105 protein-coding genes, 1 tRNA gene and 3 pseudogenes (1 of these 109 cut by a window edge) are annotated in these 114,805 nt (G+C 51.4%); 45 read left to right on the forward strand and 64 right to left on the reverse strand.

What is annotated here, in order from left to right; genetic code table 11:
* A pseudogene (locus NDA02_RS18520) lies at positions 1-106 on the forward strand (IS630 family transposase); the annotation flags it as partial.
* Between the two features lie 143 nt (positions 107-249).
* Here the strand turns inward: NDA02_RS18520 and NDA02_RS18525 are convergent.
* Positions 250-1,377, reverse strand: a complete 1,128-nt coding sequence (locus NDA02_RS18525; protein ID WP_190789694.1) for a DUF4394 domain-containing protein — start codon at positions 1,375-1,377, stop codon at positions 250-252.
* Positions 1,378-1,771: 394 nt separating this feature from the next.
* Here NDA02_RS18525 and NDA02_RS18530 point away from each other — a divergent pair, with 394 nt between their 5' ends.
* The 3 genes from NDA02_RS18530 to NDA02_RS18540 all read left to right on the forward strand — a co-directional run bounded on the left by NDA02_RS18530 (position 1,772) and on the right by NDA02_RS18540 (position 4,521).
* Positions 1,772-1,981, forward strand: a complete 210-nt coding sequence (locus NDA02_RS18530; RefSeq protein WP_348255632.1) for a hypothetical protein — start codon at positions 1,772-1,774, stop codon at positions 1,979-1,981.
* A 131-nt stretch (positions 1,982-2,112) separates the two neighbouring features.
* Entirely contained in the window at positions 2,113-2,814 is a 702-nt protein-coding gene (locus NDA02_RS18535) for a DUF2459 domain-containing protein (protein WP_190789692.1), read from the forward strand.
* A gap of 207 nt (positions 2,815-3,021) precedes the next feature.
* Complete coding sequence (locus tag NDA02_RS18540; RefSeq protein WP_277878997.1) at positions 3,022-4,521, forward strand: adenylate/guanylate cyclase domain-containing protein; 1,500 nt, start codon at positions 3,022-3,024, stop codon at positions 4,519-4,521.
* On the opposite strand, the gene NDA02_RS18545 is transcribed toward NDA02_RS18540, so the two are convergent.
* The gene (locus NDA02_RS18545) at positions 4,505-5,455 is read right to left on the reverse strand and encodes an NAD(P)-dependent alcohol dehydrogenase (RefSeq protein ID WP_190789691.1); all 951 of its coding nucleotides are present in this window, start codon (positions 5,453-5,455) and stop codon (positions 4,505-4,507) included. The genes NDA02_RS18540 and NDA02_RS18545 overlap by 17 nt on opposite strands.
* A gap of 398 nt (positions 5,456-5,853) precedes the next feature.
* On the opposite strand from NDA02_RS18545, the gene hflX reads away from it, so the two are divergent.
* Complete coding sequence (gene hflX, locus NDA02_RS18550; RefSeq protein ID WP_190789690.1) at positions 5,854-7,545, forward strand: GTPase HflX; 1,692 nt, start codon at positions 5,854-5,856, stop codon at positions 7,543-7,545.
* Positions 7,546-7,633: 88 nt separating this feature from the next.
* Positions 7,634-8,863 carry an esterase-like activity of phytase family protein gene (locus tag NDA02_RS18555; RefSeq protein ID WP_190789689.1) on the forward strand — a complete coding sequence of 410 codons (1,230 nt, stop codon included), beginning with the start codon at positions 7,634-7,636 and terminating at the stop codon, positions 8,861-8,863.
* A 99-nt stretch (positions 8,864-8,962) separates the two neighbouring features.
* On the opposite strand, the gene NDA02_RS18560 is transcribed toward NDA02_RS18555, so the two are convergent.
* The 4 genes from NDA02_RS18560 to NDA02_RS18575 form a co-directional block, all read right to left on the reverse strand.
* On the reverse strand, positions 8,963-9,814 hold the full coding sequence (locus NDA02_RS18560) for an ABC transporter permease (protein WP_348246849.1): 852 nt from the start codon (positions 9,812-9,814) through the stop codon (positions 8,963-8,965).
* A gap of 8 nt (positions 9,815-9,822) precedes the next feature.
* Positions 9,823-10,764 carry an ABC transporter permease gene (locus tag NDA02_RS18565; protein ID WP_190791737.1) on the reverse strand — a complete coding sequence of 314 codons (942 nt, stop codon included), beginning with the start codon at positions 10,762-10,764 and terminating at the stop codon, positions 9,823-9,825.
* 56 nt (positions 10,765-10,820) lie between these two features.
* Positions 10,821-11,984 carry a spermidine/putrescine ABC transporter substrate-binding protein gene (locus tag NDA02_RS18570; protein ID WP_190791736.1) on the reverse strand — a complete coding sequence of 388 codons (1,164 nt, stop codon included), beginning with the start codon at positions 11,982-11,984 and terminating at the stop codon, positions 10,821-10,823.
* Between the two features lie 125 nt (positions 11,985-12,109).
* A complete protein-coding gene (locus NDA02_RS18575) occupies positions 12,110-13,249 on the reverse strand; it encodes an ABC transporter ATP-binding protein (RefSeq protein ID WP_190791735.1) in 1,140 nt (379 codons plus the stop codon).
* Between the two features lie 363 nt (positions 13,250-13,612).
* On the opposite strand from NDA02_RS18575, the gene mrdA reads away from it, so the two are divergent.
* Both mrdA and NDA02_RS18585 read left to right on the forward strand, forming a co-directional pair.
* Positions 13,613-15,430 (forward strand): penicillin-binding protein 2, encoded by a 1,818-nt coding sequence (gene mrdA, locus NDA02_RS18580; RefSeq protein ID WP_190791734.1) that lies wholly within the window; start codon positions 13,613-13,615, stop codon positions 15,428-15,430.
* 60 nt (positions 15,431-15,490) lie between these two features.
* On the forward strand, positions 15,491-15,646 hold the full coding sequence (locus tag NDA02_RS18585; RefSeq protein ID WP_190791733.1) for a hypothetical protein: 156 nt from the start codon (positions 15,491-15,493) through the stop codon (positions 15,644-15,646).
* Between the two features lie 207 nt (positions 15,647-15,853).
* Here NDA02_RS18585 and NDA02_RS18590 read toward each other — a convergent pair whose 3' ends face one another.
* Together NDA02_RS18590 and ebsA are read right to left on the reverse strand one after the other, a co-directional pair.
* Positions 15,854-16,945, reverse strand: coding sequence for a DRTGG domain-containing protein (locus NDA02_RS18590; protein ID WP_190791732.1), 1,092 nt, complete (start codon positions 16,943-16,945; stop codon positions 15,854-15,856).
* Positions 16,946-17,125: 180 nt separating this feature from the next.
* Complete coding sequence (ebsA, locus tag NDA02_RS18595; protein WP_190791731.1) at positions 17,126-17,500, reverse strand: type IV pilus biogenesis protein EbsA; 375 nt, start codon at positions 17,498-17,500, stop codon at positions 17,126-17,128.
* A gap of 161 nt (positions 17,501-17,661) precedes the next feature.
* Between ebsA and NDA02_RS18600 the strand changes: the two genes are divergently transcribed.
* Entirely contained in the window at positions 17,662-19,002 is a 1,341-nt protein-coding gene (locus NDA02_RS18600; RefSeq protein WP_348246736.1) for an NAD(P)/FAD-dependent oxidoreductase, read from the forward strand.
* On the opposite strand, the gene NDA02_RS18605 is transcribed toward NDA02_RS18600, so the two are convergent.
* Positions 18,999-19,787 carry a GUN4 domain-containing protein gene (locus NDA02_RS18605; protein WP_242067502.1) on the reverse strand — a complete coding sequence of 263 codons (789 nt, stop codon included), beginning with the start codon at positions 19,785-19,787 and terminating at the stop codon, positions 18,999-19,001. The two genes, NDA02_RS18600 and NDA02_RS18605, sit on opposite strands and share 4 nt — an antisense overlap.
* A 229-nt stretch (positions 19,788-20,016) precedes the next feature.
* Complete coding sequence (locus tag NDA02_RS18610) at positions 20,017-20,697, reverse strand: response regulator transcription factor (RefSeq protein WP_190793553.1); 681 nt, start codon at positions 20,695-20,697, stop codon at positions 20,017-20,019.
* A gap of 431 nt (positions 20,698-21,128) precedes the next feature.
* Here NDA02_RS18610 and NDA02_RS18615 point away from each other — a divergent pair, with 431 nt between their 5' ends.
* Positions 21,129-22,556 (forward strand): NADP-dependent isocitrate dehydrogenase, encoded by a 1,428-nt coding sequence (locus tag NDA02_RS18615; RefSeq protein WP_190793556.1) that lies wholly within the window; start codon positions 21,129-21,131, stop codon positions 22,554-22,556.
* Positions 22,557-22,653: 97 nt separating this feature from the next.
* On the opposite strand, the gene NDA02_RS18620 is transcribed toward NDA02_RS18615, so the two are convergent.
* From NDA02_RS18620 to NDA02_RS18645, 6 genes are all read right to left on the reverse strand, one after another.
* Positions 22,654-23,715 carry a hypothetical protein gene (locus NDA02_RS18620; protein ID WP_190793552.1) on the reverse strand — a complete coding sequence of 354 codons (1,062 nt, stop codon included), beginning with the start codon at positions 23,713-23,715 and terminating at the stop codon, positions 22,654-22,656.
* 83 nt (positions 23,716-23,798) lie between these two features.
* On the reverse strand, positions 23,799-24,974 hold the full coding sequence (locus NDA02_RS18625) for an LptF/LptG family permease (RefSeq protein WP_242067501.1): 1,176 nt from the start codon (positions 24,972-24,974) through the stop codon (positions 23,799-23,801).
* Positions 24,975-25,004: 30 nt separating this feature from the next.
* The gene (lptB, locus tag NDA02_RS18630) at positions 25,005-25,733 is read right to left on the reverse strand and encodes an LPS export ABC transporter ATP-binding protein (RefSeq protein ID WP_190793551.1); all 729 of its coding nucleotides are present in this window, start codon (positions 25,731-25,733) and stop codon (positions 25,005-25,007) included.
* 126 nt (positions 25,734-25,859) lie between these two features.
* Entirely contained in the window at positions 25,860-26,390 is a 531-nt protein-coding gene (locus NDA02_RS18635) for an LptA/OstA family protein (protein ID WP_190793550.1), read from the reverse strand.
* A gap of 333 nt (positions 26,391-26,723) precedes the next feature.
* Positions 26,724-27,137: a DUF309 domain-containing protein gene (locus NDA02_RS18640; RefSeq protein WP_190793549.1), complete on the reverse strand. Its 414-nt coding sequence runs from the start codon at positions 27,135-27,137 to the stop codon at positions 26,724-26,726.
* Positions 27,134-28,273: a DUF58 domain-containing protein gene (locus tag NDA02_RS18645; RefSeq protein ID WP_348255635.1), complete on the reverse strand. Its 1,140-nt coding sequence runs from the start codon at positions 28,271-28,273 to the stop codon at positions 27,134-27,136. Before NDA02_RS18645 ends, NDA02_RS18640 begins: the two co-directional genes overlap by 4 nt.
* 275 nt (positions 28,274-28,548) lie before the next feature.
* Between NDA02_RS18645 and NDA02_RS18650 the strand changes: the two genes are divergently transcribed.
* The 5 genes from NDA02_RS18650 to NDA02_RS18670 all read left to right on the forward strand — a co-directional run bounded on the left by NDA02_RS18650 (position 28,549) and on the right by NDA02_RS18670 (position 33,230).
* The gene (locus NDA02_RS18650; protein WP_190791747.1) at positions 28,549-28,890 is read left to right on the forward strand and encodes a DUF6825 family protein; all 342 of its coding nucleotides are present in this window, start codon (positions 28,549-28,551) and stop codon (positions 28,888-28,890) included.
* A 233-nt stretch (positions 28,891-29,123) separates the two neighbouring features.
* Positions 29,124-30,824: an AarF/ABC1/UbiB kinase family protein gene (locus tag NDA02_RS18655; protein WP_348246850.1), complete on the forward strand. Its 1,701-nt coding sequence runs from the start codon at positions 29,124-29,126 to the stop codon at positions 30,822-30,824.
* A 45-nt stretch (positions 30,825-30,869) separates the two neighbouring features.
* Complete coding sequence (locus NDA02_RS18660) at positions 30,870-31,634, forward strand: protein phosphatase 2C domain-containing protein (protein WP_190794571.1); 765 nt, start codon at positions 30,870-30,872, stop codon at positions 31,632-31,634.
* Between the two features lie 112 nt (positions 31,635-31,746).
* On the forward strand, positions 31,747-32,361 hold the full coding sequence (locus tag NDA02_RS18665; protein WP_190794569.1) for a YdcF family protein: 615 nt from the start codon (positions 31,747-31,749) through the stop codon (positions 32,359-32,361).
* A 128-nt stretch (positions 32,362-32,489) separates the two neighbouring features.
* Positions 32,490-33,230 carry a hypothetical protein gene (locus NDA02_RS18670; RefSeq protein WP_190794568.1) on the forward strand — a complete coding sequence of 247 codons (741 nt, stop codon included), beginning with the start codon at positions 32,490-32,492 and terminating at the stop codon, positions 33,228-33,230.
* Between the two features lie 28 nt (positions 33,231-33,258).
* Here the strand turns inward: NDA02_RS18670 and NDA02_RS18675 are convergent, their stop codons facing one another.
* Positions 33,259-33,516, reverse strand: coding sequence for a hypothetical protein (locus tag NDA02_RS18675; protein ID WP_190794567.1), 258 nt, complete (start codon positions 33,514-33,516; stop codon positions 33,259-33,261).
* A gap of 365 nt (positions 33,517-33,881) precedes the next feature.
* Here NDA02_RS18675 and NDA02_RS18680 point away from each other — a divergent pair, with 365 nt between their 5' ends.
* Positions 33,882-34,007 carry a hypothetical protein gene (locus NDA02_RS18680; RefSeq protein WP_277879274.1) on the forward strand — a complete coding sequence of 42 codons (126 nt, stop codon included), beginning with the start codon at positions 33,882-33,884 and terminating at the stop codon, positions 34,005-34,007.
* A 59-nt stretch (positions 34,008-34,066) separates the two neighbouring features.
* On the opposite strand, the gene recJ is transcribed toward NDA02_RS18680, so the two are convergent.
* The gene (gene recJ / locus NDA02_RS18685) at positions 34,067-36,481 is read right to left on the reverse strand and encodes a single-stranded-DNA-specific exonuclease RecJ (protein ID WP_348255636.1); all 2,415 of its coding nucleotides are present in this window, start codon (positions 36,479-36,481) and stop codon (positions 34,067-34,069) included.
* Positions 36,482-36,869: 388 nt separating this feature from the next.
* Here recJ and NDA02_RS18690 point away from each other — a divergent pair, with 388 nt between their 5' ends.
* Positions 36,870-37,541 (forward strand): tetratricopeptide repeat protein, encoded by a 672-nt coding sequence (locus NDA02_RS18690; protein ID WP_206755117.1) that lies wholly within the window; start codon positions 36,870-36,872, stop codon positions 37,539-37,541.
* 59 nt (positions 37,542-37,600) lie between these two features.
* Here NDA02_RS18690 and NDA02_RS18695 read toward each other — a convergent pair whose 3' ends face one another.
* Together NDA02_RS18695 and NDA02_RS18700 are read right to left on the reverse strand one after the other, a co-directional pair.
* A complete protein-coding gene (locus tag NDA02_RS18695; protein WP_190794570.1) occupies positions 37,601-38,218 on the reverse strand; it encodes a serine acetyltransferase in 618 nt (205 codons plus the stop codon).
* A 183-nt stretch (positions 38,219-38,401) separates the two neighbouring features.
* Positions 38,402-39,289, reverse strand: a pseudogene (locus NDA02_RS18700) (glycosyltransferase family 2 protein); the annotation flags it as partial.
* Between the two features lie 412 nt (positions 39,290-39,701).
* Between NDA02_RS18700 and NDA02_RS18705 the strand changes: the two are divergent.
* From NDA02_RS18705 to NDA02_RS18720, 4 genes are all read left to right on the forward strand, one after another.
* Positions 39,702-41,150, forward strand: coding sequence for a polysaccharide biosynthesis/export family protein (locus NDA02_RS18705; RefSeq protein ID WP_190794564.1), 1,449 nt, complete (start codon positions 39,702-39,704; stop codon positions 41,148-41,150).
* A 233-nt stretch (positions 41,151-41,383) separates the two neighbouring features.
* On the forward strand, positions 41,384-43,654 hold the full coding sequence (locus tag NDA02_RS18710; protein ID WP_190794563.1) for a tyrosine-protein kinase domain-containing protein: 2,271 nt from the start codon (positions 41,384-41,386) through the stop codon (positions 43,652-43,654).
* Positions 43,655-43,962: 308 nt separating this feature from the next.
* On the forward strand, positions 43,963-44,460 hold the full coding sequence (locus NDA02_RS18715; protein WP_199296854.1) for a helix-turn-helix domain-containing protein: 498 nt from the start codon (positions 43,963-43,965) through the stop codon (positions 44,458-44,460).
* Positions 44,393-44,815, forward strand: coding sequence for a transposase (locus NDA02_RS18720; protein WP_199296853.1), 423 nt, complete (start codon positions 44,393-44,395; stop codon positions 44,813-44,815). The genes NDA02_RS18715 and NDA02_RS18720 overlap by 68 nt, the downstream gene beginning before the upstream one ends.
* A gap of 143 nt (positions 44,816-44,958) precedes the next feature.
* Here NDA02_RS18720 and NDA02_RS18725 read toward each other — a convergent pair whose 3' ends face one another.
* The 4 genes from NDA02_RS18725 to NDA02_RS18740 all read right to left on the reverse strand — a co-directional run bounded on the left by NDA02_RS18725 (position 44,959) and on the right by NDA02_RS18740 (position 48,264).
* The gene (locus NDA02_RS18725) at positions 44,959-45,300 is read right to left on the reverse strand and encodes a ribulose bisphosphate carboxylase small subunit (RefSeq protein WP_190794562.1); all 342 of its coding nucleotides are present in this window, start codon (positions 45,298-45,300) and stop codon (positions 44,959-44,961) included.
* Positions 45,301-45,376: 76 nt separating this feature from the next.
* Positions 45,377-45,799, reverse strand: a complete 423-nt coding sequence (locus NDA02_RS18730; RefSeq protein WP_190794561.1) for a chaperonin family protein RbcX — start codon at positions 45,797-45,799, stop codon at positions 45,377-45,379.
* Between the two features lie 112 nt (positions 45,800-45,911).
* Positions 45,912-47,342 (reverse strand): form I ribulose bisphosphate carboxylase large subunit, encoded by a 1,431-nt coding sequence (locus NDA02_RS18735; protein WP_190794560.1) that lies wholly within the window; start codon positions 47,340-47,342, stop codon positions 45,912-45,914.
* Between the two features lie 496 nt (positions 47,343-47,838).
* A complete protein-coding gene (locus NDA02_RS18740; protein WP_190794559.1) occupies positions 47,839-48,264 on the reverse strand; it encodes a thioesterase family protein in 426 nt (141 codons plus the stop codon).
* Between the two features lie 520 nt (positions 48,265-48,784).
* Here NDA02_RS18740 and ligA point away from each other — a divergent pair.
* The 3 genes from ligA (at position 48,785) to NDA02_RS18755 (ending at position 53,941) form a co-directional block, all read left to right on the forward strand.
* Positions 48,785-50,980: an NAD-dependent DNA ligase LigA gene (gene ligA, locus NDA02_RS18745; RefSeq protein ID WP_348255638.1), complete on the forward strand. Its 2,196-nt coding sequence runs from the start codon at positions 48,785-48,787 to the stop codon at positions 50,978-50,980.
* 49 nt (positions 50,981-51,029) lie between these two features.
* Entirely contained in the window at positions 51,030-52,772 is a 1,743-nt protein-coding gene (locus NDA02_RS18750) for an alpha/beta hydrolase (RefSeq protein WP_190792499.1), read from the forward strand.
* A 134-nt stretch (positions 52,773-52,906) separates the two neighbouring features.
* Positions 52,907-53,941, forward strand: a complete 1,035-nt coding sequence (locus NDA02_RS18755) for a class I fructose-bisphosphate aldolase (RefSeq protein ID WP_190792498.1) — start codon at positions 52,907-52,909, stop codon at positions 53,939-53,941.
* Positions 53,942-54,037: 96 nt separating this feature from the next.
* Here the strand turns inward: NDA02_RS18755 and NDA02_RS18760 are convergent, their stop codons facing one another.
* Positions 54,038-54,361: a hypothetical protein gene (locus NDA02_RS18760; protein ID WP_190792497.1), complete on the reverse strand. Its 324-nt coding sequence runs from the start codon at positions 54,359-54,361 to the stop codon at positions 54,038-54,040.
* A gap of 392 nt (positions 54,362-54,753) precedes the next feature.
* Here NDA02_RS18760 and NDA02_RS18765 point away from each other — a divergent pair, with 392 nt between their 5' ends.
* Positions 54,754-56,091, forward strand: a complete 1,338-nt coding sequence (locus tag NDA02_RS18765; protein WP_190792496.1) for a ribulose bisphosphate carboxylase small subunit — start codon at positions 54,754-54,756, stop codon at positions 56,089-56,091.
* Positions 56,092-56,093: 2 nt separating this feature from the next.
* On the opposite strand, the gene mazG is transcribed toward NDA02_RS18765, so the two are convergent.
* On the reverse strand, positions 56,094-56,927 hold the full coding sequence (gene mazG / locus NDA02_RS18770) for a nucleoside triphosphate pyrophosphohydrolase (protein ID WP_190792495.1): 834 nt from the start codon (positions 56,925-56,927) through the stop codon (positions 56,094-56,096).
* A 138-nt stretch (positions 56,928-57,065) separates the two neighbouring features.
* Complete coding sequence (locus NDA02_RS18775; protein WP_190792494.1) at positions 57,066-57,623, reverse strand: metal-binding protein; 558 nt, start codon at positions 57,621-57,623, stop codon at positions 57,066-57,068.
* 135 nt (positions 57,624-57,758) lie between these two features.
* Between NDA02_RS18775 and NDA02_RS18780 the strand changes: the two genes are divergently transcribed.
* On the forward strand, positions 57,759-58,172 hold the full coding sequence (locus NDA02_RS18780) for a hypothetical protein (RefSeq protein WP_190792493.1): 414 nt from the start codon (positions 57,759-57,761) through the stop codon (positions 58,170-58,172).
* 123 nt (positions 58,173-58,295) lie between these two features.
* Positions 58,296-58,368: transfer RNA gene (locus NDA02_RS18785), tRNA-Val, on the forward strand.
* A gap of 288 nt (positions 58,369-58,656) precedes the next feature.
* On the opposite strand, the gene cutA is transcribed toward NDA02_RS18785, so the two are convergent.
* Positions 58,657-58,995 (reverse strand): divalent-cation tolerance protein CutA, encoded by a 339-nt coding sequence (gene cutA / locus NDA02_RS18790; RefSeq protein WP_190792492.1) that lies wholly within the window; start codon positions 58,993-58,995, stop codon positions 58,657-58,659.
* A 132-nt stretch (positions 58,996-59,127) separates the two neighbouring features.
* Here cutA and NDA02_RS18795 point away from each other — a divergent pair, with 132 nt between their 5' ends.
* The 3 genes from NDA02_RS18795 to bchI all read left to right on the forward strand — a co-directional run bounded on the left by NDA02_RS18795 (position 59,128) and on the right by bchI (position 61,223).
* Positions 59,128-59,325 (forward strand): hypothetical protein, encoded by a 198-nt coding sequence (locus tag NDA02_RS18795; protein WP_190792491.1) that lies wholly within the window; start codon positions 59,128-59,130, stop codon positions 59,323-59,325.
* Positions 59,326-59,369: 44 nt separating this feature from the next.
* Positions 59,370-60,038: a DUF2834 domain-containing protein gene (locus NDA02_RS18800; RefSeq protein WP_190792500.1), complete on the forward strand. Its 669-nt coding sequence runs from the start codon at positions 59,370-59,372 to the stop codon at positions 60,036-60,038.
* A 99-nt stretch (positions 60,039-60,137) separates the two neighbouring features.
* Complete coding sequence (gene bchI / locus NDA02_RS18805; RefSeq protein ID WP_190792490.1) at positions 60,138-61,223, forward strand: magnesium chelatase ATPase subunit I; 1,086 nt, start codon at positions 60,138-60,140, stop codon at positions 61,221-61,223.
* An 81-nt stretch (positions 61,224-61,304) separates the two neighbouring features.
* On the opposite strand, the gene NDA02_RS18810 is transcribed toward bchI, so the two are convergent.
* The 4 genes from NDA02_RS18810 to NDA02_RS18825 form a co-directional block, all read right to left on the reverse strand.
* Positions 61,305-62,513 carry a hypothetical protein gene (locus NDA02_RS18810; protein ID WP_348255639.1) on the reverse strand — a complete coding sequence of 403 codons (1,209 nt, stop codon included), beginning with the start codon at positions 62,511-62,513 and terminating at the stop codon, positions 61,305-61,307.
* A 643-nt stretch (positions 62,514-63,156) separates the two neighbouring features.
* Positions 63,157-63,657: a hypothetical protein gene (locus NDA02_RS18815; protein WP_190790337.1), complete on the reverse strand. Its 501-nt coding sequence runs from the start codon at positions 63,655-63,657 to the stop codon at positions 63,157-63,159.
* A gap of 202 nt (positions 63,658-63,859) precedes the next feature.
* Positions 63,860-64,249, reverse strand: coding sequence for a photosystem I reaction center subunit IV (locus NDA02_RS18820; RefSeq protein WP_190790338.1), 390 nt, complete (start codon positions 64,247-64,249; stop codon positions 63,860-63,862).
* 236 nt (positions 64,250-64,485) lie between these two features.
* Positions 64,486-64,791 (reverse strand): hypothetical protein, encoded by a 306-nt coding sequence (locus NDA02_RS18825; RefSeq protein WP_348246752.1) that lies wholly within the window; start codon positions 64,789-64,791, stop codon positions 64,486-64,488.
* A 222-nt stretch (positions 64,792-65,013) separates the two neighbouring features.
* On the opposite strand from NDA02_RS18825, the gene NDA02_RS18830 reads away from it, so the two are divergent.
* Positions 65,014-65,541: an orange carotenoid protein N-terminal domain-containing protein gene (locus tag NDA02_RS18830; RefSeq protein WP_190792552.1), complete on the forward strand. Its 528-nt coding sequence runs from the start codon at positions 65,014-65,016 to the stop codon at positions 65,539-65,541.
* A 291-nt stretch (positions 65,542-65,832) separates the two neighbouring features.
* Here NDA02_RS18830 and NDA02_RS18835 read toward each other — a convergent pair whose 3' ends face one another.
* From NDA02_RS18835 to NDA02_RS18865, 7 genes are all read right to left on the reverse strand, one after another.
* Positions 65,833-68,037, reverse strand: coding sequence for a tyrosine-protein kinase domain-containing protein (locus NDA02_RS18835; RefSeq protein WP_190792551.1), 2,205 nt, complete (start codon positions 68,035-68,037; stop codon positions 65,833-65,835).
* 90 nt (positions 68,038-68,127) lie between these two features.
* Complete coding sequence (locus NDA02_RS18840; protein ID WP_190792550.1) at positions 68,128-69,282, reverse strand: polysaccharide biosynthesis/export family protein; 1,155 nt, start codon at positions 69,280-69,282, stop codon at positions 68,128-68,130.
* Between the two features lie 59 nt (positions 69,283-69,341).
* On the reverse strand, positions 69,342-70,061 hold the full coding sequence (locus NDA02_RS18845) for a cyanoexosortase B system-associated protein (protein WP_206755080.1): 720 nt from the start codon (positions 70,059-70,061) through the stop codon (positions 69,342-69,344).
* 35 nt (positions 70,062-70,096) lie between these two features.
* Positions 70,097-70,981, reverse strand: coding sequence for a cyanoexosortase B (gene crtB, locus NDA02_RS18850; protein WP_190792548.1), 885 nt, complete (start codon positions 70,979-70,981; stop codon positions 70,097-70,099).
* Positions 70,982-71,173: 192 nt separating this feature from the next.
* A complete protein-coding gene (locus tag NDA02_RS18855) occupies positions 71,174-72,115 on the reverse strand; it encodes a DUF6492 family protein (RefSeq protein WP_190792547.1) in 942 nt (313 codons plus the stop codon).
* Positions 72,116-72,578: 463 nt separating this feature from the next.
* Complete coding sequence (locus tag NDA02_RS18860; protein ID WP_190792546.1) at positions 72,579-73,775, reverse strand: DegT/DnrJ/EryC1/StrS family aminotransferase; 1,197 nt, start codon at positions 73,773-73,775, stop codon at positions 72,579-72,581.
* Between the two features lie 466 nt (positions 73,776-74,241).
* Positions 74,242-74,862: a hypothetical protein gene (locus NDA02_RS18865; protein WP_199296620.1), complete on the reverse strand. Its 621-nt coding sequence runs from the start codon at positions 74,860-74,862 to the stop codon at positions 74,242-74,244.
* A gap of 560 nt (positions 74,863-75,422) precedes the next feature.
* Here NDA02_RS18865 and NDA02_RS18870 point away from each other — a divergent pair.
* The gene (locus NDA02_RS18870) at positions 75,423-77,888 is read left to right on the forward strand and encodes a serine/threonine-protein kinase (protein WP_190792545.1); all 2,466 of its coding nucleotides are present in this window, start codon (positions 75,423-75,425) and stop codon (positions 77,886-77,888) included.
* A gap of 130 nt (positions 77,889-78,018) precedes the next feature.
* Here the strand turns inward: NDA02_RS18870 and metK are convergent, their stop codons facing one another.
* The 6 genes and pseudogenes from metK to psbB form a co-directional block, all read right to left on the reverse strand.
* On the reverse strand, positions 78,019-79,281 hold the full coding sequence (gene metK / locus NDA02_RS18875) for a methionine adenosyltransferase (RefSeq protein ID WP_190792544.1): 1,263 nt from the start codon (positions 79,279-79,281) through the stop codon (positions 78,019-78,021).
* A 179-nt stretch (positions 79,282-79,460) separates the two neighbouring features.
* Complete coding sequence (locus tag NDA02_RS18880; RefSeq protein ID WP_348246760.1) at positions 79,461-80,225, reverse strand: HAD family hydrolase; 765 nt, start codon at positions 80,223-80,225, stop codon at positions 79,461-79,463.
* 103 nt (positions 80,226-80,328) lie between these two features.
* A complete protein-coding gene (locus tag NDA02_RS18885; RefSeq protein WP_190792258.1) occupies positions 80,329-81,300 on the reverse strand; it encodes a 30S ribosomal protein S1 in 972 nt (323 codons plus the stop codon).
* A 422-nt stretch (positions 81,301-81,722) separates the two neighbouring features.
* Positions 81,723-82,166, reverse strand: a pseudogene (gene nrdR, locus NDA02_RS18890) (transcriptional regulator NrdR); the annotation flags it as partial.
* 227 nt (positions 82,167-82,393) lie between these two features.
* Positions 82,394-82,492, reverse strand: coding sequence for a photosystem II reaction center protein T (locus NDA02_RS18895; RefSeq protein WP_190792260.1), 99 nt, complete (start codon positions 82,490-82,492; stop codon positions 82,394-82,396).
* Positions 82,493-82,619: 127 nt separating this feature from the next.
* Positions 82,620-84,152, reverse strand: coding sequence for a photosystem II chlorophyll-binding protein CP47 (gene psbB / locus NDA02_RS18900; RefSeq protein WP_348246761.1), 1,533 nt, complete (start codon positions 84,150-84,152; stop codon positions 82,620-82,622).
* A 352-nt stretch (positions 84,153-84,504) separates the two neighbouring features.
* Between psbB and NDA02_RS18905 the strand changes: the two genes are divergently transcribed.
* Both NDA02_RS18905 and psbM read left to right on the forward strand, forming a co-directional pair.
* Positions 84,505-84,804 carry a 2Fe-2S iron-sulfur cluster-binding protein gene (locus NDA02_RS18905; RefSeq protein ID WP_347277914.1) on the forward strand — a complete coding sequence of 100 codons (300 nt, stop codon included), beginning with the start codon at positions 84,505-84,507 and terminating at the stop codon, positions 84,802-84,804.
* Positions 84,805-84,880: 76 nt separating this feature from the next.
* Complete coding sequence (gene psbM, locus NDA02_RS18910; protein WP_190793851.1) at positions 84,881-84,991, forward strand: photosystem II reaction center protein PsbM; 111 nt, start codon at positions 84,881-84,883, stop codon at positions 84,989-84,991.
* Between the two features lie 209 nt (positions 84,992-85,200).
* On the opposite strand, the gene NDA02_RS18915 is transcribed toward psbM, so the two are convergent.
* The gene (locus NDA02_RS18915; RefSeq protein ID WP_190793850.1) at positions 85,201-86,049 is read right to left on the reverse strand and encodes a universal stress protein; all 849 of its coding nucleotides are present in this window, start codon (positions 86,047-86,049) and stop codon (positions 85,201-85,203) included.
* Positions 86,050-86,473: 424 nt separating this feature from the next.
* Between NDA02_RS18915 and NDA02_RS18920 the strand changes: the two genes are divergently transcribed.
* Positions 86,474-86,950, forward strand: a complete 477-nt coding sequence (locus NDA02_RS18920; RefSeq protein ID WP_190793849.1) for a thioesterase family protein — start codon at positions 86,474-86,476, stop codon at positions 86,948-86,950.
* A gap of 129 nt (positions 86,951-87,079) precedes the next feature.
* On the opposite strand, the gene NDA02_RS18925 is transcribed toward NDA02_RS18920, so the two are convergent.
* A complete protein-coding gene (locus tag NDA02_RS18925; RefSeq protein ID WP_190793848.1) occupies positions 87,080-88,132 on the reverse strand; it encodes a folate-binding protein YgfZ in 1,053 nt (350 codons plus the stop codon).
* A 125-nt stretch (positions 88,133-88,257) separates the two neighbouring features.
* Here NDA02_RS18925 and NDA02_RS18930 point away from each other — a divergent pair, with 125 nt between their 5' ends.
* Positions 88,258-89,190, forward strand: coding sequence for an SH3 domain-containing protein (locus NDA02_RS18930; RefSeq protein WP_190793847.1), 933 nt, complete (start codon positions 88,258-88,260; stop codon positions 89,188-89,190).
* Between the two features lie 9 nt (positions 89,191-89,199).
* Here NDA02_RS18930 and NDA02_RS18935 read toward each other — a convergent pair whose 3' ends face one another.
* The 7 genes from NDA02_RS18935 to rpmI all read right to left on the reverse strand — a co-directional run bounded on the left by NDA02_RS18935 (position 89,200) and on the right by rpmI (position 94,415).
* Entirely contained in the window at positions 89,200-89,727 is a 528-nt protein-coding gene (locus tag NDA02_RS18935; RefSeq protein ID WP_190793846.1) for a hypothetical protein, read from the reverse strand.
* 53 nt (positions 89,728-89,780) lie between these two features.
* Entirely contained in the window at positions 89,781-90,596 is an 816-nt protein-coding gene (thiD, locus tag NDA02_RS18940) for a bifunctional hydroxymethylpyrimidine kinase/phosphomethylpyrimidine kinase (RefSeq protein WP_190793845.1), read from the reverse strand.
* Between the two features lie 51 nt (positions 90,597-90,647).
* Complete coding sequence (locus NDA02_RS18945) at positions 90,648-91,700, reverse strand: anthranilate phosphoribosyltransferase family protein (protein WP_348255640.1); 1,053 nt, start codon at positions 91,698-91,700, stop codon at positions 90,648-90,650.
* Between the two features lie 56 nt (positions 91,701-91,756).
* Positions 91,757-92,707 (reverse strand): LysR family transcriptional regulator, encoded by a 951-nt coding sequence (locus NDA02_RS18950; protein WP_190793843.1) that lies wholly within the window; start codon positions 92,705-92,707, stop codon positions 91,757-91,759.
* A 124-nt stretch (positions 92,708-92,831) separates the two neighbouring features.
* The gene (locus NDA02_RS18955; RefSeq protein WP_199296765.1) at positions 92,832-93,683 is read right to left on the reverse strand and encodes a transporter substrate-binding domain-containing protein; all 852 of its coding nucleotides are present in this window, start codon (positions 93,681-93,683) and stop codon (positions 92,832-92,834) included.
* 156 nt (positions 93,684-93,839) lie between these two features.
* Complete coding sequence (gene rplT, locus NDA02_RS18960) at positions 93,840-94,190, reverse strand: 50S ribosomal protein L20 (RefSeq protein ID WP_190793842.1); 351 nt, start codon at positions 94,188-94,190, stop codon at positions 93,840-93,842.
* 27 nt (positions 94,191-94,217) lie between these two features.
* Complete coding sequence (gene rpmI / locus NDA02_RS18965) at positions 94,218-94,415, reverse strand: 50S ribosomal protein L35 (RefSeq protein ID WP_190793841.1); 198 nt, start codon at positions 94,413-94,415, stop codon at positions 94,218-94,220.
* Between the two features lie 227 nt (positions 94,416-94,642).
* Here rpmI and NDA02_RS18970 point away from each other — a divergent pair, with 227 nt between their 5' ends.
* On the forward strand, positions 94,643-95,356 hold the full coding sequence (locus NDA02_RS18970; RefSeq protein ID WP_190793840.1) for an NnrU family protein: 714 nt from the start codon (positions 94,643-94,645) through the stop codon (positions 95,354-95,356).
* A 46-nt stretch (positions 95,357-95,402) separates the two neighbouring features.
* The gene (locus NDA02_RS18975; RefSeq protein WP_190793853.1) at positions 95,403-95,768 is read left to right on the forward strand and encodes a thioredoxin family protein; all 366 of its coding nucleotides are present in this window, start codon (positions 95,403-95,405) and stop codon (positions 95,766-95,768) included.
* Positions 95,769-95,804: 36 nt separating this feature from the next.
* Here NDA02_RS18975 and NDA02_RS18980 read toward each other — a convergent pair whose 3' ends face one another.
* The 8 genes from NDA02_RS18980 to NDA02_RS19015 all read right to left on the reverse strand — a co-directional run bounded on the left by NDA02_RS18980 (position 95,805) and on the right by NDA02_RS19015 (position 102,527).
* The gene (locus NDA02_RS18980) at positions 95,805-97,709 is read right to left on the reverse strand and encodes a protein kinase (RefSeq protein WP_190793839.1); all 1,905 of its coding nucleotides are present in this window, start codon (positions 97,707-97,709) and stop codon (positions 95,805-95,807) included.
* Positions 97,710-97,747: 38 nt separating this feature from the next.
* Complete coding sequence (locus NDA02_RS18985) at positions 97,748-98,401, reverse strand: V4R domain-containing protein (RefSeq protein ID WP_190793838.1); 654 nt, start codon at positions 98,399-98,401, stop codon at positions 97,748-97,750.
* Between the two features lie 59 nt (positions 98,402-98,460).
* Positions 98,461-98,949: a hypothetical protein gene (locus NDA02_RS18990; RefSeq protein WP_190793837.1), complete on the reverse strand. Its 489-nt coding sequence runs from the start codon at positions 98,947-98,949 to the stop codon at positions 98,461-98,463.
* Positions 98,950-99,036: 87 nt separating this feature from the next.
* The gene (locus NDA02_RS18995; RefSeq protein WP_190793836.1) at positions 99,037-99,363 is read right to left on the reverse strand and encodes a hypothetical protein; all 327 of its coding nucleotides are present in this window, start codon (positions 99,361-99,363) and stop codon (positions 99,037-99,039) included.
* Positions 99,360-100,061, reverse strand: a complete 702-nt coding sequence (locus NDA02_RS19000; protein ID WP_190793835.1) for a V4R domain-containing protein — start codon at positions 100,059-100,061, stop codon at positions 99,360-99,362. The genes NDA02_RS18995 and NDA02_RS19000 overlap by 4 nt, the downstream gene beginning before the upstream one ends.
* Before the next feature lie 365 nt (positions 100,062-100,426).
* Positions 100,427-100,900 carry a phycobilisome protein gene (locus NDA02_RS19005; RefSeq protein ID WP_348246766.1) on the reverse strand — a complete coding sequence of 158 codons (474 nt, stop codon included), beginning with the start codon at positions 100,898-100,900 and terminating at the stop codon, positions 100,427-100,429.
* A 223-nt stretch (positions 100,901-101,123) separates the two neighbouring features.
* Complete coding sequence (locus NDA02_RS19010) at positions 101,124-101,609, reverse strand: 2Fe-2S iron-sulfur cluster-binding protein (protein ID WP_190789807.1); 486 nt, start codon at positions 101,607-101,609, stop codon at positions 101,124-101,126.
* Positions 101,610-101,663: 54 nt separating this feature from the next.
* A complete protein-coding gene (locus NDA02_RS19015; RefSeq protein WP_190789806.1) occupies positions 101,664-102,527 on the reverse strand; it encodes a hypothetical protein in 864 nt (287 codons plus the stop codon).
* A gap of 517 nt (positions 102,528-103,044) precedes the next feature.
* Here NDA02_RS19015 and NDA02_RS19020 point away from each other — a divergent pair.
* The 3 genes from NDA02_RS19020 to NDA02_RS19030 all read left to right on the forward strand — a co-directional run bounded on the left by NDA02_RS19020 (position 103,045) and on the right by NDA02_RS19030 (position 107,193).
* Positions 103,045-104,082 (forward strand): LysR family transcriptional regulator, encoded by a 1,038-nt coding sequence (locus NDA02_RS19020; protein WP_190789805.1) that lies wholly within the window; start codon positions 103,045-103,047, stop codon positions 104,080-104,082.
* A gap of 86 nt (positions 104,083-104,168) precedes the next feature.
* Positions 104,169-105,719 (forward strand): serine/threonine-protein kinase, encoded by a 1,551-nt coding sequence (locus NDA02_RS19025; RefSeq protein ID WP_190789804.1) that lies wholly within the window; start codon positions 104,169-104,171, stop codon positions 105,717-105,719.
* A 58-nt stretch (positions 105,720-105,777) separates the two neighbouring features.
* A complete protein-coding gene (locus NDA02_RS19030) occupies positions 105,778-107,193 on the forward strand; it encodes an ABC transporter substrate-binding protein (RefSeq protein WP_190789803.1) in 1,416 nt (471 codons plus the stop codon).
* An 81-nt stretch (positions 107,194-107,274) separates the two neighbouring features.
* Here the strand turns inward: NDA02_RS19030 and gyrA are convergent, their stop codons facing one another.
* Positions 107,275-109,833, reverse strand: coding sequence for a DNA topoisomerase (ATP-hydrolyzing) subunit A (gyrA, locus tag NDA02_RS19035; protein ID WP_190789802.1), 2,559 nt, complete (start codon positions 109,831-109,833; stop codon positions 107,275-107,277).
* Between the two features lie 916 nt (positions 109,834-110,749).
* On the opposite strand from gyrA, the gene NDA02_RS19040 reads away from it, so the two are divergent.
* The 3 genes from NDA02_RS19040 to tpiA all read left to right on the forward strand — a co-directional run bounded on the left by NDA02_RS19040 (position 110,750) and on the right by tpiA (position 113,388).
* Positions 110,750-111,334: a TIGR00730 family Rossman fold protein gene (locus NDA02_RS19040; protein WP_190789801.1), complete on the forward strand. Its 585-nt coding sequence runs from the start codon at positions 110,750-110,752 to the stop codon at positions 111,332-111,334.
* Positions 111,335-111,369: 35 nt separating this feature from the next.
* Positions 111,370-112,320 (forward strand): histone deacetylase, encoded by a 951-nt coding sequence (locus NDA02_RS19045; protein ID WP_190789800.1) that lies wholly within the window; start codon positions 111,370-111,372, stop codon positions 112,318-112,320.
* A gap of 339 nt (positions 112,321-112,659) precedes the next feature.
* On the forward strand, positions 112,660-113,388 hold the full coding sequence (gene tpiA / locus NDA02_RS19050) for a triose-phosphate isomerase (protein WP_190789799.1): 729 nt from the start codon (positions 112,660-112,662) through the stop codon (positions 113,386-113,388).
* Positions 113,389-113,415: 27 nt separating this feature from the next.
* Here the strand turns inward: tpiA and NDA02_RS19055 are convergent, their stop codons facing one another.
* Entirely contained in the window at positions 113,416-113,868 is a 453-nt protein-coding gene (locus NDA02_RS19055) for a hemerythrin domain-containing protein (protein ID WP_190789798.1), read from the reverse strand.
* A 459-nt stretch (positions 113,869-114,327) separates the two neighbouring features.
* Between NDA02_RS19055 and msrA the strand changes: the two genes are divergently transcribed.
* On the forward strand, positions 114,328-114,805 hold the 5' portion of the coding sequence (msrA, locus tag NDA02_RS19060; RefSeq protein ID WP_190789797.1) for a peptide-methionine (S)-S-oxide reductase MsrA. 182 nt of this gene lie beyond the right edge of the window; 478 of the gene's 660 nt are visible here — the first part of the coding sequence; its start codon is at positions 114,328-114,330; the stop codon falls past the right edge of the window.

Genomic DNA, 114,805 nt, shown 5'->3' on the forward strand with positions numbered 1-114,805 from the left:
GTGGTTCGTGCTCAAGAATTGGATGCGTCAACGCTGGGATGAATTTGATAGCTTTCGCGATTGTGTCGATGCTGCCTTCAACCATTGTTCGAACGTGTATCCGTAAAGCTATAGCTTGAAGAATACTCATTCGGGTTGTCGCATTTCAACCGTTCCAATTTTTACAGTCTTTGTCTTCCTGAGGAAGTCAGGGATTGGCTTTAGGTTGCTCCCTGACTTCGTAGCAGTCTTGAGCCTGCTCAACGTCTTTTAGGGTCGAGCTGCAAGCCCTTTAAAGCTGAGCGCGGTTTGATTATCGCGGACATCACCAAATAAATTTGCTGTGCCCGTCGTCAGGTTAACGCCGTACAGCGATGCGTTAGAAAGTGCATAGGCAGTGTTGGTTGCGGGGGCAGTTGCGCTGGCAGGCTGGCTGACAATATCAAAACCCGCGTTCCCGCTGAAGTCAACGCCTAGTGCTCCGACGCGAGTTTGCGTTCCGGCATTAGGCGGATTTTGAATGAACAGTTCATCGGTGGTGGTGTTGATGGTGAATTGTGTGGTGGCGGCGGGTGGCGTGATCGGGGCTACGCCTGTGAAACTGTTGATGTAGGCGGTTGCTGCGATCGAGTTCGTCGCGCCGTTCAAGTTGCCATCGGGCTGAATGCCGTCCAGGGGGTTTAGATTGCTATCCACAACGGCTCCGGTATCTGGCACTAAGCGCAGATTTTGTCCGGCATCGCTCACTACCCGAATGCGATCGACCGACGGATTAAAGTCGAAACCAAAATTCGTGCCGCTCAGCGGAATTGCAAAAGGCTGGGCGTTCACGGCAGTGGCGGCTCCAGTGGCAGGATCAATGCGGTAGAGGCGGCTGGTACTACCCAAGCCAAACAGTTGACCATTCAGCGGACGAAAATCGATGCCCAGCAGGTTTTCCCCTGTTTGCAATCCGGTAACGCTGACTCTTCTAACGTTTGACAGGTTGTCGTTATTAAAAAATGCCAGATTATTGTCAGTGGTTAAGCCCACGAACTTCGCGGTTGCCGGATCAGGCGCAGCAAGCGGACTGGTAGACAATCTGAGACGGTAGCGCGTTTCACCGTCGCGAAGCGTGGTTTTAAGGAAGTAGCGACCTCGCTCCAGAATCGTGTTGATGGGTTGAGACTGCTGAGCTGTGTTTTGCGAAAAGCCGATGCGCTGACGATCGCGATTGAACAGTGCCAGGTTTACATCGCTTTTGAGTCCACGCAAAACGCCCTGCAAGCTGCTGCGAGTGGTCACCCGAAAGCTAAAAAAATCAACTCTGTCACCCTGATTAGCTGAATCACGAATTACCTGCTGTCCCTGCAACACGCCGAGATTTTGCGCCCGGTTGAAGCTGTTATTTGAAGCCATGATTCAATACTCCGATCAATTTAATTAGACTGGACAAATTAGATTGGACAAACTCAGTACGCGCAGAACAATCAAGTGGATGCACCTGGGTTAGAAAAGAACCGCGCTTTGCTCTGGGAAAAGGTTTGAAAAGTCATCATCATGACCCAAACTGCCTCCTTGCCCCCAATGATGAGGAAACCAAACTATTGCTCAGGTTCAAAGTCCCTTAGTTTTGAGGAACTTAGGGGGTAACACAGCACTTTCAATGCTTCTCAAACAACTTCTTTGCAGGCGTAAATCACTTCAGATCACTCTTTAGATAGGTGAACGATCGCCGTTTTTCTGCTAGCTAAATCGCAAAAAGTGAGTAGTTGTTTGGGTACAATACGGCTACTGTGCTGTGAAAGAACCCATGTCTGAAGCCGATCGTTTTTTGCCGGAGTGTCGCGTTTGTCAGTTCTATACCTGCAATGTTCATTTGCGCTGTGCGGTTCATCCGTCGGGTGTAGAGTCCGAGCAGTGCCTTGATTTCACCCTTTATCAGCCTTCTGTCCATTCGCCTCGTTCGATTGAGGTTTATCCCGCGCAGAAGGATGCTAAGCAAAGAAAGAAGTCAGCGTGATCTGTGAAGTGATGGGGTGATAAGCCGTGTGGTCTCCCCTCCTGTGCCTGGGAAAATAGCGAGGGAAATTTAGAGCAGTCCTCAAGCACTGAACCGATTACCCTAGATAGGGAAGTGCTTTGCATTGCCTCATGACCCTGAGAAAATTTTTGGCTCTCGTCGCAGGTGGTTTTCTATTTGTTTATTTGCTATTTCTGGCTGGCTCAACGATTCCCAGGCAGTGGACCCAACAGTGGAATTATCATTCTCAGGAAAATTCTCCGGTGAATTCTCAGATCAATTCCCAGTCAAGCTGTCAATATAAAGTTTGCGCTGCGCGGTTTGGCATTCACACCAATATCATTATCCCTGTCTCCAACGGTGCTTATAACTGGCAGAATGATTTGACGCTGCCGTTAACGCAAGAGCAGTATTTAGGGTTTGGCTGGGGTGAGCGCGACTGGTACTTGAATCCACCTCCTGATAATTCGCTCGACTATTACTTCAAGGGTTCTCGATCGCTTTTATTGCCAAACGCCGCCGCCCTTCGAGTTCAAAGACACGATCGGTTTCCGAGCCATTTCGAAATTCGCTGTGGTGGCGTTGATCGATCGCATTATCTTGCATTAATTGAGTATATTCAGCGATCGTTTCAGCGTTCCGCCGGAAGGCGAATTCAAATCCGCGCAGATCCGCAGGCGGGTACTGCTTTTTATGAGGCAACAGGACGGTATTCTTTTCTGCATAACAGCAATCACTGGACGGCAGAAGGACTCCGCACTGCGAAGATTAATACACCCCTGTGGGCAGGCTTCTCGCAGGCAGTTATGCGCCAGATTAAGCCGACCTGTTAACTAGGTTTGGCGCGGCAGAATCGCGAGATGCCAGCATCGTTCAGTCGTTGAAGTTTCCAATGTAAACCCTCTGGTACTTCTCAAATCCTTTGTAAGAACCTATTCTTAGTGCAGAAAACATCACGGGCAGTGCAACGACGCTAACCCATGCTGTGAGCTGCCTCGCCTTCGATTGTTATCCGTCTGAGGCAGTTGAGTTTCTCTGTAATGCCGATGAATGACCCGATCGCTGTACTGCTGATTGATGACCAGGCAATTATCGCGGAAGCGGTGCAGAAAATGTTGGCGGCTGAAACCGATATTACCTTTCACTACTGTGCTGATCCGCTTCAGGCGATCAAGGTGGCACAGTCCTTTCAGCCGACCGTGATTCTGCAAGATCTGGTGATGCCGCAAATGGATGGTTTGCTGCTGGTGCGATTGCTGCGATCGTCCGATACACCAACGTATCAAATTCCACTGATTGTGTTATCAAGCAAGGAAGATCCGGTGATCAAGGCGCAGGCGTTTGAGTATGGCGCAAATGATTATCTGGTGAAATTGCCCGATCGTGTTGAGCTGCTTGCCCGAATTCGCTACCACTCCAGGGCATACAATAACCTGCTAAAGCGACAGGAAGCCGAGGCGCAGCTTCGGGAAGAAAACGAGCAGCAGGCACTCTACATTCAGCAGGTCAACAAAATCACCGATGCTGCCTTTGCCGTTGAGCAAGACATCTTTGAGGAAGGACATTTGGCAGAAGTCGCCGATCGCCAGGATGAGCTGGGGCAATTGGCGCGGGTGTTTACTCAGATGGTGAAAACCGTCAAAGTGCGGGAAGCAGAGCTAGAGCGGCTAAAAGATTCTCTGGCGCGATTTTTCCCGGGGGAGTATCTGCGATTTCTGCGTAAAGACAGCGTGATCGATGTGCAGCTTGGCGATTTTGTCAGCAAGATTATGGCGGTGATGTTTAGCGATATTCGCGCGTTCACCACCATTTCTGAAAGTATGAGTCCACGCGAAAACTTTGACTTTATCAACGCTTATTTAAAGCGAGTCAGTCCCGAAATTCGCAATCACTACGGCATTATTGTGAAATTTTTGGGAGATGGCATGATGGCAGTTTTTCCTGACGGCGCAGATGATGCGATCGCTGCTGGAATTGCCAAACATCGGCGTGTGCAGGAATACAATGAGCAGCGGCAGGCAAGGGGCAAGCTGCCGATTCAGGTTGGCATTGGCGTTCATGTGGGACCGATGATGCTGGGCATGGTGGGGGAAAGCAATCGAATTCAGGGCGACGCTTTTTCGGACAACGTGAATCTGACCGCCCGACTGGAAGGACTAACCAAGGTTTACGGCAGTGCCCTACTAATCAGCGGGCAAACGATCGAGCACCTCAGCACGCCTGAAGCCTACCAGTTTCGCTTTCTGGCAAATACGCTGGTTAAAGGACGCACCGAACCGATCGCCGTCTACGAAGTGCTCGATGCCGAAACGGAAGCAATTCGCGAGCTAAAACTGCAAACGCTGCCTCAGTTCGAGCAGGGGATTCAACACTACCGCGATCGTGCCTTTATCGATGCCAGAGCTTGCTTTGAACAGGTACTCGCCGTTCATCCTGACGATCAAACTGCCAAACTGTACTGCGATCGAATCGAACGGTTACTCTCCGAAGGCGTTCCCGAAGACTGGAACGATGCCTGGTCGATCATTCCCCAATCGTAATCACCACTTTTCCCACCGTGCGTTCCGTTTCGCCTTGCTGATGCGCCGCTACCGTTTCAGCCAGAGGATAGGTGCGATCGATAACCGAGCGAATGTGTCCCGCTTCAATCTGCTGCTTCAGAAATTCCAGATCAACGGCATTCGATTTCAGCAAAATTACTTTGTACTTGGGTCCAGGCAAAAATGCCGTGAAAAAGCTTTGCACATAGTTTGCCGGATAGGGCTGCGTCGTCACGTAATAGCCATTGGGCTGCAAAACTCGCTTACAGTCATCAAACGATCGATTCCCCACCGCATCAAACACGACATCGTATTTCGTCGCGTCCTGAGTAAAATCCTGCTGCTGATAGTTAATGACTCGATCGCATCCCAAACTCTTCACTAAATCAGCATTTCGGGCACTGCAAACCCCCACAATCGAAGAGGCTCCTAACACTTTGGCAATCTGCACCGCATAGGTTCCCACACCGCCCGATGCACCGTTGATCAACACTCGCTGTCCTGCCGCAAAATGCCCTTCATCTCGTAACGCTTGCAGTGCAGTCAGTCCCGCTAAAGGTACAGCCGCCGCTTCTTCGTCGCTCATATTCGCGGGTTTGTGCGCCGCCACTCTCTCTGCTACTGCTGCGTATTCCGCATAAGCTCCACCTGCCAACTGATCGAGCCGCGCATAAATCCTGTCTCCAACGCGAAATCGAGTCACTTGACTGCCCACTTCCACGACTTCCCCCGCCACATCAAAGCCCAAAATTAACGGAAACTGATAGCCCGTCAGGAACTGCAGCAATCCTTTTCTGATTTTCCAGTCGATCGGATTCACGCTGCTGGCATAAACCCTAACCAGTATTTGATCAGCTTTAATCACAGGTTTATCAACATCGGCATAGCGCAATACGTCAGGAGAACCGTAGCGATCGATCACAGCTGCTTTCATCACTCATACTCCAGATACATAACAACGCTTGAGCAGGACAAGTTCTACCCAAAACGATCGGATGCGATCGCCAATAGACTCGCTCTATCTGCACCTACAGTCAATTGCAGTCTTTCTGAAGGGTAATCGCAATCTCTAGAGATAGATTTTGGATGACAGAATTCGTTTTGGAGTGAACGGCAATTGAATAAGTTTATGGATAGATGAAGAGAATACTCAGGAAGCTTTCTAGTTCGGGTTCAGCCTTTAATCTACGATTGCCACCAACATCGACGATTAGAATCATTCTTTCATTCTTCTTAACTCGCTCTTAAGAACGATTGCAGAACAAGCCATAATTTACACCATAAAATCAATTGGCTTCTATCGTTTATTGGCGTTTACTTGGGTCTGCTGCTATGCCAACAGTCTATGGAAATCTTCAGGGCATTCGATCGGCTCAGCTCAAGCAAATTGAGGCATTGTACGATCAGCGTCAGTTGGGCGATCGGGTTTGCACGATTGAGTTTGCTCGGCAGTTGGCGCAGCTCAGCAGCACGATTCATCATCCGATTTGTGTCTATTTGAATCGGCGGGGGCAGGTGATTCGGATTGGGATTGGCACACCGCTTCAAACTCAACTTCCCCAAAGTGAACTGCCCCGGCAAGGCGGCGATCGGCTGAGCGGCATTCGCTGTGTTTCGGTGATGTCTCATGCGCCCGACCGTGGCAGTCTGGTAGCGATGCTGAAGCAGCGATGGGATGCGCTGGCAGTGTTGGTGATTCCCGAAGGAAAACGGCAGAAAGCGGCTGAAATTCAAGAGACTTATCTGGTGCATTTGATTCCCGATTTTGACCAGCCCTGGACAGTTTCAGAGCCAATGCCGCTCGATGAATTGACCAATCTGGAACTGGATGATCTGATTTACGACTGGGAAAAAGATCTGGGCGAATCCGGTTTCGAGCTGGATCAGTTTCAGGCTCCCTCGGATCACGATCGCGTGCTTCTGGTGGGTTTGATGACTGACGGCATGACGGCACAGCAGTTTGAAGAGGGCATGACCGAGCTGCGGCGATTGGTGGATACAGCAGGTGGTGAAGTGATTGGCGTGATTGAACAGCGACGCGGCACTCCCCATCCGCAAACGGTCGTTGGTCAGGGCAAGGTCGAGGAAATTGCGCTTCAGGTGCAAACGCAGGGCGCAAATCTGGTGGTGTTCGATCGCGATATTTCTCCTTCCCAGGCGCGAAATCTGGAGGAGCAAATCGGGGTGCGGGTGGTCGATCGCACCGAAATTATTCTGGATATCTTTGCCCAGCGTGCCCAATCCCAGGCAGGGAAACTTCAGGTGGAACTGGCTCAGCTCGAATATCGGCTGCCGCGGCTGCGGGGACAGGGACGGGGTTTATCGCGACTGGGCGCAGGTATCGGCACACGAGGACCGGGAGAAACCAAGCTCGAAAGCGAACGACGCACAATCCAGCGACGGATTCAGCTTTTGCAGCAGGAAGTCAATCAGCTTCAGGCACACCGATCGCGCCTCCGGCAGCAGCGACAGCAGCAGCAAATCCCGGTTGTGGGACTGGTGGGCTATACCAACGCAGGCAAATCTACCCTGCTGAATGTGCTGACCCAGGCAGAGGTCTACGCCGCCGATCAGCTTTTTGCCACGCTTGACCCCACCACGCGCCGCCTGACGATCGCTGATGACATGAATGCAGCGAGAAAAGAAATTCTGCTTACCGATACGGTCGGCTTTATTCATCACCTACCGCCTGCCCTGATGGATGCCTTTCGCGCCACGTTGGAAGAAGTCACCGAAGCCGACGCGCTAGTGCATCTGGTGGATCTGTCTCATCCTGCCTGGGCAAGCCATATCAAATCGGTGGAAACGGTGCTGGATGACTTGCCTGCAACGCCGCCTACCGCACTGCTGGCATTCAACAAAATCGATCACGTTCCCCCCGAAGTGCTGACGCAGGTCAGGCAGGACTATCCCGACGCCGTGTTTATTTCTGCCACCGAGCGGCTGGGACTCGATCGCCTGAAGCAGGAGATCCTGAAGCTGCTGGGGATTTCGGTGCAGCCTGGAGAAGTGGAAGTGGGTTAAGGGCAACGGTGCCCGATCAAACGTCCTGCTTGCCCATTCCCGCATTTTGTGGCAAGTTGCGATCGGTGCTGTTTTGCGGTCATCGCTTATGTTTCGCCTTCCCCGCTTTCCTGCTTTCCTGCTGTCGTTCTGCCTGCCCTTTTTGTTGCTCAGTGCGATCGTCTTGCTCACAGGCTGTAGTTTGCCGCAAATCAAAGCAGAAGATCGGCTATTCTTACCGCTGAGCCTGGACTTTCTGGGAGAATACCGCCTGCCAAAAGCAGATTTTGAGAATGCGCCGATCGGCGGTTTGTCGGGCATCGCCTACGATCGTCAGCGCGATCGGTTTTATGCTGTGTCGGACGATCGCAGTGAGCGTGCCCCTGCCCGGTTTTACACGCTAAAGCTTGACATTGGCATATCTGGAGTGGCAGAAGATGCAGAAACCAGCGGGGCAATTGGCATTCGATCGGTAGAAATTGAGCAGGTCACAACCCTCAAAGGCGAAGACAATCAGCCCTATGCAGAAGGCACGATCGACTCGGAAGGCATTGCCCTCTCGCCTCGCCGTACGCTTTTTATCACCAGTGAAGGCGTTACCCCGGCAAAGATCCCGCCCTTTATTAATGAATTTGAGCTCGAAAGCGGTAACTGGCGCAGTCGGCTTGCTGTCCCCAAGCGGTTTCTGCCCCCAGAGGAAGAGGGACAGCTTCTGGGTGTGCAGAATAATCGCGGCTTCGAGGCCCTCACAATTAATGCGGGCGGTGCAGCTCCCAACTCAACTGAACCCTATCGCCTCTTTACCGCAACCGAAGCCCCGATCACCCAGGATCTTCCTCTTGCAGATGCAGATAACAGCAGCACAAATCCTCCCGCCCAACAGCCGCTTCGCTTTCTGCACTATCTGGTCGGCGATGAGCTGCCCCTCTTGCTCGCAGAACACCTTTACCTGATTGATCCACCCCCCTCTGGAGCCACTGAAAATGGACTGGTCGAACTGATTAGCCTTGATCAGGGCGGGCACTTTCTCAGTCTGGAGCGATCGTTTGGCGCATCAGTGGGAGTGGGGGCAAAGCTCTATGAGCTGGCGATCGGCGGCGCAACTGATACTTCCAGCATTCCTTACCTTCAGGGCAATATCACCGGAATCGTGCCGATTGCAAAACGGCTGCTGCTCGACTTGAGTGAGCTTAATATTCCCCTGGACAATGTGGAAGGAATGACGATTGGACCCCAGCTCCCAGATGGCTCCCAAAGCTTGATCCTTATCAGCGACGATAACTTTAACTCGCTCCAGGTGACTCAGCTTTTACTGTTTCGGTTAAAGAATAGTCGATGAATCCCTCGATCGCATCAAGCACGCTCCCGATAGGCTGATCTTTATGGACTTGATCTTGATGTGCTGCTCTTTGCCTGGCTGCGATTCCAGACACGGGTGCTAACCTTGCAGTTTGCGCTGCGTACTCTTAAACCGGATGTATTCCGAAGCGAATGCCAGCAGACCAGACGCCAGAATCAGAATCACGCTCAGGGCATTGATATCGGGTTTAACCCCAGTCCTGACGCGGCTAAAGATTTCCATTGGCAGGGTGTTTGCGCCGCCTCCTGCGGTAAAGCTTGAAATTAACAGGTCGTCCATGCTTAGCACAAATGCCAGCAGACAGCCCGACAGCACGGCGGGCATCAGTTCGGGCAGCAGCACTTTGAGAAATGCCTGAGTCGGCGTTGCGCCCAGATCGAGAGCGGCTTCTTCCAAAAACGGATTGAGACCGGATAGACGAGTGGAGACGACGACTGCAATATACGCCAGACAGAAGACAACGTGAGCCGCTGTGATAGTCCAAATGCTGAGGGGAATGCCGACATAAACGAGGAAGACCAGCGTGGCAACGGCAATCGCAATATCAGGAATAATCAGCGGCAGGTAAGACGCGCCTCGATAGAGTCCTTTGCCGGGAAAGCGAAACTTGGCTAAGCCGACTGCCATCAGCGTCCCCAGTACCGCCGAAATTGCCACCGCAGCCAGGGCAACGGTGAGACTATCGCCCAGCGCGGAGAGAATCCGTCTATCGTTGATCAGGCTGCTGTACCACCGCAGGCTAAAGCCGCCCCAGTTTGAGCTAAACCGTGACGCATTAAAGCTGTAAAACGCTAGCACCAGAATCGGAAAATACATAAATCCGTACATCAGCACGGAAAATACCATTTGCCAGGAAAAACGGAGCTTGGCTTTGGGCGATTGCGGCACAGAATCATCCTCCACGGGCGGCACAGCTTGGGCGGTTTCCATTGGCATGGTCAGACGGCATCTCGATCGCCATATTTAATCAAAAGTGCGATCGACACGCTCACGGCAAAAATTAAAATCATGCTGAGGCTAGAACCGAGTCCCCAGTTGCGAGTTGCGCCAAGAAACTGGTTGAAAATAAACCGGGAGATCGTCATATTCGACGCACCGCCCAGCAGTTCCGGCACGACAAAATCTCCCAGGCTGGCAATAAACACCAGCAGCCCACCTGCCGCGATACCGGGAAGCGTTTGGGGCACTGTGATCCTGAGAAATGCCTGGCTTGGCGTTGCGCCCAGGTCGGAAGCTGCTTCCAGCAATCGTTTGTCTAACTTTTCCAGCGAGGCATACAGAATCAGCACCATGTAGGGCAAAAAGCTATACGCCATGCCGATAAACACCGCCGGACTCTGGTTTAGCCAGTCCTGTCCCGGAATGCCGATCGCCCCCAAAATAGAGTTGAGCAGTCCAGTCGGTCGCAAAATGGTAATCCAGGCGTAAGCCCGCAGCAGTGAAGAAGTCCATAGCGGCAGCACAAACCCGACCAGCAGCAGATTTCGCCATCGCGCCGGAGCCATGACCGCAATCCAATACGCCACCGGAAAGCCGAGCACCAGCGTCAGCAGTGTAGAACCCGTCGCAAAGTAAAGCGATCGTCCGATGACCCGCAGATAAGGATTGCCGATCGCCTCGGTTGCAGAGCTGCGTGGCAGCAGGATTTCCAGATAGTTGCCAATGCCATAGCCCCCCGCAGGTTGCCCCAGGCGAAATCCCGGAATCAGGCTCAGCTCCAGAATCAGCAGCGTTGGTAATACCAGCAGCACCAGTAGCCACAGTCCCGGAGGAGCCAGTAATACCAGGGGCTGCACTAATTTACTGAATCTGCGTCGCCAGGACGCCTGAGAAGGCTTTTCAGGCAGGGCAGAAGGAACCGGAGGAGTAGTGGTCGACATCGCGGCAAACCTGAAAGAACCTGAAAGAACCTCAAAAGAACAGCCTGCAACAAATACTACGCGCTGGTGAGCTGAGTCCAGTATTTGTCGTACAGGTCGGTTGCCTGGGTAGGAACGGGCGTGATGCCTTCGCACTTGGTAAGCACGCTCTCCGAGGGATACAGATTGCTGTTGTTTTTGGAGTTGGTCGGCAGCTTCTCAAAGGCGGCTTTGTTGGGCGTGGCAAAGTTGAGTCGTTCGACCAGGTTCGCGGCATTTGCTGGATCGAGCATAAAGTTCATCCATTCATAGGCAGCGTCCGGGTTGGGAGCCGATTTGGGAATCACCATCGTATCCGTCCAGATCGAAGTGCCCGATCGCGGAATTACATACTTCAGGCTAGGCTGTTCTTCAATCAGTGAAATTGCGTCCGACGAATATGCCATCGATACCGAAAGATCGCCGCTTGCCAACTGATCTTCCCAGCCGTTCGTTAAGAAAGACGCGATCGCAGGTTTGAGTTCAACCAGTTTGCGGTATGCCTGCTCGATTTGCTTCGGGTCTTTAGAGTTGTAGGAAAAGCCGAGCGATCGCAGCGTCGCGCCCATCACTTCCCGCACGTCATTAATGAGCGTCACTCGTCGCGTCAGCGATCCCTTGTTTTGCCAAAGGAAGTTCCAGTCGGTGATAGTTTTGCCGTTGAGTCTTGCCGGATCGTAAATCAGTCCGGTGGTTCCCCAGGTTGCCGGAACGCTGTGAGCATTGTTGGGGTCGTATGTCGGATTGCTCCACTTCGGGTTTAGGTTGCTCAGTCCAGGAAGGCGCGATCGATCGAGTTCGGTCAGCAGCCCTTTGTCCTTCATCTCGACCACCATGTAGTCCGAGGGAAAAATGATGCTGTAGGCATTGGCTCCGCCTGCCTCGACTTTTGCCAGCATCGCTTCGTTCGAGTCAAAAATATCGACAACGGTGCGAATTCCAGTTTTTGCCTCGAAGTTCTTCAGCAGTTCATCGTCGGTATAGTTTGCCCAGGTAAACACATGAAGCGTTTTAGCGTTTTCCCCAGAGCTGGGACTGGCGGCGGGACTGTTTCCGGCAGAAGGATTCGACAGGTTACGGGCGCAGTTTGATAGCACCACCCCCGAAGCAGCAGCCGTTAGAGTTTGTAAAAATCGTCTTCGGGAGGTTCCAGAAAACAATCGACCGTCAGGGTGGTTTGAGTGAGAATGGGTTGGCGGCATGGTTTCTTCCTACTGCGGTAAGGGTGCAACGGGAAAACGTACATAAAACAGCATACGCGAATCGTTTGCAGTCGGCTTTCCCGGGGGACGATCGAGCAGACCTAAATCATTCAATCAGGTGCTCCCTAGGCAGGCAACGCCAGACAATCAGCAGCAGACCAGTACACCTTAACCGAACTGTGCAGATCCAGAGGTCGATCGCTGCGGTTGGGCAACAGTACGGTAATACGATCGCCTGTCGCGAGCTCCACGAGATAGTGAACGTGGGTTCCCAAGTACATGATGTGGCGCAGTTTGCCTTCATAGGCATTGGTTGAGGCGTTGATCAGATCGCCGCTGTTGGGCGAGCCAACATGGATTTTTTCGGGACGAACGCTGACCATCACGTCGGTGGGCGGGTTTTGCTGCCAGGCATCTTGTGGCTTCACCATCACGCGTAGCCCTTTATCAGTCACCACTTGCAGCATTTCCGGATAAATGGTTTCGACCCGCGCCTGAAACAGGTTGGTATCGCCAATAAAATCTGCCACAAAGGGCGTTTGCGGCATTTCATAAATCTCGCTGGGGCTGCCCACCTGCTCTAATCTGCCTGCATTCATCACAGCAATGCGATCGGATAAGCTTAGTGCTTCTTCCTGATCGTGTGTCACCATCACAAACGTCACGCCGAGTTCCTGGTGCAGATTCGACAGTTCCACCTGCATTTCTTTCCGCAGCTTCAAATCGAGCGCGCCCAATGGCTCATCGAGCAAGACTACGGTCGGGCGATTCACTAGGGCACGAGCAAGGGCGACGCGCTGCTGTTGCCCACCCGAAAGTTGAGCCGGATAGCGACGGGCAAAGGATTCCATTTTTACAAGCTGCAAGGCTTCTCCGACGCGCTGCTGCACCTCCGATCGGCTGCAATTCTTAATGCGTAAGCCAAAGGCAATGTTGTCAGCCACCGTCATGTGGTTGAATAGGGCATAGCTCTGAAAGACAGTGTTCACGGGTCGCTTATAGGGAGGTACATTGGTCATCAGTTCGCCCCGGATGTACACTTCTCCCCCGGTGGGTTCTTCAAACCCGGCGATGATCCGAAGTGTAGTAGTTTTGCCGCAGCCCGATGGACCCAAAATGCTGAAAAATTCACCCTGCCGAATGCTCAGATCAATGCCGCGAACGGCAGTTTCCCCGTTATAAACTTTGAACACCTTTCGCAGTTCAACGTCCAGCTTGGTTTCGGTCTGGGAAGCATTCCGGTCTTGAGCAACGGTCTGGGACATAATTGGCAAATTTCCTTTTCCAGCTAGTATTTCACCCGTTTGTCACTTAACTTGTGTTTTGAGCAGCACAGTTAAACTAAATTCTGGTTAACAAACTTTTAACCCGTCCGTTTCAAGCAAACTTCTCTGAATCAATCTTGATTAACCGATCGCAATTCTCTGGTCAATCCGTTTTGAAGGATTTTTCCTGGGAAACCTATCCCTAAGCGATCGCTCTAGCACCTAGCGTTTCTTGCGCAATTACCCCGTTGCAAATTTAGCCGTTGCAAATTCAATAGCAGAACAAAACTAGACCCCGGTTCGCTTGTCCCCTAGCATAGCTTAAGTGCCGTCCACCTCTATTCCGCCACGTCTATTCCGATTATGAATCGATCGCCTTTGATTGCATCCAGCCCCAATTCTCGACAGAATGCCCGCTCAGTGGGGCGACACTATCAGTCGGTGATTGTGATGCTGTTCGTCAGTTTGATTCTGGTCGGTGGAATTGGGACTCGTCTGGTTTATCTCCAGCTTTTTCAAGGCGAACGCAACCGCCAGCTTGCCGACAATAACCGGATTCGCCTGATTCCTCGCCAGCCCGAACGTGGCAAAATTTTGGATCGCCGAGGCCGAATTCTGGCAGGCAGCCGTCTTTCCTATGCGGTGTTTCTGTGGCCGATCTCAAATTCTAAGCAGCAGTGGTCGGTGATTGTGCCGCGTCTGGCAAAGGTGCTCAATGTTCCTCAAAAGACGATCGAAAACCGCCTGGAGCAGGCAGGCTATGATTCCCCGGCTTTGCTGCGAATTGCACGAGGCTTGAGTCCAGCTCAAGTGACAGCCCTGGCAGAGTTTAGCCACGAATTAAAAGGCGTCCAGGTTGAAGCGGAAGCCGTTCGCAACTATCCCTATGGCGATCTGGCAGCTCATGTGCTGGGCTACACGGGCGAAATGAGCGACGAAGACCTGAAGGCAAAGCAGGATCAGGGCTATCGTCTAGGAGACGTGATCGGGCAGATGGGCGTTGAGGCAGCCTTTGAGCGGCAGTTGCGCGGCGAATGGGGCGGACAGCAGGTTGAAGTAGACGGAGCGGGGCGGGTGCTGGGGGTGCTGGGCGAAAAGACTGCCAAAGCTGGAAACGATGTGCAGCTCACGCTGGATCTGGATGTGCAGCGCGCCGCAGAACGGGCGTTAGGCGATCGCAAAGGGGCAATTGTGGCGATCGATCCCCGTGACGGAGCCGTGCTGGGGATGGTGAGCCGTCCTGCCTTTGACCCTAATTTGTTTTCAACCCGCATTACCGATGCTCAGTGGAAGCAGCTTCAGGGTCTTGACTTTCCGTTTGTGAACCGCGCTCTGCAAGGCTATCCGCCTGCCAGCACCTTCAAGATCGTCACAACTGTTGCTGCCATTAAGTCGGGCGAGTTTCCGATAGGAACGGTGTTGCCGACCTATCCGTTTGTGGAAGTGGGTGGCATTCAGTTCTGGGACTGGAACCGGGCAGGCTTTGGTCCGCTTGATTTTCCGGGGGCGATGGCATGGAGCAGCGACACCTTCTTTTATCAAACCGCGCTCGGCATGGGTGAAGAGCCGCTGATTCAGTGGACACGCCGCTTTGGATTTGGCGAAAAGACGGGAATTGAGATTGCTGCCGAAGAAGCTCCGGGACTTGTCCCCGATCCGGGTTGGAAGGAAGAAGCACTAAAAGAACCCTGGTATGTAGGCGATACGGTGAATATGTCGATCGGACAAGGCTATATGCAGTCGTCACCGCTTCAGGTTGCCGTCATGTTTGCGGTAGCAGCGAACGGAGGCTATCGGGTCAAACCTCACCTGATGATGGACAATCAGATCGATCGCTGGCGAGAATCTCTCAACCTCAGCCCAGAGATTATGCGAACGCTGGATCAGGGGCTACGACAAGTCATTACAAGCGGGACAGGAACTGCGCTCAACGTTCCCAATCTGCCGCCAATCTCCGGTAAAAGCGGAACTGCTGAAGACCCACCCCGCCAGTCCCACGCCTGGTTCGGTGCATATGGACCCACCAGCAAACCGGAAATCGTCGTCGTTGCCTTTGCCGAAAACTCTGGCGGTGGTGGCGGCTCGGTGGCTGCCCCGATGGTGCGTCAGGTTCTCGAAGCGTACTTTAACGGCACTCAAGCATCTGAAGCAGCTCAGCCCGAATCCGTCACGACTGACTGAAGCCAGCTACGGCTCAATCTCCAGAACCCTTTAATTTAGCTGACCGAACTGGAGATCGGTTTGGGCATCTGGCAAGGTGAATTTGAGGGCGTGTCGGGAAACTGGCTGCGCTGGTGCGATCGCTCAGGTGAATGGCTACTGACCGATACTGAACAAGCACGGCGAGCAGAAAACAAGCCCAACCCCAACTGCTGCAAGCCGCCCGCAATCTTTTAGAAACGGGGATGCCGATCAAGCAGGTGGTGTTCCTGCTCAGCTTATCGGAGACGCAAGTTCAACTGCTGCAAGCCGTAGACTGATAATAACTGTTGCTTGGGGTTTAACCGATCGCATTTGTACTTGGCGGTCTGCTTTTAGGGTCTGCTTTCAGGGAAGGTGAGAGCCGAATGCCCCTTCTTATCGGCAGTGGGTTATTCTTAGCCGCTATACCGTCGCGACCGGGTCTAAGCCCAGTTTGGTCAGCAGGCGATCGACCTTGAAATGCTTTGTCATCATTTGCTGAATTGCCTGCACCTTGATTGGCTCATGCAACCGTACCTGCCCAAACGTGCGATCAACAATTTCAACAGTTGTGAGGGTATCCAGATCGACTGACAATATTGGGATTTCCAGATCTTCGGCGCGGCTCAGAATCGCCCGTGACGGCGGCAGATGTCCGGTTAGGATCAGGCATTGGGTCGAGGTTTCCAGGGCGGCAAGTTGAATATCGGTTCGATCGCCCCCGGTTACCACTGCCATGTTACGCCCCTTGCGGAAATATTCCAAGGCAGAGTTCACGTTCATTGCCCCAATTTTGAGGCTTTCCACCATCAGATCCAAGCGATCGGGCCGACAAAGGACTTCTGCGCCAAGCTGATGCACCAGTTCGGCAACGCTGACGCTTCGCAGCAAATCATTTCGCGGTAGCAGTCCCAAAACCTCAATGCCATGACGCTGCAAAAATGGCTGAATCTGAGATTCGACGATTGCCACTTGATCATGCGGGATGTCATTGATTAGCACACCCATGAGCCGATCGCCTAACCGTGCTTTTGCTGCCAGCAAGCTATCGACCACTAGAGCCGATCGAAAGCGGCTGACCAGCATCACTGGCGAATCTAGCGCCTGAGCAATCTGCGGCACTGACAGATCAAAGAGCTTTCCCTCTTCCAGGGTTCCGGCTCCCTCCAGCAAAACAAGATCAACCCCGGCAGGAGCGGCGTAACGCTGTAAAAGCTGCTGATAGTGCGTTGAATCAGTTCCGTTAATCCGACGAAAAATGGTTGCTTCATCAAGCGGCAGCAGCATCGGCAATACGCAACCGTCCGGCAGCTTGAGGGTTTGTGCCATGAACTTCACATCTTCCTCGATCGGCTGATCGGGAGAATCCTCGGTGAGGCAAGTCCCGATCGGCTTACCGTAGGCAATCTTGAGTCCTTTTTGCTGAAGCTGATGCGCCATCCCTAAAATCATGGCTGACTTACCGCTATAAGCTTCAGAAGACCCAATCAACAAAAAATTCGCAGACTTTGGCACGCCCGTAACTCCTCAAAGCAATCTCGATGCCCTATTCCCCGAAGATGCTTTATAAGTGCTTTGCTAGCTTATTTTTGCTAGCACACTGACGCTCTCCATCAGAACCCGTGGACATTTCATCCATTGTATTTATCTTTGATTCACTTTTCTGATAGAGCTGCATAAATTTTAGGAAAGATGCTAATCATCCAACCGCAGCAGCCGGCGGTAAAAGGACTGGGAGAAATCAGCACTGCGTGAACTTTTGTAGATAAACAGCAGCTCGATCAAGAAATCGACAAACTCAAAGTTCGCCAGCATGACTTCATAGCTCAGGTCAGCATTGTTATCAAACTGAAGCCGACACCGGGTGAGATCTGCCGGAATCGAAGAGATACTCCAACTCGCTACAAAAGGAATACTTTCGCCCCCTTCAATCTGGCGAGAACCCTCTAGGCTGCCAGCCTGATAAAGACTGATTGCAAGAGGTAGGGCACTCCGCTTGCGTCCCTGATAATAAGGCGCGTAGACGCTGACATCACGAGGGTTGGCAGGCTGGAGCTTTTCAAGTGACATACTTAAACTTTCCTTCAATCTCCGCTGGGGTGGACGCTAACGTTGAGGTTGCAAGAACGCTAGGGTAGAGATACACGCGCTGCATCGACAGCTTTTGCTGCACTCTGGAACTTAGTATTCCCACGACCACCGATTGGAATGTCACTTTTACTTTTATTTTTATGAGAAGTTCACCCACGCTTGCGACCTCTCGACCCCTGCAAATTTTAGTCGTTGGCGGCGGAGCAGGCGGATTTTTTGCGGCGATCGTTTGTGCGGAGGCTCACCCGCAGGCTCAGGTCACACTGTTTGAGGCAGGTTCGCAGCCACTCAGCAAAGTGCGAATCTCTGGCGGCGGTCGCTGCAATGTCACCCATGCCTGCTTTGATCCGGCAGCTCTAATTCAGTTCTACCCCAGAGGCGGCAAAGCGTTGAGGGGCGCATTTACCCGCTTTCAGCCAAAAGATACGATCGCCTGGTTTGCCAAGCGGGGCGTGACGCTCAAAACCGAAGCCGATGGGCGAATGTTTCCTGTTACAGATAATTCTGAGACGGTCGTGGATTGTCTGACCCAGGCTGCGCTGCGAGCGGGCGTGAAAATTTACACCGCTGCTCCGGTCAGCCGCGTTACCAAAGAGAATGATTACTTTGTGTTAACGCTGAAGTCGGGGCAGGAGGTTCGGGGCGATCGGCTTTTGCTGGCAAGCGGCAGCAGTCCGCAGGGGTTTCAGCTTGCTAAAAGCTTGGGACATTCGGTAGAACCACCTGTGCCGTCGCTGTTTACGTTCAATGTTCCCGATTCGCAGCTTCATGAACTTGCTGGAGTATCCGTGGAGTCTGCCAAAGTTCAGCTTTTTGTGCCCGAAGGAAAACCTATTGAGCAGATCGGTCCGGTGCTGATTACCCACTGGGGGTTGAGTGGTCCGGCGGTTCTAAAGCTATCAGCCTGGGGCGCACGGATACTGCATCAGCATCGCTATCAGGCAACGGTGCGGATCAATTGGTTGCCGACCGAGACTGCCGAAACGGTGAGACAAACTCTGCTGGCAGCCAAAACCGAATTTCCTCGAAAATCGATCGCCGCCCACAATCCTTTTACCCTGCCGCGCCGCCTCTGGCAATTTCTGACGATGAAAGCGGGTGTTGGCGAAACCGATGATTCTGAGGGCGGAAGTGCTTCGCATCGCTGGGCAGACTTCTCCAAGCAAGCGATGAATCGATTGATTCAGCAGCTCATGCAGACCGAACTGCCGGTGAAGGGCAAAGGTGTTTTCAAAGAGGAGTTTGTCACTTGTGGCGGCATTCGGCTAAAAGACGTCAATTTTCAGACGATGGAGAGCCGCTGCTGTCCGGGGTTGTACTTCGCCGGAGAAATTCTTGATATTGATGGCATCACAGGGGGCTTTAACTTTCAGAGTGCCTGGACGACGGGCTGGCTTGCAGGTCAGGCAATGGGAGCCAGTTTCCCGGATGCAGAAATTGGGGCAGGAGCAAAGGCGAAAGGGGAAAGGGTGAAAAATTAAGCGTTCCAGGCAGGATGGGCAAGCAGCGCAGCAATCACGCGAACGCCGCGAAGCTGATTTGACAGCGGCAAATGCCCTCTTGGAGCGGTTAAATCCCAGGTGAACTCCTGGGGGTAACGAGTCCAGCTATTTCCGCTCTTCCAGCCAATCTGGAACCACAGCTTTTCCCAGTTTTTGCTCACGCCTAACCAGACCTCACGCTGCACGGAGTAGCCAAATTTGCCTTCGGAGTACACCCGCCAGAGGGCATCGATCGTCTTCAAATCAGCGGTCGGAAACTTCTCAACTTCGGTGAAATAAAGCCATTTACGCTGCAACGCTAAGTTGCCTGCCAGCTCACACAGTTTTTCGAGCGTCAGGCGATCGGCAGCTTCAAACTGCTGTTCTGCAAGAAGCGTTTGCAGCGAGCTATAGTCGATCCCCCGTTCTGAGGTGAGCGGCAACAAGCCCTGAGCAAAGTGAGTTTGCAGGAATTCTTTGACTTTTGGAGACTCGGATTGCACCAAGACTTGATAGATTTTGCCTTCTACAACTCCGGCTAAATTTTTGAGTGAATCAGGTTCTGCCCAAAACTGGCTCAAGCGAGGCTGTTGCTCCAGCAGGTAGCTCATGAGCGCATCGAATCCGGTTTCTCCTGCACTCGCAGCCTCCTGAACTAGCTGGAGCTTGTTTTTGGGAGATTCGGCTCTGAGGCGATCGATAAAATCAGTCATATCGGCTGTAACCGAGGAATCAGGGGAACTAGGGTGGGTAGAACGAGTGAGAAACGGCTGCACGGCAGGCATGAACTCGACACAACACAGCAGTGAAACACCTCAGGCGGGTGGAGTAATCCTGCCCATTTTTCGCCCCAGGGTTTAATTCCACTTGCTTTATTCCACTTTAATACGCGAGTGAAGCGCAACGCGGACGGCAGGGGAGAAAAGCGAAATTTGCCAAAGGTGCTGTATCGCAAAACCCACTCTTTATATCACTATTGCGAGACTGTTTAGAACGAGGAGCTGAGAAGCTCGATCATTGCTCTGGGGAAATTCCACCTGCATCTGCCGGAGGACGATAGCCCCGCTCAAAGGCATAGCGAATGAGCTGAGAGCGGCTTTCAAGCTGAAGTTTGCTGAGAATATTGCTGAGATGGGTCTGCACCGTGCGCGGACTGACAAATAACCGATCGCCGATTTGCTTGTTGGTATAGCCCTGGATCACTTCCCAAAACACTTTTGCTTCGGCAGGCGTGAGCGGCAGCGGATTCGGGTTGGCAGCAGGAGTTGCTTCCGAGGCAGCTTGCTGAGACTGCTGCGTGAGCCGCAAAATTTCCGAGTGAATCCGGCGTGATCGTTCGAGCTGTGCCTCAATTTTGGCAATCAGTTCCTTGGGGTCAAAGGGCTTCACGACATAATCATCGGCTCCCATCTGGTGTCCCTGAATGCGATCGTTTACCTCTTTTCGGCTCGATAGAAAGATAAACGGCACAAGCTGCCCTGACTGGCTTGCTCTCAAGCGGCGGCAAAACTCTAGCCCATCCATTTCTGGCATCACCACATCAGACACAACTAAATCGGGAGGAGCCTTCTCAAACCGTAATAGGGCTTCTGCACCTGACCCTGCGTCCTCCACGGCGTAGCCCCGATTACGGAGATAGCGAATCAGGGCAGTTCTTAAGGTAATATCATCATCGACGATCAGAATGCGTTTCATTCAGGGGATGGGTAGTCCACAACTGCGATCGGATAGGGACGGAAGATGCAATCAAGTGACTGTCAAAAAATTATTGTCAGCAGGGCGATCGCAATCCTTCCTGGCTTCTGAATGGAATGCGGAGGCTTCATCCTTGTAAAGAGCTTGCACAAAGGAGAGCTTGCACGGAGGCAAAGCCCCACCTCTTGTTCACAGTTGATAAATGCTGCTGTTCTGCTCCTTCGCTAATTTTTCGCTAACTTACAGTTTAGATCCGTCTGTGCTGCTCCAGAATTCCCTGTTGAATCTAATACAGCAAAGCAAGCCTGGGTCAGGTTGGATAAGAAGATTGCCTCTCAGGAAGATTGCTCGAAGAAGATTGCCCGAAGCAGATTGCCCGACACGAAGTTTGATACGACGTTTGCCACGACACCGAGGAGATGCCACAGGCTATGTACGAGAAAATTCAACCACCCACGACCGGATCAAAAATTACCTTTAAAAATGGAGAGCCAACCGTCCCTGATAACCCAATTATTCCTTTTATTGGCGGAGATGGTACGGGGGTAGACATTTGGCCCGCTGCTCAGCGCGTGTTTGATGCCGCAGTTGAAAAAGCTTATGGCGGCAAGCGCAAGATTGTCTGGTTCAAAGTCTATGCCGGAGATGAAGCCTGCGAACGGTACGGCACTTACCAGTATCTGCCTGAAGATACCCTCACCGCGATTCGCGAATACGGCGTGGCAATTAAGGGACCGCTCACCACCCCGGTCGGCGGCGGCATTCGATCCCTCAACGTCGCCCTGCGGCAAATTTTTGACCTGTATGCCTGTATTCGTCCCTGCAAATATTACGCAGGCACCCCCTCCCCCCACAAAACGCCCGAAAAGCTGGATGTGATCGTCTATCGGGAAAATACCGAAGATATCTACTTAGGCATCGAGTGGAAGCAGGGCAGCGAAGTGGGGACACGGCTGATCAAGCTGCTCAATGAAGACCTGATCCCATCCACGCCTGAACACGGCAAAAAGCAAATTCCGCTTGACTCAGGCATCGGGATTAAGCCCATCAGCAAAACGGGTTCGCAGCGGCTGGTGCGACGGGCGATTCGTCATGCGCTGCGGCTGCCTCCGGCAAAGCAAATGGTGACGCTGGTTCACAAAGGCAACATTATGAAGTACACCGAAGGCGCGTTTCGGGATTGGGGCTATGAGCTGGCAAAGAGCGAATTTCGGCAGGAATGTGTCACTGAGCGGGAATCCTGGATTCTCAGCAATAAAGACCGCAATCCTGATTTGAGCCTGGAGGACAACGCACGGCAAATCGAACCGGGCTACGACGCGCTAACGCCTGAAAAGCAGGCGCAGATTTGTCAGGAAGTCCAATCTGTTCTCAATGAGATCGGGACAACCCACGGGAATGGGCAATGGAAATCCAAAGTGATGGTGAACGATCGCATTGCCGACAGCATCTTTCAGCAGATTCAGACCCGACCCGACGAGTATTCGATTCTGGCAACGATGAACCTGAACGGTGATTACCTCTCGGATGCGGCAGCGGCAATCGTCGGTGGACTGGGCATGGGACCGGGCGCAAATATTGGTGATGCCTGTGCGGTGTTTGAAGCCACCCACGGCACAGCCCCCAAACACGCCGGACTCGATCGCATTAATCCCGGCTCGGTCATTTTGTCGGGCGTGATGATGCTGGAATATCTGGGCTGGCAGGAAGCGGCTGATCTGATCAAGCAGGGCATCGGAGCTGCGATCTCCAATCGTGAGGTGACTTACGATCTGGCGCGTTTGATGGAACCCCCTGTCGAGCCACCGCTCAAATGCTCAGAGTTTGCTGAGGCGATCGTCCGGCATTTTGACGATTAGCGAATTTCAGTTGTCCACAGAAGCGTGATTAACTCTGTAGGGGCGGTTTCCAAACTGCCCTTACCTCGCTCCCCTGCCCGACCTCGAATCGCCCTAGTTATGGATTAGAGAACGTATTAATCTCTCTGCCGCCAAGCGATCGTCCAGAACTCGACTGCGGCACCCTAGACGGAGAAATCCCAGAAGGGGTTGGAGACATGGGCAGCGGTTCAAGCATTTCGGGCTGAGCCGGATTGCTGATTGGAAATCTGCCAGGAGAGCTGTCAGGAGAACCGTCAGAAGAACGATAAAAGGGTGATGTGTTGTCAGGAGTGCGAAACGCAGGCGGCACGGTATATCCCGTTACGCGGGGTGTGAGTTGAGGAGAGGGCGAAATGGGCTGCGTTGGAAGAGACTGCACTGCCCCGGTCTGATCAGGCAATTGGGGAAGGTCAGAGGTTTGGGAAACTGCGGGCGATCGAGTTAACCCAGGCGGATTCCCAGAAGCATCGACATTTCCAGAAGTCCTGACGCGATCGAGAGCAGACTGAAGGGGACTAACCGCATTACCCTCTGGATTACCTTCTGGATTGGCTGCTGGATTAGTCGCTCCTGTTGCAGGTGACTCAACGGCTAAAGGTTCAGTGATAGCCTGAGTCCGGCTCGATCGTCGCTGCCAGCGTTCGGGCATGGGAATGCCTGTTGGGTTGTAAAGATCAGTCGATCGATCTGAGGCTGAATTGCCACCGATTCCAGGGCTAAACGGCAGCGCCCGATCGGCTGTGCCGCGAGAACGGGTCTGCTGAGTGGTTGCTTCCGGCGCTAGACCAGGCACACCTGGCAGATTAAGAGCAGCGGGAATCTGGGCGTTGGGCTCTGTGGGTAGCACAGGCGGTAACGGCGGTAGTTCTCCACCGTTGAATCTGGCGGAATTGCCAGAGGGACTCCGGTAAGGGGAGGGATTTTGGTAAGGCGTTGAGTTTGCTTCTTTGCCGTTCAATGCTGGCTTTTCCGCAAATCCCCTGAACAGCGGTCGTGGCTGCCAGTATTCCAGCAAAAACAAGCCCGATAACAGCAGTACCGACGCTGTACCCCAAAACATCGGGTGCCGAAAGGCTAACAGTTGCCGTCCAAGTTGGTGCAGGATTGAGGGTTGAGGGGGTCGCGGTCTAGGCAGCATTAGACAGTCCTCACTGGCAAACTTTAACTGGCGATTTTATGTATAATCTATGCCCAATTCTAGCCTTACCGACCTAGAGATCTTCAACGGGACGATCGCAAAATCAGCCAGGCTGCTGCCCCTAAACCAAACAAATTCGGTAGCCATGCGCCCAGAATTGGGGGAATTGTGCCTACCTGGGCGATCGAACCACAGATCACTGCCAGGAGATAGTAGGTAAAGATAATCACAATGCTGATCGCGAAACTGGTTGCCCGTCCTGCCCGATCAAGACTGGCTCCCAAGGCTGCACCTACTAAACCAAACGCTACACAAACAAACGGCAGGGCATATTTCTGCTGAATCCGCACCCTCAGCTTGCGAATTTTCTCCGTATCGCCCGACTGTTTCAGAAGATCCAGATAATCGAGTGACTGAGCAATATTCATCTCGTTATAGTCTCGGCGATTCTCGGCTAGATCGAGCGGCGTGCGCGGCAACCGTAGCTGCTGGCTATCGAATTTGACAATATTGCGAAACGAGCCGTCTGGCGAAACTACATAGATTGTGCCGTTAGAGAAATCCCAAGTTTTCTGGGACGAGTTCCACTGAGCGGATTTTGCGCTGACGATCTGGCTTAGTCCTTCCTGAGAAAAGTCGAGAATTGTCAAAGCCTTCATTCGATCGCCATCAAACTCACGGGCATAGAACAGCCGCGCCAGTTCATCTTTTTGCTCGCCGTCTTCTTTTGTGACTTGCTGAAATTCCTGAAACAGGATGTTGTGCTCCTGAAACGACGGATTATCCTCGTTCAGGACGCTGGCAAGTCGTTGTGTAGCTTGAAAGCTGGCAGCAGGCACAATCAGTTCATTAAAGGCAAAAGTGATTCCTGTCACGACCAAACACATCGCCAGTGCCGGAACCAGCATCCTTAGAATGCTCACCCCGCACGCTTTTAGCGCGATTAATTCACTGTCATTTGCGAGGCGGCTATAGGTCATGAGCGTCGCCAGCAAGGTAGACATCGGAAAGGCGTAGGCAACGAATTCAGGAAACCGGAGCGCTAGCACCTGAAGCGCGATCGATAAAGGCAGCCCTGCCTCGGTCACTCGCCGAATCAAATCAAATAGTGCCCCCACGGACACCCCCAGCGAAGAGAATGCCCCCACGCCAAACAGAAAAGGCAGAATTAGCTCACCTGTGATGTAGCGATCCATCACAGAAAAGAGTTGCGGCAGCCGTAGGGCAGAACCGGGCGATTTGAGGGAACGGGCAGTCATAGGCGCGATCGACAAAACGACATCTAAAAACTACATCTGGAAGCTATCGCCCAGATAATACTGACGCACCAGCGGATTGGCATACAGCTCTTCAGCACTGCCCGAAGCGAGAATTTGTCCGTCTCGCATGATGTAGCCTCGATCGATAATTGCTAGTGTTTCTCGGACGTTGTGATCGGTAATCAGGATGCCCATGTGTCGCCCGCGCAGTTTGGCAATAATCTCCTGGATTTCGGTAACCGCGATCGGGTCGATTCCGGCAAAGGGTTCATCGAGAAACAGAAACTTTGGTCCTTCGACTCCAGCTGCAAGTGCCCTGGCAATCTCCGTGCGGCGGCGTTCTCCCCCCGATACTCGTCCGCCCGGTGTATGAGCCACCCGTTCTAAGCGAAACTCTTTCAGCAATTCATGCAGCCTTGCCCCTCGTTCCTGCCGGGGAATCTGGGTTTGCTCCATCACCAGCAGCAGGTTATCGCGGACGCTGAGATTGCGAAAAACGCTCGGTTCCTGCGCCAGATAGCCCAAGCCCAAATGGGCACGCTCGTAAATGGGCAGGGTGGTAATATCGCGATCGTCCAGCCAAACTTTGCCCTGATCCGGCTTTTCTAGCCCGGTTGCAATGTAGAACGTTGTGGTTTTTCCGGCTCCGTTCGGTCCCAGCAGACCGACCACTTCGCCTCTAGCAATCGAAAGATAGACGCGACTGACGACCTCGCGCTTGCCATAAGACTTATGAATATTATCCAGTACAATCTTCAAGGACTTTCTCTTAAGGAAGAAATACCAGTGAGGTAGGGGATGGTCTTGATTCTATCAACAGTCCTTGCAGGTTTTGTTAATTACCTTCCTTGACCGGCGTTTGCTGATTTTTTTGCTGGCTTGGGGCTAGGGAGGGCTGATAGGAGTTTTAAATTCTGATTTCGGGTCAAAAGCTTCTGTTTCGCTGGCAGCAGGGGTCGCCGCTGCACCGGGCGTATTGGTGGGATTGGGGTCTTGCACCAGGTAAATCGACTCAACCTGCCGTCCATCTGGGGGCAACGCCACAAATCGCCCTTCGTCAATCAGATAAGTGATTGTCTCACCGCGCAGACTGTTGCCGTCTTGCAGCACATAGACATCGCCCCTCAGCACAATTCGCCGTTCGCGACTGTAATACTGCGCCTGCACTGAGGTTGCCTGAATCTGGCGCGCCGGGTAGTTAATCTGCACATTGCCCCGTGCTGTAATCACGCCCGTCACCGAGTTGGCTTCCTGCACGTCCGATCGCAGCGTTAAGGCTTGATTTCCGCTTGCCTGCGCCTGTGCTGCACTTTGAGCCGTCGGAGCTGTAATCGTACCCAACAAAGCCGTAACCGAAAGGGCGGTCAGGCTCAGCCGATGGAAAAGTGTTAATCGAGGCGTTTGAGGAGACACCATAGCTTTAAATCGCAGTTGAGAGAACGACAAGACCAAGCGGCTTCAAAATAACCAGTACGCAATGAATTACGCAATAAATATTTGCTAACCGTACTGCAAAAGCAGGAACTCGTCTACTGGGTTCAGACGCAGGCAAGCTTGAAATGTTTCTATTCGGGCTTAATCTGTTTGGGCTTAATTGAGGCTTATCAGTATGCAGTTTTAACTGGACAACTCCTGGAGTTCGCCCTTATCCTGTCACAGCGATCGTCCTTCTGTCTACTCGAATTGTTTGGCTCAAATTGTCTGACTCAAATTGTCTACCCCTCACTATGATCGTCCAGTGCGATTGTTCTAATCGAGAGCAGCAATTCGCGGCAGGGGAAAATCACAGGTTGTCTTTCCCTCGGTCAAGCCCTGAACTTGAGCTGCCATTTCAGCAATGCGATCGATCGAAGCATCGTACAGGGTTGCCAGCAAATCTTCACTCACTTCTACCAGAGCAGACACATCAATCCCGGAATAGGCTGGCTCATATCTCCGCAGCCGATTCATGCCCTCGCCCAGCAAAATCATTGCGCCCCGCGCATTTCGATTGCTGAGGTGATAGAGGGCAACCGCAATTTGCAGCACGCCCTGATAAAAGCTCTTTTCTGGTTCGCCTGACTCCATCCAGATTGCCTCCATGGTGTCGTGGCAGTCGTAAAACTGTCCCTGATTAAACTGCTCTACGCCCTCCCAGAATGCAGGCGGAATTGGTTCGGTCATGAAATTGCCTCCTGAAGCTGGAGCTGGAGCGATCGATCAGTCTGAATGATTAACCCTGGTTTCGATAGGAATTGTTCTGGGGCAAGGTTCGATCGTTGCCAGAGCAGCCAGCGACTTCCTTCCGGCAAATGCTCTAGGGAATCAGGATTTTGGGTCAACCAGAGGACTGCCTGATTGGGACGATCGATTTCTCCTGACTGGTTAAACTGCACCGCTGCCAGCGTTTCTAGCACCGTTTCTTCTCCGCCGATTTGTCCCAACGCCGTCCACAAACTCACCCGCATCTGCCGACGCAGCGCATAGAAATAAAGAGAAGCTGCCGCGATCACTGCCTGTTCAAAATCTGCCGCATTCCATTCGATCACATTATCCAACGCCACAATCACTTCCTGTCCGCCCGTATAGGTTTCCAGTTCGCGAACGCGCAAATCACCATATCGGGCACTTGTGCGCCAGTGAATCAGCCGCATCGAATCACCCCATCGATAAGGACGCAGGGTTCGGGTTAGGTCTTGGCTGGCATTCTGGGTTTGATAAGCACTCATCACCTGAGAATGGCTGTCTCGCCCCATCGCATCTAGGATCGGACACTGGCTCAATGGCAACACAGTTGGATAGACTACCGCAACCGCTTTTGCCTTCTGGCTACGCCGACACCAAAACAACCCTACCGGAGCCGCCGTCCTACGATCGATCGTTTGCCAGCGATAAATCCCCCGCTGGTAAGTTGGGCACTCGTATCGCCAGGTAAAACTGTCCTGGGGTGAAATCAGCTCGATCGCCGTTTTTCCAAACGTCCCTAGTTCAGCAGGCAGATTATCCTGAAGCTGAATCAGCGTTTTTGCCTGATGGGTTTGATTCTCAATTTCTAGCTCGATCGCCAAAGCCTCTCCCATACTCACAGGGGCGATCGGGCGACGACGCACTCGAATCCCGCCCAGCATTCGCGCTGGCAGAACCGCACCGATCAGCAGCAGCGCAAACATTACCCCGCTAATCACATAAAGCCAGCCTGCCATGGTATTCGTGGCTGCTCCAAAGAAGAAAAGCGACAGCCCCAGCAGCAGCCAGCCGCTATAGGCAGGTGTGACCCAGTGAGTTTCGAGCCAGTTTGTGATGCGCCGGACAATTGACATACCTAATGGGCTAATGGGCTGAAAAGAACAGGCTGAAAAAGAATGCCGATCGACTGGATTATTCCCACTTTAGACCCCTGAGTCGATTGAATTTCACTCTATGCGTTTCGATCCCTGTCTTCAGGATGTAGTGGAGCGCTCGTCAGGCACAATACAATCACTCCATTCAGTTCATATCTTTCCTAAAAAGAGCAAGGGAGTGCAGGCTACAGGGCAGCACTCAGCCTGAGCAAGTTATAATTTTTGCGGAGCTTACCGATCCAGCCTCTTAAATTATGAACAATCCACTGAGTCATGCTTTCTTTATTGGTCGCGCTTTTGCCGAGGCGCTGGGCGAACAGCTTGAAAATACGGTAACGAATACCTTGAGTGAACTCGGTAAGTTTGATGCTGAGCAGCGCGAACGGCTCCGGCAATTCACTGAAGATGTGATGGAGCGGGCACGTCAAGCCGAAGCAATGGCAACCCAGGGAGCCACAGGCACAACGGGCGCCACGACGGCCTATTCGGCTTCTCGTAAAGCAGACGACGTGCAGGAAATGGTGGATAACCTGCGGGCAGAAACTGCCCAACTGCGGACGGAGCTTCAGCGATATCGAAATCAGTCCGGGCAGTAGGTTTTCAGCAGTCCTTGGGCTGCTCCATATCTGCTTTGACTCAATAGTTTCCAAGAATTTTTTAGTAAACCCTTTTACGGAATTTCTCAATCTGCGTGGCTGTCCTTCCCGACGATCCGATCTTTGATTCTCAGTCAGAAAAGCCGCTTCCCAGACGCGATCGATCTCTGGCTGAAGTACAGCATCACCTGTCCGGGCTCAACCTTGAGGCAGACCGGCATTACGATGACACAGTGCCCGTGAAGTCCTACAGCGGCAAGGCCTATCGCTGGAGTCAGGAAAACTACTCGCGTCAGCGTCGCTTTATCGATATCTGGTCTTTTGTGCTGAAGCTAATGACAGCACAGTGGGCTTATGGCAAATCCTGGGCTTACCGGGGCGGCAAAACCGAAGAAAAGCAGGCAAAGCGTCGCCGCGCCCAAGCAATCTGGATTCGGGAAACACTGCTCGATCTGGGACCTACTTTTATCAAAATTGGGCAGTTATTTTCCACCAGAGCCGATTTGTTTCCGGTCGAGTACGTCGAAGAACTGTCGAAGCTCCAGGACAAAGTGCCTGCGTTTAGCTACGACCAGATCGAAGCGATTATTGCTCAAGACTTTGGCAGACCAATTCCAGAACTGTTCAGCAGCTTTGACCCGATTCCCCTGGCGGCTGCCAGTTTAGGACAGGTGCATCGTGCCCAGCTTTACTCTGGCGAAGAAGTCGTTGTGAAGGTGCAGCGACCGGGCTTGAAAAAGCTGTTTACGATCGACCTGCAAATCCTCAAAGGCATTGCCCGCTACTTCCAGAGCCATCCCAAATGGGGGCGCGGGCGGGACTGGCTAGGCATTTACGAAGAGTGCTGTCGCATTTTGTGGGAAGAAATTGACTACCTCAACGAAGGACGCAATGCGGATACCTTCCGGCGCCACTTCCGCGACGAAGACTGGGTCAAAGTGCCGCGGGTCTACTGGCGATACAGCTCTCCCCGAGTGCTGACGCTGGAATATATGCCGGGCATCAAGATCAGCCACTACGAGGCACTGGAAGCTGCCGGACTCGATCGCAAAAGTTTGGCGCGAATGGGAGCGGAGGCGTATCTGCATCAGTTGCTCAACAACGGCTTTTTCCACGCCGACCCTCACCCTGGCAATATTGCTGCCAGCCCCGACGGGTCGCTGATCTTCTACGACTTCGGCATGATGGGTCGGGTGCAGCCCGTGACGCGGGAAAAACTGATGGATACTTTCTTCGGCATTGCCCAGAAAGATGGCGATCGGGTGATGAACTCTCTGATTGCGTTGGGGGCACTGTCTCCATCAGAAGATATGGGTCCGGTGCGACGATCGATTCAGTATATGCTGGACCACTTTATGGATCAGCCGTTTGAGAATCAGTCGGTGGCATCGATCAGCGATGACCTGTACGAAATTGCCTACGGTCAGCCGTTTCGCTTCCCGGCAACCTTTACCTTTGTGATGCGGGCATTCTCAACGCTGGAGGGCGTGGGCAAAGGACTTGACCCCGACTTTAACTTTATGGAGGTTGCAAAACCGTTTGCAATGCAGCTTATGTCAAATGGAAATGGTTCACCTGCCAATGGCTTTTCCGACAGCATCCTGAGCGAACTGGGTCGCCAAGCCGCGCAGGTTAGCACCTCAGCCCTGGGACTCCCCCGTCGGATTGAAGATACGCTCGATAAGCTAGAGCGTGGCGATATTCGCGTCCGGGTGCGGTCGACCGAAACCGATCGTGTGTTGCGGCGGGCCAGCAGCGTTAATATGGGAACCAATTACACGGTGTTGATTGGAACATTCACGCTTTCAGCCACAATTTTGCTGGTGAATCAGTTTATTTGGCTAGCGGCGGCGGCGGCAGTTCCGGCAATTCTGGCAGGATTTGCGCTGATTCGGTTGCTAATGCGGATTGATCGATACGATCGAATGTTCTAAGCTGAATTCAATCTCATTCTGCTGCCCATGCCATTGGCTTCCACCATGAAACCCTTGTTTACGGGTCTGACTGATCCGGGGTTGCTTCGTTCTGTTAACCAGGATGACTATTATCTTGACCCACAGGGTCGCTTTTTTATCGTGGCAGACGGGATGGGCGGACACGCGGGCGGGCAGGAAGCTAGCCATATTGCCACCGAATCGATTCAAGCTTATCTGAACGAATACTGGGATTCCGACGACTCCTCGGCCGCTCTGCTCGAACAGGCTTTTTTACAGGCAAATCGCGCCATTCTTCAAGATCAGGTCAAGCACCCTGAGCGAGCGGATATGGGCACAACCGTAGTAGTTGTTCTGTTTCGCGATCAGGAGTCTTGGTGCGCTCATATTGGCGATTCTCGGCTTTATCGCCTGCGCGGGGCAAAGCTGCATCAAATCACGGAAGACCATACCTGGGTGGCACGGGCAACCAAACTGGGCGACCTGACTCCTGATCAAGCAAGGCTGCATCCCTGGCGGCATATTCTGTCGCGCTGTCTGGGACGAGAAGACGTAGGGCAAATTGATGTGCAGTCGTTTGAACTGCAATCGAACGATCGCCTCCTACTATGCAGCGATGGACTTACTGAAGAACTGCCTGACCACCTGATTGCTTTTCACCTGAAAACGATTCGAGCCTGCGATCGAGCGGCGGCAACGCTAGTGAGTGCGGCTAAAGAGCGAGGCGGACGGGACAACATTACGGTCGTAATTGTGGCATTTGAGGAGATTCCCGCGCCGGATGAGGTTCACCCTACAGGCGGACATTAATTCTGTCCTTTTTTCGTGTTTCCATTTTGCACAGGTGGGATAAGCTATTGCATGTACAAAGCTCAGGGTCTTTGGGCTGACGTTCAGGTTGCCGATTCTTCCGTTTGGTTTTATGACATTGCGACAGGCAGTTTTGGGCAAAAAGCGGTCTTCCCAGCGATCAGGGTGGGGACGAGCGTTCAGGCAAATGATATTGGGTGTGACGCTGTTGGGCGCAGTGGGGTTTGGCTATCAGCAAGTGGAAAGCTTATGGCAGAAGCCTCAAGCCGTGCTGGTATTGGGTGGCGCAACCGAGCGAGAAGAGTTTGCCGCTGAATTTGCCCAAACCCATCCTCATTTGCAAATCTGGGTATCTTCCGGCAGCAATCCTGAATACGCCGAATGGGTCTTTTCAGAAGCAGGCATTCCCGCCGATCGCGTCCATTTGGACTATCAGGCAGTCGATACGGTAACAAACTTCACCACGCTCGTCGATATGCTCAAGGCACAGGGCATTACCAGCGTTTACCTGATCACGTCGGATTACCACATGCGTCGCGCTCAGGTAATTGGTGAAATTATTCTGGGCAGTCGCGGCATTGATTTTAAGCCGATCGCCGTTCCCAGCCACGAAGCGAATGAGCCGATTGAAAAAGTGGTACGCGACGCAGCCAGAGCTGTATTGTGGGTGACAACGGGAAACACAGGCGCAGATTGGCTACAACGCTGGAAACACCCGATTCACTAATGCTTTGATTGGGAATGCTTGAACTGAAGGGCGATGGTTCAAGTTTGTAAATTCCCGCTCCACAAAGCGAAATCGATCGACCAAGATGGAAGAGTACCCTTGTTCTTCTGCGGCGATCGATTCTTACCATGATCACTACTCCACGGACGATGCCGGAGTCCGATTTCACGCCTGAAGATAGCCTCAATGAAGATCGTCTTGATCGGGTAGCGGATGAGCGGTTAAACCCATCTGAGCTTCAGACCGTGCTGGACATGCTGGCAGTGATGGAAACAACTGAAGAGCTTTCCCAGCTTCAGGCATTGACCGAAACACAAAAGCGGCAGGTCTGGGAAGCCACTCCAGAGACTCTGAAGCAAAAACTCTGGCAGCTTCGCAATCCGCCCGCTCTTTCTAAAAAGGCTGCATCGATCGGAGCCGCTAATTTCCAGAAGTCCGAGCAGGAATCTGAAACGGAAGAATCTGAAACAGACTTAGAGACAGAACTAGACGACGAAATCGAGGATCTCGGCCAAGATTTAGATCTAACCCAAGATTCCTATTCCTCTGTTCAAATTCAATTGACCGGAACTGGAACAGGTCAGCCAAACTTGGACATTGCGAATCAACCGTCTGAACCGCTTTACGCCGGTCGCTCAATTCCTCGCGTGGGCGATCGAATTATTCTGAAAGCTCATTCCAAACTAACTGCCTCGGAGCTAAAAGCCATTTGGCAATTAGAGCGGATTCAGGGCAGCGACGGTTATGTGAGCCATTCAACCTTGGGAACCCGCAGCTACCCATTAACCTGGATGGTTGTTTATGCCAGAGCGCAGCCAGAACAAGCAGAAGATTTAGCCGACGATTTGGACAGCGAGGAAGCATTTTAAAGGAGCTTGTTAATGAATTTGCTTCTGCTTAGTTTGCCTCTGCAACTTCCTCGGAAGGGGCTTCTACAGGCTCAGCGATCGGCGCCACGGCAATTGGCTCCAGACGAAAACCCACTACCGAAATTCCCTGACAGAAGAATCCCTGACGCGGACGAAGCTCAAATGCGGGTTCGCTACCTTTCTGGTATTCAGGCTCGGTCAGCAGTTTGCAGCCGTTTTCACAAGCGATCAACTGGATAGGAGTTTGGCGGGTGCGGGAGATAAGCAGATGGGTTGGGTTGAACATGACTGACCTCACTCAGTAGACTTTTAGTTAATTTCAGAGATGGTTTAGAACAAGACGCAAACAAACTGCCGGGCTTCTTGCTAAAGAACCCTGGTAATCTGACGAGCTTCAGTCTGCAATCAGCGACTGCACTCTGCGTCAGAAAAGTTAGTAATGAAACTAACAAACCAGCATAGGACTTGAGAATCGTTCGCAGGTACAAAACTAAAGGCGGCAAACCGTCACTCCGAAGGGGGACTTACCGCATAGAGGTCTATCTATGGGTAGCGTCAAAATTTCTGCCGATCGATCCAGATTTCGGCGAATGCTCAGGAATCTATCAAAATACGCATTGCACAAACATAGAATTATCTCAATGCTTAGCCTTGGAAGTTCGCCGGATCGAGGGCAATGAGGCGATGGAACGAGCCGGGGTGTTTAGTGTGGTGGCAGCAAGTGCGGTGACAATGAGTGCGGTGACAAGGGGGATTAAAGGCAGGTTTGGAAGATAGGCTCTCCATTCACTCCAGATTTACTCTGAGCCAATCAAAATCCTATCGTCATCCCATCGTCACACCAAATCCGTGCCGAAATTGCGATTCATAACGATCGCTTGAATCAACGAAAGCGGAACTTGATGGAAATACTGCCGCTGAAACTGCTCCTCCTGAACGGCATCTAAAAACGGCTGAATCCCTGAAAGGGAACCTTCTTCAGTCACGCTTAGCCTTAATTCAGACGGTTCAGTTTTACATGACTCGAACGGATAGGAAAAAGACAGTTGCTCACCTACTCGATCCACTTCAAATCCATATCGCTTCAGTAGAAGCAGCCCGATTTCTAGCGATCGAATGCTGATATTAAGCTGCTGAGCAATTTGCTCCTGCGAAGATGAGATTCTCGTGCGGCTGAGGTATTTTGCTACACCCACCAGCTGTTGCCAGTGATCGATCGGCGCATTTTCGTTTGGAGGGGGATATGCCAGGATCAGCGATCGTTGGGTTTGCTGTGCCTGCCGCAGCCACTGTCTAAGTTCATCCCAGCTTGCCGGACAGGTCGTGAGCTGAATTGCATCTTCGATTACGCTCCGGGGAGAACTGCTCTGCATTGCATTTCGAGTGAAATGAAGGGGTAAACCGGCAGAATCTCGGCAATCAATAATCCAATCGATGCTGAAATTTTCTGCTTGAGGAGTCACGCTACGAGTGGTTTGCAAATTGACCAGACGCACTTCGTACTGTTTGCGGTAGGCGTTAAAGTCCAGTTCAACGATCGCGTCACAAGGAACGCTTGGAATCTCGTCGCGATAGTGTCCCCACCAGACTCCAGGAAATCCTTGAGAGATAGTCTTATCCCAAATTTCAAACTCGGTTTTGATATAGCGAACTTTCCGCCCGCGCAGATCTTTGATATTGGCATTGCGAACATTGCGAAACCAGCAGTTTTGAATCAGTAGCCGGGGAACTGGATTTCCCATGCCGTAGGGTTCGAGCAGCTTCAGTTCACGAAACAGGTCTTTGCCCAATTCGGCGATCGTCACCGTCAGATCTGCGCTAGGCGTTGGAGCAGATAAACTGGCTTGCTGCTGACGAACCTGACGATTAATGGCTTCGGTAAAGAGCGGCAGATTTTCCAAAGGCAGCGTTAACCCAGCGGCAAGGGGATGTCCGCCAAAGTGCTGAATCAAATGAGCCTGAGTTTGAAACAGCGCGTACAGGTCAAGGTTGTGGGTCGATCGGGCTGAACCTCTCGCGATTAGGCTTGCTTCTGTTTCGTCATAAGTCAGCAAAATTGTGGGGCGATTCGTTTCCTGAGCGATTTGTCCTGCCACCAGTCCCAAAACACCCACCGACCACTGAGAGTCTGCCAGCACAATGACGCTTGTGGTAGACAAATCAATCTCCGTTAACCTTGCCTGGATCTGCTGCACCACGTCTTTTTGCAAAGATTTACGCCGCGTATTGGCAAGCTCGGTTTCTTGCGCCAGTTCCCGACAGCGATCGATCTCCCGACAAGTCAACAACTCCACCCCAAACCGGGCATCCCCCCGAATCCGACTGATCGCATTAATGCGCGGACCCAAACCAAAGGAAATATCCGTAGGACGATCGCCATTGCGCTGACACAGTTCCAACAAACAGGCAACCCCCGGACGAGAAGCAGTTTTGGGATTGCGCTGCTTTTGAAGCTGCTCGATGCCCCGCTGTGCCAAATAGCGACAGTCGCCCGTAAGATTCACCAGATCGGCAATTAAACCGATTGCCACCAGATCGAGCAAATCTGTGAGCAGACGAGTCGGTACATCCGGCAAAGTTTCATACAGAGCTTCAATGAGTTTGTATGCCACCGCAACGCCGGATAAATGGGCAAGCGGATGGGTTGCAGGCAAGGTGCGCGGGTTAATCATCGCGACGACAGGAGGACGCAGTGCAGGCAGCGTGTGGTGATCGGTAATGATGACTTCGATGCCCTGCTGCTGGGCGTATTCCAGCTCAGATAAATTGGTGCTGCCTGTGTCGCAGGTGACGATTAACCGATAGCCTGCTGCAATTAGCCCATTTATACCGCCGATCGATAAACCGTGGGATTCGGTCAGCCGATTTGGAATCACATAAGTCAATTGCTCAGGCAAGAAAAACTGTCCTAGTCCTTCCCACAACACTGCCGTTGCTGTAATTCCGTCTGCGTCAAAATCTCCCCAAATGGTAACCTTCTCTGCGTTTTGCCTTGCCTGAACTAAGCGCTCGACTGCCCAGCTCATCTCTTGCCCAAATGCAAACGGACTGATGGGCTGATACTGATTTGGATTCAGGTAACCATCAATCTGCTGCAGCGATCGAACGCCGCGCTGCCAGAGAAGCTGGGCTGCTCGATGTGCTTGAAGCATTTCATCGGCTAAAGCTTTTCTTGCTGCCTGCTGCACTGCTTCCAGAAATTCACTGGGTAAATCAGCCGTTGCCTGAACTTGCCACTCTACCTTACGCATATCCGCATCCTCGTTAAGGCATCGCCTGCTGCTCTAGCTCTGCTGCTTATCGTAGTACGACGGTACTGAATCAGTAAATCAACACTTTGATCGGATGGAATGTTGAGAAAGGCATGACTGTGACCCAAACTATTCTCAATAAAAGTGCCCAATAATAAAGTGCCCAACAAAAAACTGTCCAGCAAACTGTCAGGATTATCGATTGCCGTGCCTGAATGGGATGGTAGCGTATTGCACGGGCTGAATCGCAGCTCTTGCTGATATTCACAGATATATCCAGCCTTGTACAGAAGCTGGACTAAACAACCTAATTTCGAGGAGTGAGTTCATGATTTGTCGTTTTAATTCGTCCTGCCAGATCCAATTTCTAAAGCTCAACCGATTCGAAATGAATTCCTTGAGTTTGCTGATAAGCGCGATCGTTCTTACGGGTGGATCGATCGGCTTCCTGCCGCGATTAGCGCAGAGCGCGACTCCGAAGGAAATGGCTCAGGTACAGTCTGTGCTTCAAGAGCAGGGTTCGCTTCAACCGATGCAGCAAGAGCATCTTTTTTCCGGAGAGGCAGGTCAAATCGTAACGATTTCGCTTAATAGCGGCGAATTTGACACCTACCTTACGTTACTTGACCCTAGCGGTCGAGAAATTGCAGCAAATGATGATTATGCTCGCAGCCTCAATTCCTCACTCGTGGTCACACTTCCCGAAAATGGGCAGTACAAGGTGCTTGCGCGTTCTTTTAGTGGGCAGGGCGGCAGCTACACAATCAGCGTCAAACCTGCGACCCCCTTTGATCAGGCGTATTCCAGAGGGGTTCGCTTGTTCTCAGAAGGCAAACTTGAGGAAGCCGCAACCGCACTTTCCGAAGCCATTCAAATTGAGCCAAATCAGCCTGCCCCCTATCTCGATTGCGCTGAAGTTGCCTATGCTCAAGGTAATTTGTCGTTAGCCATTTCTAACTATCAGCAAGCTGCCGATCTCTACGAGAAAGCAGGAAACAGCGACGCGGCGAATCAAATTCGTCAACAGCTCGCTGTTTTGCAAACTCAGTCTGCTCTATAGCGGGTAGGGAGGCGAGTGACTGGGGAGTGGATGAGTGAAGAAGGAAAGGGGGACGTTAATTAAGACGGTTCGGGTGCAGGAGCTTCGCTAGCAGGTTTGATGGGCAGCAGTTTGGCGGGAATTCCCACCGCAGTTCGTCCAGCAGGAATGTCGGATAAAACAACGGCATTGGCGCCAATGTTGGCATCATCCCCAATTTCCACATTGCCCAGGAGTTTTGCTCCGGCTCCCACATTGACGCGTTTGCCAAGCTTTGGGGCATCAAACGGGCGATCGAGGTAGCGATTTCCCAGCGTCACCCCCTGACGGATAATGCTGTCATCCCCAATTGTGCTGTAACCGTGGACGATAATGCCGCTCTGATGTTCCACAACAACCCGACGACCCAGCTTGACGGTGAAGGGCAAATCAATGCCGTAGGTGTTGCGAACTTTGCGATAAAGCGATCGATACAAAATACTGAACGGGGCACGCAAAAGCTTCGGCTGAATCTTCATGCGCCAAACGCCAAACCGCTGCACTGCCACCGCTCGAAATCCCGGTTTCGTCCAGTCGCGCCCGTGGGCTTCCCAGTCCTCCCGAATCTGCTGCCAGAGACTTAATTCGGGCTCAGCGAGTTCGGGGATTCCCTGCCTAGGGAACTGCGAAGCAACCGGGCTATCCGTGGAACTGACCATCGGACTATCGGCTGGACTGGACTGAGAATTATTTATATCAGGTAAGCCTGCTTTCAAGAATTCCGTCATCGTTTTGACCAGAACGCTATTTCGAATAAAGTCTACGAGTAGATGGGGCGGGTCTGTATCTGTCTTGCGCTGAATTACCCGTCGCACTCGCCACAGTACAAAGCTCACTGCCCACACCAATTCAGCAAGAACGGCATACCACCAGCCGTAGTTTTTAGTGAAAAATCGTCGCCGCGAGTCAAACCAGTAGGTCGGGCGACGTTTAGGGGCAATTTTCGTATCGGTGACACCAGAGCTTTGCCCTACAAAATGAACAACTCGGCTCTGGGGCACATACCAGCAAGACCATCCCGCCCGCTGAACTGCCAAACAGAAATCAACCTCCTCGTAATAGAGAAAATAGTCCTCGTCCATTAGCCCGACACTTTCCCAGACCGATCGCCGCACAATCATGCTGGCTCCAGCAACCCAGCCGACCTGGCATTCACCTTCCGGGACGGGTGGGGCAACCGTCCAGGGCGCAAGCAGCTTTGAAATAATGCCCAGCCGCAGCCCATCATCCAGCTCACTCAAAACCGTGGGAAAGCGAAACGCTGATCGCTGAGGGGTTCCGTCTAGCTCTTCTAGTCGACTGCCTGCAATTCCCGCTTCAGGATGGCGATCCATAAATTCGACCAGCGTTGCTAGCGCTTGCGGTCGCACGATCGTGTCGGGATTCAACAGCAAAATGTAGTCAGGCGGCGTTTCCCCTGCAAGAATTTGGCGGACTGCGGCATTGTTGCCCGCTGCATAGCCCCGATTCTGCTCAAGCGGCAGGAATGTCACCCAGTTCCACTGCGCGTCGGCAATCGCGGCTGAGATTTTCTCTACTGAGCCATCGTTTGAACAGCCATCAACTACATACACCTGAGTACCAGGCAGTGTCTCTACTTCTGACACTAGTGATTCCAAACAGCTGATTGTTAAATCTGCCGTGCGGTAGTTGAGAACTATAACTGCGAGGCGGATAGCGCAGTCGGATGAACCAGAGGCTTGGAACGAGGCCTGAGTTGTCGCAGACATAATCTTCCTGACGCAGTAAAAACAGCAGTGAAATCAAGTTGTGAGAGCAGAAAAACTGCTCCTATCCGTTATTCTCCTACCACAGTAGTCACAATTACCCCAGTGAACTGTAAAAGCTTGTTCAGTACCATTGTCGCAATTACAAAGTTTTGGAAAAGAATGATTTTAAATTGGTAAAAACCGGGGCGATATGGGCTTTTTTTGGCTGTGCTTCTAGTAACTTGTGGTAGCTTGGATGGAATAATTCAGACAGTGTTTCGCTACCACTTACCGATCGCAGGCTTGCCATTCCCTAAATGCTCGGTACACAGAAATAACAGGGATTGCATCGATATCTCGCCAGGCTCATTCAGGTTTTTGTTCTAGTTCTGGTTGTGCTTCCTTACTACTTAATTAGGTTCCTAGTAGAAATATGAAAGCCTCGCTGAATACTAATTCGCCTGCCCAGCGACACCCGAATCAGGGTCAGTTTTTAGTAATTTCATCTTATTCATCTCTGCTTTACCAGCATTCTCGCAAGGAGGGGTTCCGTCGCTCGATCGCAACGCTCCTGCTTAGCCTGACGGCATGGACGACCGCAGCAACGTTTCCTGTTCTCGCTCAAACTGCTCCGACTGAACCCGCCCCGACCACTCCGGCTGCTGCCCAAACCGCTCCAGAACAGTCCTCTTCCGAAGATGCAGCGGAAGCAACGGGTGGGCTAACGCAAACCACTCCGGCTCCAGCCCTGCCCCAGTCTCCTCCTGGTGCGCTGCCTCAACCCAATCGAACGATTATTCCACCTCCACTCACAGCCGCTCCGTTTGAAAATGCCTACTTGCTTGGGCCTGGAGACCAAATTCAGATTGATATTTTTGATGTGCCAGAGTTAAGTGGCGAGGCAGGTCGTCACACCGTCTCGATCGACGGAACGATTCGGCTTCCTTGGGCAGGAACCTTACGGGTTCAGGGACTCAGCCTCGACCAAGCGACGGCTGCAATCTCAAGAGCCTATGCAGCTTATATCAACAACCCCCTTGTTTCAGTCAATCTGGCAGCGGTTCGCACCCTTCAAATTAGCGTTGCAGGTGAAGTCAAACGCCCCGGTGCCTACGCCATTAATCCAGGCAGCGTCACAAATGCTACTCTCGCTGGTGATGCAGCAGCGGGCACCTCTACTGGAAATGAGTGGCCCACGCTCTCTCAGGCAATTCAAGCGGCAGGCGGAATTACTCAGTCTGCGGACCTCCGGCAAGTGCAGATTCGCCGTCCCCAGCCCGATGGTGCGATCGAAATTATCGACGCAAACCTCTGGGATCTGGTAAAAAGTGGCAATCTTAATCAGGACGTGCGGCTACGCGATCGAGACATTGTTTATATTCCCACTGCAACTGCGCTCAGCAACGAGGAACTCTTGACTCAGGGGATAGCAAACCTTTCTCCAGCCACGATTCAAGTCAACGTCGTGGGTGAAGTGGGAGCACCCGGAGTGGTTGCAGTGCCACCCAATACCCCGCTTAATCAGGCACTCCTGGCAGCAGGTGGATTTGAGTCTAGACGTGCCAGACGCAGCCGCGTAGAACTCATTCGCCTCAACCCCAATGGCACTGCTACCCGACGCACCGTAGAAGTCGATCTGGCAGCAGGAGTGAATGAGCAAACCAATCCCTCCTTGCGGGAATACGACACAATCGTGGTTAGCCGTTCTGGGCTGGCAAGGACTGGGGATTTTCTCAGTGCTGTCTTAGCTCCCTTCTCTGGAGTGCTGGGGGCAGTTGGGAGCATCTTTAACATTGTGGATACGATCACAACAATTGGGGATGATAACAACGACTCTGATGATGACGACGACGATGACGACGACTTTGATAACAACAACTAATGCCTTTAAAGCTTGCTGAATCCATTCCCCAGTGTTTTTTCTTCGATGCTTAAAGCTTAAAAGTTAAGTCAGTGTTCTTCTGATATCCGGCAATCTACCGACTGTAGTCCACGCATTTAACTGTGTTTAATGTTGCCTGAAACACCAATCATTCCTGATTAGGGTGGGTCACTTGAGCTTATAAAGAGGTCAATATGGAAATAGAGCAAACAGTTCAATCCTTAGCCCCCAGTATGAGAGGCAGACCAATTGCCCCACTCCCGTCTAGCGACCTAGACGAAGCCGATGTCTCTCCTAACCGAGGCTTGAATCTGCGTGCCCTCGGTCGAACGATTCAGCGGCAGGCTCTGCTAATTGCAGGAGTGGCAACGGCAACCACTGCCCTGGCGATCTTTCAAGCCATGAAAATCCCCCTGACCTATGAGGGAGACTTTCAGCTTCTAGTCGAGCCAGTCACAAACGAAGCTCGGATTGCCGATCCGCTAACTGTGACGCGAACCGAAGGCGGAGTTCCGGGGCGGGATGTGTTTACACTAGACTATGCCACTCAGATCGAGATTCTGCAAAACCCAGAAATGCTGAACTCGATCGTGCAGCAGGTCAAATCTCAGTATCCCGACTTTAGCTATGTCAACCTGCGAGAAGGATTAGTCGTTGAGCGGCTAGTTTCAGAAGAATCTCCCGATGCCACCCGTATCATCAAAATCACGTTTGAAGGAAACGATCCAGGGCTGGTGCAGGAAGTTTTGAAAGTCACTGCCGATCGTTTCTTGCAGTACAGTCTCGAAGATCGCAAGAGCCGATTTGGAGAAGGGATCAAGTTTATTGAGGATCAGCTTCCCGAACTGCAACAGCGGGTTAGAAGTGTCCAGGATCAGCTTCAGCGACTTCAGCAGCAGTACAACTTAATTAATCCTGAAATACAGGGAGGCCAGCTCTCTGAGCAGGTCAATAACATTACCAGTCTGCGCTTAGAAACCGATCGCGAGCTCCAGGAGCAAAGAACGCTCTATTCCAATCTCCAGCGGCAGCTCCAGCTTAGCCCGCAGGAGGCGATCGCGGCTTCTGCCCTCAGTGAAGACCCGAACTACCGGGCACTTCAAACGGCTCTACAGGAAATTCAAAGCCAGATTGCGGTTGAGTCTGCCCGGTTTAGCGACCAAAGCCCTGTGTTGCTCTCCCTCAGGCAGCGGGAAGCGAACCTGGCTAGTTTGATGAATCAGCAGGCACAGCGGATTGTTGGACGGGCAGCAGGACAGAATGGATCGGGTGGCAACCCTCAAGTGCTGGCATTCCAAAACTCGATTCGGCTCGGACTAATCGAACAGATGGTAACAGCGGGTAACCAGATTCAGATGCTAGAAGCCCGCAGTCGGGAGATTAATCAAGCCACGAATCAGTTTAGGGGACGGATTCAGCAATTTCCAGCGATCGCCCGCCAGTACAACGACCTGACACGGGACCTGGAAATCGCAACGCAAACGCTCGATCGTCTGTTGACCCAGCGAGAAACTCTGCGAGTTGAAGCGGCACAAACCGAAATTCCCTGGGAGATGGTATCTGAGCCAACGATTCCTCGGGATGCAGAGGGAAATCCAGTTCCTGGACCTTCGAGAGCCGCCAATCTGGTCATTGCAGGCGTGGGGGCAGGGCTACTGCTGGGGACACTTCTGGCACTGATGCTGGAGCGGTATCGCAATGTGTTTTACACGATCGAGGACATCCAAGACACGATCAAGCTGCCGACCACAGGCGTCATTCCCTTTTCCAGAGGGGCAAAGCAGTCCCTTGATTTTCCGACAGCGTTTGGCGCATCAGGAGATGTGGAAGACAGCCGCCTGGAAACCGCAGCGTTCCGTGAATCGTTTAGCGATCTGTATTCCAACATTCGCTTAGCGGAACCGCCAATTCGCGCCTTGATGGTGTCTTCTGCGGAGGCTGGAGACGGCAAAACGACGATTGCCCTTTATCTGGCACAAACGGCAGCGGGTGCGGGGCAGCGAGTTTTGCTTGTAGACACTAACCTGCGTCAGCCTCAGGTTCAAAGCCGTCTGGATCTGCGAAATGCAAAAGGGCTGAGTGATTTGCTTACGAGCAATGTCAGCGCAGATGAAGTCATTCAACGATCGCCCCTGGCTGAGAATCTGTATGTGTTGACGGCTGGCTCGATGATGCCGGGGTCAGCAAGGCTGCTCGGCTCGGATCAGATGAAGCAGCTAATGGAAAAATTCCGCTCTGCTTTTGACCTGGTCATTTACGATACACCCCATCTGTTTGGCGTAACGGATGCCAACTTCCTTACTGCTGAAGTCGATGAAGTTCTGCTTGTGATTGCAACCGGTAAAACCAACCGCAATGCAGTGCAGCGCGTCCTGAATAAGTTAACCGGGCTGCCGATGTCAGGAGTCAGTCTGGTCGTTAATCATCTGCGTGAACACGGTGATCCGACTGGAGCGTACACGAACTACAGTCAGAAGTCACTCTCGTCTCGACGCGATGGTTAGCCCTTGATGCGAGGATAGCAATGGCTACGTAAGCGGCTCCGAAACAGTAGACTATAGACTTTAAGGGGTGAATTAGAGAAATTCATCCCTTTTTATTTGATAGCGATCGTCCTCCCCTGCGAAGGTACGCCCCTTACCCCCCTTTTCCTCGTTGGTTAGACAATAGTAACCATTGTAGGAATTCGATGTTGGATGAACTGGATAAGGTGAGTTGCCAAACGTGGTCGATCCTAATCACTAAGTAATACCAATTCTGCGAGAGTAGACGACAGATGATATAAGACTGGTAGAGAGTTCAATCGTAGAGTATGGCAGGGATTTACAAACTGGAAATCCAAGAGAGTAAAGCGGACCTCAAGCAGTTGTTGAGAGAGCAGAAAACAGCATCCGGCAAAGAACGAATTCACTTGCTGTACTTACTCAAAAGCAAGCAAGCTCCAACAGGGCAGGAAGCCGCATCTATGTTGAGGCGGCACCGAGCGACATTACAGGAGTGGCTGCGATTGTACCGAAAAGGCGGCATCGCTGAGTTGCTCAAGCGCAAAACGTCTTCAGGGAGACGACGTGCGATTCCTGCATGGGCAGAGAAAGCATTGCAGAAACGCTTAGAGGAACCGCAAGGCTTTGATGGGTATCAAGCAATTTGCGACTGGTTGGAGAGTCAGTTAGGGATTGAGGCAAAGTATAAAACGGTGCATAAACTGGTGTATTACCGCTTGCACCAATGGGACAGGTGCAATGGCAATTTCAAGCAACTTACTTTATGGCATTGTGGAACCGAAAATGGGGGAGCATTTTTTCTTTGAGTTTTCTCATCTCAACACCGATTGCTTCCCAGTGTTTTTGAATTTAGTCTCTGACCAGTTCAAGGATGATTTTTTAATTATTCGATTGGACAATGGTGGTTTTCACAAAGCCAAGCGCTTGAAGGTTCCCAACAATATTATTCTGTTGTTTCAACCCCCTCATTGTCCTGAGCTGAACCCGATTGAGCAAGTGTGGCAATATCTGAAGCGACGATTGCGTTGGAGCTTACCAGCAACCCTTGACCAGTTACGTCAGCAGTTGAGAGAACGACTGGAAGTACTGACCCCTGAGATAGTTGTAGCAATTACGAGACGCCAGTCCATACTGCATGCTCTATCTGTCACCCAAATTTAGAGAATTGGTATAACGAGAATCGAATCAGACCGCCTTTTATTGCAGCTAAATCAACTTGTGATTCCTGAAAAACAAAAAAGGAGATAGGAAAGCCTACCCCCTTTTTATTTACGATTGGCTCAATTGAAGAACGAACTTAACCCTTAGTAGCGATAGTTGTTGGAACCGGGCTTGTGAACGATAAAGCTCATTACCTGGCACTGCTTGATGTTGTCAAACGCAACTACGCGGATGTAGCAGTTGGGGAACTCAGAGCGGCACTGCTGCACTTCGCTCAGCACTTCCTGAGGGCTGCGAGCGTTGAACAGAGGCAGCTTCCACATTGTCCAGTAATACATCTCAGCTGCAGAGTCTTCGTTGAACTCGATACAGGGAAAATAGCCTTGATCGATTGTGTACTGGATCTGACGGGAAATTTGCGCATCGCTGAGCGGAGGCAGATAAGAAAAAGTTTCGTAACGCCGCTCTTTAGGTAAAGTCTTCATGATTGATCAGTTCAGGTTTTAGGTTTACAAGGAGCAAATCTTGAGTTGCCTTTTGCTCAACGGCATTTGCTAAACGCTACTCGTTAGACTCACTATCAGAGGTGTTTTCTAAACGGGGGGCAGCAGGATTGCTTGCCTGATCAGGATTGGTTCCATCAACGCTTACTTGCGTCATGCGTTCAAGCTGCTGACGACGCTGCTCGATATTCGCTTGCTGAATCGTCGATCGCAGCATTTCGGGCAGCACCTCTGCAATTTCCTCCGCGATATGTTCTCGAACGGTTAGAATCCGAAATGCCAGTTCTTGTCGTTCGCGAAACAGCGATCGTAAAAACGCTTCACCATCCTGGACACCCGCTCTAGTCGAGAACTGACGGAGCCAGAGTGCCCTCGGCGGATCAGTCTCATCCAGTTGAGCAGCCACCGTTCGCATCGCTTGATAGGTGAGGTAGCTAATGAGCGTTTTGGCAGTATCTTTGGCAATTTGCCTGAGATCCATAGGAGACGGATGAATGAAGGATGAAGCATGAGGTAAGAATAACAGCTTATTTCTGTCGGTTCAGAAGGAGGCTGCAATTCGCTCTCTGTCCTGCATCCTTCATCTTCGCCTCTTAGATAGTGTCTTGTGCTTCAAACTCGAACTTGATTTCCTTCCACAGTTCGCAAGCGGTAGCCAGCTCAGGTGACCAACGGCAAGCCTCACGGATAATGTCGCCGCCTTCACGCATCAGGTTACGACCTTCGTTCCGAGCCTGGACACAAGCTTCCAGAGCCACGCGGTTAGCCGTTGCACCAGGCGCATTACCCCAGGGGTGACCCAGCGTACCACCACCGAACTGAAGCACGGAGTCGTCGCCGAAGATTTCAACCAGTGCAGGCATGTGCCATACGTGAATACCACCCGATGCGACCGCCATCACGCCCGGCATCGAAGCCCAGTCCTGAGTGAAGTAAATTCCCTTCGAGCGATCTTGCTCCACATAGTTTTCACGCAGCAGATCCACGAAGCCCAGAGTCACTGCCTGGTCGCCTTCCAGCTTACCCACAACCGTTCCAGTGTGGATGTGGTCACCGCCCGACATCCGCAGACACTTCGCCAGAACGCGGAAGTGCATCCCGTGGTTCTTCTGACGATCGATCACGGCGTGCATTGCGCGGTGGATGTGAAGCAGAACCCCATTGTCCCGGCACCACTTCGACAGGGTTGTGTTCGCGGTGAAGCCTGCCGTCAGGAAGTCGTGCATGATGATGGGCATTCCGAGTTCTTTGGCATACTCGGCGCGCTTCAGCATGTCTTCACAGGTTGCAGCCGTCACGTTCAGGTAGTGACCTTTGATTTCACCCGTTTCAGCCTGGGCTTTGTGAATTGCCTCAGCGACGAAGGTGAAACGATCGCGCCACCGCTGGAACGGCTGCGAGTTAATGTTTTCGTCGTCTTTGGTAAAGTCTAGACCGCCGCGCAGACACTCATACACTGCACGACCGTAGTTCTTCGCAGAGAGACCGAGCTTCGGCTTGATGGTACAGCCCAGCAGCGGACGACCGTATTTGTTGATCTTGTCGCGCTCAACCTGAATACCATGGGGCGGTCCCTGGAACGTCTTCAGGTAAGCCACGGGAATCCGCAGGTCTTCCAGACGCAGGGCTTTCAGGGCTTTGAAACCAAACACGTTACCCACGATCGAGGTGAGCATGTTGGTGACAGAGCCTTCCTCGAACAGATCCAGCGGATAAGCAATGTATGCGATGAACTGGTTATCTTCGCCAGGAACGGGTTCGATGTCGTAGCAGCGACCCTTATAGCGATCGAGATCCGTCAGCAGGTCTGTCCAAACGGTGGTCCAGGTTCCGGTTGAGGATTCTGCGGCAACGGCTGCACCAGCTTCTTCGTAAGGAACTCCAGGCTGAGGAGTCACACGGAACGCTGCCAGGATGTCTGTATCCTTCGGCGTGTAGTCGGGCGTGTAGTAGGTCAGGCGATAATCTTTTACACCTGCCTGATACCCAGCTTTAGTCTGGGTTTTAGTTTGAGAGTACGACATGATTTCCCTTCCTGTGAATCACTTCGATCCGAACGCGAAATCCGAACATAGAAACCCTACCCTGCTCACACGCAGCTTGCAGACGCGATCCTTAAAGCGATTGCGTCAAACAGGCAAGTATGCGCCAACCAATTATTGGGCTACCAACATGGGCTACCAACAGCCACAAAAATTCTGTAGTGCTGATCCAGTCAGTCTTGAGTCAGGGCAAATCAACTGGCAACCTTAATATTATCTTTATGTCTGCCCTGTTCACGGGTTCATTCAAAAATATATCAGGAATGTAATAAGTGTATATTTGAATCTTCTTAGTTTATAGATAACGATTGTTTATATATTTGTCGATTGATGAAGCGGAAGACAGACTAGATTTGTTGCTTCTGTTTGCCTGATCAGCGTTTCACGTTTTGCGTCACGGTGAATGTCTTGACTGCTGCTGATCTTAAGAAATATTAAATCATTTAATTGAATTTCCATGCAGGACGTGGTCATTCTGTCAAGCTGATTCAATCGCCTGAAGCAGGCATAGCCGTAGGGATTCAGGCAATTCTGTTTTCTCTCGACGATCGGTTTTAACGCAGACATGAATGGTATGAGCAGCGGCTGCAATTTGATTTGATGACGTTTGATTCGTTGAGGCGATCGAATAGTTCAACCTGAACTTGCTGGCTTTAATTTCGATCGGCTGAAGGTGAACTTGATATACATCGCCACAGCGCATTGGATGTAAAAAGTCAATGCTGGCATGAACGATCGGAACGGCGATCGATCGAGCCGAAAAAAATTCGTTTAAATCAATTCCGCCGGATGCTAATAACGCCTCATAGCTTTCGTGGCAGATCGAGAGGATATTTGCGAAATAAACGACTCCGGCAGCATCAGTGTCACTAAACCGAATGGTGCGTTGATAGGTGAAGGGCATTTTAAGGAGTATTTCAGAAGTTGTACGGTTGGTGGTTAAGGTTTTGCAGTCCCCTAAATTCTCTAACGCTGGGGGATTTTAAGTTGTAGAACGCTCTGATGGGAAAGGAAAGCCTGCAAGATTTGGTGTCTTCTAAAGTTGGCTCCTGTGTCCATATCAGTCACGATATCTGACAACTCGGCTGGCGATTCGCCCCAACCCTAAAGGCTGGTAATGCTGGAGGAGCCGATCGATTTTCCATTCAAAGTCGCCCAGCATTGAGGAATTTAAGCGGCTGTAAAACCTCGAACCGTCGCTAACGTTGCTAGCTTAACTGGTCTTACCCAACTGCGATCGACACTGTAGCTTTAGCTAGAAGGACTTCAGGGACTTTACCACTTCCCTAATATGCTTCAAACCTCTTCCTGAATTAGAAGATCTGCTGTAGTACGGAGGTTCCCAATCGCCCCTGATGGCATACATTAAATAGGCACTCTTGGAGAAATATCTCCGATCGCCCAATGTCACTCGCTTTCCTCCTATGTCCGCGACTCAACAGCCTGTGAATTCTCAAGCCACCCCCCAAATTTCTGTCCAGCAAAGAATTGAAGAACTGCGAAAGCTGCTGCGAAAGGCAAGTTACGACTATTACGTATTGGATAATCCCAGCCTTCCTGATGAAGTTTATGATCGCCTTTATCGGGAACTGCAAGAGCTGGAACAGCAGCATCCAGAGCTGATTACGCTTGATAGCCCAACGCAGCGTGTGGGGGAAAGACCCGCAGCACGGTTTAATTCTGTTAAGCATAATATTCCGCTTTACAGCCTGGAAAACGCGTTTAACATGGCGGAGTTTGCCAACTGGCAGGAACGCTGGCGACGAGTTGTGCCTGAGGTGGAGTCGTGTGAATATGGGTGTGAGCTGAAGATTGATGGCAATGCGCTGGCTTTGACCTATGAAAACGGAGTGCTGGTGCGGGGGGCAACGCGAGGCGACGGCATTACTGGGGAAGAAATTACGCAAAATGTGAAAACGATTCGATCGATTCCCCTGCGTTTAAATCTGGACAACCCGCCACCGATCGTAGAAGTGCGGGGCGAAGCGTTTTTGTCGCTGGAAGTGTTTGAGCAAATTAACCGCGAACGAGAGCAGGCAGGCGAAGCGTTGTTTGCGAATCCCAGGAATGCGACCGCAGGCACTCTCAGGCAGCTTGACTCGCGGGTGGTAGCAAAGCGGCGGCTCGATTTTTTTGCCTATACGCTGCAAATTCCTGGAATGGTGAGCGAAGGGGTACAGGAAGAGGAGAGCCGACCTGCTGCTGATTTAGACGGACAGCTTGGACTGTTTAATGAAGGGTCAGACGGACGATCGCTCCTTCAGCAAACTGCGAAGCAACCGCGCTCTAACGCTGAAATCAGAATCCCCCAGACGCAGATTGACTCGCTCGATGTGCTGTCTCAGATGGGGTTCAAGGTGAACCCGAATCGTGTGCGCTGCAAGTCGCTGGAAGAAGTGGGAGATTACTACGATCGCTTCTCAACGGAACGGCTGACGCTGCCTTATATGACCGATGGCGTGGTAGTGAAGCTTAACTCGCTGGCACTCCAGCAAAAGCTGGGCTTTACTCAAAAGTTTCCGCGCTGGGCAGTTGCGCTGAAGTATCCGGCGGAAGAAGCTCCAACGATCGTAGAAAATATCAGCGTCAATGTGGGACGAACCGGAGCTGTTACGCCGCTTGCTGAATTGCGTCCGGTGCAGTTAGCGGGCACAACCGTTTCGCGGGCAACGCTGCACAATGCCGACCGAGTGGCGGAGCTGGATATTCGTATTGGAGATACGGTGATTGTGCGAAAGGCGGGGGAAATTATCCCGGAAGTGCTGCGGGTGCTGCCTGAGCTGCGTCCTCCAGAGGCTCTGCCGTTTCAGATGCCTACCTGCTGCCCGGAATGCAGCCAACCGCTGATGCGCGAGGAGGATGAAGCGGTGACGCGCTGCGTGAATGTGTCCTGTCCGGCGATTTTGCGCGAGGCGATGATTCACTGGGCTTCTAAAGGGGCACTGGATATTCGCGGACTGGGCGAAAAGTGGGTGCTGCAATTTGTGAATCATGGGCTGATTCATACGGTTGCGGATTTGTATTGCCTGACCGTGGAGCAACTGATGCAGGTAGAGCGCATGGGCAAAAAGTCGGCGCAAAATCTGGTAGAGGCGATCGATCGCAGCAAGCAGCAGCCTTGGGCAAGAGTGCTGTATGGCTTGGGTATTCGGCATATTGGCAGCGTCAACGCCCAAACCCTGGTCGAAAATTTTCCCACCGTTGATGCGCTGGCGCAGGCAGAAATCGCAGACATTGCTGCAATCTACGGAATTGGGGATGAAATTGCTCAGGCGGTGTATCAGTGGTTTCGGGTTCCGGCAAACCTGGCGCTGATCGATCGCCTCAAAGGCGCCGGACTTCAGCTTGCCAGCGATACCACGTCGGTTCGTTCCAAATTGGGCAGATTGGTCGGAAAAACCTTTGTTGTGACAGGCACATTGCCCAGCCTCAAGCGCGACGAGGCAAAAGAGATGATTCAGCAGGCAGGCGGCAAAGTAAGCGATTCTGTGAGCAAGAAAACGGATTATCTCGTCGTGGGCGAAGATGCCGGATCGAAGCTGGAAAAAGCACAAAAACTCGGGATCACCCAATTGTCGGAGGCGCAATTGCTTGAACTAATTGCATCCTTAAACGAATAGTGGCTACAGTCCTATCAGCCCTCTGTGGGCAATCTCCAGGCGAAATCCTATGGCGCACTTTCCTGCATTGCTTCGTCCGTCTCGCTGGCTGCAAGCGGTTGCTTCACGGTTCTCTGGAGGGCTAATCGTCGGTCTTGCCCTGTTTCCGTTCACGCTGTCGGCAGGGGCCGCCTGGAGTGCCGATCGCCTGATATTGTCCTACGGATTGCTGGCGCGATCGCTTCCAGTGGATTCGCTGCGCGTTTATGCCGAGGAAGGAACGATCGATGCTGACCTGCGAAGCTACGGACCCTTCATCAACAACGAACAGCTTGCCCAGTTGCGGCAAGTTCTTAATGCCAGAGCCGAGCTATCTCCGGTTGCAGTGGCGCAGTTTCTTTACACCAAGCAGGGTGAAATTCTGCTCAATCGCCTCGGCAATGTGATTCGGACGGAATCCAACCTGTCCGGGTTTTATGCGATTCGATCGGCACTAATTCTTGCTGCCTCTGAGCCAGAAGGTTTATCGCTGCTCAATGTCCTTGACAGTTTTCCTCATGAGGAAATTCGCATTGATTTAACCGAGACGCTGCGAATCGCCGGAGACCTGTCAGCCCTAATTCGCCAAACGCAAGCCGCGATTGCCCTGGTCGAGCAGCAGGCAGATCAGGAAGCCAGTACCCAATCGACGGTAGAGTTTGCGGTTTTGCCCGATCTGCGCCGTCCTGGAGAATATACCTGGCAGAAAAACACGTTGGAGCTAAACGATCGCCGCCGAAATCGCAGCTTTCCGGTAGACCTTTACCTGCCCCAGACCCAGGCTCAGGCTCAGGTGACAGCAGCTCCGCTCATCGTGATTTCCCACGGCTTAGGCTCCGATCGCACGAGCTATGGCTATCTTGCCCGCCAGCTTGCCTCGCACGGTTTTGTGGTTGCCGTACCCGAACATCCGGGCAGCAACGCTCAACAGCTTCAGGCTTTGATTTCCGGGAGTGCCAGCCAGGTTACTTCCCCCAACGAGTTTATCGATCGCCCGCTCGATATTAAATATCTGCTTAATCGATTGGATGCCCTGAATCGAAACAATCCCCGATTTCGCGGACGCTTTAACGTGCAGCAGGTGGGCGTGATCGGTCAATCGCTGGGTGGCTACACGGCTCTGGCTCTGGCAGGCGGCAGGATTAATTCGGCTCAACTCACGGAGGAATGCGCTCGATCGGAGTCGGAAACCCTGAACTTATCCCTGCTGCTGCAATGTCGCGCCGCTGAGCTGTCCTTACCGATTCCTAACTTAAAGGACGATCGCGTCAAAGCCATTATTGCGATTAATCCAATCGGCAGCAGTTTGATCGGTGCAGCGGATTTCGCCGCGATTCAAATTCCCGTCATGCTGGTGAGCAGCAGTGCGGATACGGTCAGTCCGGCATTGCTGGAGCAAATTGTGCCCTATAGCTGGCTCACCACGCCCAACAAATATCTGGTCATGCTGCAAGGTGGCACGCACTTCTCAACGATCAGCAAAGACGAAACCCGATCAGAAGATCTGGTTGAACTGCCGCCCCAGATCGTCGGACCCAATCCACTGCTGGCACAAACCTATCTGCGAAGCCTCAGCGTTGCCTTTTTGCAAACCTACGTTGCCGATCGCCCCGGCTACACCCCCTATCTGGAATCTGCCTACGCGCAGTTAATCAGCCGTCCTGATTTGCCCGTGCGCTTGGTGCGATCGATCACAGCGGAGCAAATTGCTCAGATTACCGGAACGCCTGTGCCTGATCCAAATGGCACTGAAACCCGCACCTCACGCCGATAAAGATTCTCCCCAATTCAGGGGCTGTCGGTTGTTTTTTGAGCAGGCTCCGATTGCAGAATGCTGCTCAGGATTGATGACGTTTTGAATCGAGATGATCTAGAAGGAATGGGTACAAGCATGATGGAGCGTCAGCCATGTTTGAGAACGAGCTACGAGCCACAGCACAGGCAATGGTGGTAACGGGCAAAGGCATTTTGGCAGCCGATGAAAGCTTTGGCACTGCAAACAAGCGATTTCAAAAACTCGGCATTCCCACGACCGAAGAAATGCGTCGCGCCTATCGAGAAATGCTGTTTACCACGCCCGGAATTGGCGATTTCTTTAGCGGCGTTATTCTGTTTGACGAAACAATCCGACAATCGACCGCCGACGGAACTCCCTTTGTGCAGTTGCTCAGCAATCAAGGCATTATCCCCGGTATTAAACTCGACGCGGGGGCAAAACCTCTGGCAAAGTCTCCCAACGAGCTTGTTACTGAAGGACTGGACGGACTGCGCGATCGCGTCAGAGAATACTACGAACTAGGCGCACGGTTTGCCAAATGGCGGGCAGTGATCACGATTGGGGAGGGCATTCCCACTCGTCGCTGCATCGAAGCAAATGCTCACGCACTGGCCCGCTATGCCGGAATTTGTCAGGAAGGGGGACTAGTGCCGATCGTCGAACCTGAAGTTTTAATGGACGGTGATCATACGTTGGAACGCAGCTACGCTGTGCATGAGGAAGTTCTGAAAACCGTGTTTTATGAGCTGCACCGCTACGGGATTGCGCTCGATCAAATGGTGCTAAAGCCCAGCATGGTGATTTCTGGTCAAACCAGTTCGCAGCCAGCTAGCGTTGAAGCAGTGGCTCAGGCGACGGTGAAGTGTTTGCTCGACTGTGTGCCCGCCTCGGTTCCGGGTTGCGCCTTCCTTTCGGGTGGACAAACCGATCAGCAAGCCACTGAACACCTGAATAGGATGAACGTCCTTTATGGCGGCAAACTTCCCTGGAAGCTGACTTTTTCCTATGGACGTGCCCTTCAGCAAGCGGCAATGCAAGCCTGGATGGGCAAACCTGAAAACGTTCCGACGGCTCAAAAGGCACTTGCGCTGCGGGCGAGATGCAATAGTGCTGCCAGTGTAGGCAAATACAGCCCCGAACTAGAAAAAGTCGCGGTGAGTGTGTAGACGGAAATAGCAAAACTGCATCAATAAAAAAACAAAAAAAGGGGGCAAAAGCCCCTTATTTCATAACATCAATTCTCCAGCCTAAGGGAACATTAATTAACGACTTGCCATGACTTCGCGCTCAACCCCGATCGGATTCCGAATTTCAATCCGTCCGGCATAGGCTGCTTCCAGATAAGTCCCGCGACCGCTTGGGAAAGTTGCCGGATTGCGATCGATTTCGATGTACAGTTCCTTTGCCGGAAGTCCGATTCCACCGAAACCCGCCAGGGTTGCCAGCGCAGCCCCAATGCCAGCCGGCAGGTCAGTGATTAACAGCGTATTGCCATTCCAGCCAACTGCAAGATTGCTGCGATCGGGATTGCTTTTGAACTCAACTTTAGCAATGTTTTCGGTATCAGTTGTAATATAAAAAGCCATGATCTTCTCCTGGTAACGATTGTGTGATGACGCTTGTGGATGAACGAGATAGCGAATGACTGAAAAAGAGATTCAATTCATCGCCGAACTATTTCAGAAAATTTAGAGTGAAATTATTTTTTCTTTATCTAGCTTTTCTGATTTGCGGTTGAATTGCACTCGTGTTTCTCCTCTTCAGAGTCACTGTTTGATTCAGTAAACTTATCTTCTATTTTCAAATTTCAAATGAATCACCGCAGTACCCCAGTGGGTACTTTTCCTTTTGCAAAAACTATCAAATTTATAAATTTAATGAAGCGTTTCTGGAATAATTAAAGGAGTTGGGTAATCGTTCCCGCATTTATTTTCTAAGAAAAATCAAGACTTCGAGCTGTATTCCTCACCCCATTTCCATGAGCTACTACCTTTCTCCGCGCTTTCTCGACAAGCTGGCGATCCACATCACAAAAAACTTTCTTGACCTGCCCAGGGTCAAAGTACCGCTAATTCTAGGAGTCCATGGGCGCAAGGGCGAAGGCAAATCGTTTCAGTGCGATCTGGCGTTTGAGCGGATGGGTGCTGAAGCCGTTTATATGTCGGCAGGAGAGCTAGAAAGCCCCGATGCAGGTGATCCGGCGCGGCTGATTCGCTTACGCTACCGGGAGGCAGCAGATCTAAGCAAAGTGCGAGGACGAATGGCAGTCTTGATCATCAACGACATTGATGCTGGAATGGGGCGGGTTGATCAAGCGACGCAATACACGGTCAACACTCAGCTTGTGGCAGGCACGCTGATGAATATTGCCGATAATCCCACTAATGTGCAGCTTCCCGGCAGCTATGACTCCCAGCCAATCCAGCGCATTCCAATCATCGTCACGGGCAACGACCTCTCGACGCTTTATGCCCCGCTGATTCGGGATGGACGAATGGAGAAATTCTACTGGGAACCTGATCGTGACGATCGCATTGGCATTGTGAGCGGCATTTTTTCCGAGGATCAAGTGTCGCGCAGCACGATTGAACAGTTAGTGGATACCTTTCCCACTCAGTCGATCGACTTTTATAGCGCGCTGCATTCGCGGCTGTACGATGAGCAGGTGCGACAGTTTATCGAATCCGTGGGTATCGAGCGGATTTCGCTGCGCGTGGTCAATAGCACTGAAGCCTTGCCCGAATTTCGTCCGCCCGATTTCAGCCTGCCACACCTAATTGAACTGGGAACGCAGCTCGTTCGCGAACAGCAGCGCATTCAGGAACTCCGGCTGGTGCAGCAATACCACGCTTCGCTGCATCAGGAACCAGCAGAAACGTCAACCTACACCGCTCCCACTGCTCCGACGAGTCGATCGCCGGTTAGGGGAATTGCAGATCGATCGTCTTCTGGAAATGGCGGGTCTGCTCCGGCAGCTTATGCGGGCAATGCTTCCAGTCCTCCTTCTGGGAATGGCTATTCTGGGCGATCGCAAGGCAGCCCCAGCAATTTGACGGCAGAAGCAGGGCAGCAGATTCAAGAACTGGCGGACAATGGCTATCGCATCGCCATCGAGTATGTGGACGAACGGCGATTCCGCACCAATTCCTGGCAGTGCTACAGCAGTGTCGACGGCAGTGCTTCAGCCGCGATGAATGACTTAGAAACCTGTCTGCGAGAACATCAAAACGACTATGTGCGATTGGTGGGCATTGACCCGCGCGATCGACGGCGCGTGATGGAGCGAGTGATTCAGCGTCCTGGAAGCAAAGTGTAAGGCTAGCCCTGTTCCTGCTTCAGGTTTGCCTTTGCCTGCTGCCAAAGCTGCTCTAATTCGTCCAGGGTGTAGTCTGCCAGCGATCGTCCGCCGCCCAATGCCTGCTCAACCTGGGAAAACCGCCGAATAAATCGATCGTTTGTACCGCGCATAGCCTCTTCCGGGTCGAGATCATACCAGCGTGCCAGGTTGACGATCGTAAATAGCAAATCGCCCAGTTCTGCCTGCTGATTTTCCTTCGGCTCCGACTGCAACGCCTGCTCGAATTCTCCCAGCTCCTCGTGAAACTTTGCCCAAACTCCTTCCACGTTCTCCCACTCAAAGCCAACCCCCGCTGCCTTGAGAGAAATTTTCATTGCAGCGGTTAAGGGCGGAAGTGAGCGAGCATAGCGGCTTAGCTTGGGGCTGAGCATCACGGGTTCCTGCGGATGGGCTTGCTCCTCGGCTGCCTTGATTTGCTCCCAATTTTGCTTTACTTGATCAACGCTCTCGACTTCGACTTCTCCAAACACATGGGGATGCCGCCGAATCAGCTTTTCTGTAATCAACTCTGCCACCCTTGCCAAATCAAACTGTCCCGCCTCGCTAAAAATTTGTGCCTGAAGCACGACTTGCAGCAGCAAATCTCCCAACTCATCCGCAATCGACTCCGGCTGACCCTGCCGAATGGCGTCTACAACTTCGTATGCCTCCTCCAGCACGTAAGGCGTGAGCGACTCCGGCGTTTGTGCCAGATCCCACGGACACCCTCCTTCCGGCGATCGAAGCTGCGCTACCACCTCTATCAGCCGCTGCAAATTGGTAAGCATTCTCGATCGATCAACAAAATCAGTCATACTCACACTCGCAAAATTCCAAACTACCACCCTGCAAAACCCCTAACTCCTCACCCAGCTTGCTCGCAGCCGCTTCTTAGGATTGTAGCTCTCCTCATTTCCTCACCCCCTGATTCCCCCATCCTCTGATTTCCTTCCCTACTTTTTTTTCTTCTTCTTCCCCTTCGATCGCCCCAAAACTGCCCGCCAGCCCTTCTTCTTCACCTGCTTATAGGTCGAAAGGCTCCAATCTGCCGTGTAATGGCTAAACGCGCCAATCTCCAGCCCGATCGCAAATCCGAGGATTTCCCAGCGATATTGCCAGAGGCTTTGCTGCATCACCTGCCCAATCTCGCCCCACGTCCAGCCCATTTGCCATAGCTCATTCACGATTGCAATCATGCCCAACCCCAACAAACCCAGCCATGCCAGCAAATAGATAACCCGCAGCACGGTTCCGGTAATTGGCGCGTGGGAAAAGGGCGATCGATGCTTCAAACTGCCGCGATAGGGAATCCAGATCCAGCGCAACCAGCCCCAGCGTTTATAGTGAATCGAGTAAATATCTAGATCGGGACCGAGCATCAGTCCGCCGAACAAAAATCCGGCACAGAGGCTTAAGGTGAAGGGACTCTGGCGAGTGACTGCCAGACTCAAAATGGCAACCAGAGGCAAAGTCCAGAGGGTAATGCGATCGTGGGTGCGACCAGAAGGCATAAGTGTGGCGCAGGCTACCGATTAGGATTTGTTTTGCACTGGGTAACAAGATTTTATTCGAGAATCCGCAGAAATTCAGGTCGCAATTTTGAACTCTGTGATTATCCTATGGATATCGGGTTTAGTATCGCCACTATGAAGTTGTCACTTATTTCTGTTGCAGCTTTTTGTCTCTCTTTCAGCAGTCTGCTTGCCTGGGCAAACGTTTCTGAAGCGATGCCTGCCGCCGTGTCCCCTGCGGTTTCCTTTGGGCCTCAACCTGCCCTAATGCCTACGAGCGTTGATGATGCTGTTGCACCCATTGTTTTTTCAACGGAGGGCAGCGCAGCCGATTTGACCGTCGAAGCCCGATCGCCCAATGCCCCCAGAGCTGATCGTGCCGAAGCGTTCAATCTGACCGCGGAGCAAATCAACCAAAACTTGACAGACCCACCAGAACTGCAGGAAAACCCGCTCAGCGATCTGGCGCAAACTTTTTCTTTGCCAGAAGGAATGGTGGTTCGAGGGGTGAATCGAGGTGGAATCGCGATCGGCTCCGAGCTTCGGTAAGAACATTGCAGCGAAGTGCGCCCTCAAGCGCGATCGTCCTTTAGCCCGGATAGCCTCCGCCGGAAAAACTGTTTGACAAATGCGCTTGGTCTGCTAGTATTAATAATCGTGCAACCAATGCGCGGGCGGTTAGCTCAGTTGGTAGAGCGCCTGCCTTACAAGCAGGATGTCGCGGGTTCGAGTCCCTCACTGCCCATACTTTATCTCTCTTGTCTTGCTGTACGTCTTTTGTACCGCATATCTTGATTTAGATAGCTTGAGTCAGTCAGATCCTGATTCAGTCCAATTGGTTGAGTTCTAAATTGGTTGAGTTTCAAACGCAGGTTCAAGATCGGGCTGCACTGTGTCCCATTTGAGGAAATGGGAGACCAAATTTTTTGATTGATTTCAAAGCCTACAGGTTTCCAAGCTCCGCTTCAAAGCTCTTTTACAGCTCAGGGAGTAAAGCTTGAAGCAAGGACGTTCAGAGATGGGTAGTCAGTCTTTAATCCCTTTGGTTTCCAACCTGTTCTGCAATCCAGGCAAGGTAGGGAGCTGACCCGTGGACTAGCGGCAGGGCAATGATTTCGGGCACTTCGTAGGAGTGAAGTTCGTAGACTTTTGCTTCGAGCTGGTTAAATTGCCGCAGGTCGGTTTTGATCACAAGCTGCCATTCCTGATCGCGATGCACCTCCCCCTTCCAGGTGTAAATCGATCGAATCGGGGTCAGACTAACACAAGCTGCCAAACGAGCTGCCACTAGCCCTTCTGCGATCGTTTCTGCTTCTGACTGCGAGGCGGCGGTCACGAGAACAATGCCGTAATTTTGCGGGTTTTGATTCATACGCTTCCTTCTTCTGTTACTGGTGATTCTGTCCTGGGCAAGCTAGACGACAGCTTCCTCTAACGATTCAAGCGATCTCAGTCAGATTCAAGTCACCTAACCTTCATTCTTTGTTTTAAGGCAGCATCGACCATGGCAAATCCGAAGCCTGTACAAACTCCCGAATTTCTAGCACAGCAAAAACCGAAGTATGGAGAAAAGCCGTTAGGCAACACGATTGCCGTTCGCTTTTCTGCCGAAGTCGATTCCATCTTGCGTGAAAGAGCCGATCGCCAGCAGTTAATCCGTGCTGCGGTTGAAGTCTATCTACGGGATAAGGGCTTGCTGTAGGCTTTATTAGAGAATCAGGAAAAAGTATCTCTGACAAATTATTGATCATGCTACAAGTTGCGCTCTGGCTGCTCTGGGCTAGCTTTATCCTCTACGCCTTTTTGTTTGCGCCACCAAATCAGCCCGACACTCTTAATCTTATTCAAGACTTGATTAGCGGCAACTGGGACGGCATTAACCCGTTAGTGATCGCGCTGTTTAATATCCTGGGTATCGTGCCGCTGCTTTATGCGTCAGTGATGTTTCTAGACGGTCGTGGGCAAAAGGCTCCAGCGTGGTTATTTGCATCTTTTTCGTTTGGCGTTGGCGTCTTTTCGATTCTGCCTTATCTGGCACTGCGGCGATCGAATCCGACCTTTACCGGGCAGAAGAACTGGCTGCTGAAGCTGCTCGATTCTCGCATTACCGGAGGCTTTGTTGCAGTGGGGGCGATCGGTTTACTGATATACGGCATTACTGCGGGCGACTGGAGCAATTTTATTCAGCAGTGGCAAACGAGCCGCTTTGTTCACGTCATGAGCCTCGACTTTTGCCTGCTCTGTCTTTTGTTTCCCGTCCTGTTGCCAGACGATATGGCACGACGCGGATTGTCTGACCGTCGAATTTTTTGGGCAGTGTCGCTAATTCCGCTACTCGGTCCGCTGGCATACATCACGCTGCGTCCGCCGATTCGGGAAGAGAAACCGATCGAGCAAACTGCTGTACAGGTGTAGAGCCTGACTTCCTGTAAGGTTTCTTCCCGTTTGCATCTCTCCTCTTATGTCACAATAGATAACGGTTATTTATACTTTGTTGTCATTACAGGTAGTTCTGTGAGTCCCACTGTTTCAGCCAGCCCCTCTGCCAAAGCTGCGACCCGCCGCGCCGTTTTCCCCTTCACCGCGATCGTGGGTCAGGAAGAAATGAAGCTTGCGTTGCTTCTCAACGTCATTGACCCCAAGATCGGGGGCGTGATGATCATGGGCGACCGGGGAACCGGAAAATCCACGACAATTCGTGCCCTGGCAGATGTGTTGCCTGAAATTGATGTGGTCGCAGGCGATCCGTTCAATAGCCATCCGAGCGATACGGGCTTGATGAGCGATGCCGTCAAGCAGCAGATTGAAGCAGGAGAACCAATCCAGACTGCCAAGAAAAAAGTAACGATGATCGACCTGCCGCTCGGCGCAACCGAGGATCGAGTCTGCGGCACGATCGACATTGAAAAAGCCCTTTCTGAAGGCGTGAAGGCATTTGAACCGGGACTGCTAGCGCAGGCAAATCGCGGCATTCTTTATGTGGATGAGGTAAATTTGCTCGACGACCACCTAGTTGATGTGCTGCTTGACTCTGCCGCATCGGGCTGGAATACAGTCGAACGAGAAGGCATTTCGATTCGCCACCCGGCAAGATTTGTGCTGGTTGGTTCTGGCAACCCGGAAGAAGGCGAACTGCGTCCCCAGTTGCTCGATCGCTTTGGCTTACATGCCGAAATCCGCACGGTGAAAGAGCCAGCCCTGCGGGTGCAAATTGTGGAACAGCGATCGGACTTTGACCAAGACCCGGAGAGCTTTCTGGAAAAATATCAGGTGGAGCAAGATGCCCTGCAACAAAAGCTGATCAACGCCCAAACGCTGCTGCCTTCGGTGAAGATTGATCAGGACTTGAAGATCAAAATTTCCCAGGTCTGCGCGGAGCTGGATGTAGACGGACTGCGCGGCGATATCGTGACCAACCGCACTGCAAAAGCTCTCGCTGCCCTGGAAGGACGAGCAGAAGTAACGGTCGAAGACATTCAGCGCATTATCGTGATGGCACTGCGCCACCGTTTGCGGAAAGACCCGCTAGAGTCGATCGATTCGGGCTATAAAGTTGGCAAGGTGTTTGCCCAGGTGTTTGGTCTGCCTCAGCCGGAATAGCCCCTAATTTCCAGGCGATGGTTTGGTGCTAGCACGAGCGGGAAGCCCAGCCATCGCAACATCATCTAGCACTTAGCCTGCTCAGGGCGTTTGTGATTCAGATGTTTGTGACTCAGACGATCGCACAACTTCCCAGGGAATGCGATTGTCTGCTGCCAGAGCTAGAGCCATTGCCCTTGCCCCTGCAGCGTTAATATGGCTTGGGTCAACAAAGTACTGGTTTTGCATCAGCTCTGATCGCTGGCTCAAATCGACAAATGTAAACTGATGGCGATCGGCAACGCGCTGCATGTGCTGGCGAAACTGCTGCTCGTGGCGGCGACGAAGTGAGTCTAGATAATACTCAGTTAAGGGCAGATTCACATACACCAGACGAATTTGCTGCTCGCGTGCGAACCGGGCAACCAAGAGCGTGGACTGAAGCTGGCTGCCTGTAAGCTGAAAGTTTTGATAGTCACCGTCAAACTGGCCAGGAACTCTGCGAAAGCGGCGAAAATAGGTCTGTGGGTCAAACCGACCGGGAATCACTTCAAATCCGTTTGGGGTGAGGTCGGGTGGCAGCGGTGGACGGGTCGGGCGGCTGGACGCATTTTGGCTAGTTTTTTGATTTGCTTGCAGCGTGAGAGCCATCCACTGGCTGCGCGGCGGAATCGGACGATCGCCCTGCTGCACGCGCCGATAGCCTTCTGAAGCAATAATGCCGTTATAGGTAATATCGGGACGACCGCTATTAAACGCCCGCGACCCGTCTCCCCAGATCACTAGGCGCGGCAACTGTTCGGGCAGCAGAATGTCGTTCAGCAGCACATCGATTACCTGAGCCGTTGCCCCATTGATGCCAAAGTTAAACACTTTTAGCCCTGGATAGCCTCGCTTTGCTAATCCTTCCTGAAGCGCGATCGGATCAATGCCCTGAAGCGCTCGAGAGCTACCAATAATCAGCACATCAGGTTTGCCAAATGTGCGGAGGTAGCGGCTATAGAGGTGAAGTTCCTGGTCAAGCCGCTGACTGTTAAAAGACGGAAAATTATACGGCGGCATCAGCAGATCGGGCATCAGCAGTGGCGGCAGCGGCAAAATCAGCGATGAAAGACGCGGCTGCGGAATGGGCGGAAGCGTATCGTTTTGGCCTGGCTCGATTGTTTCAGGGGAGGGGCTGTCAGCCGATTGATTTTGCTGGGCAATCAGATGATTTTTAAAGCCCAGGATGTTATCTGCTAATGCAGTGCCCCGTAAGCCTTGAAACAGCGTGAACAGCAGTCCAACCAGGAGCAGTTTCTTGAGTTGCATAAAATAACCCCGATGATCCTGACTCGCAAAACAGCTAGAACAGGGCAACTAAAGCTCTATATCCCTCGATCGAAAGAGGGCGTATCAGCAAAACACCGATTCTAAACTATCCTTAAGCTTGAGCTGGGGTCAACTGTTTGCTGCAAAGTGACCAAAGATTGATAAATGATTGGTTTTCAGAGCTTACGGTTTGCGGATCGTTCAATTAAATGGATTAAATTGAGCAACCTTCGTGAACTGCGTCCAGAAGAATGAATAAAAACCTATTTTTGACTCAGGATTAGCCGATTGTAAGCCTCGGGTGCGTTAGGCTTTGCCAACACACAATCCTTACCGATACAGAACCTTTACCGGCTGATGCTTTGCCTATTTATCCAGGATACAGGCGATCGACAAATCATCCGGTAAGAAGAGGCTTAAAAAGTTAGAGTCGTCGCCAAACTGTGAAGAGCAAAAAGCAATAGCAACCCGAACCTGCAATCAAATTGACAGCAAAAAAGCAGCCCCCAAAGGAAAAGGACTGCATGGTTCGATTCCTCCAATATTTGGATATTAGTCAGAGGAGCGATCGGTTCTCTTCTACCTAAAGAGATAGGACACAAGCTGAACGAATCACAAATCAAAATGAATTGATCGCGTTTTACTAAACATTCGTGTTGTTGTCGATCTGCTGTAGAATTTCCTGTGCTTTTTTCACTTCTTCTTGGGTACCGCCATCCATAAGCAGCAGGAAGTTTTGCTCTGTGGGGGTCGAGTCTGCTACCGCCTGTTTATTGACAGAGCCGCCCGTGATTGCTGCGATCGCGGCTCCACCTGCTGCTCCAACACCGCTTGCAATTAAGGTAAAGGTCAAAATTTGGCTAAAGGGAGCCATGCTGGGCGAAGCAGGATCATGCAGACTGAGCGCAGCAATCAAAAAGCCTGCCATTGCCCCTAACACGGTTCCGGCGATCGCGCCTTTCCCCGCATTAGCAGCCGCCTCGGTTTGGGACAGTTTGGGCGTTGATTGCAGTGCCTCTGGAACCAGGGCGAGCCGCTCTGGAGAAAAGCCTGCATCTTGAAGGGCACTGAGAGCAGTTGCCCCTTGCTGAACGTCAGAGAATTTTTTGATTGGATACTGATGGGATTGAGCGAGCTGTACCATGACTGTAAAGTCCTAATTTGCTTCAAGAGGACAGTCAAAAGAAAGTTCAAGTGAATCCTGTCTTCTATTGACGAATTCTTTTGAGCAAAAACACTCGCTCGATGGTTATAAACCACAAAAAAGGGACACTTCTCAGCATCCCAAAGTTCATGATTGACCTCTGCAAAACATTCGATCGTTCGATCGTTCGATCGATTCAAAATTAGCGAGAATCGGTTCCCTGGTTGGGGCTGCCCTCAATGCTTGGATTGTCGGTTCCTGGTGCTTCTGGTGCAGCACCTGATGATGAAGCGCCCGAGCGAACATCGTTGCGTGCGCCCTGTCCGGTTCTGCGAGTCCGCTCATCCAGCGTGGTTTGCTTACCGCCGGATGGCTCGGTGGACGTTCTCGGCTGAGAAGCAGGAACGCTCACTTCGAGCAGTTCATTCATCGAAAAGTTGTTCGTATTCACCCCGGCATAGTTAATCTTTGTAAAACGAACAACGACCGGATACTTGACGCCGCTCTGGTCAACTGATGCGACAGTTCCAAAATCTTGAAACCAGAAGGACTCTTTACGGAGAACCTGAACTGTCGAGCCACGCTGAATCATAACAAGTGTCCCCTTGAAAATAACTAAACAGGAATTAAATCTAAGTTAAACAGATACCCGATGCCTGCACTCCGACATATCTCTCAATAGGCGTATCTCTTAAGCAGGAGATGTTTAAGTTTTGTTACCAAATTTACTGCTCGATCGCTCCCCTCCTACAAAGCCAAAACGCAAAAAAACCACACAGCAAAACTGCATGGTCCTGAAGCAAGAAAAATTAAGTTTTTTGATGTTTTTTAAAGGCGGGGATTCACGTCTTTTGCCATGTCTAGAAAAGCGGCTGGGTCAGCATCCGAGAATCCTTCGGTCGCCTGCGACGCATCAGACTGGCTGCTTATTTTACTGATATCGAGGTTAGGAGAAGTTGCTTCTTCAGCTGCTTTTTCGCCTTCGCCCGTGCGATCGATCGCGGCAACATCAAACTGTTTTGATAATTCATAGTCCGAAGCAACATCAACCTGGGGCATTTTCTCATCGCCCGTCTTGATTTCTTCGACCATGCGTTCAGCATCAAAATTAGAGTTTGCACCAGCTTGAGTCATATTCTACTCCTTGTAACTTTTGCTATAAATATCGCGGATTGAATGGGCTAATCGTACCAACTGCTTTTTCGAGCCATACCACCCTTGAGGCAGATTTAATTCTTTTCGTAGGAGAGATTTCGAAAAGACAATTCCACTTTTCAAAGTCTTTCCTCGGAGCGTTTCAGATGGCTTCAGTAACCTGCTAAATCTAGACGGGAAAAAGTTCGGAGATAACAAACGATGACATTTAATACCGATCAGAACTCTCAACTGCTTGCAGAAAAAGAACAGCGCGTTTTTCAGTCGTATGGTGAATTGGGAATTGACGATCGCCTTGCATTGCTTTATTTGATTTATGAGAAAATGGGCGAGTCGATTACGCCTGCAGCTCCGGCAGCAGCAGAACCTAATCTGGCTCCTGTACTGCTGGGTGATTTTTATCATCTTGGCAAGGACAAACAGCTCGCCGTTATGCGCGAAATTGTGAACCGTGAAGAGACAGAATATTCCAGAGCATACGGCGGTTTGAGAGAAAATAATCAGCTTGCAGTGTGGTATGCCTGGGCAAAGGGCATGGGCGATACCGTAGTGGGAATGCCAGACAACTATCAGCCCACGGAGGCAATCCAAAACCTGCTGAAGGCGCTCGAGGACCTGGAGTTTCAAGAGCAAATTTCAGTTCTGCGTCTGATCGCGAGCAACATGGGCTACAGCGAAGTGGAGCCAATTCCAACTCAGGCAGAAACCGGAAAGACCTCTAGTTTCTAAAGAAACTCCTGATATCTAGACGGCACATCGATATTTCAGCTAGATATTTCGGCAGCGATCGTTCAGAGTCTAGGGGCAGTTGGCAAGCTGCCCTTATTTTTATAGAACGTTTCCTGATAGACGTGAACTGTGCAGATGGTCTGCCGTATCACTAAGTTTCAGAAATCGTAAAACCTTCGATCAGCATTCGGATCGAAAACTGGAGAAATTGATCGAACGCTTTCCCCTGAGCGACAAATCGTTGCTTATCCCATCGTTGCCCATCGCATTGCTAAACCCAACTAACACCCCTTAAGCAGCTTCTGGATAAATCGAATCAATCGGTTCTGCTTCTGGCTCTGGGTCAAACTCAACTTCTGGTACGGGGATATCTGCTCCGTTAATCGTTGTCCCCAAAAACTGAATTTCTTCTGACTCCAATAGCTGCTGCGTCGTTTCGTTCAGCAAACCCTCTTCGGTTACTTCAGGACGCGCCACTAGCATAATGCCATCGCTGAGCGGCTCCAGCAGCAGGGCATCGCTCGATCGACTCAGAGCGGGTGTATCTAGAACGACCCAATCAAACTGTTCTCGTCCGATTTTAATGAGCTGTCGCATTGCGTCCGATTCCAGAATGGCTGCGGCATATCGCTGAGGTGCAAGGCTCGGCACAATAAATAAATGATCGATCGCCGGAACTGCCCGAATACAGCGATCGAGCTGCTGATAATACTCTGCCGATTTAAAGGCTAGACCATCAGGTGGCTGAAGGTGCAGAGCGGTGGCTTGAGAAGGCGATCGAAGGTCTGCTTCAATCAGCAGCGTCTTTTTGCCTGCCCGTGCTGCCGCGACTGCAAGATTATAAGCCGTGACCGTTTTTCCTTCGCCGCTCACTGTGCTGGTAATCAAAACGACCTTTAGCTCAGGTTCGCCCCCAATTCGCTTCAGGTTAGTCCTCAGTCGCTCATAGAAGTCTAGATAGGGTGAGTCCGCTTCTAAGACGGGCAATTGCTCATCTTCCTCGGGCAGCAAAGGCAAAATACCCAGCATGGGAACTTCTTGCTGGCGCAAAGCTGCTTGGATATCTTCAGACGTGTAGAACGTGGGATCGATCATTCCCAGCACCATGACCAGTCCGCCACCAACCAGTACGGCGAATATCCCGCCTAATAATAGAATCATGCTGCCGCTCAAGCTAGCTTCGCTAGTCGCCTCGGTTGCCGGCGGCTCAGCCACAATTAAGCTGCCAACCGTTTCTTCTTGCGCCAGTTTTGCATCTGCTAAGCGTGCCTGTACCTGATTGTAGAAAGTCTGCTTCAGGGCAATCTGCTGCTGAAGTCGCTGCTGTTCGAGCTGCTTATTCGGAATGCTGCCATACTCTCGCCGAAGCTCCTGTTCCGATCGCACTAGGTCGGTGAGCTGCTGCTGAAGGGTTTGCTGCTGAGTGGCCAGCCCGACTAAGGTATCTGCCAGTGCCTTTCGTGCCGGGTCGAGGCTACTGGCTTGGCGAATCTGCTGTAATGCTGTTCTTCGTCCGAGAGCATTATCACGATCCAGGGAAGTCGCGATTGGATTGCCGCCAATCACTTCACCGACCCGTGCCTGAAGCTGCTGCTCATACACTTCGAGCTGACTCTGTAAGTCCAGCATTGTTGGATGATCGGGACGCAGGGTTTTGGCAAATAGCTCCCGCTGCGATTCCACCTGATAAATTCGCGCCCGCAAGTCGGCAAGAATCGGATCGGCACTCAGGGCAGAAGCAAGATAGGCTTGTTCAGGAGTCATGCCCAGACGGTTCTGCAAGCTGCGAATTTGAGCAGTCATTCCCGTGAGGGCTAATCGAAGCTGTCGCTGCTGCTGCTGAGTGCTGGTGATTGCGCCGAGCAAACTACCGCTTTCGGCTGCCTCGATCGCCGTTCCTTCTCGCCGCACATAGGTTTCAAGCTGCTGTTCTGCCGATCGCAGTTCGTCGGTGACTTTCGGCAAAAGCTGATCCAGGTTTTCGATCACGCGCCGCAATTGCTGCGTATTAAATTGACGGCTCTGCTCGATCATGGCTTTCATGAGCAGATTAGTGACTTTTTGCGATCGCTCTTTGCTGCTGTCTTGATACGCCACGGTAATGCGTAGAGCCTGAGAGCCAGCTGGAGCAGCACCTGCAGCTTCTGTGCCATTTCCCGTGACGGTAACTTTGGCACGCTGTGTTAAAGCCAGTTCCGATAGGCGAATCTCCTCTGCTTCAAGCAGCTTGAGCGTCGTGCTAACGACCTGGTTTGAAAGCAGCATTTCCTTGGTTACAGCCTGTCCTTGCTGCTGCAATGCCGTTCCTGTGGCAGAAAAAACGTCTGGCGGCGCGCCATAGGTGAGAGCGCCCTCGGTTACATAGGTTGCTGTGGGTGGCTTTTGCAGCACTGCTGCTCCGCCTGCAAGCCCTGCGACGACCAGGAATCCGGCGAGTCCAGCCCATTTATGTCGATCGAGGGCGATCCAATATCGCTTAATGAAGGGGGGAGTCATGGGTTAGCCCTTGGTTATTGCCCTCATGTTGCCAGCCTTAGTGTTCCCTGAGTGTCCTGCCGAATCGCGGTTGATCTTAACGTCTGAGCTTTAATCACTTGATCTCGATTCCCCTGACGGACCAAACAAACTTGCCGCACTGTTGCCAAGCGACTGAAAAAACAGCAAAAATCCCAGCACATCGCGAAATGGCTGCGTGAACGTATTCAGCGCATAGGTAATTCGTGCTACCCAGTTCCGACCAATCACAATCACATCGTCGTTTTCCAACATCGGGTCTTGCGTCGAGTCACCGAGCATCGCCTTTTTGCCGTCTAGCTCCTGACTCACGGCTTTTTGCTGCTGTTCATCAAACCGCACCAACCCCACATTGCGAATGTCAGCACTATTGAGATCGATCGATATTGCAGTCAGGGCATCGAGAAACCGACTGCCGCTCGGCAGCGCTAAACTTCCCATCGCGCCTCCATTTCCGGCAGCGTAATTCATAATCCGAATCTGAATTTGCTGCTGTGCCAGGGTGGATTGCGCCATCAGCATCCGGTTATAGCCCTCATCGCTGGTGCGTGAAGGAATCACGATCGTATCGCCATCGCTTAGCCGCACATCCGGTAGGGTTCGAGACTGGGAAAAGGGCGTGTACAAGTCAATTTCTCGATCGCGCACCGAGCCATCGGGCATTTGCCGTTGTACCCGAACCGATCGCAAATCTGCCTGTCCGCTGGTTCCGCCTGCTGCAATCAACGCTGAGGTCAACTGCGGCGACTGCAACGGATAAAAGCCCGGACGCACCACCTCACCCACGATCGTTACTGAAACCGGACGTTGCCCCACTAGCATCAGATCGATTTGCGGCTGAATTACAAAGCGATCGAGCGCGGTTTGAATTTTCGCTTTTGCTTCTTCCAGGGTTAACCCCTCTAATGGCAACGCGCCCACCAGGGGAATCAGCAGATTGCCCGCCGGATCGATCGTGTTCTGAAAGGTCAGATCAGGAAAGCGAAAGACATTCACAAACAGCGAATCGCCTGCTCCTAAACGATATTCATCAAACTCATCAGCCGATTGGGAAACTTCCTGGAAAATATCGGTGATTGAGGTAGGTACTTCTCTAGAAGGCAGCCTTTGGGGGTCTGCTGAATTGATCGGCATCTCCGAGTTGGCTTGAGCTGCCTGATAAAAGACGCTTGCCTGGGTCGCCCAGAACAGCGAAGTAAGCGAGAGGATTATGAGTTGGCGAAACATAGGGATCAGGTGTGCGGTCTACAGGAAGCAATCACCCTGACAGCAAAATCAATCACAGCCTATGGTGAAGGCTGAAGGGCAGTTTCAGTCAAAGCAGTCTGAATTTGCTGTGCCAGGGTTTCGAGTGGAAGACGCACCGTTTCAATGTTTCCCAAAGGAGCGATTGGCTGCATCACACTGACGGCAATCCAAGCAAGTGGCTGCTCGGTTTTCCACTGCGTTATCTGGTTTGCCCAAAACCAGTTGGTCGGGGAAGGACTGCCGCCCGTTGACCAGGCATACCACTGCATCACGGCATAGGTGCGTTCCTTTGTCCAGCCGCGCAGGAATCGAGCCTTCACTGGAATCGACTGTCCATTTGAACCAGTCACCCTAAACTCGATCGATCGCGCTGAGTCTGTCTTCCACTGCTGGAGTCCGTTGATATCCATCCAGTCCACCTGAGGCAAATCGCGAATCCAGGTTTGGGGACGCAGCAGCAGCAGGGTTGTGGTTTGCGGTGTGGCAAGTGCGGCTTCTGCTTCAGGCATGATTGCCTCAGTGGGGAAAGTGCTTCGCATCGCCTGCGCTGACCAGCTATGTCCGCCAATTTTGATCGATCGCTGGTTCAGCGTTTGCCAGCCTTTCAAGGCAAGTCCCTGTTGCTGAATCTGTTTGAGCTGCTTGACCTGCGCGAGTTCGGGCAAATGATTCCACGTCCAAGCTTGCGTCCAGTAGTTTGGCACAACGATCGCCACAACGATTGCCAGTGTAAATAAGACGATGCTTTGTTTGATCACAGCCCATTTCATTACAGTCATTCGAAATGAAATCATCAGAAATCTGTGGGTTGAGGAGCAGTATCGTTTGATTGGCGATCGATCCAGCGCATTAGCAGCACAATCAGCCCCAGCAGCACAGTGGAAAACAGATCGCCGCCCCAGCCGTCATGCAGCCAGTGAAAACCCGCCTCCTGCGCTGTGCCGTAAAAGTAGGTCAATAATGCATTGCGAATAATATTAGCAATCAGATTCAGCAGCAAGATTCCCGCTAGTAGCCGCATCACCTGTGAGCGAGACATCCGTGCTCCTGTCCAGTAGAGCAAAATCATCCCCACATAAAGGCTGGTAAACAGCATTTTTAGCCCCGCACAGTAGGGAGCAACTTCTACCACGCGATCGTTTACAAACAGGTAAATCTCATCCACCCGCACCGGCATTCCCGCTTGCACCAGCAAAAACCCTGCAACTCCGGCAATAAAACGCTGAAGCGGCAGGGTATAGGGTACGAGCAAATAGGGAACTGAGTTGGGCGTTGCTAGCAGCACCAGCAGCAGTGGAAATGCCTGAAGCCGCAGACCGGGAATCCCCTTCAGCCACAGACAAAGCCCCGCCAGCAAAATCGGCAGTGACAGATTAATCGCGTCCGGGAGCGGGCTGAGATACCAGACCAAGCCCAGCGTCAGCAGCACCATGCCGCCAAGGTGAGTGCGATCGGGTAAGGTCTGCCAGCGATGCCGTTTTGACCAGACCAGATAGGCAGCAAAAGGCAAGCCTAGCAGCCCGTGGCTAAAGTATTCATGCTCGGTGCTGATGGATTTGTTGATCCAGCCATCGATCCAGTGCAGCAGCAGCGGCGTGTACAGTAACAGCAGCAAACCGCCGATCGCCAGTATGGGCAATTGTTGAGGAAGTGCATCGAGTTTTTGCCTGACGTGCATAAGCGCAGGAAATGCTTTTCAGAATGGCTGTTTCTAGCATTCCCGCAACTGCCTTCCAAACACCAAGACCCGTCATCCTCAAATAAACGTCCTCCCCCAAAAATTTTGAAAGCCTCTCAAGCGGGAGGCACTTCATCTGAAAACTGCTGTGAAGTTATGGACATTACTGAGTAGACGAGTAGACGAATAGAATTATTCTGCGAATTCCTGCAACAGGGCAACCTTGTCCTGACCGCCCTGCTTGCTCAAGAAAAGGTAATTTTGAAATTCCTTGATCGACAAATCGAGAGAACTCTTTGCTGATATCATGACAGCCGGATGACCAGAGCGTTGAGCTTCCTGAAAAAACTCCTTTAGCTCCTCGTTGGACATTGGGCGCTCTTCCCAATAACACCAGCACACTTTTTGCAAATGATCGTCGTAGTGCCCAGCGTTTTCTCTCATTACATAGCTTACAAACAACCCGTAGAGAACGTACTCGGACAAATGCTTTACTCTAGTAACGACCTCTAGCCAGTCCTGCTGAAAGTTCTCCTCAAGCAATCGATACAGTTGGATTAAAGTATCACGTCTCCAGGTAACAATCTGGCTAATGTAGAAGTCATAGTAGTTGTTTTCCAGGGGCAAATTAAGTAATTTCTTGGCAGTATCCTTCCATTTTCTGCTCTCCTCAAATTCGTGATCGCTAGAGTGGTTCACTCGAAAGATTCGGGCTTTATCGCCTTTCGTTAATGCTCGAGGATCAAAGGAGTTAATGAATGCAACATCTGAGTCAACAAATATGAGAATGTCCTCTTTTACATACTGCGCTGCTGCTAGTTTCACAATCTGCTGAACTAACCATCCTCGCAGCAAAAAGTTACCTGATTGGTAACCTTTCAGATTTAGCCAAATATTTTTTCGGTCAAAGAAAGGAACTCGCTTAATCCAAAAGGGAAGAATTTCTTCTTTGGTTAAGATGATTATATTTTCATTAGATAGCTGCTGAAAAAGATCAAAGTCTTTTTTCTCGACAACGATGTAATGTTTTACTGGGAAAGCTACGAACTGCTTGATGCTCCAACACAGTAGCTTGCATCTTTGAAAATCTGGCGCATAGCTGGGGGTAATAAATGCAAAAGAAAAGATGCTCATTGTTTTCCCAGGTACTGGCAGTGTTATTTACAAGATACTGGGCTATCCGTAAGTATTCCAGTGCTTCACAAAACCTTTATGAAGGCATCTGTAAAAATATGTAGGAAACTTATCCTAACTCCCTACAATTGTTCCTGGTAATCATGTGCTGTGCCAGCAAAACACTGAGTAGAAGGCGGTTTGACAGCCTTTTAGTGAATCAGGGTAACGATCACAATCTCATTCGGACATTAGAGAATCCAGGCGATTACTTAAGCTGCCCCTAGCTCTTTAGTTTTCGGTATAGTTCATTACTTTTGGAAGGAATCAAACCTCGTTTCCTTCTGTCTTGATAGAAGAAGGTAAATCAAGGATTAGAGCTTCTAAAACTTTTTACTTCCAAAGATAGTTGGCATACTCCAAGTGAGGGCTAGGGGAGCAGGTTTGTGTTCTACTTAATAATGCCAGGCTGCAAATTTACGCTTTATCCTGCTAGCAGCGATCGATCCGCCTGAAATTCCATCGCTGGATGTGAGGCAAGGATCGACTGCTTCATCAGGGATTCGATCGCGCTGACCACCTGCTGAATCTGTGAGTCTGCCATACCCGGATAGAGCGGCAGCGACAAAATCTCCTGGCTCATTAGTTCTGCGGCGGGAAAGTCACCTGCGCGATAGCCAAGATGCTGGTAGGCGGGCTGAAGATGGCAGGGAATCGGATAGTGAATGCCCGTTTGAATGCCGAGTTCGGTCAGTCCGGTTTGCAGTGCGATTCGATCGATTGTGCAAGCCTGGGTCACACGAACCACATACAGATGATAGACATGACCCGGACCGCTCTGGTTCTTAATCGGCACAATGCCGTATTCTGCAAGCGGCTGAAGCAAAGCGTCATACTGCTGAGCAATTCGGTAGCGATCGGCATTCCAGGCAGCCAGATGAGGCAGTTTCACCTTGAGGACGGCAGCCTGAATCGAGTCCAGCCGGCTGTTTGTGCCCAGATCGGTGTGAAAGTATTTGCGGAGTGCGCCGTAGTTGCGAAGCGATCGCAAGGTTTGCGCCACAATCTCTTCCGAAGTAAGCACGATACCCCCATCGCCGAATGCTCCCAGATTCTTGCTGGGGTAAAAGCTAAACGCCGCCGCGCTGCCAATCGAGCCTGCTTGATAGCCCTCCCGCGCTGCCAAGTGCGCTTGGGCAGCATCCTCGAAAATCAGCAGGTCATAGGCACTGGCGAGATTCAGCAGTGCACTAGGCGACACCATTTGCCCGTAGAGGTGAACTGGGACGATCGCCCGTGTCCGGTAGGTGATTGCCTTCTCGGCTGCCAGCAAATCGATCAGCCCAGTTTCCAGATTGCAGTCTACCAGGATTGGCGTTGCCCCCGTTCGCAGTACCCCAATCAGTGTGGCAACAAAGGTATTTGCTGGCAGCAGCACTTCATCGCCCTGGCCAATTCCACAAGCTTGAAGCCCCAGCGCAACTGCATCTGTGCCGCAAGCCACCCCAACCCCATAGCGAGTTCCGCAAACTTGAGCAAAGGCAAACTCAAACTCACTTACTGCTTGCCCCAAAACATAGTCGCCCTGCTCGATTACCGATCGAATTGCCTGTTCAAGCTCTTGTTGAAGCGGCTGCTGGAACTGAAAATCAACAAATGGAATGAAAGAAGAATGATTCATAAACCCAAGAAATTCTGAAAGGAGGGTAACCAGGGAAACATCATGAGCAATGGGAAGACGATAAGTAATAAGCAAGAGCAGCAAACAAGCATATCTGACCCACTGCAATCGAAAAAAGCTGGAATAGAAGCAGTGTTCTAGCTCGGTATACTGCTCACCAAACGACTGCTCACCAAAATACTGCTCACTGAACGACTCAAGTTACCTGATGAGGATACGGTTCGCGAGAATACAGTCCGCAATTCTGCAAGAGTTCTGCAAGAATCCGGCCTGCAAAGAACTTACTGTGCCTAATGGGGCTGTGCCTAATAGGGGCGATATCTCTAGTTATGTCGGATCTTGTGTAATTTTAGATACAGATTGATAGTGAAGAGTCGATAAAGACTTTTTTCCAGGGTTTCAGAATTAGGATTTCAAACTATGTTCTGAAACGCATTGCTTCTATCGTATTTGTTTCATCCAATCGCTAACTCCGATCGCGCAACTCTGTTTCTAGCTTATTGATATCTTCCGGCAGAAAAACGTAGATTTGACCACTGTACGCCTCGCCGCTTCGCGTTTGCGCTGTTTCCATCCAGTAGGCATAGCGATCGCCCTGGCGAATTTCTCCTTGAACCGATTCCAGCAGAGGAGTGTCACGATTCGTTGCGGCTTGCTGCTGCTCCTCCGTGGGATAGCGGTACACCAGGTTTCCCTGCACAAAATCCTGATAAATGTCATCGCCGTAGACGCTGCGAAGAGTTGAAGCAAGGCGATCGAATGTTACGCCATTGGTCATGTCAAACAGGGTAATGCGCTCTGTTCGAATTGTGCCCCGGCTCTCTAGAGCGGCTGCGCGTCCGGGTGAAGCGGTGAGTGCTTCAAAGGAAAATCGGCGGGCAGGCGTATCGCTTTTTCGCACAAGCAGCGTTTCGCCACTGGCAGGACGAAGGGCAGAATTGGCTTGAATCCATGCGGCCGCTTGATCAACCGTTTGCCCCGGAAGTGCCATTGCGCGATCGTTTCGCAATGAAAATTGCCCGATATCGGTAATCATCAGCAAAACACTGGCGAAAACAAGCTGAAATCCAAATCGAAGCTTCTTCATGCGTCCTTTGTTAACCTGAACGATTACAAGTATGCTTCTAACGTGCCCACATCAACCCATTGATGCACTCCCCTGCGCGAATTACAAGGAGCCCCAGGACGGGCGAGTGTAGCCCACGCAGTTTCAAGACTTAACGCTTTCAACTTTAATCACAGCAGAGTGTTCAACGCAAGGGATGAAAAAAGGTATCAAAAAGAACAGACATCCTCTACTGCAAAGTTACTGCTCACAACTTTACTAAACACTCTTTGAAACGTGACAGAACTGAATAAATCTATTAATCAAGCTTTTTGCTCTCTCGGTACCTATGTGAATTGATACTTTTGATGCTTCTTCTCCGGAATGAAGCAATACTCATCACATCTCGATCTGGATGATTCTGCTATCCTACTATCGTGACTAAATCAGTGTGTCCGGAACAGGTGCTACTACCGTTTAGAAAAAGCCATCGCAGGATGAGGGGGAAAATCCCCTTGCGAATCGATATTAGAGTTTGATAAATCTATCCAGACTCTTGTGCAAGCAAGCATTTGTGGAAGCATTGAGCAAGGAGCTAGAGGGTGACGTCAAGCGTAGAGTTGGTTCCCGGCACGGTAGTAAATCACCGCTATCATATTCAGCGCGTTCTTGGACGGGGCGGTTGTGGACGGACTTATTTGGCGATCGATCGATGTCGCTTTAACGAGCTGTGCGTTCTTAAAGAATTTGTGCCCAATCACCAGGGCGACCCGGTGGTTGCTTCAAAACTGCGTCAGCTCTTTCGGCGAGAGGCGGCAATTCTGCACAAGCTCGATCATTCGCAGATCCCCAAGTTCTATGCAGGATTTGAGCTAAATGATCGGCTGTTTATCGTTCAGGAGTTCATCGATGGCAAAACCTACTGGAAACAGCTTCAGGAACGAAAACAGCAGGGTGAAGCGTTTACGGAACAGGAAATTGTGCCCTGGCTTCGCAGCCTCCTGGAATTGCTTGACTATCTACACAGCCAGAAGATTGTGCATCGGGACATTTCGCCCGACAACATCATGCTTTCCCGCAGGCGCAATCTCCCAGTTTTGATCGATTTTGGCGTGGTTAAGCAAACGACCCAGGCAGAGCTGATTCCTCAAAGCTCTGGGCTGATTCAGGCTTCTGTCGCAGTTGGCAAAGTCGGCTACGCGCCCTACGAGCAGATTCGGATGGGGCAGTGCTCGCCACGCAGCGATCTCTATGCCCTGGCAGTTACCGCCGTTGTGCTGTTGACTGGGCAATCGCCGCACCTGCTGATGAATCCAAAAACGCTGGACTGGCAATGGCATCGCAGGGTTAAGCTCGATCGCCGCTTTATGCAGATCCTCGATCGCATGATGGCAGAACGCCCCACTGATCGTTACCCCTCGGCTCGTGCTGTTCTACGGGATTTGTCAGGTCTGCCGACAGGTTCTCATTCTGAGTCAATCAGCTTCCTGTCTCGCCCGCAGCCGATTCGAACTGCGCAACCTGAGGAGAGTTCCGTCCGAAATGCCCAGCCTGAGCTGACCCTGCTCCAGTCCTCGGTTTCCTTTCTGACGATCGCGACTGACTCCACCCAGATCGAATCCGCTTCTAGTCGAACTCGCCTGACATTGGCTTCCCAGGTTGCTTTGTCTTCAACTTGTGTGCCGCTTCCCCTGACCGATCTCAATCCGCTGACATCGGGGCAGCTAGGCAGCGCGATTCCTCCATACGAGAACCAGCTTCGCTTCGCTCCTAGGACAGGATATTCAAAGATTTGGGTTAGGCAGAAACCAGCCTGGTTTGAGCGATCGGTTAGTCAAGCGCTCATGGTTGCCTCACTGCTGCTGCTACCAGTAGCAGGAATTGTGGTCGGAGTCCAGTCACCCCACATCACGCCTTTGTGTGCACCGCTGGGCAACTGTGCAGGACTTCAGGTAGCAGAGCGATATCGGCAGGCGATTGAGCAGGCAGCGAGTGCAAAAACGCTGATGTCGCAGGCTCAAACCGTGCTTGATTTGCAGCGTGCCCGCGATCGGCTCTCTGAATCCTTGGCACAGCTCAGCACGTTCAGCACAGACCCTCAAATTCAGCCCCAGGCAGTCAATCTGGTGCGGCAGTATCAGGCGGTCTTTCAGGGGCTAGAAGTCCACCTTGAACAAGAAGCGCGGGCAGAACAGCTCCTAAAACGAGCAGAGGCAGAAGCTCAGCAAGCCGCAGCGCAAAGCCATACCGCAAAAACGGCTCAGCAGTTGATCGGTGCAAAGCAGCAGTGGGAAAAAGCAGTTGCAACCCTTAAGGCAATTCCTGAGCGAGCATTTGTGACAAAACAGGCGAAATCGCGTTCAGAAGAATATCGAACTCGCCTTAAGGCAGTTGACCTACGGCTAGCAGCAATGCCGCAGTTTCTAAAGCCAGATCAGTCTCTAAAACTCGATCGATTGGTGGCTCAAGGGCAACCTGCCATACAGGCGCAACCGTCCATTACAAGTGCTTCTGCTGCTCCTGCTGTGCCGCAGCCTACGGCTGTTCAGCCAGCTCAGACCAATAGCTCATCCCGGTCTGTTGCTCGTGTGCCTCAGCCATCCCGTGCTCAGGCATTAAAGCGATCGTCTCAGGTAAGGGCTGCATCTCGCTCACAGCCGCCTCGCCGCTCCTCACCAATACCGCGTCTGGCCATGGCAACGCATCGATCGAGCCAGGTCTTTATTTGGGTCGATCAAGCCTTGGTTAATTCTGATGGAGTGCCGACCGCCAATCTCCGTATTGTCAACAATAGCGATCGAGCATTTAGCTTTAGTCCTGTCTATGCTGAGGTGCAAACGGCTGAAAACCAGATGCTTCGCTCCAGAGTTTTGCTGACCAGCACCTCTGAAACTGTGCTGCAGCCTGGAGAAGCGATGTCAGGCTCAGTCTCGCTGCTCGATCGCAACTGGAATTCTTCGCATCCGAGGCAGGCAACACTGGTGATTCAAGAACGGGCAAGCGGCAATCGCGTGTTTCGCATTCCCCTACCAATGAGCCTTGTGGGATGGTATTCCTCTAATCGCTGAAGCAGCAAAAATCGCTAAAGCAGCAAAAAAGAGGGACAACGATCCCTCTTTACTTTTCAAACTAAAATTCAAACTAGAAATTGTCAGTTGAATATCAGTTGAAATTGTCAGCCAACATGGGTTCTAAAGCTTACACGGTTGCTCTCGAAAGCAACTGGTCTGCCGCTGCTCGTAAAAGCTCTGCCTTATCCGTTTGCTCCCAGGGCAACTCCAGATCGTTACGTCCAAAGTGACCGTAAGCAGCAACCTCCTGATAAAACCGTCCGCCCCGCTCACCCGGAATATTTCGCAATCCAAACGTTTGAATAATACCTGCCGGACGCAGTTCAAAGTGCTGTTTCACTAGCTCTAGCAGGCGATCGTCATCAATCTTGCCAGTGCCAAAGGTTTCCACCAGGATACTCACCGGACGCGCGACCCCGATCGCATAGCTGAGCTGAACCTCGCATCTTTCCGCCAGCCCGGCTGCCACGATATTTTTGGCGACATAGCGGCAGGCATAGGCAGCACTGCGATCAACCTTTGTGGGATCCTTGCCAGAGAAAGCCCCTCCACCATGCCGGGAATAGCCGCCATAGGTGTCCACAATAATCTTACGCCCAGTCAAGCCTGCATCGCCCTGAGGTCCACCAATCACAAACTTTCCTGTCGGGTTGACCAGATAGCGAGTGCGATCGTCCGGCTTGACTTCCAGATCATTAAAGCAAGGTTCCACAACTAGCGACCACAGATCCTCCCGAATTTTTGCCTGAATTTCAGCCAGGTCTGTAATCTCACCAATCTCAGGGGCATGCTGCGTGGAGACGAGAATTGTGTCAATTCCAACAGGTTTACCGTCTTCGTAGATCACCGTCACCTGTGTTTTACCATCAGGACGCAAATAGGCAAGCTGTCCTGTTTTCCGAATGGCGGCTAGCTTCCGAGCGATCCGGTGAGCCAAACAAATTGGGAGCGGCATCAATTCGGGGGTTTCGTTGCAGGCAAAGCCAAACATCAAACCCTGATCGCCAGCCCCAACCGCATCCAGTGCTTCTTCGCTGGACTGTTCACGGGTTTCCTGTGCGTGGTTTACTCCCTGAGCAATATCGGGAGACTGTTCATCCAGCGCAACGAGGACAGCGCAGCTACTGGCTGAGAAGCCATTTGTTGCATCGGTGTACCCGATTTCAGCAATCTTTTTGCGTGCCAAATCCACATAATTGACCTGCGCCTTTGAAGTAATTTCGCCCGTGATTAACACCAGACCGGTGTTCACGACAACTTCTGCCGCAACGCGGCTGGCAGGATCTTGAGCTAACAGCGCATCCAGGATCGTATCCGAGATCTGGTCGCAGACTTTATCGGGATGACCTTCCGTAACAGATTCCGATGTGAACAGGTAACGACGTGCCAAGGCAACAACCTCTCCTAACGCTAGAGTCAGAGATAAGTATAATCAGGGAAGGGAATAAATTGATATCCTTCCTGAACGGAGCGACAATCTCAGCTTAACCGAATTCTGGAATCCTTTCGGATAACCAGCTCTTTTGTAAAGCAATAAATTCCCCCAGTAGGTTTACTGATTTGGTCATTCTAAATAATTTGAATTTGATCAAGCTGATTCACTAAAACAGTAGCATTGGTCAGATTCGGTTTGCTCGACCATCCCCCGGTCATGCCAATACAGCCGAGCATCTGAGCTGTTTTTGCAATTTGGATATCAATCTGAGAATCGCCAACTATCAGAGTTTGTCCTGGAACTGTTCCTAATTTCAGTAGAACCTGCTCCAGTAGCATTGGATCGGATTTGCTCAAATTCTCTCGAACACCGATCGCAATCTGAAAATAACGGCTTAACTCGTAAGTAACGACAAAATCATCTACGTTGCTTTGGCTATCAGAAGACAAAATTCCGAGCCTGATTCCCGCATGAGTGAGCTTTTGTAGGAGTGGTACTGCACCCGGCAAGAGTGGAGTTTGCTTTGCTTTTGGCTGACTCGATCGATCCGCAGCTTGAAACGCTTCTTGAACCAGGGCAAGTGACTGTGTCCAGCCTCGTCCCGTTGCAGCACTATAGGCGGCAGCAGCGATTGCGTTCTCTTGCCTGCTTCCAACTGCCATCAGCCCTGCCGGATTCAGGCAATAACCTTGGGGGGAGGCTTGAGCATTACCTTTCTGAATACCAAACGCATCCAGCAGCAAAGCTTCAATTCCTGGAACGCGAGCATCAATCAGGCGCGATCGACAGCAGGCAAGCTTACAAAGGAACGCTTCCACATTTGCCAGAGTGCCGTCCTTATCAAAAATTACCGCTTCAACGTTAGTGAAGGTGACTTTCCCACACTGAATTGTTGCCACCTCGCTTCCCTCCCAATATCACCTCAAAAAAAATTAGGGAGAGAAACCCCTCCCCAACTTAACCGATGAGATATATAAGACAAGACGTTCAGCAATCGATCGCCTAGTCCTCAGTTGCAGCCGGCAGCTCTTCCTCAAGCACAACGTCTTCTACCGCTTCTACCGCAGCAGCCTGAGGCTGAGATTGCTGCAACATACGTTCCCGATACTTTGCAGCCATTTCCTCTGCTTTCTCGTACACCACATCTGGATTCTTCACCATATCGCCCGGTTCGGGTTCAAGCTGCTTAGTCGAGAGCGAAATGCGACCCCGCTCTGCATCCAGATCGATGATCATGACCTTGACCTCATCATTCACGTTAAAAACGCTATGAGGCGTATCAATATGGTCATGGGAGATCTCAGAGATGTGCAGCAGACCACTGACACCGCCGATATCAATAAATGCACCGTAGGGCTTTAAGCCACGCACCGTTCCGATCACAACTTCGCCCACTTCTAAGCGGTTCATCTTTCGCTCAACTAGCGCACGACGATGGCTCAGAACCAGACGGTTTCGGTCCTCATCCACTTCCAGAAACTTAAGAGGAAGTTCTTCGCCTACGAGTTCTTCCTTTGGTTTGCGGGTGCTGATGTGAGAACCAGGGATAAATCCACGTAATCCTTCAATGCGAACCAGTGCGCCTCCTCGGTTTGTAGCGAAGACGGCAGAGCGCACCGTAGCATCTTCAGCCTGAAGCTGACGCACCCGCTCCCATGCCCGCATATATTCTATGCGCCGAATCGACAGGGTAAGCTGTCCATCCTCATTCTCATCAGTCAGAATGAAAAATTCGCGGGTTTCGTTGGATTGCAGCACCTCTTCCGGGTTTTCAATCCGGTTGATCGACATTTCCTGGATTGGAATGTAAGCTGCTGTCTTAGCACCAATGTCAATCAGAGCCCCCCTCGGCTCAATGCTAAAAACGGTTCCAGCAACAATGTCGCCGGGGTTGAAGTGATAGTCGTATTGATCGAGGAGAGCCGCAAAATCCTCGTGAGTAAAGCCAATTTCCGTTACTTCCTGATTGACCATGCGATGTATTTCCTGGTGTTTGTCTCCGTAATAGTAGTGGTCTGTTGACGATTCCCCATTTTAGAACCAAAAGTTTAGAACCCAAAGCTCTGGAACCACAGGAACAGCAACCTGCTGAGCAGAACCGACACGCAAAAAGTTTGGAAGATGCTATCTTCCGTGCTAGACCCTAGACAGATAATCATAGCTCATTTTGGGCAGGATCATACCCTCCCTTCACTGACTTGCCTAAAATGGTGAAGTGGGAGAGAAAAGCGTTAAAGGAAGGCTCTTTAAAGACCCTCCTTCAGGCGAGATCACCGAGGCACAGAGTTGAGGGCTGGAGAAGTCGGTTCTTGAGGTTGATTCATTGAATTAGACTCTGCAAAATTATCGCTTTCCAGACTCAGGCTGCCTTCCCGCTTGCTTTTTAACGATCCGGTCTGAAGCTGATTTAGGGTTTCAATAAAATCATGAATGCCCTGAAACTGCCGATACACCGAGGCAAATCGAATATAGGCAACCTCATTTAGTTGCTGCAAATGCTTAAGCACCAGTTCTCCAATTTCATTGCTGGTGACTTCACGAATCGATCGCTGCTGAAGCTCCATCTCAATTTCATCGACCAGATTCTCCAGGTGAGCCGGAGATAAACCTGTTTTCTCACTAGCTCGCATGACGCCTTTTAAAACTTTCGATCGATCGAAGGATTCCCGTTCCCCGTTGCGCTTAATGACAACGATCGGAACAAACTCAATTCGCTCATAGGTTGTGAAGCGGCGATTGCAGCTTAAACATTCTCGGCGGCGGCGAACGCTATGCCCAGATTCTGCTGAACGCGACTCCAAAACCCGGTTGTCTGGAAACTGGCAAAATGGACATCGCATGGCAAACGTCCTCCGCAATGTTAGGCAGATTTAACAACAAAAGTATTCCTAATTCATTAGGAAGTGATGCTACATACAGCCATCATACTGCATTTATAAAAACGATAAAACCTGAGCGAGTTAACTCGATTTAAGGGCTTCAGACCCGATCAAGCGTACTGCTCAGGAATATCGAATTGCTATTTAAAGCGTAGATTGCTGCTCGCGAAAAATCACAGCGATCGAAATTAGTCTTTGGTGATGCGCGGTGGCTCACGAAATGCGATCGCGAAGAACAGAACAAAGATTGCCAACGCCAGAATCAGAATGTATGCAACGCTTTCCATTGTGGAATTCCTCCTATTCAGTGATTGATTTAGCCGTCCGATTCGACCGTACTGTATCGAGGAAAGCTAGAGGCGACAAGGATGAATCAATACCAAACCTGCCGCGCTCCAGCTACTTAGACTTCGACTAGATGGGTGTGGTGCGACGGGACGATTTGTCGCCCAGCTTTTGGTAAAAGCCCCACTCGACTTGCTCTTCTGCTAGATCCGGGTCAATACCTGCAAATACGTCGCGGAATAGTGTCCGAGAGCCGTGCCAAATGTGTCCAAAGAAGAACAGCAGCGCGAACACGGCGTGCCCATAGGTAAACCAACCGCGAGGACTGGTGCGGAACACACCGTCTGAGTTCAGGGTCTCCTGGTCAAACTTGAACCCTTCGCCGAGCTGTGCTTTACGAGCAAATCGCTTCACCACTGCCGGATCAGAGAAAGTTTGTCCATTCAGTTCACCGCCGTAGAAGCTAGCGGTTACGCCAACTTGCTCAAAGCTGTACTTAGACTCTGCACGACGGAAGGGGATGTCTGCCCGGACAACGCCATCTTTATCTGTCAGGATAACCGGGAAAGTTTCAAAGAAGTTAGGCATCCGGCGAACGCTCAGCTCACGACCTTCGCCATCTCTAAAGACAGCGTGACCGAGCCAGCCTTCAGCGATTCCATCACCCTTGTCCATCGGACCAGTACGGAACAAACCACCTTTCGCGGGGTTGTTGCCAATGTAGTCGTAGAACGCGAGCTTCTCAGGAATGTCAGACCAGGCTTCTTCGGGGCTTGCGCCATCAGCAACGTTTGCCTGAACGCGGCGATCGATTTCTTGCTGGAAGTAGGCACTATCCCACTGATAGCGAGTCGGTCCATAGAGTTCGATCGGGGTTGCTGCGCTGCCGTACCACATCGTTCCTGCGACCACGAAGGCTGCAAAGAAGACGGCTGCGATACTGCTAGACAGTACGGTTTCGATATTTCCCATCCGCAGAGCGCGATAGAGCCGCTCCGGTGGACGTACCGCCAGGTGGAAAAGACCTGCGATGATACCAACGACTCCGGCAGCGATGTGGTGTGCCACAATACCACCCGGATTAAATGGATCAAAGCCTTCTGGACCCCAGGCGGGAGCAACAGGCTGCACGCTTCCGGTTAATCCGTAGGCGTCGGACACCCACATGCCCGGCCCAAATAGACCCGTAAGGTGGAATGCCCCGAATCCAAAACAGAGCAAACCAGAAAGGAACAAATGAATTCCAAACATTTTGGGCAAGTCTAGTGCAGGCTCACCCGTACGCGGATCTCTAAAAAGTTCTAAATCCCAGTAGACCCAGTGCCAGCAGGCAGCCAGGAATAGCAAACCAGAGAGAATAATGTGAGCAGCGGCTACGCCTTCAAACGACCAGAATCCGGGGTCAACGCCCGTTTCGCCCGTAATGCCCCAGCCGCCCCAAGAGCTAGTGACGCCGAGACGCGCCATAAAGGGCATCACGAACATCCCTTGCCGCCACATGGGGTTGAGTACCGGATCGCTCGGATCAAAAATTGCTAGCTCGTAGAGTGCCATCGAGCCAGCCCAGCCTGCCACCAGCGCGGTGTGCATCAGGTGTACAGCAATCAACCGTCCTGGGTCATTCAGGACGACTGTGTGTACGCGATACCAGGGTAGTCCCATCGACTACGCTCCTCCTACTATAAATTTCAACGCTTCCTTCAGCCTTTTATTAAGGTGTCTAATACTGGTTAGCCTACCAGATTATCGGAGCACCCGATCGCACGATTGACAACTGTTGCTCAACCTCTTGTCTAATCAGACTTAAGGAGTTTGGAGACTGGATTGTTTTCCTTGAAAAAAACAATTTGGACAGTTTGGCAATCCGCTTGTAAAAATGAAAGTGTATAAAGAAGTGTAACTAGTGCGAGAGGCGAATGCAAGCATGACTCAAACTGGCGCAGAAGAACAATTAACGCCCTCAGAAGCCCCTGATGCAGCGCAAACTCCGGCAAAAGTTTCGTTCGGTGGAACTATTAAGTTTGTTAAAGAAAACAAGGAAGTTATCGTAGCAGACGGAGCTAATCTCCGCTTTAAGGCATTGGAAAACGGGATCGACCTGTACACCTTTATGGGCAAGATGATGAGCTGCGGCGGCTACGGTCAGTGTGGAACCTGCGTTGTTGAAGTTGTGGAAGGGATGGAAAACCTGTCGCCCCGCACGCCAACTGAGGAGCAAAAGCTGAAGAAGCGATCGACAAATTGCCGCCTTGCTTGCCAAACGCTCGTTCACGGCAGTGCCAGCATTGTGACAAAACCCGCTAAGTCGTCCTGATCATTCTGTTTTGGTCAGGTTGAGGTGTATCCTTAGACCATGGATTGTTAACAAAATGATCTAGAGGCTGGGTTTCATGCAAGTTAATGATTTAGGTTTTGTTGCAACGATTTTGTTTGTCCTGGTGCCTGCGGTATTTCTGATTATTCTGTATATTCAAACCGCGAGTCGGCAGAACAACCCGTAAGATTAATCAGTTTGTAGAGTCGTTTATCGGACTACGAATTGGGACTACGAATTGTTTGTCGCTTGAGCAGTCGTGACTCAAGCATAATCGAAAGTGCCAGGGAGCTTATCTTCTGGCACTTTTTAAGTTGATTGGTTGAGGTGAATCAGGGATGCAAAAGCGGTGTGAGTTCAGGCATTCCCTACTTCCAAAAGGCTGAACTGTTGCCGTTAGCTTCCCGATCGCACCAGCAGCACCGGGCAGTTGGCGTACACGCGCACATAGTCTGACAGCGATTGTCCCAGCAGGCGATCGAGATCCGGGAGACCTTTGGCGATTGAAGGACGGCGATCGGGCGAACCGAGAATCAACAGATCGACATTTAATTCTTCAGCCACCTGACAAATCCGTTCGCCAGGCTTGCCTTCCGGCGCAACACACTTGTAATTAATTCCTTGTTTTTTAGCTTCTGTGATTGCTGGAATCAGCACCGGGTCTTCGTTAGGATTTGCAGCAATTTCGCCAGGCTTGAGTTTCAGGTCAGAATTGGCGTGAACCAGAATGAGTTGACCGTTCTTGATGTCTCGCACAAGGGAGATCGCTAGCTTTAGAGAGTCTTTTGAAGCATCTGACTTATCCAGAGCAACCATGACTCGACTAATTTTCTTAACAAAAAGCTCGTCCTTCACGAGCAGCATGGGACGAGATGCAAGCTGAAAAACGTATTGGCTGACTGAGTTTTCTAGAATTGACTGAATCCGCTTTAGACCACGCGAACCCATAATAATGAGATCCGTGTCAATCTCTTCGGCAACGCGACAGACAATATCTTTTGGATCGCCTTCGCGTAGCACTGCATTGACCTGTGCAGGGTCGAGATTCAGGGTTTGGATGGCGTTTGCCAGAATTTTGCCGCCTTCTTCCCATTTTTGAGTCATTCCCTCAGCGGTGACTTGGGGTGAAACGACGTGTAAAACAGTAACCTTGGCATGCTGGATCATGGGAACTTCCATGAGAGCTTTGAGCATCTCTTCGGTATGTCCCATGCCAGAGTTTGCCAGCAAAATTTTTTCTATCATAATTGCTCCTTAACCTTAACCCGAGGCTGCTGATGAGTTCTCGGTCAATCATGAATTGCTCTATGACTCAGTCTAGGACAGCTTGTAGGTAAAGGAATGGACAGAAAAATAATCGTTTCAATTAGTTAAATCAGGTCAATCAATTAGGGCGATTGTTTCTTAATTAGAGAGATTTGTTCTTACACTGCTTTTTACTCGAAGTCAATAGTTTTTATCGTTTTGATAACTTTAATTTGAGCCGATCGCACTTAACGGGTGGTGCTGAAAAGCGCTGATAACAGAAGTATTTAGCAAATCGATCAGGCAACAAAGACGGCTTGAGATATTAGGAAAAGCTTATTTTGTTTCTAAGTTTTACGTTTAAACCGATGCAAAAAATATTATAAAAACAGGATGATACTCCTTAGCCTTGCCTGGTTTAACGATGCCACAGATTGATCCTTCTTCCGCTCAAGCCATTCAATCGATCGATTCTCAAACTAATCCCCAATGGTTTGACTATCCCATTCGCGTTCACCCTCATCATACTGATCATGGCGGCATTGTCTGGCACGGTTCTTATGTTGTCTGGTTAGAGGAGGCGCGGGTTGAGGCTCTGCGGTCGATTGGGATTGACTATGCAGATTGGGTTACCCTTGGCTGTGAATTGCCCGTAGTAGAGCTTTCGATCCGCTACCATCGCTCGATGCGGCTGGGAATGCAGGGAATTGTAAAAGCCAGGATGGTGCAGGCTCAGGGGGTGCGAATTTTTTGGGACTACCGTATTGAGTCACCGGATGCCCAAGAGCTGTATATCACTGCCCAGGTGACGCTGGTAGCGATCGATCGAGAGAAGGGCAAAATCATGCGCCGACTTCCTGCTCCTGTCCAGGCTGCACTGATGCAAATGAGGCGATGCTAAGCAATTCCTCCTACGGGGTAATCGAGCTGGGGACGGCTTGTGCAAGGGATGGTTTGAGGAGTCGTAGAAATGCTGCATTGCCCTCTAAATTCCCCATCAATGGAGGACTTTGAAACTCAGGTTAGGGCTTTACAGATATTCATGGCTGATAAACGGCAGCGAAGCCAGTTGTCCTTTTGCCTCACCAACCTGTACCACTAAATCGGGAGCGATTGCCTTGGTACGAATGTAGGCGAGTCCAAAAAAACCGTTCTCGGTTGGGGTGCAGCTTGTTAGCTTGCCAATTTTTTCAGCATCAACAGTAATTGGGGTATCAATTTCAGCCGATCGATCGAGCTGGATGCCCCAGAGCTGCTGTTTTACGCCTTTATAGGTGTGAAGGCGGGCGATCGTCTCCTGTCCGATGTAACAGCCCTTGCTGAGGGAAATCGTTTGCCAGAGTCCGGCTTCGAGGGGGTTATAGTCGTCGGTGAGTTCCTGACCGGGAACAGGTCGCCCCTGAAGGATTCTGAGCTGCTGCCAGACTTGTTCACCCATGGGAACTGCTCCTGCTTCTGCCAGGGTTTGCCACAGATTTGCTGCCTGATCTACCTCTGCAATCAGCGTATATCCGGCTAGGGCGAGTCCGCTACCGACTGCTATTCTTACCGGTTGCCCACCGATCGCAGCTTGAACATGATTGCCCAACGGCTGATCGACGATTGCCCCTGCGCCCAATTTTTCTAAAACCTGGCTGCTCTCGGAACCAATTAGGCTGAAAACGCTTTGAGTTGCGGTCAAATCTTTTAGCTCTACTTTGTCCGCAAAAAAGATATAGCGATCCATCCAGGCAATCAGTTTCTCGCTGTAGCCGGGAGAAGCCAGCAGCAGCACGCTATCTTCCATAGCATAGGCACTGACCAAGTCGATTGTCCGGGCTGTTGAAGTGACAAATACCGTGTCGCAACCCTGCCCCGGATTAAGCGTCTGAAAATTGTTGGTCGTTTGGTTATGGAGAAACCGCAGCCGATCGTCTCCTGTCACCCTAATTTTGCCCCAGTGAGATCGATCGTAAAGTGCCACACCAGACTGAGCCGCCTGAAATGCCTGGGCATCGTTGCCAAAGCGAGCAGGAATTTCTACCCCGGCAAGAGTAGTAAAGGTTGCGCCTGCGGCTTGCTGGAGGTCGTGAAGCTGAGTCATGGGTGTCTTTCGCCTGTGCCTTGTTCATCCTTACTTCTCATCATACTGAGCTGCTGTGCTGAAACTGTCGCGTCGCTTTTGTAGTCACTCTTTTCAGACTTAATCAAATTGCTAGAGTAGTCTCTATGAAGCCGCAGCATCTATTTGTCTGGTTTATTGTGCTCAGTTCCTCGATCATAGGTGGCACGCTTGCTCTGGTGAATCACGATCGCCTCAGGTTGCCAATCGATCCCCCTGCCCTGAATAGGCAAAGCAACCGTTCTACCTCTTCATGGCAAAGCCAGCTAAGCCAGAATTCAGCGAGTCAGTTACCTTCTAGCCAACCTGTCAGCCCATATCAACCCGTCGCCCCGGATAGTCTGACGGCTTCGACCTCAGTTGCTCCCCGCCAGCCGATCGTCTTGCGCGATGAAGTTCCTCCTGGCAGTGCGTTTGACCAGTTTCGATCGCAGTTTCGACAGGCAGTTCGCGATCGGAATGTAGCGTTTGTGAAAGGATTGATTCCGGCTGAGGGTCTTTCGATCGGCTTTGGGACACCCCGATCGGCTGAGCAGCTAGAGCTAGAGAATCCGAGTTCGCGATTTTGGGGAGTTTTAGAAAAATCGATTAGTCGGGGATGCGCGGCAGCCAGGCGATCGGATTATCCAACTGTCGATGCCAATTCTGAAGTCTGGATTTGCTCGAACGTAACAGCGGCTTTTAATCAGCAGTATCCCAATCCTGGAACCGAACCGGGAGTTGGCTATGAAATCAGTCGGGTGATTGTCGTGGGAAATCGGGTCAATGTTCGTGCCCAGCCCGTGGTAAATAGCGCGATCGTCGGAGTGCTGAGCAATGAGGTCGTGCAGTTCGATCAGCAAGCCTGGGAAGATTTTCCGCCAGAACAGCGCGAAGCAAAACTGCTGCACCCGATCGACGGCTGGACTCCTGCAATTCTGCCCGATGGACAGAAGGGCTTTGTGTTTAACCGCTATGCTTATCGACCGCTTGGCGAACGTCTTATTTTAGGGCAAGTGAACGGTGCATGGAAAATTCTCTATGTTCCTGCTGGGGATTAGTGCAAACCCTCAAACTTCCTGCTCGGTTGGGGTAACCGCACCGGGAAGACTGCCGAAAATTTGACCGACAATTCGCTTTGCTTTTTCGTCTAGCTGCTGCCAGTCTACGTCCCCTGTTTCGTCAATCAGAGTCGTATCCACTTCAACCTTTAGATCGCGATCGAGCGCATTGAGTACTGGACTGTAGTTGCGAAAGCAGATTTGATAGCATAGCTCCCACAGGTCGATCGTGATGCGCTGACCGTTTTTCTCTAAACAGAGCAGATAGCCGGGATGAGGCTTCGGAAGGCGATCGAGAACGGCGTGAATTTCTTCTGCTTCTTCGGGGCTTGCGGTGGCAAGTTGCTGCTGAAGCTCAACAACCTGTGCCTTGATTGCTTCAGACACATCGGCTGACCAGACCTGCACATCTTCATAAGTGCCTTTCCAGCTAGACTCGTCAAGCTGCTTGCGAATATTGTCGATAATACGGATAAAAACAGGCTGCATCAGCAGTTCTGCCTGCTGCCATGCCAGCGTATTTGCAAATTTGGGCATTCTTTCGCCACTCCTTCGCTTGAATGCTGCCTATCTTGCATCATAGCGATACCTTAACGGTTTACCTCTAGCAGGGGGAAGAAGTGTCCTACGGGTCCCTGTCCCTGTCCGATTCGCAGTGAGTAGTGAAGCGCATGGGTGACGTAGGTTTTTGCCGCCCGGGTCGCAGTAAGAGCATCCTTTCCCTGCGCCAAATTTGCCGCGATCGCTGCTGCCAAAGTACAGCCCGTACCGTGAGTATCGTTTGTGTTTACCGTTTCTGTGCGGAGGACTTCCATCCGATCGCCATCAAACCAAACATCAACGCCGCGCAGTTCTCCCTGCATTCCGCCGCCTTTTACCAGCACCGCTTTTGCACCCAGCGATCGGATTTTTTCAGCCGCCGCCTGCATGGTGTTGAGCGAATCAATTTCTAAACCGCTCAGCATTTGTGCCTCGTAGCGATTGGGCGTGAGGATTGTGGCTAAGGGAACGAGTCGATCGCGCAGGGTTGAAACTGCTGCGTCATCGATCAACTGCGCCCCGGTGCGTGACACCATCACCGGATCGATTACCAGATTGGGCAGCGCTAGCTCAACGGCGCGATCGGCAACCGTGGCAATAATTGCCTGATTCAGCAACATTCCGGTTTTTACTGCCTGCACGCCAATGTCTTGAACAACTGCCTCAATCTGTGCCGCGATTGCTTCTGGCGGTAGAGCATCGACTCGCGTAACGCCGATCGTGTTTTGGGCAGTAATGCAAGTGAGGGCACTGGTTCCATGCACTCGATGAAAGGCAAACGTGCGGAGGTCTGCCTGAATCCCGGCTCCGCCACCGCTATCGGAACCTGCGATCGTCAGGGCGATCGGAACAAAAGGCTGAATCATGATGCGTGAACGTCGATTGTCTGTGAAATGCAAGATACTAGTGTATCGTTCTCAGACCCGCTCCAAACTTTCACGCAACTCCTGAAGAAATTGCAGCACTTTGCCGCTCAACAGCAGCCGTCTTGCTTCCTCCAGTCCGATCGCCAGATCAGGACACAATCCAGACTGCCAGAGATAAAAGCCGCCGTTCCAAACCGTTGATTTCAGCAGCTCGCTGGGTTCGCCGTGCAGCACTGTTTTCAGTTGGTCGATGTACTGCGCTTCGTCTTTCAGAGGCACTTCGGCGGCATCAAAACCATAGTCTCGCGGGTGCAGCAGGAGCCGATTGAGTTCTGTCCCGCTTTCCGGTGTGTGAATGCCGATAATGCAGGTGCGCTCACGGGGCAGGTCACAGCTTCCTTCTAGTCCTTTCATGGTCATAAAGCGATCAGTTCCGCGTAGGGCAAACGCCGATCGCGCCATTTCTTCGGTTGGAGGATGCACAAAGCCAGACACCAGCCTCGACTCTCCCTGATAGGGACACCAGAATAGCTCCAGCGTGGCAAAAGGCGGACGCTTGCCGATTTCTTCCCGATAGGGCACGAGTCCTTCTGCCAGGGGAAAATGGGTTGGTAGATAAACAAATCCCACCCGCGTCTGCTCAAATACCTGCTGGACTTGCATCAGCGAAAGGGTAGACCAATCAATTCCCAACCCCTGCCAAATCTCAATCAGCGGAATCCCCTCTTTGGTAGGCATGCGTCTGCCGCCGTGCATCACGACCGGACAGCCTACCGTTGCCAGCATCAGCGCAACCAGTGGACTGACCGGCGAAGTACGCGATCGTCCGTCATACGGAATGCTCATTACCAAGGTTGGAACGGTCGCGGCGATCGGCGTTAGTTTCGGTCCTAGTTCGTCATAGGCATCCAGCATTCCCGCCAGTTCTTCCCCGGTTGGACGCTTGATGCGGTGGGCAATCATAAATGCGCCAATCTGAGCGGGGGTAGCTTCTTGAGTCAACATCATACGTGTGGCAGCGGCTGCCTCAGTCCGGGTCAAATCCTCGCTCGTGTGCGGTCCACTGCCCACTTTACGGAGCAGATTACGAAATGCTTCACTCATGGGCGGTCGGGTTGTTTGCGATCGGGTTAGCAGGTCAGGAGATTCAGGTCAGGAGGTTAAAGAGGCCATCGGGAGCCAAGCAGGTCATTCGGAGTCGATGGCAGCAGCAGGCGCGGCACTGCCACAAGCTGATGTACCAGTTCGCGAAATCGCTGAATCGGAGGGATTTCCAGACGATCCTGGGTGGTGACCAGCACTACTTCGCGGCTAATGATCGGCTCGTCGGTTGGGCGAATTGCCAGCGTCGGATCACTCTTCATCTCCGATAGCGCGGACTGAGGCAGCAGGGCAACCAGATTTCCCTGTCGCACCATACCGCGAAAACCATCCAGCGTATTTAGTTCGATCGCTGGCTGCAACGAAAGCCCCGATCGCTGAAACTGCTCTTGCACCAATCGCTGCATTCCGTATCCGTCCTTAAACACCACCTGCGGATAGCAAGACAATTCGGCCCACGGAATTCGATCGTACTGCGTGAGGGGGTGACTAGACGAGATCAGAACCGCGATCGGCTCCTGAAACAGAGAGTCCACCACAATTTCTGCGCTAGAGGTGAGAAAGCGGTTGTTCATCACGATCGCCAGATCCACCAAGCCATCTTTCAGCACCTTTAGGGCACGATCGCTGCCCAACGAAGTGACGCGAAGCTGCACCTCTGGATAATCCTGACAGAACTGCTGAAGCACAGGCGGCAGGAAGTACGCAGAAACCGAGTGTATCGACGCTACACAAAGTTCCGGCTGCTTGCCTGCTACCAAATCCGCCAACTCCGTCGTTGCGTTCTGCCATTCCTGACAGATTTTACGAGCACGCGGCAAAAAACGTTCTCCGGCGATCGTCAGCTTTGCCTGAGAGGCGCGATGAAACAGGGGTAGCCCCAGCTCTGCTTCTAATGCCTGAATTTGCCGACTAATCGTGGACTGCGTCACTTGACAGCGACGGGTTGCCTGCTGAAAACTACCCGCTTCCGCCACTGCCAAAAATGCTTGCAACTGTTCCAGCCGCATAATATCTCAACGTAGAGAATCCCGAAATAGAAGATCGATCGCTTCCTGTTCTCCGGTATCGCTACGTTAAGGGAATTGGGAGCGTGTCTTAGTATCGCAAACTACGATATTGGCTGTAAAACGGTCAGAATTCAGATGTTTGTCTCACCTCAGGAATACCGTCTTCGGGTAAACCCCAAAACAACACTCGCTGCTGCAACGTTCCAGACTCTTGCCACTGCTCGATCGCTGTATTCACCTGCTGCCGCAAAGCGGCAAACTGCTGTCCTCTTGGCATTCCAACGGCAAGCGCATCAGCAGAAATCAGATTTGGCAACAGGCGATCGTCTGGGAATTCTTGCACCCAGCCTGCTAGCACCGTCGCGTCTGCTGCAAATGCGGCTACCTCATCTGTCTGCAACACTGCCTTTGCTTCCTGGTATGAATTGATGCCCCGTAGCTGCACGTTGGGGATGAGCGATCGAACCGTTGATATCGTATCTGACCCATTTAGCACTGCAATTTGCTGTCCGCTCAAATCCCGCAGTGATTGAACTGCCTCACTTCGCGTCACAAAACCGGTGCCGTCAATAAAGTAAGGCAAGCTAAAATCCACCAATCGAGCGCGGGCATCCGTAACGCTGAGTCGGGCGATGACTAAATCCGCTTGATCTTCGAGCAGGCTACTGATTCGATCGCGGTTCGCAACGGGCAAAAACTGTACTGCATTCGCATCCCCTAGCAAAGCCTGAGCCAGCCAGCGTGCCAGGTCAATTTCAAACCCCTGAACTTGTCCGCCATTGCTAATAAACCCCAGGGGACGCAAATTGTCTTTGACTGCCACTACCAAATAGCCGCGCTGCCGAATTTCAGCCAACGTCGCTGCGGCTCCCGGTTCCACAAATCCACAGACAAACCCGATCGCCCATCCACCCAATAGCAAACTCATAGACAGAAAACGATTGAGGCGATCGAATCTCTTCCGCAGAAGCTTCATGCAGCGAACTAGTTAAGGTAAATAGAAGTTGAGGTAAACAATTTTTGTCTACTTAAAACAATTCGCCTCAGCAATCACTTGCTCAGGCAAATTTGAACTCGGTTTCATAACCGACAGTTAAGCTGTATTAGGGCAAGCGTCAAAGAACAGCAGACGTTAAGCCTGGGTGACTACCTCAACTACTTTGCCAAACCCAGCCGGGTCAAGCACTGCCATTTGTGCCAGCATCTTGCGGTTAATTTGCACCTCTGCTTTCTTCAGTCCGCCCATCAATTTGCTGTAGCTGATGCCATGCTGCCGTGCGGCGGCGTTAATGCGAACGATCCACAGACGACGAAAATCGCGCTTACGGCGGCGACGATCGCGATAGGCATTTCGCAGTGCCTTCATCACGACCTGATTGGCCGTGCGGAACAGCCGAGAGTGAGACCCCCGGAAGCCCTTCGCTAATTTGAGAATCTTTTTGCGGCGTTTGCGAGCGACATTGCCGCGCTTAACCCGTGTCATATAACTTTACTTCTCCTGGACTTCAATTTACGAATAAGGCAGCATCAGTTCAACGTTTTCAGCATCCCGCTCGTTCACGACCGCTAATCCGGTGATTCGACGCTTGCGCTCGGCGGACTTGTGCTGGAGCAGGTGATTTTTAAAAGCCTTGCGGCGCATTAACTTACCGCTACCGCTACGCTGGAACCGCTTGGCGGCGGCTTTACGAGTCTTAAGTTTGGGCATGGCTCGCCTACTGGTTTAGCTGATTTGACACAGTCTACAATCTTACTATCAGAAAGCCCTAAAGTGCAACTTTCCCGCCAAGGAAAATCCGGCGGAAAAGTCGCGATCGATCGTCAGGTTTTCCCATTTACAGCAAGCACCCTCTCGGTCTAAAGTCCTGATCTAGGGCTGCAATATTTTTTAACGAATTCTTTTATTGCTTCTTTATTACTGGGTGGATACAGGTTATGGGTGAAGGATGGCTGACTGCAAGCCACGGAATCATGTTCGGGCTGCTGCTGGGTTTTGCGATCGTGCATAGCGGGCTGGCGGCACTGCGCCCTAAAGGCGAAAAGCTGATTGGGGCACGGCTCTATCGGGTTATGTTTGCCTTGGTAAGTTTGCCCTATGCCGTGGTTCTGATTGTGTATTTTATTAGTCATCGCTATGACGGGGTGCGCCTGTGGAATGTTCAGGGCAATGGAACCGTTGAGGCGATCGTCTGGATACTGTCTGCTATTTCGTTTTTGTTTCTTTATCCGGCAACCTTTAATTTGCTGGAAGTGGCTGCAATTCAAAAGCCTCAAGTACATCTTTACGAAACGGGCATTATTCGGATTACCCGTCACCCGCAGATGGTGGGGCAGGTAATTTGGTGTATTGCCCATACGCTATGGGTCGGAACCAGCTTTATGATTGTGACTTCGCTGGGGCTGATTCTGCATCACCTGTTTGCTGTGTGGCACGGCGATCGACGGCTCAAAGTTCGCTATGGAGAAGCATTTGATGTGGTAAGAGCAAGAACTTCCGTGATTCCGTTCCTGGCAATCTTGCAGGGGCGGCAAACATTTCATCTGAAAGAAATGCTGCGTCCTGCCTACATCGGAGTGACCCTATTCGTACTGATCTTTTGGTGGATTCACCCTATTTTGATTCGCGCAACGAGTAACGTAGGCTGGTAGCATGATCCCAAAGGCTCATGGAACGAACAATTAGAAAATGGGCAACATGATGCTAACGGTAAATCAGTTGACATTCGATCAGGAAGTCTTGGGTTCGGCTACGCCTGTGCTGGTAAACTTTTGGGCACCCTGGTGCGGAGTCTGTCGGATGATTGATCCGCTACTGCTTGAACTCCAGAAAGATTGGGACGGGCAAATCAAACTAGTCAGTATCAACGCAGACGACAATCTTAAGTTATCAAACACCTATAAACTCAAAACTTTACCGACGGTGCTGCTCTTCAATAAACAGCAGGTTCTTTGCCGAATCGATCGCTTCCACAATCGCAGCGATTTTCGTGAAGCCTCAGCAATGCTGCAAGTTGCACTATCCGAAGTTCTGCCCCATCGCTCTTATTCCGCCTCGGTTTAGAGCGATTCTGATTTCAAGCTACTTTTTAAGCTCAAACTAGAAAATCAGGTCAACGTCAACGTCTTTGAGATTCACGGTATAGAGGCTGCCCTGTGAGCCGTTCCAGGTAGCGATCGCCACTTGGTGCTGCTCCAGGGCAGTTATTGCTGTAATCGGTTCGGGCGCGATGAGACAGCCCACTTTTTGCCCTTCTACGTCAAGCAAAACGATTTTTCCTTCCTGATCTGACAGCAGATACCCCCAGGGAGCCGTTGCCAGAAAAATGGGGGTAATATCAACGCTAATTCTCAGGATGCGGTAGGGCTTGAGGTCAAGCAGTGCCACAAGACCAGGGTTGTCCCGATCGACCGCTAGCAAACGATAAGGCTTGGAAGTCACCAGGGTAGCTCCCAGGCGGAGGGGCAGCATTAATGCTCCAATGCGAAGCCCTCTCCGGCAGAAAATTTGGACTTCTGTACCGTGGCTCAGCTCCTCAGCTTTCTGTGAGGATTTGACGGTCAATCCGCCTTGGTCGCCGTCGCTGTCAATATCGGTCAAGATTGCAACGTGATGGGCATCGAGTGCAAAGATGCGACTGGAACGCGTCGATCGCCCAGGCAGGGAAATCGGCATTGGGTCAGAGACGATCTGCATTTGGGTTGCCACCTGAGACAAACGCTCAAAGCAGAGATAGGGTTCGCCGTGTGAGTTGGGGGCAAGCACTGCAAGCCAGCGTCCTTTTGCTTCGAGCACCACCTGGCTAAACGGCAGCAGGCTTCTGATTTGCTGAGGGATTAAGGTAGCTGCCTGCACCTCTGGGCAGATGAGGTAAAGAGCCTTTTCTGCAACTACAAAGCAGCCTTGAGGACGACAAGCTAACTGGATAATTGGAGAGGGTAGTCGCGCAAGCTGCCAAAGCTTTGAGCAAGGAATGTAGGTCGTCGGCAACGGGTCTGCTCCCTGATAGGCTTGAAAAGCGGCTTGTTGATTGCTACCTCGAAACACATAGGTCTGGAGCTGATTTGCCGTCGCGCAGAGCGCAGTGACAGGGGAGCGCAACGTTTCTTGAGATTGAGCATGAAACGCTGTAGAACAAGGCAACGTTACTGGTTTAAGCAAAGGCAGGACTGCTGTTGAATCGAGCAAATCAGCGGCACGAGCGATCGAGAGAATGGCTTCTCGCATTTCCTGTGCCGATCGAAATCGCCGCGCCGAAAGCTTTTGCAGCGCAGTGACAAGAATTGGCTTCCAAACTTCGGGAAAAGACGCTGGAAAAGTGACCGGATGATTCAGGTGGGCGGTCATTAACTCAGCAGGAGTTCCCGAAAAAGGGCGATGACCCACCAGCAGTTCGTACAGCAACACTCCAACTGCATACAGGTCAGAAATAGGAGAAAACTGACCATAAAACCGTTCTGGAGCCATGTAAGCAGGCGAACCGCTATTGGTATTGCTCAGGCGATGATCGTCTAATTCTTGATTGAGACGGGCAATGCCAAAATCAGAAATGCGGGCTGTCCAGCCGATCGAGGTTACGTTGAGCAGGATATTTTCCGGTTTGATGTCGCAGTGAACAATCTGCCGAGCATGAGCGTGTTCCAGCCCTGCCAGAATATCGATCACCAGCTTTAGGCTCTGGGAAAAGCTGAGTCCGCCCTCTTCTGCAATCAAGCTTCTGAGTGTGCCGCCTTCGCAGTAGTCCATGACCAGGTAGCGTCCGGTCGCGGTATGCTCAACTGCCTGAAACATCACAATGTTAGGGTGCTGGAGGCTAAGTAGAAAGCGGAGTTCCCGTAAAAATTTAGCTGTGGGAAAGCGATGGCGATCGAGGTCTTTTAGCGCAGCAAGCTGCCCGGTCTGCCGATGGGCGCCACAAAACACACGCCCAAACTGTCCTTGCCCAACCAGACCGAGAAGACGATATTTTGAACGTTTTGGTTCACTTTCTAGAGGTTTTGCCACGTGCGCTCACCCTCAGCAAAACATCTCACCCCAAAGCTCTACTGGCAAAGCTGCTGCATAATTGTATCGTGGTCGAAGTTAGTCACCATTGTTTCGGCTGGCTCAATCCGCTTTGACAAACCTAGAACAAAGCGATTACAGTCCGCGCCTAGAGATTCACAGCTTGTTTGGATACAGTGTAGCTCCCTGCCCGACAATTGACTGAAAAAGCTTGATAAAACGCCCGCCTCTAAAAAACAAACCGGATACTCCCACTGAGGTGCAAGACGAACAAAGGGAGAGTTCCAAATTTTAATGATCAAGAAGCCGCGACTTTGATAAGTCTGGTCGAGTTCAAGCCTGCCCCAGCCATGGGTAATCCAGCACTGCTGCAGACAGCGCAGAAATTCAGCCATTGGCAGATTCGCTGCTGAAGTTTCGTAGTAGTGACTGAGCTGCTCCCAGAAACGGGTGTAAAAGCTTTTGCCCCACCAGCGACCGCAGTTAAACAGGACGAGACGAGCTGCCTGTCCAGTTTCTTTTTCGAGTCCAGAATAGATGGCTTGCAGCAGAGTTTCAGGTAGAGCAAGTAGCCGATCGCCCTGACGGTTTTGGAGCAGCCCCAGTTCTAATTCACTACGGACATACACATCTGGCGCGAAATAGTTACCTGGAACGGGAGCATTGCTGATTAAATCTGCAACAGAAATCATAGGGATGAAGTTAGGGGAGGGGGAGAGAGAAGCAATTGGCGAATTAAGGGCAAAAAGAATTAGCCGAGCAGACCACCGCTGAGCAAAGCGGTTTCAGGCTGTTGAGCTTGAGCCAGCAGCAGCATTGGCCTGAGCAGATTCATTGCCTTGCTGTCTAAGGTTTGAGTTAGCCTTAGATTCAGGTAGTGATAAAGGGTCGCGTCAATCGCTTCAGTGTTGTAAATGTGGCTCATTTCACTGAACCAGGTAACATATCGATCACACACAATCCGATCGTCGTTCATCAGCATTCCCATCGCGCAGTAGCGCAGCATCAGCACTGCATTTTTAATACTGCGTTCTAAAAGCTCAGTTTTTTCTTGGGGCATGGCCGCCTGAAGCTGATCCGCAACCCACTGCATAATGTCGATTTCACGATCGCGCAGCATTCGGTAAATTTGAAGGCGATCGGGTAGAGAACCAACATACTGGTTCAGGAGCTTCAGTTCTTCTGGCTTAAGGAAGCGGTTTTCTGCGTTATCAAAAATGGATTCAAGAAAAGAATTCATAAGCAGAGGATGAAGGGCAAAAGGAACGGCTGCAAACAGAGTTTAGATCCAGATCAAATTAGATTTCGGATCAGATTTAGATTCAGATCAAAACAAATCAGAAAAATCATCAAGCGTAAACGACTCAACAGAGGCAGGAAAAAGGGAGTCTTCCAGGGTTGTGGTGCAATGCGGTTCTCCTTGTAAATGAAGCAGGCTGCCTTCCCAGTTGATGGTGCTAAAGAACTGGCTGACCGTCAGCATTAAACTGGCAGCAGGATCATCATCCGACCCAGAAGATATCTGAAATTTATGCAGCTCCGGGGGTTGATTGTCCCAGTTGAAGTGGCTGAAGAACTGCTGGACAGACTGCTGCATCCAGGAATGATTTGAATGGGCTGAACCGTTGGGCAAGGAAAAGAGTGCATTGGTCATCGCAGCACCTCCCCGGCTTTTAGCCGTTTCTCAATATCTTTTGCGGTTGCGCCCTCGTTTAACCAAAATGTCGCTGCATCAATTCGCTCCTGTCCGCCGAGCAAGAATTTGCAGTAGGTTTCGCCCATTGAGTAGCACTGAATTTCGATGCAGCTTAGCTGTTTTCTAACTAACTCCGTGAAAAATCCGGCAAAGAGACCTGCGTAAAGATGACAGACAGGCTTCCCCACATCGCCAAGCGTTCGAGCAACGGCTGAATCGAAAATGTTAATAAACATAAAGCCCTGCTTTCGATCGCCCATATCCACTTCCCAGCGTCCCCACCCCTGCGATACAAAGGGCCACCACCAGGTTTCTAGCAGAAACAGCAGATTCGTTTGACGCATTCCACAATCGAACTCCTTTTCAAACCATTTCTCAAAGAAGAAAGCGTCTTTCTGACCCCACTCACAGCCGATCGTGTACATGGTAACGGCAGAGGCATCGCCCACTTCTTCTTCTAGCCCCTCGACCAAGCCAATAATAAAATCTTCAGTCGTTAAGATATTGTGGCTACCATTCCAATCGACGATCGTCCCTTTATCAGGGTCGAAGTGAAAAAAGTCACGAAAGCCGTAGTGGTTATGCTTTTTGGGATGTTTCTGCCGGGCAGGATTCGATGATTCTGTTAAGGTTGCTGCGGTTTTTGCGGTAATCATAATTGTTTGGGTTTAACGGTCTTGGATTAAGCAGGGTATTTCGATGTCTGCTGAGGGCTGTAAAAATTGTTTGATTTGATAAAAAGCTGCGGATTGAGGAGCGAATGGCAGAAAGCCCAGCTTCACTAAAGAACTTGAAAAAATAGCCTTACCCATCCGGGTTTGTTACGGAGCTTTACGAGCTCTTTTCACAGTTTCTAACCGTAGAAAGCAAGATTTTACTGAACGCAAATTTGAAAATTAAGTTTGTGAGGAGTGACCTCTTTAAAGGTTAAGCAGGTTAAAGGTTAAACAGAAAGAAACTAGCTTTTGCTCTGCTGTCTAAGCGATCGCTCAAGAGCCATGAGCGCGAGGCGATTTGCGGTTTAATTTACTGACCCTAAGGATTGGCGAGCGAGTTCGAGAATCGGGCAAAGTCGATCGGCTTGTTGAGCGGAAAGCTGCCGCTTAAAGACCTCTTGCATTAACTGATAAGTGACGCGACAGCTTTGCTGTGCCCCAAAAGCACGCATAATCTGAGGCCAGGATGAAAATTGCTCTTGCAGCGTCTCCAGGTCATTAAACAGCATTGCGACTGCGCTATAGCGTAGCGTTCTTAGAGTGTCTTGTTTCCATTTGCTTGTAACATCTTCTGCGCCGTAATAGAAAAGTTTTGGGTCGATCAATTGCATTTTTGCATGGGTTTGCTGAACGATCGTAACTTCTATCTCTTGTAGTTTTTGATAGGTTTGCAGGCGTCGTAGATAGGACTTAACGTACTCTGCAATAAACAAAAGTTCAGCATCGGTTGCATAGCGACCTTCCACGTCTCGACTCAAGCAATTGAGTTGACTCAGCATCTATACCTCCTGATCTATACCTCCTACGAAAGGAACCTGTTTCTCAGTTTGCCCACTTTGAGAATTCAGATAACAAAAGGAGAACCTGCTGCTAGGTGACGGTTGAAGGCGAGGACTCAGACAGGGGAATGTTAATGCAGAGCAGTTTCACCCCAAAGTCTTACCCTTAAGAATGTGCATCAATGATCTGCAAATCCAGCATTTTAGGTTTGAGGATTTTGAGTTAGCTGTTGCTGCTGTGGGTAAAGAAGTCTGTATAGTTAAAGCTTGTGGTTGCTTCAATCTGTTTAAGCACTGAGCGAGTAATCAGCTTTCCTGCCTCAACCAGAATGTGCCCTGTCACGGGATGCAGCAGGTTTTGCTCTGCGCGTCGCCCAATGAGAGCCTCGATATCTTGAATCGAGTTAATGTACATTCCGGGGGGCAGTTCGACGACAACTCCATTTGCCAGGACTCGTGCCTGACAGGCGAGACGCGAATTCGTTTTGCAGGACGTAATCACTTCCAGCGTGCGCTGTTCTCGGCGATTAATGGGCGACAGTCCAGACATCCCATCTTTTACATAGATGTGGCAAGTCGCGCACATTCCGCGTCCGCCGCACTCCTTCAGCACATCTAAGTCTTTCTTCAGCAGCACCGAGAGTAGATTGCCATTGGTTTCGATCGCCGTCTCCTGCGCGATCGGTTCCAGTCGAACGATTTTCACCATAGATTAAAACTGCTCCAGAGCATAGGAATGAAAGACAAGGAAAACGGCTGCTTTTTAGGCTGGCTTATCTCGCAGGAGGAACTGTTGTTGAGCATTGAGTGCCTGCTGCCGTACTGTTTTAGGAAAGTCGCGCATCACCTTTGCACATCGCTGAATGAACGCTTCGACCCAATCCTGAATCCACTGCTGCTGTTCAGGCGTTAGCACTGCATTGTCTAACGTAGAAGCAGAAAAAGTGATTTGGGCAGAGCGTTCGACCTGAAACTGCTGGAGCCAGGGAGTATCGGGGCGAGTTGCTTTCCAGTAGTTTGTCACAACTGTTCCACCCAGGTATTGAATCGTAAATTGGCTCAGCTGATTCATGGCTGCGATCGTTTCTCTAACCGTAATGCCGAGGTCAGGTTGGGAGCTGGATCCTGATGCAGGAGCAGGAGGAGCCGTAAAGGGAGAAGCGAGCGACGAAGAACTAGACAGCCAGACCTCTGGGGGTACGGTTGGAACCGCTTCAAACTTCGCTTGCTGCCAGTAGTCTTGCTTTGAGAGCGTTGTGCTGCCTGCTAATAAGCGGAAGGTCGCGATCGAATTGACAATGTCTTGTTGCAGTTCCTGCTTGAGCTGTTCAATGGCTTCTGCATAGGAGGAATAGACAAGGCCACGGGTAGTAAGAACAAGCAGAATAATGCCGTGCTCGAGTTTGTAAAGGTAAACTTGCTGCCCGCTAAACTGGAACTCAAAAAATTTGAAACCGGGCGGAGTCGTATTAACCACCTGCTGGATCCCGCGTACCAGGGCTTCTTTTTGCTGAAAATTGAGCCTTTGATCTATGCCACAAAAGTAGGGACGCGATCGTCCATCCATCAGGGCAACTCCAGCAACCCCCGGTAAATTGAGAAAGTTTTGGACAACCTCCCGCCTCATAAAGCCTGAAATCAACTTTTGCTAAACCGTTGCTAAAGCGTGAACGAAGTCGACTAACTGAGAAATGACAGGGACAGCCCCTTGCTCACTGCCTTAGGCAGAATTGCAAACGCTGACTTCCTCAGTCTTTTCAATCTCGACTCATTTGGGCTCATTTGATCGATGCTACCCCTGAGTATGCCAGTATAGGGGCATGACGATCGCGATGTATCTTCAGGAGATGCTTTCAGCAGCCCTCCTTAATTTAAAGAGGACGATAGCTTAAAGCTGCTTCTGCAATACTATGATTCCCAATCTTGCTCATCCAAATACGTTGGCTCCTCGTTTTGTTCTATTGGCGTTAATTTCTTCGATCGATCAAATTATCCTGCGGTTTCTAGCGATCGAGAACTGCTTCTCAGATGTCCGGTTTCCATTTAGACTTTGGATGAGTCATCGAATTGCTGTCTTTCCTTTTGTTTTGACCCCTTGATCTTGCTTCGTCTCCAGGCTTTTCTTCTCTTTAGATTTAGCAGCCATGTCTGATCTTCCTTTCACTTTGGATCAGTTACGCATTCTTAAAGCCATTGCCGCCGAGGGTAGCTTTAAGCGTGCAGCCGATAGTCTGTACGTTTCTCAGCCTGCCGTTAGCCTTCAGGTGCAAAACCTGGAACGGCAATTAGATGTTCCTTTGTTTGACCGGGGGGGACGACGGGCACAGCTTACCGAAGCGGGGCATTTGCTCCTGAACTACGGCGATCGAATCTTGAGTTTGTGTCAGGAAACTTGTCGGGCGATCGAAGACCTGCAAAACCTTCAGGGCGGAACGTTGATTGTCGGTGCGAGTCAAACCACCGGAACCTATCTGCTGCCGCGAATGCTGGGGCTATTTCGGCAAAAGTACCCCGATGTTGCGGTTCAGCTTCACGTTCACTCGACTCGGCGAACTGCCTGGAGCGTAGCAAATGGACAGATCGATTTGGCAATTATCGGCGGTGAAATTCCACCCGAGCTGCAAGACTCGCTCGAAGTGATTCCCTACGCTGAAGATGAGATGGCACTGATTCTGCCAATGTTCCACTCGCTAGCGCAGGCAGACAAGATCGAGAAAGATGATTTGTACAAGCTGCAATTTATCGCCCTTGATTCTCAGTCTACGATTCGGAAAGTCATTGATCAGGTGTTGACTCGCTGCGGCATTGAAACTCGGCGGCTCAAGATCGAGATGGAGCTGAACACGATCGAAGCGATTAAGAATGCGGTTCAATCGGGTTTGGGGGCAGCGTTTGTGTCAATTTCAGCGATCGAAAAAGAGCTTCAGCTTGGCGTGCTGCATCGTGCCGCGATCGAGGGAGTGGTGGTGAACCGAACGCTCTCTGTGATTACCAATCCCAACCGCTATCGCTCAAAAGCTGCTGAAGCCTTTACCAAAGAAATTCTGCCGCAGTTTTCGACCTACGAGTCGCCGCTCCAAGTCCTGGAAAAATCGAGGGAGAAAGTTATGGCAGACCATTTGAATGTGAATGCGCTGGCACTGGAGGCAACGCTGGGTAAAGTGATTCAACTCGATGATTGATCCAGTTCGATCACTCAGCAGGCTGACGCAAAGGATTGATTCAAGCAGTTGATTCTCAGGCAGTTATGGCGCAGAATTGAGGACTTATGGAAGTGTACTGCACCCGCCCAAGTTGTCCTCGTCCGCTCAATCACTTTGCCGACCTCGATACTCCGGCAACGCTGAGAACGATTCCTCAAAAATACTGCACGGCTTGCGGTCTGGAGCTTTTACTCGCAGGTCGCTACTTTCCTGTGAAAGTGCTGGGGCAGGGCGGTTTTGGCACAGCGTATCTGGCACGCGATCGCTATACTCCGGCGATGCGGTTTTGCGTCGTCAAGCAGTTTCAACCTTCAAACCACCTCACTGCTCAGCAGCTTCAGCTTGCTCAAAACCTGTTTGAACGAGAAGGTCAGGTGCTAGAAGAACTGGGAACTAATCCGCAGATTCCTGATTTGCTGGCTTTCTTTGCGCTACCCGTAACGCGCCGCTTCCCCGATGATCCTGATCAGTTTTTTTATCTGGTTCAGGAGTTTATCGACGGGCAGAATTTGGAACAAGAACTCGAACAGCAGGGACGCTTTTCGGAAGCAAAAATTCTGGAACTGCTTCAAAGCTTGCTGCCCGTGCTGCAATTCGTTCACGATCGCGGCTCGATTCATCGCGATATTAAGCCTTCCAACGTGATGCGCCGCAAAGACGGAACTCTATTTCTGTTAGACTTTGGCGCAGTCAAGCAGGCAACCTCTGCAACGCCAGGGCAGGCACAGCCCTCCTCGACGGGTATCTACTCAATGGGCTTTGCTCCGCCGGAACAGATGAAGGGGAATCAGGTTTATCCGGCAACCGATTTGTATGCCCTTGCTGTCACTTGTCTAATGCTGCTAACCAGAGAACAGCCCCAGGATCTCTACGATACCTACCGGGACGAGTGGAACTGGCGATCGTATGTGACGGTGAGCGATCGGCTGGCGACCGTGCTCGATCGGCTGCTGCTGCCCACTCCAAGCCAACGCTTTCAATCTGCCAGTGAAGTGTTGGCTGCCCTACACCCTTCGAGTTCGCCTGGGTCTGTTCCTGCGGTCACTCCAACGGCTGCGCCTGTTCGCCCGGCTCCGGGTCAAGTTGCTAAATCAGGTTCGATCGGCACGGCAATTCAAACGCCGCCTGCGGCAAGCCCAGTCCCAGTTTCTACTCCGGCTCCTGCACCAACGCCCACCCCCAAGCCTGCGCCCAAGTCCAAACCGACTCGCAAACCCTTTTCTACGCTGGAATATCTTTACAATGCGGCTTTTACAGGATTTGAAGGGGGATTGGTGACGATCGCGCTGGCAAGCTTGCTAGGAACGATTGCTTTTACGCCGACTTTCTGGTTAATTTTGATGGCGATCGGGGCGGGATTGGTGATAGCTCAGGCATTGCGCTGGATCGAGCGAATTGATTTATTGCTGATTGCGGGCGGGTCGATTGCCGCCATTTTCTTTCTGCCGTTTCTGCGCGATGTTTTGCCGCGTGCGCCGTTTTTACGCACTCTGCTGGCAACGACAGGAAGCCCTCTGCAAACCATTCTGATTGCTGCCGGAGTGACTGCCCTGACGGTAGTTTTTGTAGCGATCGTGTTTCGGTTGGTTTACAAACTGGTTGCCAGATTACTCTAAACCGCTAAAAAGTGGCTAATCTGAGATTAAATTTGCATCGCCGCTTTGTGTCGCCACTATGTCCCAGAAGAATGAAACGCCTGCCCTGATTGTTGCCTTGCTGCTGACGGCTCTGCTGCTTGGGGGCGGGGGATGGTTGCTGTTTAATCGGTTTTTTCAGTCGGGAGTTCCCGGTGTCGCTTCGTCAGATGGTCAGTCGGGAAATTCTTCAGAAGTAACTCCCGATCGCTTTAGCGATGGAACACAGCTTCTCGACCCCAGCAACGCCTCGCCGGAAAAGCAGGCAGGAATTGCCGCGATCGGTGCAGGGAATTTTGAACAGGCAGTTCAGGATTTGACGACGAGCCTGCAAGTGAACCGTAACGACCCGGAAGCGTTGATTTACCTCAATAATGCCCAGATCGGTCAGCAGAAATCCTATACGATCGCCGTTGCAGTCCCAATGGCAACTTCCCTCAGTACCGCTCAGGAAATTCTGCGGGGTGTAGCGCAGTCGCAAGCAGAGGTGAATCGGGCAGGGGGAATCAATGGGGTTCCGCTCAAGGTGAAAATTGCCAGCGATGATAGTAGTCCTGCCCTGGCTCCGGCGGTGGCTCGATCGCTAATCGAGGATGGCTCAGTTCTGGGGGTTGTCGGTCACTTTAGCAGCGGAGCTTCCCTGGCAGCAGGAGAAGTGTATCAGCAGGGTGGACTGGTAATGATCTCGCCCACCAGCACAGCGGTGCAGCTCTCGAATTTGGGTGACTTTGTGTTTCGGACGGTGCCCAGCGATCGGTTTTCGGCAACAACGCTGTCTCGCTATATGCTCACCAATTTGCAACGTCGGAATGCAGCCATCTTTTTCGACTCTAGCAGTCAGTACAGCCTTTCATTAAAAGAAGAGTTTACGACAGCGGTGGCAAATGATGGCGGGCAGGTGGTCGCTGACTTTGATCTGAACAATCCTGGCTTTAGTGCGTCTAATGCGATCGAGCAGGCAAGGCGACAGGGCGCAGAAGTTTTGGTCTTGCTATCGAGCAGCAGCGTCTTAAATTTGGCACTGCAGGTCGTCACCGTGAATCAGCGGAAGTTGCCTTTGCTCGCAGGCGATGATCTTTATGATCCAAAAACGCTGGAGGTTGGTGGTGCGGCAGCAGAGGGAATGGTTGTCGCAGTGCCGTGGATTCTGCTTGCCGATCCGAATTCTGCGTTTGCCCAACAGTCCAGACAGTTTTGGGGGGGTGATGTCAACTGGCGAACCGCGATGGCTTACGATGCGGCGCAAGTTCTGATCACAGGTTTGAAACAGAACCCAACGCGACAGGGCATTCAGCAGACCCTCACGGCTCCGAACTTTTCGCTGTTAGGTGCAACAGGAACCGTTCGCTTTTTGTCTTCGGGCGATCGCAGTCAGCCAATGCAGTTAGTGACGGTAAAACCTGGCACGCGATCGGGCTATGAGTTTGATTTTGTGCCCGTCACGCCATCGTTGTGAAACTGCATAGAGCCAAAAAAGGTGGACAAGTTGCCCACCTACAGGAGTTATTTGGTTACAGCAAACGCTAGTCCGCAAACCTTATTCCGCCAGGTCTACCAGCTCCTCTTCGCCATTAGAAGGAGGAACCAGCGCGACTGCAACGATCGCATCATCCTCATCGAGTCGCTGAACCCGAACTCCAGTTGCAGCACGAGACTGACAGGAAATTGCCTTCACCGCCTGACGGATAATGATTCCTCGGCTGCTGACCAGCACAATCTCGTCGCTATCGTTTACAACCTGGAGGGCTGCTAATCGATCGCCGGATTTACGGAACTTAATCGCTCGCAAACCCATGCCTGCCCGATTTTGTAGGCGGAACTGAGTGACCGGAACCCGCTTGCCCAGCCCACCTGTCGTGATCACCAGTGCCCACGGACCTTGCTGCGACGTTTCTGCATCCAGCACTTCTTCAGACTCGTTTTCAGGTGCATCGGCTTCAGCCACCTGAGCCACCACCTGAGACGGCAGAATGTCCATGCTGATCAACTCATCGCCCGCTCGCAGCGACATTGCCCGCACCCCACGTGTTGCCCGACCCAGAGGACGAAGCTGCTCATTGGTTGCCCGGAAATGAATTGCCATTCCCTGCCGCGTCCCGATCATGATGCTGTCTTCGACCCGCACCCGACGTACCCAGCGCAACTGATCGCCTTCTTCCAGCGAAATGGCAATCAGTCCGTTTGCCCGAATATTACTGAAGGCAGAAAGCTGCGTCTTCTTGATAAAGCCCTTCTGGGTCAGCATTACCAGATACTCATCGTTTGCAAACTCCACCACAGGCACGATCGACGTAATTTTTTCCTGGTGGGAGATAGGCAGCATTTGCACAATCGGTACGCCGCGAGCGTTACGCGAACTCACCGGAATTTGATATGCCTTCACGCTGTAAACCGTGCCGCGATCGCTGAAGAACAGCACACTATCGTGGTCGCAGCAGGTGAGAAAGTGCTCAACGCCGTCGTCTTCCTTCATGCGCGTACCCGACTTGCCGCGGGTGGCTCGGCTCTGCGCCTCGAAGTTGCTCATCGGCATCCGCTTAATGTAGCCCTGCTCAGTCAGCAGAATAATCGACTGCTCATTCGCAATCAGATCGATGTCACCCAGTTCGCCGTCTATCGTTTCAATAACGGTACGACGCGGGTTTGCATGAGCCGATCGTAAATCCGATAGCTCGGTTTCGATCATTTGCAGAATTCGCTCTCGTCGCTCCAGGATGTCTTGCAGATCGGCAATCTTGCGCTGGAGGTCTTCGTGTTCCTGCTGAATCTTTTCTGATTCGAGGGCGGTGAGACGACGGAGCTGCATTTGCAGAATCGCATCTGCCTGCGTTTCCGAAAGCTGATAGGTCTGGATGAGTTCCTGCTTTGCCGATACGGTATCGGCGGCGTGGCGAATCAGGCTGATAATCGCGTCCAGATTTGCCAGCGCGATCAGGTAGCCTTGCAGAACGTGATCCCGCTCTTGGGCTTTGCGGAGTTCGTAGCGTGTCCGGCGGGTGATTGTTTCAATTCGGAAGTCGAGGAAGACTTGCAGGCATTCCTTCAAACCGAGGATTTGTGGTTCGCCGTTGACCAACGCCAGCATATTCACGCCGAAGTTTGCCTGAAGGGGCGTTTGCTTGTAGAGATTGTTCAGCACCACGCGTGGATAAGCGTCCCGTCGCAGCTCAATCACAATCCGCATTCCGTCCCGATCGCTTTCATCGCGAATATCAACAATGCCTTCTAATCTGCGCTCGTTTACCATTTCGGCAATGCGCTCGATCATGGCAGCCTTGTTGGTCTGGTAAGGCAGCTCGGTGATGATAATGGCTTCGCGATCGGGTCTGCCGCGCTGTTCGATCGTTTCGATCGCTGCCACACCCCGCATCGTAATCGAGCCGCGTCCGGTGGTGTAAGCCTCCCGAATCCCGCTGGTTCCCAGGATTTGTCCGCCCGTGGGGAAGTCGGGACCGGGAATGTACTGCATGAGCTCCAGATTGGTGATGTCTGGATTTTGAATCAGTGCCACCACGCCGTTCAGCAGTTCACCCAGGTTGTGCGGCGGAATGTTGGTTGCCATGCCTACGGCAATTCCCGAAGACCCGTTCAGCAGAAGCTGCGGCACACGGGCAGGCATAACTAGCGGTTCTTGCTGTGAGCCGTCGAAATTGTCGCCAAAGTCAACCGTTTCGGACTCGATATCCTGCAGCAGGGCAGCCATCGTCAGGGCTTGCAGGCGACACTCGGTGTATCGCATTGCAGCCGGAGGATCATTGTCGATCGACCCGAAGTTGCCATGTCCGTTGATCAGGGGGGCGCGCATCGAAAAATCCTGCGCCATCCGCACCAGGGCATCGTAGACCGCTGTATCGCCGTGGGGGTGATATTTACCCAACACTTCCCCCACCACACGGGCGCATTTTCGGAAGGGGCGATCGTGCGTTAAGCCCAATTCGTGCATCGCATAAAGAATCCGGCGGTGAACTGGCTTGAGTCCATCCCGCGCATCTGGCAATGCCCGACCCACGATCACGCTCATGGCGTATTCCAGATACGATCGGGACATTTCGTTCCGCAGATCGGTGGGAACGATTCGCTCCTGGGGAATACTCATACCGTGAAAAAGCTCCAGATCTGTGAACGTTTAGCAGGCGAACTGTTGTCTCTGCTGGCAAAACTCAGGCATGGGAAGAGCTTGGCGAAGCACTTCTTTCAAAGAACGTTGTCGCCAGGAACTTACTGCCCAAAATTCTCTAAAACCTGCTTGCAGAATCGCTCTACAGGCAAGTAACCGACCCTCATACCGCTTAATCAGCGCGCTGCTAAATATCGTTCGCTAACTATGAAATTTTAGCATATTTGCCTATCCGCTGAGGTCTGAGCGGTTTGCTGCGATGCCGTTTTCAGTCGTCCCCACTCAAGGCAATCTAAAATGCAATCTAAACAGCTTGTCTGAACCGACTCGAGTGAGCAGGCAACGAAATCAAGCCCAGGTTGGAGCAATCAGCAGCCATGCGATCGCAACTGCCAGCGCAAGCGTCATCAGATCACCTAGAAAAGCAGTAGATTGGACGCGGGGAATCGGAGTATTCATGAAGCGACCTCCAATTTTTCCAACCGTATCTTGTTCTACACTCCTTTATTGTCCATCTAAATCCGATCTAGATTCGATCGAAGATTGAATTTTGCAATGAACTGTATCGAGAACTGAAAAGGCAAGGATGAATTCTAGAGTAACTGCTTGCTGATAAGGGACTTTGAAGTCTGTGATTTTATGGAATTTTGGCAACTGGCTCTTCGACTCTTAGAAAATGTTTGAGAAGAAGATGTTTGAGAAGTGATAATTTTTAGCCAAGCTGCCCCCTGACCCTCATTTTGAAGGGAACCGAGCCTGCTTTAGGATATTCAAAGCCTTCCAGTATTGGGGCTGTAGAGGACGATGTAGAAGGCTTGCTGCTTCTCAAACAAGCTCTTAGAGCTAATTGACAGGCTATCCTGATTGCAATTTGTTAAACAATGAAATTAGCAAGATGAGATATATTTGCGTGTTTTGTGGCTCTAGTTCGGGTGCTAATCCGATCTATCGAGAAGCGGCTGAAGCAATGGGTCAGGCGATCGCGCAGCGCGGCTATGGTTTGGTGTATGGCGGCGGCAAAGTCGGTTTGATGGGCAAGGTGGCAGATACTGTGATGGCAGCAGGCGGCGAGGCGATCGGTGTTATTCCCGCATTTCTAGAGGCCAAGGAAATTGCTCACCCCAATTTGACTCAGCTTCATGTTGTGAACTCGATGCACGAACGCAAAGCGCTGATGGCAAATCTCGCTGATAGCTTTGTGGCAATGCCCGGCGGCTATGGCACTCTGGAAGAGTTTTGTGAAGTTCTCACGTGGTCGCAGTTGGGGCTGCACCAGAAGCCAATGGGATTGCTCAACGTGGCAGGCTATTACGATGCGCTGCTGACTCTGTTCGATCGCGCCGTTACCGATCGCTTTTTGCAGCCAGAACTGAGGGCAATCGTGCTGGAAGCTGATCAACCCAATACGCTACTCGATCGAATGGCAACTTATCAGCCCACCAAAGTCGAAAAGTGGATTCGAGAAGAGAATGAAACATAGGGAATCTAATTATGCCCTCCATCCCCTCATCTCCTATGATCTCTATCCTCTACAGCGACAAATTTCTCGATCACGACACAGGCTCCTTTCATCCCGAAAACGCCGGACGCCTAAAGGCGATTGTCTCTGCCCTCAAACAGGCTCCCTGGCACGATCAGCTTGATTGGCGCACCCCTACTGCGATCGACTCGCATCCCGCCGATCACCTTGAAGGAGAAACTGCTTCGCATCGACTAACAAAGGCACTGCACGCAATCCATCCCCCTCAGTATGTGGAAGCTGTCCGGCAACTTGCCCACTCCGGCGGCGGCAGGCTCGATCAGGACACGGTTGTTTCGCCGCACAGCTACGAGGTAGCCCTACTTGCCATTAATGCCTGGTTGGATGGGGTCGATCGCGTTTTGCAAACGGGTAGCCCTACTTTTGTGATTGCGCGTCCACCCGGTCATCATGCGCTGGCAAAGCGTGGCATGGGATTCTGTTTGTTTGCAAATGCGGCAATTGCAGCACACTACGCCCTGACTCAGCCAGGAATCGATCGTGTCGGCATTCTCGATTGGGATGTCCATCATGGAAATGGCACACAGGCACTCGTCGAAACGAATCCCCAAATCGCCTTTTGCTCACTTCACGAGTCGCCCCAATATCCGGGTACTGGCAATTCTGACGAACGCGGACAACATAACAACGTGCTGAACTTTCCCATGCAGGCAGGTAGTACCCTAGCAGACTACCAGCCTATCTTCGAGCAGCAGATTGTTCCCTTTTTCCAGGCATTCCAACCCGACCTGCTGATCGTCAGTGCCGGATACGATGCTAACCAAGCTGACCCCCTCGCCAACCTGTCCCTGAAGCCTTCGGACTACGGCATTTTCACCCGCTACTGTCAGCAGATCTGCGATCGGCTTTTGTTTGGTTTGGAAGGCGGCTATGACTACAGTGCCCTATCGCAGTCAGTCGTGGCGACGATCGGGGAGTTGGTTTAGGGGAAGTAGAGAATGGGTGAGTGGGTGTGGAATGGAGGAGTTTAAAGTAAGTTCTGGGGAAGAAGCGAGTGTTGGACTTGTGAATCTGTGAAGTTTGGAAGCTTACTGAGTCGCTTTCAACCAACAGGGCTAAAAGATATCGAATCAGTGCAGCAAATATCTCAGCCAATATCTCAGCCAATATCAATGATTCCTCCTCAACCCTTTCCTTCCCCTTTCATTCCTCTACCTCCCCACCTCCCCACCTTCCCACTCCCCCACCTTCCCACTCCCCCACCCGTCCCCCAAAGCCGTACACTAAAGGATGCTCTTTTTGTGTTCATAACCTGGGATTAAAACGTGCGTAAGGTCATCATTGCGGGTAACTGGAAGATGTATAAAACCCAGGCGGAGTCCCTGGAGTTTTTGAAGGCATTTTTAGATACGATCGCCGAGACACCGGACGATCGCGAGATTGTGCTGTGTGTGCCGTTTACTGATCTGAGCGTGATGTCCAAAAGCCTGCATGGTACGCGAGTTCAGTTGGGGGCGCAGAACGTTCACTGGGAAGTTGCAGGGGCATTTACAGGCGAAATTGCTGCCCCGATGCTGCTAGAACTGGGTGTGCGATACGTGATTATCGGTCATAGTGAACGCAGACAGTATTTTGGCGAAACGGATGAGACAGTAAATCTGCGGCTCAAGGCGGCACAGCAGCACGGTTTGATTCCAATTCTTTGCGTGGGCGAAACCAAACAGCAGCGGGATGCGGGCGAAACGGAAGCGGTGATTTCTGGGCAGCTTGAGAAAGATCTCGAGGGTATTGACCGAGAGCAACTGGTCATTGCCTATGAGCCGATTTGGGCGATCGGGACAGGCGCTACCTGTGAGTCGATCGAAGCCGATCGCATTATTAGTTTGATTCGGAAGCAGGTACAAAATTCTGACCTGTCAATTCTATACGGCGGTTCGGTTAAGCCCGGAAATATCGATGAAATTATGGCACAACCAGAAATCGATGGAGCATTAGTCGGGGGAGCTAGCCTGTCTTCAGCAGATTTTTCTCGACTGGTGAACTATCAAGAATAAACACACAGAAATAAACACAACTCACGTTTACGGATTTAAATCCTTTATTCGAGCCTCTATTTTAGGGGCTGTTTTTATTTGAATACTTTTAAATTCTTGCGCGAGTTGGCGCAGTTCTTGCTCATCCATGCAGGTTCGTACGGCAGCGAAAATTTCGTTTTCTTCCTCTTCGATATGTCCCATGATTAATTCTTTGAGTTCATCTAATCTTGCTTGAAAGGTTGGGTCGACGGGTGAAAGTTGTCTCATTTGCTCAAGCAAAACCATCGTGGTGCTGTGTTCTTCTTCTACGGTTTCTAAATAAACAGCAGTCTGCTCATATTCCCGCATTGATGGGTAGAAAACGAGCGTTTCACCGTAATGGTGCAGAAATAGAATACGATAAAGTTCTCTAAATCTTCGTTCTGCTTCGACTGCATGATTTGCCGCTTCCAGTGCATCAATTCGCTGCTCGATTGATCGATGCTCTGCCGCAAGCATCACCAGAATGTCTTGCTGAACTGAGGACTTAGTCGAGAATTTGGCCATACTGATTTTATCGATCGTTATTCCGAAACAGAGCGATAAGCGGTACAAATTAAACCTGTATCGCCTGAAGGACTTGCTTGAGAAAAATTAATTAGCTGACTGGCTTCTGAAATCGAACTTTTCGATTTGAAATATGAAGCAAAATAAGCAAGTAATTTTGCCTTATAAGCTAACGATCCCGGTTAAAAAATAGCCTCTAACTAAAAGTTGATCTCAATCCCGAGTTGGGGAGAACTTTGTAGGTTATCCTCCCCGCAGCGATTCGGATTGTACGACTGCTCAATCAATTCGATCGTCTGATGCGTAGATTATGATGAACCTAGGTAAAGATGCGCTTCCGCAATTCGCTCATCCCCATTGCTCATTAAATTCGGTTTAATTTCTTGATCTAACTTGGAGAGTTCAGGCAGTATGGTGCTTTTTGGATTTGGCAAAAAACAGAACCTTCCCTCCCCTGAGGAAGCCCTACCGGGACGCAGCACCCCAATTCCTGTTCCCGATCGCCACTTTGTCAACGGCAACCCTTTACAGCCTCCTTTTCCCGCAGGCATGGAAATTGCGCTGTTTGGTCTGGGCTGCTTCTGGGGTGCGGAGCGGAAATTCTGGCAGCAGCCTGGTGTGTTTTCGACTGCAGTGGGTTATGCCGCAGGCGCGACGCCAAACCCGACCTATCACGAAGTCTGCACTGGCATGACCGGGCACAATGAAGTAGTGCAGGTCGTTTACAATCCGGCAGAAGTCAGCTACGAAACCCTACTTAAGATCTTTTGGGAAAGCCACGACCCAACGCAGGGAATGCGTCAGGGCAATGATAGGGGCACTCAGTATCGCTCTGGCATCTACGCTTGCTCGCCGGAGCAGCGACAGCTAGCTGAGGCTTCGCGAGATG

It is taken from the genome of Leptolyngbya sp. ST-U4 (assembly GCF_039962215.1).
In the GTDB taxonomy this organism is placed as follows: Bacteria; Cyanobacteriota; Cyanobacteriia; order Elainellales; family Elainellaceae; genus Leptolyngbya_A.

Excerpts from the sequence above, each read along its gene's own strand:
- NDA02_RS18620 (WP_190793552.1), bottom strand. The coding sequence starts at position 23,715 with ATGCTGCCTAGACCGCGACCCCCTCAACCCTCAATCCTGCACCAACTT.
- NDA02_RS18855 (WP_190792547.1), bottom strand. The coding sequence starts at position 72,115 with ATGAGCATCTTTTCTTTTGCATTTATTACCCCCAGCTATGCGCCAGAT.
- NDA02_RS18715 (WP_199296854.1), top strand. The coding sequence starts at position 43,963 with ATGGCAGGGATTTACAAACTGGAAATCCAAGAGAGTAAAGCGGACCTC.
- thiD (WP_190793845.1), bottom strand. The coding sequence starts at position 90,596 with ATGATTCAGCCTTTTGTTCCGATCGCCCTGACGATCGCAGGTTCCGAT.
- NDA02_RS18675 (WP_190794567.1), bottom strand. The coding sequence starts at position 33,516 with ATGTTCAACCCAACCCATCTGCTTATCTCCCGCACCCGCCAAACTCCT.
- NDA02_RS18645 (WP_348255635.1), bottom strand. The coding sequence starts at position 28,273 with ATGTCAATTGTCCGGCGCATCACAAACTGGCTCGAAACTCACTGGGTC.
- psbB (WP_348246761.1), bottom strand. The coding sequence starts at position 84,152 with ATGGGACTACCCTGGTATCGCGTACACACAGTCGTCCTGAATGACCCA.
- NDA02_RS18975 (WP_190793853.1), top strand. The coding sequence starts at position 95,403 with ATGATGCTAACGGTAAATCAGTTGACATTCGATCAGGAAGTCTTGGGT.
- NDA02_RS18780 (WP_190792493.1), top strand. The coding sequence starts at position 57,759 with ATGAAGTTGTCACTTATTTCTGTTGCAGCTTTTTGTCTCTCTTTCAGC.
- NDA02_RS18660 (WP_190794571.1), top strand. The coding sequence starts at position 30,870 with ATGAAACCCTTGTTTACGGGTCTGACTGATCCGGGGTTGCTTCGTTCT.
- NDA02_RS18575 (WP_190791735.1), bottom strand. The coding sequence starts at position 13,249 with ATGTCCCAGACCGTTGCTCAAGACCGGAATGCTTCCCAGACCGAAACC.
- NDA02_RS18885 (WP_190792258.1), bottom strand. The coding sequence starts at position 81,300 with ATGGTCAATCAGGAAGTAACGGAAATTGGCTTTACTCACGAGGATTTT.
- ligA (WP_348255638.1), top strand. The coding sequence starts at position 48,785 with ATGTCCGCGACTCAACAGCCTGTGAATTCTCAAGCCACCCCCCAAATT.
- NDA02_RS18615 (WP_190793556.1), top strand. The coding sequence starts at position 21,129 with ATGTACGAGAAAATTCAACCACCCACGACCGGATCAAAAATTACCTTT.
- NDA02_RS18600 (WP_348246736.1), top strand. The coding sequence starts at position 17,662 with ATGAGAAGTTCACCCACGCTTGCGACCTCTCGACCCCTGCAAATTTTA.
- NDA02_RS18820 (WP_190790338.1), bottom strand. The coding sequence starts at position 64,249 with ATGATTCAGCGTGGCTCGACAGTTCAGGTTCTCCGTAAAGAGTCCTTC.
- NDA02_RS18730 (WP_190794561.1), bottom strand. The coding sequence starts at position 45,799 with ATGGATCTCAGGCAAATTGCCAAAGATACTGCCAAAACGCTCATTAGC.
- NDA02_RS18950 (WP_190793843.1), bottom strand. The coding sequence starts at position 92,707 with ATGCGGCTGGAACAGTTGCAAGCATTTTTGGCAGTGGCGGAAGCGGGT.
- NDA02_RS18775 (WP_190792494.1), bottom strand. The coding sequence starts at position 57,623 with ATGCCTTCTGGTCGCACCCACGATCGCATTACCCTCTGGACTTTGCCT.
- NDA02_RS18995 (WP_190793836.1), bottom strand. The coding sequence starts at position 99,363 with ATGACCAATGCACTCTTTTCCTTGCCCAACGGTTCAGCCCATTCAAAT.
- NDA02_RS18750 (WP_190792499.1), top strand. The coding sequence starts at position 51,030 with ATGGCGCACTTTCCTGCATTGCTTCGTCCGTCTCGCTGGCTGCAAGCG.
- NDA02_RS18720 (WP_199296853.1), top strand. The coding sequence starts at position 44,393 with ATGGCAATTTCAAGCAACTTACTTTATGGCATTGTGGAACCGAAAATG.
- gyrA (WP_190789802.1), bottom strand. The coding sequence starts at position 109,833 with ATGAGTATTCCCCAGGAGCGAATCGTTCCCACCGATCTGCGGAACGAA.
- NDA02_RS18565 (WP_190791737.1), bottom strand. The coding sequence starts at position 10,764 with ATGTCGACCACTACTCCTCCGGTTCCTTCTGCCCTGCCTGAAAAGCCT.
- NDA02_RS18990 (WP_190793837.1), bottom strand. The coding sequence starts at position 98,949 with ATGAATTCTTTTCTTGAATCCATTTTTGATAACGCAGAAAACCGCTTC.
- NDA02_RS18860 (WP_190792546.1), bottom strand. The coding sequence starts at position 73,775 with ATGAATCATTCTTCTTTCATTCCATTTGTTGATTTTCAGTTCCAGCAG.
- NDA02_RS19055 (WP_190789798.1), bottom strand. The coding sequence starts at position 113,868 with ATGCTTGCGGCAGAGCATCGATCAATCGAGCAGCGAATTGATGCACTG.
- rplT (WP_190793842.1), bottom strand. The coding sequence starts at position 94,190 with ATGACACGGGTTAAGCGCGGCAATGTCGCTCGCAAACGCCGCAAAAAG.
- NDA02_RS18865 (WP_199296620.1), bottom strand. The coding sequence starts at position 74,862 with ATGAAGAAGCTTCGATTTGGATTTCAGCTTGTTTTCGCCAGTGTTTTG.
- cutA (WP_190792492.1), bottom strand. The coding sequence starts at position 58,995 with ATGAATCAAAACCCGCAAAATTACGGCATTGTTCTCGTGACCGCCGCC.
- NDA02_RS18525 (WP_190789694.1), bottom strand. The coding sequence starts at position 1,377 with ATGGCTTCAAATAACAGCTTCAACCGGGCGCAAAATCTCGGCGTGTTG.
- NDA02_RS18925 (WP_190793848.1), bottom strand. The coding sequence starts at position 88,132 with ATGACTCAGCTTCACGACCTCCAGCAAGCCGCAGGCGCAACCTTTACT.
- NDA02_RS18920 (WP_190793849.1), top strand. The coding sequence starts at position 86,474 with ATGCCACAGATTGATCCTTCTTCCGCTCAAGCCATTCAATCGATCGAT.
- NDA02_RS18725 (WP_190794562.1), bottom strand. The coding sequence starts at position 45,300 with ATGAAGACTTTACCTAAAGAGCGGCGTTACGAAACTTTTTCTTATCTG.
- mrdA (WP_190791734.1), top strand. The coding sequence starts at position 13,613 with ATGAATCGATCGCCTTTGATTGCATCCAGCCCCAATTCTCGACAGAAT.
- NDA02_RS18635 (WP_190793550.1), bottom strand. The coding sequence starts at position 26,390 with ATGGTGTCTCCTCAAACGCCTCGATTAACACTTTTCCATCGGCTGAGC.
- NDA02_RS18665 (WP_190794569.1), top strand. The coding sequence starts at position 31,747 with ATGACATTGCGACAGGCAGTTTTGGGCAAAAAGCGGTCTTCCCAGCGA.
- psbM (WP_190793851.1), top strand. The coding sequence starts at position 84,881 with ATGCAAGTTAATGATTTAGGTTTTGTTGCAACGATTTTGTTTGTCCTG.
- NDA02_RS19000 (WP_190793835.1), bottom strand. The coding sequence starts at position 100,061 with ATGATTACCGCAAAAACCGCAGCAACCTTAACAGAATCATCGAATCCT.
- NDA02_RS19030 (WP_190789803.1), top strand. The coding sequence starts at position 105,778 with ATGTCCCAGAAGAATGAAACGCCTGCCCTGATTGTTGCCTTGCTGCTG.
- NDA02_RS18705 (WP_190794564.1), top strand. The coding sequence starts at position 39,702 with ATGAAAGCCTCGCTGAATACTAATTCGCCTGCCCAGCGACACCCGAAT.
- NDA02_RS19015 (WP_190789806.1), bottom strand. The coding sequence starts at position 102,527 with ATGAGGCGGGAGGTTGTCCAAAACTTTCTCAATTTACCGGGGGTTGCT.
- NDA02_RS18650 (WP_190791747.1), top strand. The coding sequence starts at position 28,549 with ATGAACAATCCACTGAGTCATGCTTTCTTTATTGGTCGCGCTTTTGCC.
- NDA02_RS18735 (WP_190794560.1), bottom strand. The coding sequence starts at position 47,342 with ATGTCGTACTCTCAAACTAAAACCCAGACTAAAGCTGGGTATCAGGCA.
- NDA02_RS19025 (WP_190789804.1), top strand. The coding sequence starts at position 104,169 with ATGGAAGTGTACTGCACCCGCCCAAGTTGTCCTCGTCCGCTCAATCAC.
- NDA02_RS18540 (WP_277878997.1), top strand. The coding sequence starts at position 3,022 with ATGCCGATGAATGACCCGATCGCTGTACTGCTGATTGATGACCAGGCA.
- NDA02_RS18570 (WP_190791736.1), bottom strand. The coding sequence starts at position 11,984 with ATGCCGCCAACCCATTCTCACTCAAACCACCCTGACGGTCGATTGTTT.
- NDA02_RS18690 (WP_206755117.1), top strand. The coding sequence starts at position 36,870 with ATGAATTCCTTGAGTTTGCTGATAAGCGCGATCGTTCTTACGGGTGGA.
- NDA02_RS18945 (WP_348255640.1), bottom strand. The coding sequence starts at position 91,700 with ATGAGTGAAGCATTTCGTAATCTGCTCCGTAAAGTGGGCAGTGGACCG.
- NDA02_RS18625 (WP_242067501.1), bottom strand. The coding sequence starts at position 24,974 with ATGACTGCCCGTTCCCTCAAATCGCCCGGTTCTGCCCTACGGCTGCCG.
- NDA02_RS18560 (WP_348246849.1), bottom strand. The coding sequence starts at position 9,814 with ATGGAAACCGCCCAAGCTGTGCCGCCCGTGGAGGATGATTCTGTGCCG.
- NDA02_RS18810 (WP_348255639.1), bottom strand. The coding sequence starts at position 62,513 with ATGCAACTCAAGAAACTGCTCCTGGTTGGACTGCTGTTCACGCTGTTT.
- NDA02_RS18970 (WP_190793840.1), top strand. The coding sequence starts at position 94,643 with ATGGGTGAAGGATGGCTGACTGCAAGCCACGGAATCATGTTCGGGCTG.
- NDA02_RS18535 (WP_190789692.1), top strand. The coding sequence starts at position 2,113 with ATGACCCTGAGAAAATTTTTGGCTCTCGTCGCAGGTGGTTTTCTATTT.
- ebsA (WP_190791731.1), bottom strand. The coding sequence starts at position 17,500 with ATGTCACTTGAAAAGCTCCAGCCTGCCAACCCTCGTGATGTCAGCGTC.
- NDA02_RS18930 (WP_190793847.1), top strand. The coding sequence starts at position 88,258 with ATGAAGCCGCAGCATCTATTTGTCTGGTTTATTGTGCTCAGTTCCTCG.
- crtB (WP_190792548.1), bottom strand. The coding sequence starts at position 70,981 with ATGCACGTCAGGCAAAAACTCGATGCACTTCCTCAACAATTGCCCATA.
- NDA02_RS18760 (WP_190792497.1), bottom strand. The coding sequence starts at position 54,361 with ATGGCTTTTTATATTACAACTGATACCGAAAACATTGCTAAAGTTGAG.
- NDA02_RS18840 (WP_190792550.1), bottom strand. The coding sequence starts at position 69,282 with ATGTTTCGCCAACTCATAATCCTCTCGCTTACTTCGCTGTTCTGGGCG.
- NDA02_RS18755 (WP_190792498.1), top strand. The coding sequence starts at position 52,907 with ATGTTTGAGAACGAGCTACGAGCCACAGCACAGGCAATGGTGGTAACG.
- NDA02_RS18740 (WP_190794559.1), bottom strand. The coding sequence starts at position 48,264 with ATGCCCTTCACCTATCAACGCACCATTCGGTTTAGTGACACTGATGCT.
- NDA02_RS18545 (WP_190789691.1), bottom strand. The coding sequence starts at position 5,455 with ATGAAAGCAGCTGTGATCGATCGCTACGGTTCTCCTGACGTATTGCGC.
- NDA02_RS18695 (WP_190794570.1), bottom strand. The coding sequence starts at position 38,218 with ATGGTCAGTTCCACGGATAGCCCGGTTGCTTCGCAGTTCCCTAGGCAG.
- NDA02_RS18915 (WP_190793850.1), bottom strand. The coding sequence starts at position 86,049 with ATGATAGAAAAAATTTTGCTGGCAAACTCTGGCATGGGACATACCGAA.
- NDA02_RS18640 (WP_190793549.1), bottom strand. The coding sequence starts at position 27,137 with ATGACCGAACCAATTCCGCCTGCATTCTGGGAGGGCGTAGAGCAGTTT.
- hflX (WP_190789690.1), top strand. The coding sequence starts at position 5,854 with ATGCCAACAGTCTATGGAAATCTTCAGGGCATTCGATCGGCTCAGCTC.
- NDA02_RS18605 (WP_242067502.1), bottom strand. The coding sequence starts at position 19,787 with ATGCCTGCCGTGCAGCCGTTTCTCACTCGTTCTACCCACCCTAGTTCC.
- recJ (WP_348255636.1), bottom strand. The coding sequence starts at position 36,481 with ATGCGTAAGGTAGAGTGGCAAGTTCAGGCAACGGCTGATTTACCCAGT.
- NDA02_RS19005 (WP_348246766.1), bottom strand. The coding sequence starts at position 100,900 with ATGCTGAGTCAACTCAATTGCTTGAGTCGAGACGTGGAAGGTCGCTAT.
- NDA02_RS18765 (WP_190792496.1), top strand. The coding sequence starts at position 54,754 with ATGAGCTACTACCTTTCTCCGCGCTTTCTCGACAAGCTGGCGATCCAC.
- NDA02_RS18830 (WP_190792552.1), top strand. The coding sequence starts at position 65,014 with ATGACATTTAATACCGATCAGAACTCTCAACTGCTTGCAGAAAAAGAA.
- NDA02_RS18955 (WP_199296765.1), bottom strand. The coding sequence starts at position 93,683 with ATGAAGCTTCTGCGGAAGAGATTCGATCGCCTCAATCGTTTTCTGTCT.
- NDA02_RS19040 (WP_190789801.1), top strand. The coding sequence starts at position 110,750 with ATGAGATATATTTGCGTGTTTTGTGGCTCTAGTTCGGGTGCTAATCCG.
- NDA02_RS18555 (WP_190789689.1), top strand. The coding sequence starts at position 7,634 with ATGTTTCGCCTTCCCCGCTTTCCTGCTTTCCTGCTGTCGTTCTGCCTG.
- NDA02_RS18935 (WP_190793846.1), bottom strand. The coding sequence starts at position 89,727 with ATGCCCAAATTTGCAAATACGCTGGCATGGCAGCAGGCAGAACTGCTG.
- NDA02_RS18610 (WP_190793553.1), bottom strand. The coding sequence starts at position 20,697 with ATGAAACGCATTCTGATCGTCGATGATGATATTACCTTAAGAACTGCC.
- NDA02_RS18670 (WP_190794568.1), top strand. The coding sequence starts at position 32,490 with ATGATCACTACTCCACGGACGATGCCGGAGTCCGATTTCACGCCTGAA.
- NDA02_RS18835 (WP_190792551.1), bottom strand. The coding sequence starts at position 68,037 with ATGACTCCCCCCTTCATTAAGCGATATTGGATCGCCCTCGATCGACAT.
- NDA02_RS19020 (WP_190789805.1), top strand. The coding sequence starts at position 103,045 with ATGTCTGATCTTCCTTTCACTTTGGATCAGTTACGCATTCTTAAAGCC.
- NDA02_RS18815 (WP_190790337.1), bottom strand. The coding sequence starts at position 63,657 with ATGGTACAGCTCGCTCAATCCCATCAGTATCCAATCAAAAAATTCTCT.
- NDA02_RS18710 (WP_190794563.1), top strand. The coding sequence starts at position 41,384 with ATGAGAGGCAGACCAATTGCCCCACTCCCGTCTAGCGACCTAGACGAA.
- NDA02_RS19045 (WP_190789800.1), top strand. The coding sequence starts at position 111,370 with ATGATCTCTATCCTCTACAGCGACAAATTTCTCGATCACGACACAGGC.
- NDA02_RS18895 (WP_190792260.1), bottom strand. The coding sequence starts at position 82,492 with ATGGAAAGCGTTGCATACATTCTGATTCTGGCGTTGGCAATCTTTGTT.
- NDA02_RS18530 (WP_348255632.1), top strand. The coding sequence starts at position 1,772 with ATGTCTGAAGCCGATCGTTTTTTGCCGGAGTGTCGCGTTTGTCAGTTC.
- NDA02_RS18825 (WP_348246752.1), bottom strand. The coding sequence starts at position 64,791 with ATGACTCAAGCTGGTGCAAACTCTAATTTTGATGCTGAACGCATGGTC.
- NDA02_RS19010 (WP_190789807.1), bottom strand. The coding sequence starts at position 101,609 with ATGGTGAAAATCGTTCGACTGGAACCGATCGCGCAGGAGACGGCGATC.
- rpmI (WP_190793841.1), bottom strand. The coding sequence starts at position 94,415 with ATGCCCAAACTTAAGACTCGTAAAGCCGCCGCCAAGCGGTTCCAGCGT.
- NDA02_RS18985 (WP_190793838.1), bottom strand. The coding sequence starts at position 98,401 with ATGATTTCTGTTGCAGATTTAATCAGCAATGCTCCCGTTCCAGGTAAC.
- NDA02_RS18795 (WP_190792491.1), top strand. The coding sequence starts at position 59,128 with ATGGCAAATCCGAAGCCTGTACAAACTCCCGAATTTCTAGCACAGCAA.
- mazG (WP_190792495.1), bottom strand. The coding sequence starts at position 56,927 with ATGACTGATTTTGTTGATCGATCGAGAATGCTTACCAATTTGCAGCGG.